The organism is Xanthomonas sp. 60 (assembly GCF_011761925.1).
This window is the reverse complement of the sequence record NZ_JAASQW010000001.1, coordinates 739727-855069: the sequence shown is the minus strand read 5'-3', so window position 1 is coordinate 855069 and position 115343 is coordinate 739727. Positions and strand designations below refer to the sequence as shown.

General features: G+C 67.8%; 95 protein-coding genes and 1 riboswitch (2 of these 96 running past the window's edge). Of the genes, 55 read left to right on the top strand and 40 right to left on the bottom strand.

Going from position 1 to position 115343, the window contains the following annotated elements:
* The 4 genes from FHY09_RS03860 to FHY09_RS03845 form a co-directional block, all read right to left on the bottom strand.
* Positions 1-1719, bottom strand: partial view of a lytic murein transglycosylase gene (locus tag FHY09_RS03860; protein ID WP_166924276.1) — the 5' portion only. 477 nt of this gene lie to the left of the window's left edge; 1719 of the gene's 2196 nt are visible here — the first part of the coding sequence; it begins with the start codon at positions 1717-1719; its stop codon lies beyond the left edge, outside the window.
* An 83-nt stretch (positions 1720-1802) separates the two neighbouring features.
* Positions 1803-2777 (bottom strand): L-histidine N(alpha)-methyltransferase, encoded by a 975-nt coding sequence (gene egtD, locus FHY09_RS03855; RefSeq protein ID WP_166924274.1) that lies wholly within the window; start codon positions 2775-2777, stop codon positions 1803-1805.
* Positions 2774-4063 carry an ergothioneine biosynthesis protein EgtB gene (egtB, locus tag FHY09_RS03850; protein WP_166924272.1) on the bottom strand — a complete coding sequence of 430 codons (1290 nt, stop codon included), beginning with the start codon at positions 4061-4063 and terminating at the stop codon, positions 2774-2776. The genes egtD and egtB overlap by 4 nt, the downstream gene beginning before the upstream one ends.
* A gap of 151 nt (positions 4064-4214) precedes the next feature.
* A complete protein-coding gene (locus tag FHY09_RS03845; RefSeq protein WP_166924270.1) occupies positions 4215-4607 on the bottom strand; it encodes a YchJ family metal-binding protein in 393 nt (130 codons plus the stop codon).
* Positions 4608-4666: 59 nt separating this feature from the next.
* Between FHY09_RS03845 and FHY09_RS03840 the strand changes: the two genes are divergently transcribed.
* Positions 4667-5449, top strand: coding sequence for a TSUP family transporter (locus FHY09_RS03840; RefSeq protein WP_166924268.1), 783 nt, complete (start codon positions 4667-4669; stop codon positions 5447-5449).
* 24 nt (positions 5450-5473) lie between these two features.
* Here the strand turns inward: FHY09_RS03840 and FHY09_RS03835 are convergent, their stop codons facing one another.
* The 4 genes from FHY09_RS03835 to folE form a co-directional block, all read right to left on the bottom strand.
* Positions 5474-8827, bottom strand: coding sequence for an SbcC/MukB-like Walker B domain-containing protein (locus tag FHY09_RS03835; RefSeq protein ID WP_166924266.1), 3354 nt, complete (start codon positions 8825-8827; stop codon positions 5474-5476).
* 15 nt (positions 8828-8842) lie between these two features.
* Positions 8843-9544 carry a DUF4194 domain-containing protein gene (locus FHY09_RS03830; RefSeq protein ID WP_166924264.1) on the bottom strand — a complete coding sequence of 234 codons (702 nt, stop codon included), beginning with the start codon at positions 9542-9544 and terminating at the stop codon, positions 8843-8845.
* Positions 9531-11000 (bottom strand): DUF3375 domain-containing protein, encoded by a 1470-nt coding sequence (locus tag FHY09_RS03825; protein ID WP_166924262.1) that lies wholly within the window; start codon positions 10998-11000, stop codon positions 9531-9533. The genes FHY09_RS03830 and FHY09_RS03825 overlap by 14 nt, the downstream gene beginning before the upstream one ends.
* Positions 11001-11095: 95 nt before the next feature.
* On the bottom strand, positions 11096-11707 hold the full coding sequence (gene folE, locus FHY09_RS03820) for a GTP cyclohydrolase I FolE (RefSeq protein WP_166924261.1): 612 nt from the start codon (positions 11705-11707) through the stop codon (positions 11096-11098).
* 142 nt (positions 11708-11849) lie between these two features.
* On the opposite strand from folE, the gene FHY09_RS03815 reads away from it, so the two are divergent.
* The 6 genes from FHY09_RS03815 (at position 11850) to FHY09_RS03790 (ending at position 17439) form a co-directional block, all read left to right on the top strand.
* A complete protein-coding gene (locus tag FHY09_RS03815) occupies positions 11850-12305 on the top strand; it encodes a MarR family transcriptional regulator (RefSeq protein ID WP_166924260.1) in 456 nt (151 codons plus the stop codon).
* A gap of 61 nt (positions 12306-12366) precedes the next feature.
* Positions 12367-12576, top strand: a complete 210-nt coding sequence (locus FHY09_RS03810) for a DUF1656 domain-containing protein (RefSeq protein WP_166924259.1) — start codon at positions 12367-12369, stop codon at positions 12574-12576.
* A complete protein-coding gene (locus tag FHY09_RS03805; RefSeq protein WP_166924258.1) occupies positions 12573-13463 on the top strand; it encodes an HlyD family secretion protein in 891 nt (296 codons plus the stop codon). The genes FHY09_RS03810 and FHY09_RS03805 overlap by 4 nt, the downstream gene beginning before the upstream one ends.
* The gene (locus tag FHY09_RS03800; protein WP_166924257.1) at positions 13460-14914 is read left to right on the top strand and encodes an efflux transporter outer membrane subunit; all 1455 of its coding nucleotides are present in this window, start codon (positions 13460-13462) and stop codon (positions 14912-14914) included. Before FHY09_RS03805 ends, FHY09_RS03800 begins: the two co-directional genes overlap by 4 nt.
* Before the next feature lie 5 nt (positions 14915-14919).
* Entirely contained in the window at positions 14920-16938 is a 2019-nt protein-coding gene (locus FHY09_RS03795) for an FUSC family protein (RefSeq protein WP_166924256.1), read from the top strand.
* A gap of 102 nt (positions 16939-17040) precedes the next feature.
* Positions 17041-17439: a hypothetical protein gene (locus tag FHY09_RS03790; RefSeq protein ID WP_166924255.1), complete on the top strand. Its 399-nt coding sequence runs from the start codon at positions 17041-17043 to the stop codon at positions 17437-17439.
* A gap of 29 nt (positions 17440-17468) precedes the next feature.
* Here FHY09_RS03790 and recD read toward each other — a convergent pair whose 3' ends face one another.
* The 3 genes from recD to recC are packed head-to-tail and all read right to left on the bottom strand — an operon-like array spanning position 17469 to position 26400.
* Positions 17469-19409 (bottom strand): exodeoxyribonuclease V subunit alpha, encoded by a 1941-nt coding sequence (gene recD, locus FHY09_RS03785; protein ID WP_166924253.1) that lies wholly within the window; start codon positions 19407-19409, stop codon positions 17469-17471.
* Complete coding sequence (locus FHY09_RS03780; RefSeq protein ID WP_166924251.1) at positions 19406-23056, bottom strand: UvrD-helicase domain-containing protein; 3651 nt, start codon at positions 23054-23056, stop codon at positions 19406-19408. The genes recD and FHY09_RS03780 overlap by 4 nt, the downstream gene beginning before the upstream one ends.
* Positions 23053-26400 (bottom strand): exodeoxyribonuclease V subunit gamma, encoded by a 3348-nt coding sequence (gene recC, locus FHY09_RS03775; RefSeq protein WP_166924249.1) that lies wholly within the window; start codon positions 26398-26400, stop codon positions 23053-23055. Before recC ends, FHY09_RS03780 begins: the two co-directional genes overlap by 4 nt.
* Positions 26401-26646: 246 nt before the next feature.
* Here recC and FHY09_RS03770 point away from each other — a divergent pair, with 246 nt between their 5' ends.
* The 18 genes from FHY09_RS03770 (at position 26647) to bamA (ending at position 44273) form a co-directional block, all read left to right on the top strand.
* Positions 26647-27435, top strand: coding sequence for an ATP-binding cassette domain-containing protein (locus FHY09_RS03770; RefSeq protein WP_166924246.1), 789 nt, complete (start codon positions 26647-26649; stop codon positions 27433-27435).
* On the top strand, positions 27435-28184 hold the full coding sequence (locus FHY09_RS03765) for an MlaE family lipid ABC transporter permease subunit (RefSeq protein WP_166924244.1): 750 nt from the start codon (positions 27435-27437) through the stop codon (positions 28182-28184). The genes FHY09_RS03770 and FHY09_RS03765 overlap by 1 nt, the downstream gene beginning before the upstream one ends.
* Before the next feature lie 110 nt (positions 28185-28294).
* The gene (gene mlaD, locus FHY09_RS03760; RefSeq protein ID WP_166924241.1) at positions 28295-28828 is read left to right on the top strand and encodes an outer membrane lipid asymmetry maintenance protein MlaD; all 534 of its coding nucleotides are present in this window, start codon (positions 28295-28297) and stop codon (positions 28826-28828) included.
* The gene (locus FHY09_RS03755) at positions 28825-29487 is read left to right on the top strand and encodes an ABC transporter substrate-binding protein (protein ID WP_166924239.1); all 663 of its coding nucleotides are present in this window, start codon (positions 28825-28827) and stop codon (positions 29485-29487) included. The genes mlaD and FHY09_RS03755 overlap by 4 nt, the downstream gene beginning before the upstream one ends.
* A complete protein-coding gene (locus FHY09_RS03750) occupies positions 29477-29788 on the top strand; it encodes an STAS domain-containing protein (RefSeq protein ID WP_166924237.1) in 312 nt (103 codons plus the stop codon). The genes FHY09_RS03755 and FHY09_RS03750 overlap by 11 nt, the downstream gene beginning before the upstream one ends.
* 1 nt (position 29789) lies before the next feature.
* Entirely contained in the window at positions 29790-30806 is a 1017-nt protein-coding gene (locus tag FHY09_RS03745) for an MlaA family lipoprotein (RefSeq protein ID WP_166924235.1), read from the top strand.
* A 607-nt stretch (positions 30807-31413) separates the two neighbouring features.
* Positions 31414-31662: a hypothetical protein gene (locus tag FHY09_RS03735; RefSeq protein WP_456362696.1), complete on the top strand. Its 249-nt coding sequence runs from the start codon at positions 31414-31416 to the stop codon at positions 31660-31662.
* Positions 31662-32357 carry a fimbrial biogenesis chaperone gene (locus FHY09_RS03730; protein WP_166924233.1) on the top strand — a complete coding sequence of 232 codons (696 nt, stop codon included), beginning with the start codon at positions 31662-31664 and terminating at the stop codon, positions 32355-32357. Before FHY09_RS03735 ends, FHY09_RS03730 begins: the two co-directional genes overlap by 1 nt.
* A gap of 235 nt (positions 32358-32592) precedes the next feature.
* Positions 32593-33399, top strand: a complete 807-nt coding sequence (rpsB, locus tag FHY09_RS03725) for a 30S ribosomal protein S2 (RefSeq protein WP_166924231.1) — start codon at positions 32593-32595, stop codon at positions 33397-33399.
* 124 nt (positions 33400-33523) lie between these two features.
* Positions 33524-34402, top strand: a complete 879-nt coding sequence (gene tsf / locus FHY09_RS03720; RefSeq protein WP_166924229.1) for a translation elongation factor Ts — start codon at positions 33524-33526, stop codon at positions 34400-34402.
* A 202-nt stretch (positions 34403-34604) separates the two neighbouring features.
* The gene (locus tag FHY09_RS03715) at positions 34605-36143 is read left to right on the top strand and encodes an HDOD domain-containing protein (RefSeq protein WP_166924227.1); all 1539 of its coding nucleotides are present in this window, start codon (positions 34605-34607) and stop codon (positions 36141-36143) included.
* 121 nt (positions 36144-36264) lie between these two features.
* Positions 36265-36993, top strand: coding sequence for a UMP kinase (gene pyrH, locus FHY09_RS03710; protein WP_166924225.1), 729 nt, complete (start codon positions 36265-36267; stop codon positions 36991-36993).
* 90 nt (positions 36994-37083) lie between these two features.
* Positions 37084-37641, top strand: coding sequence for a ribosome recycling factor (frr, locus tag FHY09_RS03705; protein ID WP_166924223.1), 558 nt, complete (start codon positions 37084-37086; stop codon positions 37639-37641).
* A 5-nt stretch (positions 37642-37646) separates the two neighbouring features.
* Positions 37647-38411 (top strand): polyprenyl diphosphate synthase, encoded by a 765-nt coding sequence (gene uppS, locus FHY09_RS03700; RefSeq protein WP_166924221.1) that lies wholly within the window; start codon positions 37647-37649, stop codon positions 38409-38411.
* Positions 38408-39250: a phosphatidate cytidylyltransferase gene (locus FHY09_RS03695; RefSeq protein ID WP_166924219.1), complete on the top strand. Its 843-nt coding sequence runs from the start codon at positions 38408-38410 to the stop codon at positions 39248-39250. Before uppS ends, FHY09_RS03695 begins: the two co-directional genes overlap by 4 nt.
* Entirely contained in the window at positions 39247-40443 is a 1197-nt protein-coding gene (gene dxr / locus FHY09_RS03690; RefSeq protein WP_166924217.1) for a 1-deoxy-D-xylulose-5-phosphate reductoisomerase, read from the top strand. The genes FHY09_RS03695 and dxr overlap by 4 nt, the downstream gene beginning before the upstream one ends.
* A gap of 48 nt (positions 40444-40491) precedes the next feature.
* Entirely contained in the window at positions 40492-41847 is a 1356-nt protein-coding gene (gene rseP, locus FHY09_RS03685; RefSeq protein WP_166924215.1) for an RIP metalloprotease RseP, read from the top strand.
* Between the two features lie 74 nt (positions 41848-41921).
* Positions 41922-44273 (top strand): outer membrane protein assembly factor BamA, encoded by a 2352-nt coding sequence (gene bamA / locus FHY09_RS03680; protein WP_166924213.1) that lies wholly within the window; start codon positions 41922-41924, stop codon positions 44271-44273.
* A 72-nt stretch (positions 44274-44345) separates the two neighbouring features.
* On the opposite strand, the gene FHY09_RS03675 is transcribed toward bamA, so the two are convergent.
* Positions 44346-44930, bottom strand: coding sequence for an NMCC_0638 family (lipo)protein (locus FHY09_RS03675; protein WP_166924211.1), 585 nt, complete (start codon positions 44928-44930; stop codon positions 44346-44348).
* 161 nt (positions 44931-45091) lie between these two features.
* Here FHY09_RS03675 and lpxD point away from each other — a divergent pair, with 161 nt between their 5' ends.
* The 7 genes from lpxD to FHY09_RS03640 all read left to right on the top strand — a co-directional run bounded on the left by lpxD (position 45092) and on the right by FHY09_RS03640 (position 54138).
* Positions 45092-46114, top strand: a complete 1023-nt coding sequence (gene lpxD, locus FHY09_RS03670; protein ID WP_166924209.1) for a UDP-3-O-(3-hydroxymyristoyl)glucosamine N-acyltransferase — start codon at positions 45092-45094, stop codon at positions 46112-46114.
* On the top strand, positions 46111-46566 hold the full coding sequence (fabZ, locus tag FHY09_RS03665; RefSeq protein WP_166924207.1) for a 3-hydroxyacyl-ACP dehydratase FabZ: 456 nt from the start codon (positions 46111-46113) through the stop codon (positions 46564-46566). Before lpxD ends, fabZ begins: the two co-directional genes overlap by 4 nt.
* Positions 46567-46600: 34 nt before the next feature.
* Entirely contained in the window at positions 46601-47392 is a 792-nt protein-coding gene (gene lpxA / locus FHY09_RS03660; protein WP_166924205.1) for an acyl-ACP--UDP-N-acetylglucosamine O-acyltransferase, read from the top strand.
* Complete coding sequence (gene lpxB, locus FHY09_RS03655) at positions 47389-48636, top strand: lipid-A-disaccharide synthase (protein ID WP_166924203.1); 1248 nt, start codon at positions 47389-47391, stop codon at positions 48634-48636. The genes lpxA and lpxB overlap by 4 nt, the downstream gene beginning before the upstream one ends.
* Entirely contained in the window at positions 48633-49307 is a 675-nt protein-coding gene (locus FHY09_RS03650) for a ribonuclease HII (protein ID WP_166924201.1), read from the top strand. The genes lpxB and FHY09_RS03650 overlap by 4 nt, the downstream gene beginning before the upstream one ends.
* A 198-nt stretch (positions 49308-49505) precedes the next feature.
* A complete protein-coding gene (dnaE, locus tag FHY09_RS03645) occupies positions 49506-53087 on the top strand; it encodes a DNA polymerase III subunit alpha (protein WP_166924199.1) in 3582 nt (1193 codons plus the stop codon).
* A gap of 91 nt (positions 53088-53178) precedes the next feature.
* Positions 53179-54138 (top strand): acetyl-CoA carboxylase carboxyltransferase subunit alpha, encoded by a 960-nt coding sequence (locus FHY09_RS03640; RefSeq protein ID WP_166924197.1) that lies wholly within the window; start codon positions 53179-53181, stop codon positions 54136-54138.
* A gap of 76 nt (positions 54139-54214) precedes the next feature.
* Here FHY09_RS03640 and FHY09_RS03635 read toward each other — a convergent pair whose 3' ends face one another.
* On the bottom strand, positions 54215-54670 hold the full coding sequence (locus FHY09_RS03635; RefSeq protein ID WP_166924195.1) for a CopD family protein: 456 nt from the start codon (positions 54668-54670) through the stop codon (positions 54215-54217).
* Positions 54671-54733: 63 nt separating this feature from the next.
* Between FHY09_RS03635 and FHY09_RS03630 the strand changes: the two genes are divergently transcribed.
* Positions 54734-55324 carry a class I SAM-dependent methyltransferase gene (locus tag FHY09_RS03630; RefSeq protein ID WP_166924394.1) on the top strand — a complete coding sequence of 197 codons (591 nt, stop codon included), beginning with the start codon at positions 54734-54736 and terminating at the stop codon, positions 55322-55324.
* 119 nt (positions 55325-55443) lie between these two features.
* Complete coding sequence (locus tag FHY09_RS03625; protein WP_166924193.1) at positions 55444-56754, top strand: polyhydroxyalkanoate depolymerase; 1311 nt, start codon at positions 55444-55446, stop codon at positions 56752-56754.
* A gap of 67 nt (positions 56755-56821) precedes the next feature.
* On the opposite strand, the gene FHY09_RS03620 is transcribed toward FHY09_RS03625, so the two are convergent.
* From FHY09_RS03620 to FHY09_RS03600, 5 genes are all read right to left on the bottom strand, one after another.
* Positions 56822-57988 carry an ABC transporter permease gene (locus tag FHY09_RS03620; protein WP_166924191.1) on the bottom strand — a complete coding sequence of 389 codons (1167 nt, stop codon included), beginning with the start codon at positions 57986-57988 and terminating at the stop codon, positions 56822-56824.
* Positions 57969-58913 (bottom strand): ATP-binding cassette domain-containing protein, encoded by a 945-nt coding sequence (locus FHY09_RS03615; protein ID WP_166924189.1) that lies wholly within the window; start codon positions 58911-58913, stop codon positions 57969-57971. The genes FHY09_RS03620 and FHY09_RS03615 overlap by 20 nt, the downstream gene beginning before the upstream one ends.
* Complete coding sequence (locus FHY09_RS03610; RefSeq protein WP_166924187.1) at positions 58914-59372, bottom strand: hypothetical protein; 459 nt, start codon at positions 59370-59372, stop codon at positions 58914-58916.
* Between the two features lie 628 nt (positions 59373-60000).
* Positions 60001-60366, bottom strand: a complete 366-nt coding sequence (locus FHY09_RS03605) for a hypothetical protein (RefSeq protein WP_166924185.1) — start codon at positions 60364-60366, stop codon at positions 60001-60003.
* 46 nt (positions 60367-60412) lie between these two features.
* Positions 60413-60706, bottom strand: a complete 294-nt coding sequence (locus FHY09_RS03600; protein WP_166924183.1) for a PadR family transcriptional regulator — start codon at positions 60704-60706, stop codon at positions 60413-60415.
* An 83-nt stretch (positions 60707-60789) separates the two neighbouring features.
* On the opposite strand from FHY09_RS03600, the gene FHY09_RS03595 reads away from it, so the two are divergent.
* A complete protein-coding gene (locus tag FHY09_RS03595; RefSeq protein ID WP_166924181.1) occupies positions 60790-61689 on the top strand; it encodes a peptidylprolyl isomerase in 900 nt (299 codons plus the stop codon).
* A gap of 78 nt (positions 61690-61767) precedes the next feature.
* The gene (locus FHY09_RS03590; protein ID WP_166924179.1) at positions 61768-62061 is read left to right on the top strand and encodes a hypothetical protein; all 294 of its coding nucleotides are present in this window, start codon (positions 61768-61770) and stop codon (positions 62059-62061) included.
* 82 nt (positions 62062-62143) lie between these two features.
* On the opposite strand, the gene FHY09_RS03585 is transcribed toward FHY09_RS03590, so the two are convergent.
* Positions 62144-62953 carry a DUF4349 domain-containing protein gene (locus FHY09_RS03585; protein WP_166924177.1) on the bottom strand — a complete coding sequence of 270 codons (810 nt, stop codon included), beginning with the start codon at positions 62951-62953 and terminating at the stop codon, positions 62144-62146.
* A 153-nt stretch (positions 62954-63106) separates the two neighbouring features.
* Between FHY09_RS03585 and FHY09_RS03580 the strand changes: the two genes are divergently transcribed.
* Complete coding sequence (locus FHY09_RS03580) at positions 63107-64915, top strand: DUF885 domain-containing protein (protein ID WP_166924175.1); 1809 nt, start codon at positions 63107-63109, stop codon at positions 64913-64915.
* An 87-nt stretch (positions 64916-65002) separates the two neighbouring features.
* Here the strand turns inward: FHY09_RS03580 and smrA are convergent, their stop codons facing one another.
* Positions 65003-66835, bottom strand: a complete 1833-nt coding sequence (gene smrA / locus FHY09_RS03575; protein WP_166924173.1) for a multidrug efflux ABC transporter SmrA — start codon at positions 66833-66835, stop codon at positions 65003-65005.
* Positions 66836-66912: 77 nt separating this feature from the next.
* Positions 66913-68472, bottom strand: a complete 1560-nt coding sequence (locus FHY09_RS03570) for a serine hydrolase (RefSeq protein WP_166924170.1) — start codon at positions 68470-68472, stop codon at positions 66913-66915.
* Between the two features lie 183 nt (positions 68473-68655).
* On the opposite strand from FHY09_RS03570, the gene FHY09_RS03565 reads away from it, so the two are divergent.
* Together FHY09_RS03565 and FHY09_RS03560 are read left to right on the top strand one after the other, a co-directional pair.
* Positions 68656-69453 carry a DUF72 domain-containing protein gene (locus tag FHY09_RS03565; RefSeq protein WP_166924168.1) on the top strand — a complete coding sequence of 266 codons (798 nt, stop codon included), beginning with the start codon at positions 68656-68658 and terminating at the stop codon, positions 69451-69453.
* 51 nt (positions 69454-69504) lie between these two features.
* Complete coding sequence (locus tag FHY09_RS03560) at positions 69505-70452, top strand: DMT family transporter (RefSeq protein WP_166924166.1); 948 nt, start codon at positions 69505-69507, stop codon at positions 70450-70452.
* A gap of 12 nt (positions 70453-70464) precedes the next feature.
* Here the strand turns inward: FHY09_RS03560 and FHY09_RS03555 are convergent, their stop codons facing one another.
* The 5 genes from FHY09_RS03555 to FHY09_RS03535 form a co-directional block, all read right to left on the bottom strand.
* Positions 70465-71529 (bottom strand): sensor domain-containing diguanylate cyclase, encoded by a 1065-nt coding sequence (locus FHY09_RS03555; RefSeq protein ID WP_166924164.1) that lies wholly within the window; start codon positions 71527-71529, stop codon positions 70465-70467.
* A gap of 88 nt (positions 71530-71617) precedes the next feature.
* Positions 71618-72340, bottom strand: a complete 723-nt coding sequence (locus FHY09_RS03550; RefSeq protein WP_166924162.1) for a pseudouridine synthase — start codon at positions 72338-72340, stop codon at positions 71618-71620.
* A 36-nt stretch (positions 72341-72376) separates the two neighbouring features.
* Positions 72377-74017: a sensor domain-containing diguanylate cyclase gene (locus FHY09_RS03545; protein WP_456362695.1), complete on the bottom strand. Its 1641-nt coding sequence runs from the start codon at positions 74015-74017 to the stop codon at positions 72377-72379.
* Between the two features lie 133 nt (positions 74018-74150).
* Positions 74151-76574: an EAL domain-containing protein gene (locus tag FHY09_RS03540; RefSeq protein ID WP_166924158.1), complete on the bottom strand. Its 2424-nt coding sequence runs from the start codon at positions 76572-76574 to the stop codon at positions 74151-74153.
* 241 nt (positions 76575-76815) lie between these two features.
* Positions 76816-78729, bottom strand: coding sequence for a DEAD/DEAH box helicase (locus FHY09_RS03535; protein WP_166924156.1), 1914 nt, complete (start codon positions 78727-78729; stop codon positions 76816-76818).
* A gap of 214 nt (positions 78730-78943) precedes the next feature.
* Here FHY09_RS03535 and FHY09_RS03530 point away from each other — a divergent pair, with 214 nt between their 5' ends.
* Positions 78944-79165, top strand: a complete 222-nt coding sequence (locus FHY09_RS03530; RefSeq protein ID WP_166924154.1) for an RNA-binding S4 domain-containing protein — start codon at positions 78944-78946, stop codon at positions 79163-79165.
* Between the two features lie 36 nt (positions 79166-79201).
* On the opposite strand, the gene ubiM is transcribed toward FHY09_RS03530, so the two are convergent.
* From ubiM to FHY09_RS03510, 4 genes are all read right to left on the bottom strand, one after another.
* Positions 79202-80383: a 5-demethoxyubiquinol-8 5-hydroxylase UbiM gene (ubiM, locus tag FHY09_RS03525; RefSeq protein ID WP_166924153.1), complete on the bottom strand. Its 1182-nt coding sequence runs from the start codon at positions 80381-80383 to the stop codon at positions 79202-79204.
* Between the two features lie 102 nt (positions 80384-80485).
* Complete coding sequence (locus FHY09_RS03520) at positions 80486-80875, bottom strand: MAPEG family protein (RefSeq protein WP_166924152.1); 390 nt, start codon at positions 80873-80875, stop codon at positions 80486-80488.
* A gap of 8 nt (positions 80876-80883) precedes the next feature.
* A complete protein-coding gene (locus tag FHY09_RS03515) occupies positions 80884-81465 on the bottom strand; it encodes a DUF4019 domain-containing protein (RefSeq protein WP_166924151.1) in 582 nt (193 codons plus the stop codon).
* A 55-nt stretch (positions 81466-81520) separates the two neighbouring features.
* Complete coding sequence (locus FHY09_RS03510) at positions 81521-82663, bottom strand: hypothetical protein (protein WP_456362694.1); 1143 nt, start codon at positions 82661-82663, stop codon at positions 81521-81523.
* Positions 82664-82808: 145 nt separating this feature from the next.
* Here FHY09_RS03510 and FHY09_RS03505 point away from each other — a divergent pair, with 145 nt between their 5' ends.
* The 5 genes from FHY09_RS03505 (at position 82809) to FHY09_RS03485 (ending at position 87703) form a co-directional block, all read left to right on the top strand.
* On the top strand, positions 82809-84281 hold the full coding sequence (locus FHY09_RS03505) for a DNA-3-methyladenine glycosylase 2 (RefSeq protein WP_166924150.1): 1473 nt from the start codon (positions 82809-82811) through the stop codon (positions 84279-84281).
* Positions 84278-84775 carry a methylated-DNA--[protein]-cysteine S-methyltransferase gene (locus FHY09_RS03500; RefSeq protein WP_166924149.1) on the top strand — a complete coding sequence of 166 codons (498 nt, stop codon included), beginning with the start codon at positions 84278-84280 and terminating at the stop codon, positions 84773-84775. The genes FHY09_RS03505 and FHY09_RS03500 overlap by 4 nt, the downstream gene beginning before the upstream one ends.
* 45 nt (positions 84776-84820) lie before the next feature.
* On the top strand, positions 84821-86095 hold the full coding sequence (locus tag FHY09_RS03495; protein ID WP_166924148.1) for an alkaline phosphatase family protein: 1275 nt from the start codon (positions 84821-84823) through the stop codon (positions 86093-86095).
* 50 nt (positions 86096-86145) lie between these two features.
* Positions 86146-87009 (top strand): pirin family protein, encoded by an 864-nt coding sequence (locus tag FHY09_RS03490; protein WP_166924147.1) that lies wholly within the window; start codon positions 86146-86148, stop codon positions 87007-87009.
* Between the two features lie 211 nt (positions 87010-87220).
* Positions 87221-87703 carry a hypothetical protein gene (locus FHY09_RS03485; protein WP_456362693.1) on the top strand — a complete coding sequence of 161 codons (483 nt, stop codon included), beginning with the start codon at positions 87221-87223 and terminating at the stop codon, positions 87701-87703.
* Positions 87704-87792: 89 nt separating this feature from the next.
* Here the strand turns inward: FHY09_RS03485 and FHY09_RS03480 are convergent, their stop codons facing one another.
* Positions 87793-88644, bottom strand: a complete 852-nt coding sequence (locus FHY09_RS03480) for a pirin family protein (RefSeq protein WP_166924146.1) — start codon at positions 88642-88644, stop codon at positions 87793-87795.
* A 211-nt stretch (positions 88645-88855) separates the two neighbouring features.
* Here FHY09_RS03480 and FHY09_RS03475 point away from each other — a divergent pair, with 211 nt between their 5' ends.
* A complete protein-coding gene (locus FHY09_RS03475) occupies positions 88856-90937 on the top strand; it encodes a carbon starvation CstA family protein (protein WP_166924144.1) in 2082 nt (693 codons plus the stop codon).
* Entirely contained in the window at positions 90937-91161 is a 225-nt protein-coding gene (locus tag FHY09_RS03470) for a CstA-like transporter-associated (seleno)protein (protein ID WP_166924142.1), read from the top strand. The genes FHY09_RS03475 and FHY09_RS03470 overlap by 1 nt, the downstream gene beginning before the upstream one ends.
* A 45-nt stretch (positions 91162-91206) precedes the next feature.
* Here the strand turns inward: FHY09_RS03470 and FHY09_RS03465 are convergent, their stop codons facing one another.
* Positions 91207-92346: a DUF3103 family protein gene (locus tag FHY09_RS03465; protein WP_166924140.1), complete on the bottom strand. Its 1140-nt coding sequence runs from the start codon at positions 92344-92346 to the stop codon at positions 91207-91209.
* Positions 92347-92789: 443 nt separating this feature from the next.
* On the opposite strand from FHY09_RS03465, the gene FHY09_RS03460 reads away from it, so the two are divergent.
* Entirely contained in the window at positions 92790-94061 is a 1272-nt protein-coding gene (locus FHY09_RS03460; protein ID WP_166924138.1) for a phosphatidylinositol-specific phospholipase C domain-containing protein, read from the top strand.
* 64 nt (positions 94062-94125) lie between these two features.
* Here the strand turns inward: FHY09_RS03460 and FHY09_RS03455 are convergent, their stop codons facing one another.
* The 3 genes from FHY09_RS03455 to FHY09_RS03445 form a co-directional block, all read right to left on the bottom strand.
* On the bottom strand, positions 94126-95376 hold the full coding sequence (locus FHY09_RS03455; RefSeq protein WP_166924135.1) for a DUF819 family protein: 1251 nt from the start codon (positions 95374-95376) through the stop codon (positions 94126-94128).
* Positions 95377-95478: 102 nt separating this feature from the next.
* Positions 95479-96783 (bottom strand): sensor histidine kinase, encoded by a 1305-nt coding sequence (locus tag FHY09_RS03450; protein WP_166924133.1) that lies wholly within the window; start codon positions 96781-96783, stop codon positions 95479-95481.
* A complete protein-coding gene (locus tag FHY09_RS03445) occupies positions 96773-97471 on the bottom strand; it encodes a response regulator transcription factor (RefSeq protein WP_166924130.1) in 699 nt (232 codons plus the stop codon). The genes FHY09_RS03450 and FHY09_RS03445 overlap by 11 nt, the downstream gene beginning before the upstream one ends.
* 132 nt (positions 97472-97603) lie before the next feature.
* On the opposite strand from FHY09_RS03445, the gene FHY09_RS03440 reads away from it, so the two are divergent.
* The 4 genes from FHY09_RS03440 (at position 97604) to FHY09_RS03425 (ending at position 103946) form a co-directional block, all read left to right on the top strand.
* Positions 97604-99307: an ArnT family glycosyltransferase gene (locus tag FHY09_RS03440; RefSeq protein ID WP_456362692.1), complete on the top strand. Its 1704-nt coding sequence runs from the start codon at positions 97604-97606 to the stop codon at positions 99305-99307.
* Positions 99308-99419: 112 nt separating this feature from the next.
* A complete protein-coding gene (locus FHY09_RS03435; protein WP_166924128.1) occupies positions 99420-100172 on the top strand; it encodes a phosphatase PAP2 family protein in 753 nt (250 codons plus the stop codon).
* On the top strand, positions 100169-101818 hold the full coding sequence (locus FHY09_RS03430) for a phosphoethanolamine transferase (protein ID WP_166924126.1): 1650 nt from the start codon (positions 100169-100171) through the stop codon (positions 101816-101818). Before FHY09_RS03435 ends, FHY09_RS03430 begins: the two co-directional genes overlap by 4 nt.
* Before the next feature lie 139 nt (positions 101819-101957).
* A complete protein-coding gene (locus FHY09_RS03425; protein WP_166924124.1) occupies positions 101958-103946 on the top strand; it encodes a M2 family metallopeptidase in 1989 nt (662 codons plus the stop codon).
* A gap of 90 nt (positions 103947-104036) precedes the next feature.
* On the opposite strand, the gene FHY09_RS03420 is transcribed toward FHY09_RS03425, so the two are convergent.
* Together FHY09_RS03420 and FHY09_RS03415 are read right to left on the bottom strand one after the other, a co-directional pair.
* The gene (locus tag FHY09_RS03420; RefSeq protein ID WP_166924122.1) at positions 104037-104429 is read right to left on the bottom strand and encodes a hypothetical protein; all 393 of its coding nucleotides are present in this window, start codon (positions 104427-104429) and stop codon (positions 104037-104039) included.
* Between the two features lie 57 nt (positions 104430-104486).
* A complete protein-coding gene (locus FHY09_RS03415) occupies positions 104487-105716 on the bottom strand; it encodes a multidrug effflux MFS transporter (protein WP_166924120.1) in 1230 nt (409 codons plus the stop codon).
* Positions 105717-106003: 287 nt separating this feature from the next.
* A riboswitch (glycine riboswitch) is annotated at positions 106004-106107 on the top strand.
* Positions 106108-106166: 59 nt separating this feature from the next.
* Here FHY09_RS03415 and gcvP point away from each other — a divergent pair.
* Positions 106167-109040, top strand: coding sequence for an aminomethyl-transferring glycine dehydrogenase (gene gcvP, locus FHY09_RS03410; protein WP_166924118.1), 2874 nt, complete (start codon positions 106167-106169; stop codon positions 109038-109040).
* A gap of 413 nt (positions 109041-109453) precedes the next feature.
* Complete coding sequence (locus FHY09_RS03405) at positions 109454-109675, top strand: hypothetical protein (protein ID WP_166924116.1); 222 nt, start codon at positions 109454-109456, stop codon at positions 109673-109675.
* A 61-nt stretch (positions 109676-109736) separates the two neighbouring features.
* Here FHY09_RS03405 and FHY09_RS03400 read toward each other — a convergent pair whose 3' ends face one another.
* Both FHY09_RS03400 and FHY09_RS03395 read right to left on the bottom strand, forming a co-directional pair.
* Positions 109737-111113, bottom strand: coding sequence for an amino acid permease (locus FHY09_RS03400; protein WP_166924114.1), 1377 nt, complete (start codon positions 111111-111113; stop codon positions 109737-109739).
* Positions 111114-111193: 80 nt separating this feature from the next.
* Positions 111194-111916: an AraC family transcriptional regulator gene (locus tag FHY09_RS03395; RefSeq protein WP_166924112.1), complete on the bottom strand. Its 723-nt coding sequence runs from the start codon at positions 111914-111916 to the stop codon at positions 111194-111196.
* Positions 111917-112034: 118 nt separating this feature from the next.
* Here FHY09_RS03395 and FHY09_RS03390 point away from each other — a divergent pair, with 118 nt between their 5' ends.
* Positions 112035-114134, top strand: coding sequence for a catalase (locus FHY09_RS03390; protein WP_166924110.1), 2100 nt, complete (start codon positions 112035-112037; stop codon positions 114132-114134).
* A 90-nt stretch (positions 114135-114224) separates the two neighbouring features.
* Here FHY09_RS03390 and FHY09_RS03385 read toward each other — a convergent pair whose 3' ends face one another.
* Positions 114225-115343: the 3' portion of a methyl-accepting chemotaxis protein gene (locus FHY09_RS03385; RefSeq protein ID WP_166924108.1), read on the bottom strand. 969 nt of this gene lie beyond the right edge of the window; only the last 1119 of its 2088 coding nucleotides appear in the window; its start codon lies beyond the right edge, outside the window; its stop codon occupies positions 114225-114227.

Sequence of the window (115343 nt, the reverse complement as noted above, 5' to 3'; positions counted from 1 at the left end):
CGTCGTACCGACCACCACGACCATCTTCAACTGCAGGGACAGGTCCTCCAGCGGAGCGGGGGCGAGGGTCAGTTCGATGCTGCCGTCGTCGCGGCGGCGCGCGTCCTGCAGCTGCCAGGGCAGCGTGCGCACGAAGCCATGGGCGGGCACGTCGTTGCCCTGCCCCTGGCGTCCGAAGTAGGGCCAGCACACCGGGCTGCCACCGCGGATGGGCGTGGGCAGCGCGGCACGCCGGGGCGACAGCCACATGACGTCCTCGCCGCCCTTGGGCACGAAGGACAGCAGCTGTCCGCCGAACACGCTGATGGCTGCGGTGGCCTGCGGCGTTTCCACCAGCCAGGCATCCAGCCCCTGGAACTGCCCGGTGGTGAGACCCTTGATCGACTGCATGCGTGGCGTGCTCCGGATGGCCGGCGACTGCGCCAGCGCGGTGTGGTTGGAAGGCAGGGTGAACTGCGTGACAGCCGGCAGGGGCGGCACGGCCGGTGCGGCCGGGGCCTCGTTCTGCAGGGCCTGCAGGATGCGCCGGCCGGCGCGGCCATCCTGGGTGCTCCAGCCGAGGCGGCGCTGCTCGGCCTGGATGGCACGCCGGCTGGCAGTGCCGATCATGCCATCCACCGCGCCGATGTCATGGCCACGGGCCACCAGCAGTTCCTGCAGCTGGCGGCGCTCGCGGCGTCCCAGCCCCGGATCGTCGGTCGGCCATGCCGTGCGCAGGCCGGGGCCGGCGCGCAGGCGGTCGGCCAGCGTGGCGATGGCCAGCGCATAGCTCTCGGCGGCGTTGTAACTGTAGATCGCGTCGTAGTTGCGGAAGACCAGCAGGGCCGGCCCCTCGCGTCCTGCGGGCAGCAGCAGGGCCGCGCGTGCGTCGGCGGGCAGCCCGGCCGGTGCGAGCGCGCCGCCTTCCACCGGGGCCACGCCGAGAGCGCGCCACTCGGCCAGCGGCTTGCGCTGTGTGCGTCCGGCAAGGGCGGCGTTGAAGCCGGGCGGCACCGTCACTTCGATGCCCCACGGCTCGCCGGTGCGCCAGCCGGCGCGTTTGAGGTAATTGGCCGTGGATGCCAGTGCATCGGGGATGCTGGCCACCAGATCACGGCGCCCATCGCCATCGCCATCCACGGCGATGCGGGCGTACGTGCTGGGCATGAACTGGGTATGCCCGAAGGCACCGGCCCATGAACCGGTCAGGCCTTCGGCGCGAAGGTCACCGCGATCGATCAGCTTCATCAGCGCGAGCAGTTCGCTGCGGAAGAAGGGCTGGCGGCGACCCGCGCAGGAGAGCGTGGCCAGCGACTGCAGCAGCGGGCGCTTGCCGAACACCCGGCCATAATCGCTCTCCACGCCCCACACCGCCACGATGGTGGCGGTGTCCACGCCGTACTGCGCGGACACACGCTGCAGCAGGTCGCGGTGCTGGGTGAGCATGGCCCGTCCATCGTCCACGCGCTGCTCATCCACCAGCGCGGCGAGGTAGTCCCAGATGGGCGTGGTGAACTCGGGCTGCGAATCGAGCAGTGGCAGTACGCTCGGATCCGGAACCAGGCCGGTGGTGAGGCGCTGGAAACCTTCGGCGCTGATGCCCTGTGCGGTGGCCTGCGGCTGCAGGGCGGCGATGCACGCGGCGAAGGCCGGGTCCGGCGCAGGTCCGGCCTGCTGTGCAGCGCTGTGGCCGGCCGCCAGGGTGAGGGCCAGGACGGTGAACAGGTGGCGGGCGTGCATGCTTCCTCCGTGCGAACGATGCGCCATGCAGCGCGGCGCGCCCATCGGCACGCCCATCTTAAGGGCTGTGCGGTATGCGCGGTTCAGGCCGGGCGCAGCAGCCGCAGCCCGAATGCCGGATCGGCTGCATTCCAGCGCGCGTCCACGGCCAGGCCGGCGCGTGCGACGAGGTGCTCGAAGCTGGCATCGGTGTATTTGTGGCTGTATTCCACGCGGATCGGTTCACCTTCCTCGAAGTGGAAGCGGCGGCCATCCAGATGGACGTCCTGGCCACGCAGGCTGACCAGATCGGTCTCGATGCGCAGCTGATCGGTGTTGTAGCGTGCGCGGTGCTCGAACCCCTGCAGGTCGAAATCACTGCCGATCTCGCGGTTGAGGCGCTCGAGCAGGTTCAGGGTGAAGGCGGCCGTGACCCCTTGGGCATCGTTGTATGCCGCTTCGATGAGCGCGGCATCCTTGTGCAGATCGATGCCGATCAGCGCGCGTCCCGCTTCGCCCATGGTCTGGCGCATCGCCTTCAACAGCTGCACCGCGTCCTCTTCGGTGAAATTGCCCAGCGTGGAGCCGGGGAAGAACACCAGCCGACCGGTCGCCGGACGTGCCGGGGTGGGCAACTGCACGGGCCGGGTGAAGTCCGCGCAGACCGGCAGCATCTCCACGTCCGGCAGCGCAGGCGCGAGGTGGTCGATGCTGCTCAACAGGGCCGCACGCGAGATTTCGATCGGCGTGTAGGCCACCGGATCCTGCAGGGCGGCCAGCAGCAGCGCGGTCTTGCGGCCACTGCCGCTGCCCAGTTCCACCACGTGCAGCCCCGGACCCACGGTACGGGCGATGTCCGGCAGGCAATGCTGCAGCAGGGCCAGTTCGGTACGCGTGGGGTAGTACTCGGGCGTGCGGGTGATCTGCTCGAACAGACGCGATCCCTTGGCATCGTAGAAATACTTGGAGGGCAGCTGGCGCGGGGCAGCGGACAGGCCCGCCATGGCATCAGCGAGTACCTGCTCGGGGGTGGGGGTCAGATCGGTCAGCGCCTCAAGCGCGTCCTGGACGGTACTCATTGCTCATCCCTGGCGAGGCGCAGGCCGGCGAACTGCCAGCGTGCAGCGGGGTCGAAGAAGTTGCGGTAGCTGGCGCGCACGTGGCCGCGCGGGGTCGCGCAGGAGCCGCCGCGAAGGATCCACTGTCCGCACATGAACTTGCCGTTGTATTCGCCGAGATCGCCCTCGAAGGTGCGGAACCCCGGGTAGGCGCCGTAGGCACTGCTGGTCCATTCCCAGACATCGCCGAACAGCTGCCGCAGCCCGCTGCCGGTGGCGGCGCTCGGATGCAGGCGGTCATCATCGGCGAAGTTGCCGGCTTCGGGTGAGCGGCCTGCGGCGGCCGCTTCCCATTCGAACTCGGTGGGCAGGCGCGCACCTGCCCAGCGTGCATACGCATCGGCCTCGTAGTAACTGAGGTGGGAGACCGGTGCCTGCAGATCCAGGGGCTGCCAACCGCCGAGGGTGTACTCGCGCTGCAGCGCGTCATCCCAGTAAAGCGGGTGCTCCCACGCTTCGGCTTCGCGCCGGGCCCAGCCTTCGCTCATCCACCAGCGCACGTGCCGGTACCCGCCCGCTTCGATGAAACGGCGGAAATCGGCGTTGCTCACGGGGCGATCGGCCAGCGCATGCGCAGGTACCAGCACGCGGTGCCGCGGCGATTCATTGTCATAGGCGAACAGGTCGCTGGCCGGCCACGGCGCGGCGCCGATCTCCACGATCTGTTCCGGCGAGCGGTGCCACTGCACGGCGGCGGCGCCTTCGGCAATCTCCCGCAGGTCGCGTCGGAGATCCTCACGGTAGGCCGGCTGCAGCGGATTGCACCACAGGGCGTGCTTGATGTCGGTCAGCAGCAGCTCCTGGTGCTGCTGTTCGTGCTGCAGGCCCAGGCGCAGATGCGGCAGCGCGGTGGCCGGCAGGTCGCCGGCGCGCAGCAGGGCCAGGACCTGCGTATCGACGTCGTGGCGGTAGTCGTGCACCTCGGCGAGGCTGGGCCGCGAAAGCACGCCACGCCGGGCCCGCGCGTGCGCCGGACCGATGCCCTGGTAATAGCTGTTGAACAGGTAGTCCCACTGCGGATGGCGGCTGCGGTAACCCGGCACGGAGGCCAGCACCATGCGTTCGAAGAACCACGTGGTGTGCGCCAGATGCCATTTGGTGGGACTGGCGTCAGGCATGCTCTGCACCATCGCATCTTCCGCGCTGAGCGGCGCGGCGAGCTGCAGGGAGCGCGTCCGGACGTGGTCGAAATGATGCTGCAGGTCATCCACGGGCGCGTGGACGGCAGCGGCGATTGCACTGTTCATCCGGGAAGGATGGTGGAGCGCAGGTGAGCATTACGTCATCGCCGCGCTGCTGTTTACAGCGCTCGCGCATTCATCCGGAACGGGCTGGTGGCGGGCGCTGCAGCAGGGGTGCAGGGTGTTACAGGTGCAGCGTCCCACGTTCGCTGGCCCCTCAGAGGGCGTCGAGGTAGAACCAGCGGCCCTCGATGCGGCGGAAGCGGCTGTGCTCGGTCATTTTCACCGCGCTGCCGCCACCGATCCGGTAGCGCGCGGTGAAACGGACCTGCGCGCTGTCTTCGGCGTCACGCAGGTGCTCGTGCACGGTCAGGCCGAGCCACTGCGTGCGCTGGCCGGGCGCCTCCTCCAGGCTGAGGGCGGCCGGACGCGTGTCGGGGTGCCAGGTGGCTTCCAGATAGGTGGCCAGGCCTCGGACGTAGGCACTGTAACGCGAGCGCATCAGGCGTTCGGCATCCGGGGCGGCGGCACCGGCGTGCAGTGCCCCGCAACACTGGGCATACGCAAGGGGCAGACCGCACGGGCAGGGATCTTTCAGGCGGGGCGTCATGCCGCATTGTCGCCTGCGGGGGCGTATGCTGTCGCGCCCTGACCTGCAGATGGCCCGCCGTGCTGGATGTGATCCCTCCTGAACTGTGGTGGCTGGTGGTGATCGCCTTCATTGCCGGCCTGGTCGATGCGGCCGTCGGCGGTGGTGGACTGGTGCAGTTGCCGGGCCTGTTCACCGTGCTGCCGCAGCACACACCGGCGCTGCTGTTTGGCACCAACAAGTTCAGCTCGGCCTTCGGTACCGCCGCCGCCGCGTGGCGCTATGCGCGGAACGTGCGCTTTCCATGGCGCCCGGTGCTGTTCGCTGCCGGCACGGCGTTCGTGTTTTCGTTCGCTGGCGCCACGGCGGTCAGCCTGCTGCCGAAAGACGCGGTGCGGCCCCTGGTGCTGGTGCTGCTGGTAGCCATGCTGGGCTATACGCTGTGGAAGAAGGATTTCGGGGCACTGCACCGGCCGCAGGACATCGGCCGCCGTGAGCTGGGCATCGCCCTGCTCATCGGTGCGGCGATCGGCTTCTACGACGGCTTCTTCGGGCCGGGCACGGGCAGCTTCCTGATCTTCCTGTTCGTGCGCTTCTTCGGGCTGGATTTCCTGCGCGCCTCAGCCGCGTCGAAGGTGGTCAACCTGGCGACCAACGTGGCCGCACTGTCGTTCTTCGCGCCGACCGGCAACATCCTGTGGCTGTTCGCGGTGCCCATGGCGGCAGCCAACATCCTCGGTTCGGTGGTGGGCACGCGGCTGGCGCTGCGCGGCGGCACTCCCTTCATCCGCAAGCTGTTCGTGGGCCTGGTCGTGGTGCTGATCGCACGGATGGCGTGGGACACCTTCAGCGCCGGGAGCTGATGGGGCCGCCGCCAGCGCCCCGTGTCATGCCTGCCGGGTGCGCTCGGGCAGTTTCAGGCGCTTGCCCTCTTCGTCGTACTCGATCAGCAGCACGCCCGAGTCGTGGCGGCCACTGATCTCCACGAAACAGGCACCGCCGATGAACGGCTCCAGCGTCATCACCGACTTGAGCGGGGTCGCCACCACCATCTGGAAACCGAAGTTGTCGAAGATGTTCATCGCCAGCGCGGTGAACTCGTTGTCGGCCTTGTCGAAGGCTTCGTCGAGGACCACGGCGGCATAGCTGGGCAGCTGCCCATCGGCGCCGCCCAGCTGGTAGCGCAGCGCTGCGGCCAGGCAGGTGGTGGCGAGCTTCTGCCGCTGGCCACCGGATTTGCCGGCGCCACTGCGGTAGATCTCGACCTGCTGGCGCGTGGCCGCATCCAGCTCGACGCCGATGAACTCCACATGGGTGCGCACGTCCAGCACCAGCTCGCGCCAGCGCTTGTCATCGCCTTCCTGTGACCCCAGCCGGGTCACCAGCTGCCGCAGCACGGCGAACTGCGCCTCGGCCAGCTCGCGCTGTTCGGTCTGCTGCTGCGAGAGCACATCGCGCAGCTGCTGGTGGAACTCCAGCACCTCCGGCAGGCGGCGGTCGCTGAGCTCGATGGTGAGCAGCGTGCCACGGTTGAAAGGCACCTGTTCCAGGCTGGCGTTGACCTCATCCAGGCGCTGGCCGATGGACTTGCGTGCTTCGGCGCTATGGCGCTGCAGGGCCAGCAGGTTGTTCTTGCTCTGGTTCTGCAGGAGATCGAAAAAGCGCTCTTCGTGCTGCGGCAGGCCATCGCGTTCCAGGCGCTCCAGGCGTGCGAGGAAATCATCGGCCGAGGCCACCGAGACGGTGAAATCACCGGACTCTTCCGGCCAGGCCTGCATGAAGCGGCGGAAGCAGCCGACCAGCTGGTTCTCGATGCGATTGACGTCCTGCTGCGAGGACGACAGGCGTTCGTTGAGCGCGTTGCTGACCTGGCGCATGTGCGCTTCCAGCGTTTCCAGGGTCAGCGGACCCAGTGCCTCCAGCCGCTGCTGCAGGCCAGCCTCCTGGGTGGCGCCCAAGGCCGGCAGCACCAGGGCGCGGCTCTGCTGGCGCGCGCGGTCCAGGCGGTCGCGCTCCTTGACCAGCTGCCCGCGCTCGACGCGGGTGTCATCGTAGGTGCGGCGCGCCTGTTCGATATCCGCGCGGGCGGTGTCGATCTGGATCGCCAGCTTCTCCAGATCCGCGTTGCCCTCGCGCAGGTCACGCAGGCTGGCTTCGATGTCCGCCAGGCGCTGCAGCGGCGCGGCGACGTCGATCTCGTTCCAGCTGATGCCGGCCAGCTGGTGGCAGGCCAGGCGGCGGTCGTTGTCACGGTCGCGCTGCGCACGCAGGGCCGCAACGTCCTCATCGCAGGCGGCGATACGCGCGGCCAGTTCCTGCGCTTCCTTTTCGTACACCGCCAGCTTGTCGCGGTTGTTGAAGCCGAGCAGCCAGCGACGGCGGTCACCCACCGCGCTGCGATCATCCTTTTCGAAGCGATCGCCGGGGTGCTTGACCTGGCCTTCGCGGGTGATGCCACGATCAACGTTGCGCAGCTGCCGTGCATCCACGCATTCGTAGTCGAAGCGCTTGCCGAGTTCGCGGCGCAGCCAGCCTTCGAAGACGTGGTCGCGCAGTTCCAGCTTGTGCAGCAGCGAACGCGGCGAAGGTTCGCGGGCGAACGCTTCATCGTTGCGGCGCACGCGGTAGTAGGTGAAGCGCATGCCGAGGTGGGTGCGGTTCACCCAGTCGGCGACCTCGTTGTAATGCTTGTCATCGACCAGCAGCGACTGCGCGAAACCGAACAGCACGCGCTCGATCGCACCCTGCCAGCCGATGTCATCTTCGCGGACCTGGATCAGTTCGCCCACGAAGGGCAGCGCTGCTTCCGGCAGGCCGGTTTCTTCGACCAGCCGCGCGCGCAGTTTCTGCAGCGGCGCGGGGATGCTGGAGGTGTTGCGCTGCATGGCCTCCAGTTCGGCGCGGACGTCGCCGAAGCGGCGCTCGTCGTCGCGACGACCGCCGAGGCGCTCGCTGATCGCTTCATCCAGTGCCGAGGACGCGCGTTTGCGGTCCTGCAGCTCGATGGCCGCCTGCTCGACCAGCTCAGCGAACGCCTGCGCGGTCTCCGGCAGCGCCTGCTGCAGCTGCTGGGCAGCCTCGCGCGCCTGGTCCTGGCGGGCCTGGCGGCGGTCCCGCTCGGCTTCGGCGCGGCCCTGCTCGCGCTCCAGTTCCTCGATGCGCTCGCCGCCCTGTTGCCGACGCAGCAGTTCCAGCTCGCCCAGGCGCGCGGTGTGGTTGTCCAGCGCGGCGCGACGCTGCGCTTCCTCGCCCAGCAGGCCACGATCGCGGGTATCGAGCTCGCGCAGGCGCGCTTCGATCAGCTGCTGGCGCCGCGATTCCCGGAAGCTGTCGATGCCCAGCTTGAAGGTTTCGTCCTCGGCGCGGCGCAGGTTCATGGCTCGCAGTTCGGCGTGCAGCTCGCGGGCCGGCAGCAGGGTTTCCACCTGCCGCCGTGCGGTGACCACGGCCTGGTGCGCGCCATCGAGCTCGGCGAAGTCGTTGACCAGGCGCTCGGCGGCATCGAAGGTCTTCGGCGTGTCGAGCATGAAATCACGCAGGAAGACGTTCAGGTCGCCCAGGTTCTTCGCCGACTGGGTCTTGTGCAGCAGCCGCAGGGCCATCTCGTTCTCGATGCCGAGCAGATGACGGAAGCGCTCGGCATAGCCGGCGAAGCTGTCGAAATGGTGCACATCGGCGAGCTTCTGCTTCAGCCGGCGCAGGTCCAGGTCGAAGCCGCCGAGGTCCTTGGCGATGTCGAACGGACGCTCGGCCACCATGTAATGCTTGCGCACGTCGCCTGCGGTGGCGCCGTTGCCGGCGATCCAGAACAGGCGCACCAGGCTGACCACGCGGCCATCGCCACTGCGGTATTCCAGCACCAGGGCAGTCCAGGTGGCACCCTTGCGCAGGTACTGCGTGGCGATCTCACCGGTGCCGCGGTCCTGCTGGTCGGCCCAGGCACCGCGCACGTAGGAGACCAGGTTGCGGTCGCGTCCGCTGCGTTCGGCTTCGCGCGCGGCGGCGTTGAAATCCACGATGGCCGGCGGCACCAGCACGGCGGACATGGCGTCGAGCAGGGTGGACTTGCCCGAGCCGGAGCGCCCGACGAACAGGAAGCCGCGCTCGGCGATCGGCACTTCGGTCAGGCCGTTGAACGTGCCCCAGTTGTGCACCTGCAGCCGGCGCATGCGGAACTGCTGCAGGCGCGGTTCGGGCAGGCCTTCGTGGAACAGGGCGGGGGTATGCTTGGAGAGGGCCATGGCGTGCTTCTTCGATCAGGCGTCGGCGGCAGGGGTTTCGCGCAGCTGGCGGTACACCGCCGACAGCGCGGCGACGTCCTCTGCGGAGAACAGCAGCTTGAGCGCCGGGGAGACTTCGTGGCGGTCGTCCTGTCCCGCCAGGCGGGTCAGGATGTGGTTTTCCTTCATCTTCTGCACGGCACTGGCCACGCGGCGGTTGAAACCGGCGCGGTCGGTGGACAGGTTCTTCTCGTACACCGCCAGCGCTTCGGCCATTTCCGCATCCGCTACCACGGCGCGGTTGCCGCGCGCATCGGCTTCACCCAGCTGCTGGCGCAGGTACAGCAGCAGCACCGAGTCGATGAAGGTCAGCGGCGAGGTGCGCAGCAGTACCGGCGCCTCCAGGTCTTCGGTGTCGGCCTGCCGGGTGAAGGCCACGCCGCTCTCGCGGTCCAGCACCAGTTCAAGGAACAGATCGGCCAGCGATGAACGGATCGCCGCCTCACTGCGCAGCAGCGCGGGCCACAGTCTGGCGTGGCGCTGCTGGTCGATGCTCGGGCCGATCAGCAGCTGGCACAGCGCGCGGCGCGCATCGGCCGGCAGGCGTCCGGTGTCGCCCAGGTACAGCACGTCGTTGCCCCGGCGTGGCAGCGGGGTGACCATGACCGGCTCGTCCTCGTGCAGCGCTTCGGCGTCGACCGGGCGCGAGGGCTCGATCGGATCTTCATTCCAGCTCATGGCGTTTCTCCTGGGTGAACCAGACCAGCGGGATGCGGGCGCGCCGCCACTGACCGTCACCGCCGCGCCAGTGGGCGAGCTCGTGCTCGCCTTCGACGACGGTGCCGAAGCGGGTGCCCAGCGACAGGTAACCGATCACACTGCCCAAACCCTGCGGCGCTTCGCGCTGCGACAGGGCCTGGGCGATGCTCAACGTGGGCTGCGTGCCCAGCAGGTCATGGAGATCACGGCGCAGGGTGCGGAAATCGATCTCCGAGGAGGCGACCAGGTCACCCACGCTTTCCAGGCTGATCGCGGCGGCCTCGTTGCGCAGCACGCTGCCATCGATCTGCGCGCTGCGCGGATCATGCAGTTTCCACTGCGACCAGGAGCGCAGGCGGCTGGTGGTCAGCTGAAGGTCGCGGCCGATGCCGCGCTGCGCCGGGAAATCATCGCGCAGCGCCAGTGCTTCGCCCTGGGCCTGCTTGAGCAGCTGGTTGAGCCGGCGCTGTTCGAGGTAGCCGCGGCTCTGCACGAAGCCCCGCAGGCTGCGCGCGAAGTGCTGCAGCACGTCGTGCACCTGGCCGCCGCGCTCCAGCATGGTGCTGGTGAAACCGCGCAGGAAGGCGCGCTCGTTGCGGTCCAGCCGCCGGGCGAAGCCGCGGGCAAGCACCGTCTCCAGCGCGGCATCCAGCTGCGCGCTCTGTTCGGCATCGTTGAGCAGGCGCCAGAAGGCCTGGAAACTGCGCCCGGCGTCGCTTTCGCCGATCACGTCCACGCCTTCGAACAACTTGGACAGCACGTCGCCGCGCTCGCCTTCGTCGTCGATGATGCGTTCGCGGAACTCGCGGTTGAGCCGCTCGAAGTCATCGCGCACGCGACGGAAATCCTCGGTCAGCTCGTCGGCCAGGCCGATGATCTGGCGGGCACGCTCCAGCGCGCGCTTGCCGTCGAGCGCGGCGACGCGGCCCTCACCGACGCGGGCGATCTCCGCATCGATGCGGTCGCGCTCATCGCGCAGCGCCGACAGCCGCGCGTCCGGGTCGCCCTCGGTCTGCGCGGCCAGCTGCGAGAGCTGGTTGATGACCAGTGCCAGGCGGCTTTCGGTGGCGGCCACGCGGCTCTGTTCCAGGCTGTCGGCGAACCGGATGGCCTGCAGCGCCTGCGTGGACAGTTCGTACTGCTCCTGGTCGGCGCCTTCGGGCAACCGCCGCTCCAGCCAGCCCTGCGCCAGCCAATGCGCGACATAGGCCTGCGCGGTGCGCGGCAGTTCGCGGGAGAGATCTGCGCCGTTGAGCTGGTCCAGCGCGCGCTGCAGCCGCTCGTGCAGCACCGGCGCCTGCAGGGTGCGCTCGCCGTCCATCAGCAGGCTCTGCAGCAGGCCGATGATTTCCGGTGCATGGTCGGCCGCGAGCAGCTTCCATTGCGGTTGCTCGCGCAGGTGGCGGTAACGGGTGATGCGTTCGCGGTGCTTCATTCAGCAGGACAATCCGGGTAAGGCGCGGCGGGCCGGCGAAGGGACACGCAGCGACGGGCCGGCCCCGTGGGCCGGCCGCCGCTGCGGGGACGCGCTCAGCGCTTGCCGCCGACTTCGATGAAGCGCAGGAACTCGGCACGGGTGCGGGCATCTTCGCGGAAGCTGCCCAGCATCTTCGAGGTCACCATGCTCACGCCGCGCTTGTGGATGCCGCGGGTGGTCATGCACTCGTGGGCCCCCTCCACCACCACCCCCACGCCGATCGGCTGCAGCACATCCTGGATGCACTGCGCGATCTGCGCGGTCAGCTTCTCCTGCACCTGGAAGCGACGCGCGTAGGCTTCCACCACACGGGCCAGCTTGCTGATGCCCACCACCTTGCCGGCCGGCAGGTAGCCGATGTGCACGCGACCGATGATCGGCGCCATGTGGTGTTCGCAGTGGCTTTCGTACTCGATGTCGCGCAGCACGATCAATTCGTCGTAGCCGGCGACCTCTTCGAAGGTGCGCTCCATGTACGCGCGCGGATCATCGCCGTAGCCGCTGAACCAGTCGCCGTAGGCTTCAGCCACGCGGCGCGGGGTGTCGAGCAGGCCCTCACGGCCCGGATCTTCACCGGCCCAGCGCAGCAGCGTGCGCACCGCCTCTTCGGCCTGTGCCTGGGTGACATCGCCGTGCGGCGCCTTGGTGTTGTTGTCGTTGCTCATTGCAGACCGCATCCCGGAGGGGGCGAGCATGGTAGCCGACCGGACGGTGGGCCGTCCTGCCGGGCCCCCAACAGGGCCGTCCGGCGACGGGATGACGCGGGGGTATTGATAGGAGAATAATTAGTAGTATCCTATCTATCTCATGACCCACCCCCACGACGAACGTACGCGGCTGCAGATGCAGCTCAGCTCCGGCCTGCTGCACTCGGGCCGGCAGTGGCAGCGGCTGGCCGACGCCACGCTCGGCAGCTACGGCATCTCCACGGCCTGCACCATGCCGCTGTTGATGATCGGGCGGGCCGGCGGCGGCATCCGCCAGGTCACGCTGGCGCAGCAGATCGGGCTGGAGGGGCCTTCGCTGGTGCGGCTGCTGGACAAGCTGGCCGCCAGCGGACTGGTCCGCCGCGAGAGCGATGCCAGTGACCGCCGCGCGAACCTGCTGTGGCTGACCGAGGCGGGCCAAGCGCTGGCCGGCACGCTGGAGGCGCAGCTGATCGCCCTTCGCCAGGAGGTGTTTGGCGCGCTCTCGCTGGATGAGCTGCGTGCGGTGCTCAAGGCGTGGGACCTGCTGGCCAAGGCCGCCGACCGCATCACCTGACGGCGGTTACCGCCCGCGCGGTGCCTTCTTCTCTCCCCTGTTCCGGAATCCGACTGCTGCGATGCCTGGTGAATTCTCCGTCCACGGCGTGTTCGTCCCCACCCTGCTGGGATTGATGCTGCTCGCCTATGCCATCAACAGCGGCCTGCGCGTGGTGCTGCTGCGCATCGGCGCCTACCGGCGGGTGTGGCACCCCGCCCTCTTCAATGTCGCCCTGTACGGCATCGTGCTCGGCGGCCTGTTCCACCTTCTGCGCTGGATGTACTCGTGAAAAAGCTCCTCAGAAACGCCCTGCCGCCACTACTGACCCTGCTTGCGGTGGCCGCCGCCCTGCTCGCCCTGCGGCAGCTCTGGGTGCATTACATGGATGCCCCCTGGACCCGCGATGCGCATGTCGGCGCCGATGTGGTGCAGGTGGCGCCGGACGTCTCCGGGCTGGTGGAGTCGGTTGCGGTGAGTGACAACCAGGCGGTGGAGAAAGGCGCATTGCTGTTCGTGGTGGACCGCGCGCGCTACCGCATCGCGCTGGAGCAGGCACAGGCCGCGCTGGCCGAGCGTGCCGCCGCATTGACCCAGCTGCGCCGCGAGGTCGCGCGCGACCGCAGCCTGCAGGACCTGGTCGCCGGCGAGGACGCCGAAGTGCGCCGGGCGCATCTGCAGGCCGCGCAGGCGGCCCTTGCGTCGGCGCAGGCGGCGATGGACCTGGCCCGGCTCAACCTGCAGCGCACCGAAGTGCGCGCCCCGACCGCAGGGCGCATCAACGACCGCACGCTGCGGGCCGGTGACTACGTGAGCGCGGGGAGACCGGTGCTGGCGGTGCTGGATGCCGGCTCATTCCGCGTGGACGGGTACTTCGAAGAGACGCGCCTGCGCGGGGTCGCGCCCGGGCAGCCGGTGGACATCCGCCTGATGGGCGAGGACGTGGCCCTGCGCGGCCACGTGGAGAGTATCGCCGCCGGCATCGAAGACCGTTACCGCACCGAGGGCCGCAACCTGCTGCCCAACGTCACCCCGGCGTTCGACTGGGTGCGCCTGGCGCAGCGCATTCCGGTGCGCATCCACATCGATGAGGTACCGGCGGGCGTGCAGTTGATCGCCGGGCGGACCGCGACGGTGACAGTGAGGAAGGACGAGGTGTCCGGGCGGGGCAGGCCATGAGCTTCACCCTGCCCCGCACCGGACTGCTGCTGGCGCTGGCGGCGCTGACCGCCTGCCGTACGGTCGGCCCGGATTACGCGCTGCCGCCGGACGCGGTCATCAACCGCAGCGACGCCGGCGCGGCCTTCCTGCCCACGGGCAGTGACCAGCTTGCCCCCGACGCTGCGCTGCCGGCCCGCTGGTGGTCGCTCTACGAAGACCCCACCCTGGACGCTCTGGTGCAGCGCGCGCTGCACGACAACGCAGAGCTGAAAGCCGCCCAGGCGCACCTGCGCCGCGCCGCGGCGGTGTACGAACAGGCGCTGGACGCCGGCGGCTTCGATGCCGAGGCCGAGGCCGGCGTGACGCGCGCGCAGCTTTCAGCCGAGTCGTTCCTGCTGGACCATGCGCTGCCGCCGATCACGCTGGGTGATGGCCGTTTCGCAGTGAGCTACCAGTTCGACCTGGCCGGCAAGCTCAAGCGGGGCGCCGAAGCGGCGCGCGCGGATGAACAGTCGGTAGCGGCCGCGCGCGATCTGGCGCGGATCACCGTGGTCGCCGAAGTGGTCGGCAGCTATCTGGAGATCTGCCACGCCAACCATGAGATCGAGGTGGCCACGCAGTCGCTGCAGCTGCAGCAGCGCGGCCGCGACATCACGCGGCGGCTGATCGCTGCCGGGCGTGGGACGGCCCCGGAGCAGGCGCGTGCGAATGCCCAGGTCGCGCTGCTGGAGGCCGCGCTGCCCCCACTGCAGGCCAAGCGTTCGGCCGCGGCGTATTCACTGGCTGCCCTGCTCGGGCAGACGCCGGGCCAGGTGCCTGAAGGCGTGATGTCCTGCGCGCATGCCCCGGCCCTTGCGCAGCCGCTGCCGGTGGGCGATGGCCGCGCCCTGCTCGCCCGGCGTCCCGACGTGCGGCAAGCCGAGCGCCGGCTGGCGGCCGCGACCGCACGCATCGGCGTGGCCACCGCCGAGCTGTACCCGGATATCCGCTTCGGCGCTTCGGTGGGTGCGGCGGGGCTGCTGGAGGACGTCGGCAATGCGCTTACCCGGCAATGGTCATTTGGTCCGCTCCTTTCATGGACCCTGCCGTCCTCCGGTACCCGCGCGCGCATCCGCGCCACCGAAGCCGGGGCGGATGAAGCACTGGCCGCGTTCGATCACACGGTGCTGCAGGCGCTGCGCGAAACCCAGACCGCGCTGGACCGCTATGCACAGGACCTGCGCCGCCTGCAGGCCCTGCAGACCGCGCAGGAGCAGGCAGCGCTGGCGGCCGCGCAGAACCGGCGGCTCTACCAGGGCGGTCGCACGCCGTACCTTTCCAGCCTGGACGCCGACCGCAGCCTCGCAAGCGCCGAGGCCACCCTGGCGCAGGCGCAGGCGCAGGTCTCGCGCGACCAGGTGCACCTGTTCCTCGCGCTGGGCGGCGGCTGGGATGCCGTTGCGGCCGTGTCTGCAGCCGCGGCAAGGTAACGGCCATGCATGTGCTGCTGGATCGCCAGGGCTGGCTGTTCTCGATCAGGACCTACCTCGCTTCGATCATCGCCCTGTACATCGGGCTGGCCGGCAACCTGTCGCGCCCTTACTGGGCGATGGCCACCGTCTACATCGTCAGCCAGCCGCTGCTGGGGCCGACCCGCGCGAAGGGCGTCTACCGCATACTTGGCACGCTGGCGGCCGGTGCGGCGACGCTGCTGATGCTGCCGCACCTGGTGGAAACACCGCTGCTGCTGAGCGCGGCCATGTCGCTGTGGCTGTCCGGCTGCCTGTTCCTGGCGCTGCTCAACCGCGGGCCCCGCGGTTACGCCTTCCTGCTGGCCGGGTACACCACGGCGTTCATCGGCTTTCCGGCCGTGACCACGCCGGAGGTGATCTTCGACACCGTGGTGGCGCGCAGCGAGGAGATCATCCTCGGCACGGTGGTCGCCGTGCTGTGTGCCTCGGTGCTGTTCCCCGCATCGGTGCGGCCGATGCTGCGCGGACGGGTGGGCAACTGGATGGCCGACGGCGCGCACTGGTGCCGGGAGATCCTCGACGGCCGGCGCGCAGGCGCGCCGCGCAACCGTCTGGCAGCGGACCTGGTGCAGTTCGATGCGCTGATCGCGTTCATGCGCCGCGACGATCCGCGCCATGCCGATGCAGCGGTAGCGCTGCAGCAACTGCGCGAACGCATGTTGCTGCTGCTGCCGGTGCTGTCATCCATTGCAGACCGCCTGGCGGCCCTGCGCGGTGAGGGCCAGCCCCTGCCGCCGGACCTGCAGGCGCTGGTGGCCGACATCGGCGACTGGATCGGGGCCGATGCGCCGGATGCGCCGTCCGACCCGGCAGGTGCAGCGGCAACGGCCGCGCTGCGGGCGCGCCTGCATGCGATGTCACCGCAGGTGGATGACAACCTCGACCACCTGCAGCTGGCCAGCCTGCTGCTGCGCCTGGAGGAACTGCTCGATCTCTGGCAGGCCTGCCGGGCGCTGCACCAGGCCATCGACCTGGGTGTGGCACCGGCCCTGGCCCCCGCGCGCCCGGTCGCAAAGGCGCGCCATGTGGATTACGGCATGGCGGTGTTTTCCGCCCTCAGCGCCGGCGCGGCCCTGATGGCCTACTGCGTGGTGTGGATCGCGCTGGGCTGGGAAGCCGGTGGCAACGGCGCGATGATGGCTGCAGTGGCTGCGGCGTTCTTCGCCGCGCAGGATGATCCGGCGCCGAGCATGATGTCCTTCCTCGGCTGGGCCGTGGTAGCCACGGCGGTGGCTGGCATCTACCAGTTCGGCATCTTCCCGGCCGTCCATGATTTCGGCCTGCTGGTGCTGCTGCTGGCCGTGGTGTTCCTGCCACTGGGCGTGCTGCTGCACCACCCGAAGACGATGCTCTCTGCCTTGCCGCTGACAGTGAACCTGGTCGCGCTGCTGAGCGTGCAGAACACCTATGGCGCCAACTTCGAGGGGTTCACCAACGCGGCGGTGGCGATGTTCATCGGGATCGGGTTTGCCGTGGTGATGACCCGCCTGTTCCGCTCGGTGGGTGCCGAGTGGACCGCGCGGCGGCTGGTGCGGCAAGGCTGGGCGACGCTGGCCGAGGCGGCCGAAGGGCGCGGCCGGCAGGATCGCGCACGGTTCGCTGCGCGCATGCTGGACCTGCTGGGGCTGCTGGCGCCGCGCCTTGCCGCCACGCCCGAGGGCAGTGATCTGGCCGCCGTGGACATGCTGACCGAAGCCCGCATCGGCCTGAACATCCTGCAGCTGCGGCGTGCCCGCATGGCGCTGCCGCAGCGCAGCCGTGAGGCGGTGGAGCAGATCCTGGCCGACGTGGCCGCGCACTACCGTGGACAGATCGCCGCGCGGCGTCCGCTGCAGGGCGGAGACACGTTGCGTGGCCAGCTGGATGGCTCGCTGTCGCGCCTGGGGCAGGTGGACGCCAGCACCGCGCGCGATGAGGCCTTGCTGGGCCTGGTCGGGCTGCGCGCGGCGCTGTTCCCGACCCCTGCGCCAGCCAGGGCCTAGCCCCGGCAGGTGTTGCGCTCGGCGCGCCGTCATCGCGCCGGCCGCAGCGCCGCGCTACCCTGCCGGTCCGCGCACGGTGCGCACTTCTGCAGGAACACTCCGATGAGCTACGACATGATGGTCTTCGATCCCGCTGCCGCGCCGACCGAGGCCGAGGCCTTCCTGGCCTGGTACGAGAAGCAGACCGACTGGAACGAGGCGCACGACCACGATGACCCGAAGGTCACCACGCCGGCGCTGCAGGCCTTCTTCGCCGACCTCGCCGAGCACTTCCCGCCGATGAACGGCCCGCTCGCGGACCAGGACGACGACCGCGCCGAAGTGACCGATTACAGCATCGCCCAGCACGTGATCTACGGTTCGTTCGCCGACTCGGTGGCCGAGCGCGCGCACGAGATCTTCCAGGTGCTGGCCAACAAGCATGGCGTCGGTTTCTTCGATGCCAGCAGCGATGAAGCGGCCATCGTGTACCCGGACGGCACGGTGCTGGTGCTGGACTGAGCGCAGGTGCGCCGGCAGGGCGCCGGCGCTCAGCCGAACAGGCTGCCCTGGGTCGGCGCCGGTGGCGGCGATGCCGCCGGTTCCGGCGCTGCGGCGTCGACGGGCCCGGCGGACGGTCCGGGCGCCCCCACGGCACCGGCGCCGAGCCGCCATGCCAGCCCGGAGATGCGGCTGGCGTGGCGCTGCAGCGCCTGCTGCAGGATGTCCGCACGGCCTGCCAGGTGCAGGCGGCTGCGGGCACGCGTCAGCCCGGTGTAGACCAGCTCGCGTGAGAGCACGCGGCTGTCATGCCGCGGCAGCTGCAGCCACACCTCGTCGAACTCCGAACCCTGCGCCTTGTGCACCGTCATCGCGAACGCGCTCTCGTGCGCCGGCAGCGCGGCCGGATGGAACGCGCGCGGATGGTCCGCGTCGTCCCCGGGAAACCAGGCCACGCGGGTGCCGGCGTCATCGCTCAGGCAGACACCGATGTCCCCGTTGAACAGGCGGTGCCGATAACTGTTCTCGGTGACCAGCAGCAACCGTCCATTGAAATAGCCCGCGTTGGCGCCGGCGAGCAGTGTCTCGATGCGGCTGTTGAGCCCGCGCGCACCCTGCGGGCCCTCGCGCAGCGCGGTGAGGATGCGCAGCTGGCCGGCCCGGGCCAGCGCCTGCGCAGGATCGGCGGCCTCGCCCAGCGCCTGCCAGCGTTGCAGCAGGTAGGCGCGGTGACCCTGGAGAGGATCGAGCAGGTCTTCGTGGAAGCTCACGCCGGCCAGTTCCGCGTGCCGCAGCAGGTCCAGCGCGCGGCGGCTGTTGCCGGCACGCACGGCATCAGCCAGCGGCGCCAGGTCCAGCGCCTCGCTCTGCCGGTAGCCGCGCTGGAGCTGCACGCGGCGGCCGGCGAAGGCACGCGCGGCCGAGACCGGCTGCAACGTCTGCGGCAGCAGCAGCGCGTGCAGGGCGCGGGCATCATCGGCCTGCGTGCCTTCGCCATCACCGCTGGCCTGCAGGATGGCACTGAGCACGTCCCCTGCTTCCACCGACGGCAGCTGGTCGGCATCGCCGAGCAGGATCAGGCGGGTGCCGTCGGCGATCGCTTCGACCAGCTTGGCCATCATCGGCAGGTCGATCATCGACGCTTCGTCGACCACCACCACATCGAACGGCAACGGGTTGTCGGCGTGATGGCGGAAGCGCTGCGAATCCGGAATGACACCCAGCAGGCGATGCAGGGTGGTGCCGGTGGTGGGAAGCGCGTTGCACAGCGCCGGATCCACCCCGTCGGCCTGCAGCCGCTGCAGAGCCTGGCGCAGGCTTTCGGCCATGCGCTCGGCGGCGCGTCCGGTGGGTGCGGCCAGGGCCACCCGGGGTGCGCTGCGGTGGTCGGCCGCAGCCTGCGCGGCCAGCAGCAGCAACAGGCGCGCGATGGTGGTCGTCTTGCCGGTACCGGGCCCGCCGGTGACCAGCGCGAGCGGATGGCGCAGGGTCACCGCAGCGGCACGCGCCTGGTGGTCCTCCTGCGTGGCTGCGTGTGGGAACAGCCGTGCGAACAGCGGGGCCAGAGGCTGCAGCTCGGCCGAGGCCAACCGGTGCCGGCCGATGCGCTGCAGGCCCGCGGCGAGCTGCCGTTCGTACTCGCGGTAACGGCGCAGGTAGACCAGGCCGTTCTCCAGCACGAGGGGGGCGTCGTCGGCAGGTTGGGTGGAGGTCTGCGGGCAGGCGACCCAGGGCGAGGCCTCCAGCAGCGCGCGCCACGTCTCCGGGGCGGGCCAGTCGAACGCACCCTCCGCCGGCTGGCCCTCCACCAGACGCTCCGGGTGCACCGGATCGAAGCCGGCATGCCCCTGCGATACCGCCAACGAGGCCAGTGCCGCGGCAACCTGCACCGGCTCCGGGGTGTCTTCGCGCAGACGCCCCAGGCTGAGTGCGAGCGCGTGATCGATGGTGCGCAGCTGGCCACTGCTGCGCAGTGCGTTGAGCAGGCTCATGGGGTGCCCCCCGTGGCGCGGGCGATCAACGCGGCCTGCGCCGCCTCGCCCCCGGCGAACAGCGCGTCCAGTTCGTGGACCAGCGCAGGCTCGAAGGTCTGCGCGTGGAGGCCTTCGCCCGGTACCGCCAGGCCGCGGCAGAACAGGTAACGGATGCCGCCCATATCGCGTGCATAGTCATAGCGCGTGCCCAGCCGGAAGCGCAACCAGCGGTGCAGCGCGAGGGTGTAGATCAGCGCCTGCAGATCGTATTCGCTGTGCTGCATGGCCACCCTGAGCAGCTCGGGGGTGTAACCGGGCAGGCGGTTGGATTTGTAATCGAGCACATACCAGCGGCCGTCGCGCACGTAGGTCAGATCGATCTTGCCGGTCATCAAGCCTTCCAGCTGCCGGCGCAGTCCGAAGCCGCGGCGCGCCGCCACGATGCCGTAGCGGTGCAGCAGACGCAGCAGCGCGGGCACGCGCGTGGGCTGCATGGCGAAATGGAACTCGATTTCGGCCCGGCGCGCGTCTGGTGGCACGCTGCACAGGGCGCCGCCCTCGGGCAGCGGCACGGTCAGCGTATGGCCCACCAACGGCGTCAGCACGCCCACGCCATCGGGCAGGTCGAGGTCGGCATAGCCCCCCTCCCGGAGCGCCCGGTACAACACGTCGGCCTGGCCCGGCGGTGGCGGCTGGCCGGGACGCCAGTCCCTCCAGGTGTCGAACGCCACATGCTCCAGGGCATCATGCAGCACGTTGCCGAAGCGGCTGCCCATGAAGCGGGGGTCCACCACGGCGGCGTCGACATCACTGCCCGCGGGCAGTGCCGGCTCCAGCGGCAGTCCGGCGCCGACGGGCTCGTCGGCCGCAGGCGCGGGTACCTCGGTGGCGGCCGCTTCGATCTCATGGCCGGCATCGGCGTGGGCCAGCTGGGTGAAGCTGTATACCCACCAGTCGTTCGGCACGCGGCGCTCGCTCACGCGGACCGCTGGAATGCCGGCGTCGCGCTCCGGCGCGAGATAGGCGGGCGCGGCGGCGGGCGGTGCCGCGTCGATGAAGAAATCCTTTTGCGCGGCCAGGGCCGGCAGGTCGCTGACCATCGGCGCGAGGCGTGTCTTCGAGAATCCGGCCAGGTCACCGATGGCGATCCACAGCGCGTGCTCGGCGCGGGTCAGGCCGACGTACAGCAGCCGCGCATCCTCGGCGCGCCGGGCCTGGTCGCGCATGCCGGTGACGGTCTCCCAGGCATCCTCCCCGCCCAGTTTCCAGTGCAGCTGCCGGTCCCCCTCGACATGCACCGTGCAGTGGTTGGCCGTGGCCGGCGCGCTGCCCTCGATGCCGACGAAGGGCAGGTACACCAGCGGGTATTCCAGCCCCTTGCTCTTGTGCAGGGTGATGATCTGCACGCGCCGCGCGTCCGATTCCAGCCGCAGCAACTGCTGCTCGTCGTTCTGGTCGGCATGGGCGATGCGGCCCTGCAGCCAGTCGAGCAGGCCATGCATGCCCAGCGCCTGCGCGGTGGCTTCCTGCAGCAGCTCGCCCAGTTGCAGGTAGTTGGTCAGGCGGCGCTCGCCATCGATCAACGCCAGCAGGCGCGCGGCGGCGGCGGCGCAGACCTCGGTGATCACCGCGAACGGGCCGCCGCGGTTCCAGCGTTCGCGCCACTGCAGCAGCTGCGCCTGGTGGGCGCGCTGTACCTCACCGTCGCGCTCCATCGCTGCGATGGCGGCCGCATCCTGTCCGAGCAGCACGGTGGCCAGCGCCGCGCGCAGGCGACCCTCATCGGCCGGCTGCAGCAGGGCCAGCAACAGCGCGCGCAGCTCCTGTGCTTCCGGGGTGGCGAACAGGCTCTGCTTGCCGGCCGCCACGGCAGGAATGCCCACGCGCGCGAGCGCGCGCTGCACCATCGTCGCTTCGCGGTGGGAACGCACCAGCACCGCGATGTCGCCGGGCTGCACCGGGCGCCCACGCAGCAGCGCGCTGCCGGCACGCGCCTGGACGAGCACGCGGTGGATATCGGTCACGCAGGCAGCGCAGGCCGCCTCACGCGACGGGTCCGCCTGCAGCGGCCTGCCGTCGGTGCTGCGCAGCACGCGCAGGGTGAGGCCGGGCGCAGGCACCCCATCGCGCAGGTAGTCGTCATCGCGGCGTACGCCGCCTGCCGCCACCGGCTCGAACTGGATGGCCTCGTCGAGAAACGCGCTCGGGCCGGCCTGGGCGTACAGCACCTGCAGCGCGCGCAGCACGCTGGGGCGCGAGCGGAAGTTGCGGTCCAGCGGCGGCGCACCCAGGGCACCGCGCTGGGCGGCGAGGTAAGTATGGATATCGCCGCCGCGGAACCCGTAGATGGCCTGTTTGGGATCGCCGATGAGGAACAGCGCCGGCGACAGTCCCGCCTCGCGGACGTCATCGGAGTCGCCGAAGATCGTTTCGAAGATGCGCCACTGGCGATCATCGGTGTCCTGGAATTCGTCCACCAGCGCGATGTGGTACTGCGCGCGCAGCTGCCGCACAAGCGTGGCCCGATGAGGGCCGGCGAGCGCATCGGCGACCCCGTCGATGAGGTCATCGTAGGTCTGTACCCGGCGCACCTGCTTGAGTGCGCGCAGGCGCTGGCGGGCCTGGTCACGCAGCTGGTGCAGGAAGTTGACCGCCTGCGTGCGCAACCAGGCCGCGCGTGCGTCACGCGCTTCCAGCAGAGCCTGCAGCAGTGCCTGCACGGGCGAGGCCGGTGTGCGGTCAAGGTGTTTCTTGTTGGTCTTGCTGGTCAGTGCAGCAGGCAGCAAGGCGGACAGGCGGTCACTGTCGAGCACGCTGGGCGGTGCGCCGCTCAGCGCCCAGCTGCGCAGATCGCTGCACAGCGGCTGCAGCCAGGACAGCCGGTAGGAATTGCCGTTGAGCCATTTCGCTTCCACCGCCGTGCACAGGTCGCCGAAGAAGGCGTCGCCATGGACGCGCACGCCCTCGGCCAGCGCCTCGGCGGCGGCTTCCAGGCGCGGCTGGGGATCGTCGCCGGCCGGCGCGGTGGGCGGCAGCAGCGGCAGGGGGCCGATCAGGGTGGAGAGGTCGCCGGCGAAGGCGTCCGGGGTTTTCCACAGGAACGTCAGGGCATCGAGCGTGGCGGCATCGCTGGCATGGACCCGCCACAGGTCCGCTGCCAGCTCTTCCAGCAGTGCGCGATCGCTGGCCAGCAGCTCGGGCGCGTCGAAGGTGTGGCCGCTCTCCAGCGCGTGTTCGCGCAGTACGCGCGCGCAGAAGCCATGGATGGTGAAGATCGAGGCGAGGTCGATCTCGTCTGCCGCCACCTGCAGGCGTCGCTGCAGTGCGGCAGCACTCTCCCGGCCCTGCTGCAGGTGCTGCTGCAGGACGTGGCGGGTGAGCGCCACCTCCGGCGGCTCGTCCAGTGCGGCCGGGCGGTCCACCAGCTGCGCGGCCAGTGCAAGGCGCTCACGGATGCGCTTGCGCAGTTCCTGGGTGGCTGCATCGGTGAAGGTGACCGCCAGGATCTGCCCGATGCGCAGGCCCTGCTCCACCACCAGGCGGGTGAACAGCGTGGCCAGGGTGAAGGTTTTGCCGGTGCCGGCGCTGGCCTCGATCAGGCGCACGCCATCCAGGGGCAGCACCAGGTACGGGTCCAGCGGCAGGGAAGGCCAGGTTCCGCTCATGCCGCGGCTCCCGGTCCGTGGTCGGTTGAAGAGGGTGCGCGACCCTCGCACACGGCACCGAACACGGTCTGCGTGATCTGCAGCAGTTCAGCGTAGGCGCGGTCATCGGCGAAGGGATCAACCCCGCGCAGGGCCAGCTGCAGCGCCTCGCCGTGGGATTCGCCCCAGCTGCGTTCCGAGCCGTGCCAGCGCTTGGCACCTTCCGTGCGCCGTTTGTCTTCGCTGGCGGTGTACACCGCCCAGCCGGTGTAGGGGCCGAACGGCAACGGTGCCTGCAGTCCACGGTGGCGCAGCTGCAGCAGCGCGCGCAGCGCCGCGATCGCCTGTGGGACCGGCAGCGCCGGCAGCACATGCGGCCCCACGCCCTGCTCTCCTTCATCATGGAACTGCACCAGCGGCAGCGCGTCGCCGGACGCGTTGGCCAGCAGCCAGTCCAGCCCATGACGGATCGCCGCCGGTCCATTGAGGGGGCCGGTACGCAGGCGCACCAGGCCCTGCGGAAGACGATCGCGCACGCGCCCGTGCAATCGCACGCCGTCGATCTCCACGTCGTAGCGGCGGCTTTCCAGCGCTTGCCCGCCAAGCCACTCGCGCAGCGCCTGCGCGTAGGGCCGGGTCTGCGCCTGCAGGGTTTCGAAGGCGCGCTCACCGAGCGCGCCCGAAGGCAGCAGCGCCCGCGCCCGCAGGCGCGGGTACAGCGGTGCATCGTCGTCTGTCAGCGTGGCCTGCACCACCGCCAGCTGCACGCTGCGCTGCTCCGGCCCCCGCTCGGACAGCACCAGCGGTTCCACGTCATCGCTCTCGGCGATGCCGCCCGGCAGCCGCACACCCAGAGAAAGCGCCAGGTAGTGTCCCGCCGGATCGATCAGGAAACGGCGCAGATCATCCAGCGCCAGGCTGTCACCTTCCGCAGGCGAAGCCGTCACCGGCGTGCCCGGCACGGACCACGGCGGCAGCACGGTGCGCATGCCCCCCACCGCCGCCGCCGCCGCGTGCCACTGGCGGCGGTAGCTGAAACGGCGCGGGTCGCTGCCACCGAAGGCGGCCGGCGAGAACGGCTGCAAGGCGTGGCGCACCACGAACTGTGCTGCGATGGCCTCCGGCTGCTGGTGGTACTGCAGGGCTGCATCGATCAGCTCACTGACCAGGACCGAGGGCTCGCGCAGGCTGCCATCGCGCGGGTCCGCGCCGAGGTAGCTCAGGTAGAACACGTCCTGCGCCGCGGCGAACAACTGCAGGAACAGGAAGCGGTCGTCTTCGCGGGTGGAGCGGTCGCCGCGGCGGCGCTGCGGCGTATCCAGCTGCGCGGTGAGCTGGTTGAGCCCGGCCGCCGGATCACGGCGCGGGAAGTCGCCATCGTTCAAGCCCAGGATGCAGATGACCCGGAACGGCAGCAGCCGCATCGGCACCATGCGGCCGAAACTTACCCCACCGGTGAGCAACGGGGCGCGCGTGTCCGCCTCGGTCAAGGCCGCGGTGAAGTGTGCGCGGATCACGTCCGGCGCGACGGTATCGAGGACGCCGGCGTTGTCGGCGTCGTCGGCGAACTGGTTGATCAGCCGGCGCAGGCGCTCCAGCGCGCGCTGGCTGTTGGGCGAGGACGGCGGCGTGGGCAGCACTGCATCCAGCAGGCCGAGCAGGCGCTGGCGCCACTGCGCCGGTGGCAGCGCTTCGCCCAGCCGCTGCTGGTAGACCGCCAGCACGCGCAGCAGCCGCAGCAGGCGGTCCAGGGCGTCCAGCGCACTGCCTTCCAGCTCGGGCCATGGCGCCACCCCGGCGATATCGCCGTCGCTGCCACTGGCATGGCCGAGCAGCAGGCGGTCGAGAGCGAACTGCCAGGTGTAGGCATCGTCGGCCGGGGCCTGGTGCGCGCGGCGGTGGTCGGCGTGCAGGCCCCAGCGGGTACCGGCCGCCAGCAGCCAGTCATGCAGGCGGTCGAAGGCAGCCGCGTCCAGCCCGGAGGCTTCGGCGAGCGGTGCGCTGGCCAGCAGGTCGAGCACCTCGTTCAGTCCGAACCGCGAGACCGGCAGTCCCAGCAGGTGAACGAACACATCGGCCAGCGGTTCGCCGGCCAGCGGACTGGTGTCCGCCAGCGCGTACGGGATGTGGTCCTCCTCGGCGCTGCGGCCACCGAAGACCGCATCCAGGTAAGGCACGTAAGGGTCGATGTCAGGCGCCAGCACGGCGATGTCGCGCGCCTGCAGGGGCGGGTCGAACCGCGTGTCCTGCAGCAGCCCACGCAGCTGGTCGTGCAGCACCTGCAGTTCGCGCAACCGGGTGTGGCAGGCATGCACCTGCAGGCTGGGATCCTCCGCGCGGAGGGTGTCGCGCAGCGGACCGGAAGGCAGCGCGCGGCGATGGAACAGGTCGCGCTGCAGGCGGTGCAGCAGGCTGTCATGCAGGCCATTCCCATCCAGCGTGGGGCCCGGCGCCTCGTCCGGGTCCACGTAGGCGGCGATCTCGCCGGCCGGATGCACCACTTCGTAACTGCCCAGCACGGCCATGAAATCACGGCCGGCCGCGCCCCAGGCTTCCAGCAGCCGGTTCTCGCCGGCAGCGGCGCCGAAGGGATCCGGCGCTCCGCTGCGCAGGCGCTCGGCCAGGGTCTGCAGATCGCCCCAGTACGACTGCACCGGGGTGGGCAGGTAGAAATGCAGTTCACCTACGCGCGACTGCGTGGCCATGACCCGCAGCACGTCCGGGGAAATGTTGAGCGTGGCAAACGCGGAGAGCCGCAGTGGCAGGCCCTGCGGGAGCGGTTTACCGGTCCCTTCGAACTGGTCCAGATAGGCCTGGATGCGCCGGGCCCGGTAGCTCTGGCCCTGCGCCACGTGCCGCCACAGCAGCGCCTGTGGGTCCTGGGGATCAGCACCGGCGTCCCAGCGCAGCAGCCAGTCACGCCGCCATGCCTGGTACTTCTCGAACACGCCCGCCAGCTCCCCCGCCAGCGCCCAGCGCTTGAGGGGATCAGGGCCCGACAGATAGGTCTGCAGGGCCCGCATCGGCGACTGCGCCATCAAGGAAGGATCGCCGAGCGCAGCGTGCAGGCGCCAGCGCAGCGCGGCCGCGTCCAGGTCATCCTGCTCGCCGGGGACGTTGGCGTTGAGTGCGCGGGCAACGAACTCGCCAGGAGTCAGGAACTCCAGGTTGGCAGCCACGCCGTACTCGGCGGCCAGGGTCGACTGCAACCAGCGACGCATCGCCACCTGCGGAATGAGCACAGTTTCCGGTGCGAGCAGTGGCTGGTCCGCCATCGGCGCGCGGACATGCCGCGCCAGCAGGGCCGCCAGTACGTCAAGCGAATTGGAGTGGTAGAGGCGGAAGTCGCCAGCCGGGTCGGTCATCGCGCACAGTGTGCCCCAGTCAGGTGGACGTGCAATGGTGGGGCACCTTCAGGCGATCGCCGGCCGGCATCCCATCGGGGGCTCGCTGACGTGCCTGCGGGATTGTTCCGGGACGCTTCCCGCACTGTCCTGTCGCATGTCAGGCACGCCCGTGACCCGCATGCGACAATAAGTCCCCGTGCTGGTTCGGTTTTGTTCAGGAGACCGCACCGATGCTTGAACGTTGGAAAATCGTTAATGGTGCGCATGCCCGCCTCAGCGAACCACCTCGTACAGTTGAACAACGTGCACATCGAACGCGGCGGGCGCACGATCCTGCGTGACGTTTCGCTGCAGGTGCCCCAAGGCAGCATCACTGCAGTGCTGGGCCCGTCGGGCAGCGGCAAGTCCACGCTGCTGGCCGCCCTGACCGGCGAACTGCGTCCGGTGGCCGGTGCGGTTTCGCTGTTCGGAGCACCCATCCCGACCGGTGCGAGCGCACTGCGCGAGATGCGCCGCAGCGTCGGCGTGCTGCTGCAGGGCAACGGCCTGCTGACCGACCTCACCGTGGCCGAGAACGTGGCGCTGCCGCTGCGCGCGCATACGCGGCTGCCGGCGGCGGTACGCGAGCGGCTGGTGCAGCTCAAGCTGCATGCCGTGGGCCTGCTGGCGGCGGGCGAGGCGTGGCCGCGCGAGTTGTCCGGCGGCATGGCGCGGCGCGTGGCACTGGCCCGCGCGCTGGCACTGGATCCGCCGTTGATGATCTACGACGAGCCGCTGACCGGGTTGGACCCGATCGCCTCGGGGGTGATCATGAGCCTGATCCAGCGCCTCAACCGCAGCCTGGGGCTGACCAGCATCATCGTCAGCCACCATGTGCATGAGACCCTGCCGATCTGCGACCAGGTCATCGCGATCGCCAACGGCGGCGTGGTGTTCCAGGGCACGCCGGCGGCATTGCAGGGCAGCGATGACCCGCTGCTGCAGCAGTTTCTGCACGGCCGTCCGGATGGCCCGATTCCCTTCGATGCCGCGCCGCGGTCGAGGACTGCCTGATGCCTCTGGTTGCTGCCACCCGCTCGCTGGGCCGTGCCGGCCTGTTCTCCTTGACCGTGCTGCGCGGTTCGACACCCACGGCGGACTTCCTGGCCGAGCTCACGCGCGAGATCTACAAGATCGGTGCGCGCTCGCTGCCCATCATCGCCGTCGGCGGTGCCTTCGTCGGGCTGGTGCTGACGCTGCAGGGCTACCGCACGCTGACCACCTTCGGCGCGGCCGACGCCCTGTCCACACTGCTGGGCCTGTCGCTGTACCGCGAACTGGCCCCGGTGCTGACTGCGCTGCTGTTCATCGGCCGCGCCGGCAGCTCCATCGCTGCCGAACTCGGCCTGATGCGCGCCACCGACCAGATCAAGGCGCTGGAGCTGATGGCCATCGACCCGGTGGCCAAGGCGGTCGCTCCGCGTTTCTGGGCCGCCGTGCTGACCGTCCCGCTGCTGACCGGCGTGTTCTGTTCGCTCGCCATCACCGCCAGTTACTTTGAAGCGGTGCACGTGCTCGGACTGGATAATGGCGTGTTCTGGTCGGCGCTGCGCAACAGCGTCGATTTCTGGGACGACTTCGGTGTGGCGATGCTGAAATCGGCGATTTTCGGCGGCACGGCCGCGCTGGTCGCGTCGTATGTTGGTTTCCATGCCGAGCCGACCATCGAGGGTACCTCGGTGGCCACCACGCGCGCGGTGGTCAATGCTTCGCTGCTGGTGCTGATCTTCAACTTCGTGCTGTCGGCGATGCTGTTCCAGTAACTGCTGTGCTGTGGTGTTCCAGATAATCCGGGTATCGGCCGCTGGCCGCTACGCAGTGTCAACCCGCTTCGATCCTGTCGAAGCCTTTTCAAGACAATGGTGAAACAGATATGGCCATCCGCGGTCCCAGACTGGAATTCTCCGTCGGCGCCTTCCTGTTGCTGGCGCTGGCCTCCCTGCTCGTCCTGGCGGTTGCCTCGACCAACCAGCGCTGGGGACTGGGCAACGACGGCTACGCGCTGAAGGCCCGTTTCTCGCAGATCGGCCAGCTGCGCACGCAGGCGCCGGTGAAGATCGGCGGGGTGACCATCGGCCAGGTGGCCGCAGTCGACCTTGACCCGGTCAAGTTCGATTCCATCGTCACCCTGCGCATCGACGGCAAGTACAAGGATCTGCCGGCCGACACCTCCGCGGGCATTTTCACCAGCGGTCTGCTCGGCGAAAGCTATATAGGCCTGCAGCCGGGCGGTGACCCCGAGGTGCTCAAGGCCGGCGATGAAATCGCGTTCACCCAGCCCGCTGTAGACCTGATCCAGCTGGTCGGCAAGTACATGTTCAGTGGCGGCGGCGCCGGTGGCGACGCAGCCCAGCCCAATGACTCCCACGACGGCGCGAACGCGCCCGCAACGGAACCGCAACCATGAAAAAGAAACTCCTCCCGATCCTCCTGGCTTCCTCGCTGCTGGCGGCCACCCCGCTGCTGGCGAACGCGCAGACCGCGCCGGCCGCCCAGGCCGCCGCACAGGGCCAGGCTGGCAAGACCGTACTGGACACCAGCTCGCGCGTGCTGGGCACGCTGCAGCAGCGCAAGGCCGAGTTCTCGCAGAACCCGTCGGCCCTGCGCAGCTACATCGACAGCGAACTCAACAAGAGCTTCGACCGCGACTACGCCGCGCGCCTGGTGCTGGGCGTCAACGCCCGGGGTGCCTCCGATGCGGACATCAAGCTCTTTGCCGACGCCATGGCCGACAACCTGATGCAGCGTTACGGCTCGGCCCTGCTGAACATCCAGGGTCGGCCGACATTCCGCCTGAAGGGCGAGGCGCCGCTGCCGGGCAATCGCGGTACGCGGGTGAGCACCGAGCTGGTGCGTGCCGGCAGTGAGCCCACGCCGGTGGAATACCTGATGCGCAACGTCGGCGGCCAGTGGAAGATCTTCGACGTGAACATCGAAGGCATCTCCTACGTACAGACCTTCCGCAACCAGTTCGATGCGCCGCTGCGCCAGAAGGGCATCAAGCAGGTCGCCGAAGAGCTGCGCAGCGGCAACATGCAGGCAGGCCCGGCCAGCAATGGCAGGTAATGCGTCCACTGCCGCGCTGGACAATGGCGTGCTGCGCCTCAGCGGTGCGCTGGACCGCGGTGCAGTGATCGCGCTGTGGCCACAGGTCCAGGCGTTGGCTGGCGGCCTGCAGGTGATCGACCTGCAGCAGGTTCCCCGCGTGGACAGCGCCGGCGTGGCGCTGCTGGCCGAGCTGGCCGCGCGGGCACGCCGGCAGGGTCAGGCGGTGCGCCTGGATGGGGCACCCGAAGGACTGCTGGAACTGAGTGCCGCCTACCGGCTGGCACCCGATCTCGATTTCACTGCTAACCCGGCGAGCTGACATGACCCTGCTACGTACCCTCTCCCCGCTGCTCGTCGCCGCCCTGTTGAGCGCCTGCGCCAGCCGCCCTGCGCATGATGCGGCGCCAGCCGCTGCGACCGAGGTTCCGGCCCAGCCCCCGTCCCCTGCCAGTGCCAGTGCCGGGGACAGGGACAGCCCCCCCGACGTGGATGTCGCGCCCGCCGCAGAGGCGTTGCCGCAGGCGGCCGGTGCCTCCACCGCCACGGTGCCGGCCAGCCGCACCGCAGCGGTCGACCCGCCGGCATCGGCAGGGGCCGTGGAGGACGACTTTGCCGCGCTGTACGGCAGCGACGGGGTCAGCACTGCCGACGCGGCGGCCTACGATCCGTGGGAGCCGCTCAACCGCCGCGTGCATTCGTTCAACGTGGTGATCGACACCGCCATCGCCAAGCCGCTGGCCACCGCGTACACCAACGTCGTGCCGCGCTTTGCGCGGACCGGCGTGAGCAACTTCTTCAGCAACATCCGCTCGCCGGTGACCATCGTCAACCAGGTACTGCAGGGTCGGCCGGATGATGCGTGGGACACGCTGGGCCGCTTCGTGATGAACACCACGCTCGGCCTCGGTGGCCTGTTCGATCCTGCCAGCAAGGCGATGGTGCCCAACCGCAAGGAAGATTTCGGACAGACGCTCGGTGCGTGGGGTTGGCGCCAGTCACGCTACGTGGAGCTGCCGTTCTTCGGGCCGCGTACCGTGCGTGATGTCTTCGGCCTGACCGGTGACATTCCCCTGTCGCCGATCCGTACGATCGAGGAGGACAAAGTCCGCGTGGGCCTGCAGGGGCTGCAGCTGGTGGATACGCGTTCGCAGCTGACGGCCATCGATGACATCCGCGCCAATGCGGTGGACGAGTACGCGCTGGTGCGCGATGCCTGGCTGCAGCGCCGCACGTACCAGATCGAGAACGATCTGCGTGGCAAGCATGCGCGTGGCAAGGAGGATCCGGATGCGTTCATTCCGGTCGATGCGATGCCGATGCCGGACTGGGGCAACTGACGGTCCGGCGAACGGCTGGGCCCCTCGTGGAGGCGCCTTTGGGTAGATTCTAGGGCGCTGGCTGGGCGGGTGGAGGCGGCGGGGGACGGCAAAAGCCGCTCCTGCGTGCCTCGCGTCGCGCCATCCCTGGCGCGACACGCCCCCGCCGCCCCCACCCGCCCAGCCCCCGACACGCTCCGTGCGCCGCCACGGATGAAAAAATAAAAAGCAAAAGCAAAAGCAAAAGCAAAAGCAAAAGCTTCGGCAGCCCGTAAGCCTGCTTTTGCTTTTGCTTTTGCTTTTGCTTTTGCTTTTGCTTTTGCTTTTGCTTTTCTTTCTTATTCCCGTGGTGGATGCAGACCTGTCACAGGGCTGGGCGGTGGGGTTGGGTGGGGGCGTTGAGCGCCATGGATGGCGCGAAGCGAGGCCCGCAGGATGCAGCTCTTGCCGTCCCCCACCCAGCCCCACCGCCCAGCCCAAACCCAGCAACTCAACAACCCGCCCCCGCGCCACCACGGAGGGGCCACGCCGCTCGCCAGCGCCACCCTAAAGACGGCCTGTCCGCAGCCGATAGAAGCTCAGGCTCTCCACGGCAGACACCATGACGGCAACACAACGAACGCGGAGGATGCTGCCGGCAGCAGGACTGCTCGCGCTGGCCGCCAGTGCGACGGCGGCTACATCCCCGCAACCCCTGCGCATCCACCTGGAGATCGTGGAAAGCTGTGACGACGCTCCCGCCCAGCCCGATGGCACCACGCGCTGCGCAGCACCCCATCAGCGGGCCGAAGCCGCCCAGCTCCCCGACCACCTGCGCCGGCTGAGCCCGGACCCCGACGCCAAGGACGGCAGCAGAACCATCCACCTGGTGTTCTGATGCCGCCGCTGCGCCGGCCTGTCCTGCTCCTGCTGCTGTGCGCGCCCACCAGCCATGCACTTGAGCTGCGCCCGACCACGCTCGAACTGGCGCCCGGACAGGTCCAGACCGAACTGTGGCTGGTCAACGACCACCACAACGCCTGGGAGGGTCGTCTGCGCGTCTACCGCTGGGACCAGGACAACGGCGTCGATCGCCTGCAGGCGACAGACACACTGATTGCCAGCCCGACCCACGCGCTGCTGCCACCCGGCACGCGCCAGAAGGTCCGGCTGGTCATGACCGCCCCGCCACCGGCCGGACGCCCGATCGAGCAGGCCTTCCGCGTCCTCATCGAGCCGGCCGCCCCCGGGCTGGCGCGCTACTCCCTGCCCTTGTTCGTTTCCACAGCGCGCAGTGCACCCGGCGCGCTGTCGGCGCGCCTGGAACGGACGGGCAACGCGTCCTGCCTGGCATTGCACAATGCCGGCCCGCGCCGGACCCGCCTGCAGGACCTGGCCTACCTGGACTGCGACGGAAACCAGCAAGTCCTGCTGCCCGGCCTGGCCGGGTACGTGCTGGCTGGCGCAACGGTCTGCTGGGCCCTGCCCGCCGAGGTCGCCGCCCAGCCCGGGGTCCGCTTCCTGGCCCGCCGTGACGGCGGCAGTACCGGGACGCTGAGCCCGATTGCGGCCACGGCCGCCGCCGGTCTATAATCCGCCGCTCCCCTGCCGCCCAGTGCGCGGAGGAGCCGTCCACACCGGACGTCACCGGTGAATCCACACCCATCGTCCCGATCCGTGCCGGGGTGCCCCGCAAGGGGTTCGGCCACGGAGACGATGGGGAAGCCCAACCCCGGAACCCCAAGCGCGCCCGCGCTGTCCCGCACACTGACCGCGGGCGTCCGGCAACGGACAGCGGAGCACGCAGGTTCCCTCCAGGAGTTACACCATGCCCCAGATCACCATGCGCCAGATGCTCGAAGCCGGCGTCCACTTCGGCCACCAGACCCGTTACTGGAACCCGAAGATGGCTCCGTACATCTTCGGCGCCCGCGGCAAGATCCACATCATCAACCTGGAAAAGACCGTCCCGCTGTTCAACGATGCGATGAACTTCATCTCCTCGGTGGCACAGAAGCGCGGCACCATCCTGTTCCTGGGCACCAAGCGCAGCGCCCGCGAGTCGATCCGTGAAGAAGCCGAGCGTTGCGGCATGCCCTTCATGAACCAGCGTTGGCTGGGCGGCACCCTGACCAACTTCGCCACGGTGAAGAAGTCGGTGGCGCGCCTGAAGGAGCTGGAAGCCGGCGAGAACGACGGCAGCTTCGAGAAGCTGGTCAAGCACGAAGTGCTGGGCCTGCGTCGCGAGCGCGACAAGCTGGAAGCTTCGCTGGGCGGCATCAAGGACATGAACCGTCTGCCCGACGCGATCTTCGTCATCGACATCGGCCACGAAGACATCGCCATCAAGGAAGCCAAGAAGCTCGGCATCCCGGTGATCGCGGTGGTCGACACCAACTACAACCCGGAGCTGGTGGACTACGCCATCCCGGGCAACGATGACGCCATCCGTGCCGTGCAGCTGTATGCCCGCGCCGCCGCCGACGCCGTGCTGGAAGGCAAGGCCGCCGCGCCGCACGCCGCCACCGTGCGCGAGGAAGAGTTCGCCGAAGCCGCTGAAGGCGAAGAAGCCAAGCCGGCCCGCCGCGCTCCGGCCAAGAAGACGGCTGAAAAGAAGTCCGACGCCCAGGCCTGATCCAGGCCCGGTGGGCACCCTGGTGCCCACCCTCCCTGCAGCGCGCCCCCGGCGCGTGTCAGGGCCATGTCACATGGGCCGGCCAACCTGCCGGCCCAATCCCTTTCTTTCGTGAGGTAATCCCATGGAAATCACTGCTTCCCTGGTCAAGGAACTGCGCGAGCGCACCGGCGCCGGCATGATGGAGTGCAAGAAGGCACTCGTCGAAAACAACGGCGACATCGATGCATCCATCGAAGCGCTGCGCAAGTCGGGCCTGGCCAAGGCGGACAAGAAGGCTGACCGCGTGGCCGCCGAAGGCGTCATCGTGGCAGCCCAGGACGCCGGCAAGGCGGTGCTGGTCGAGATCAACTCCGAGACCGACTTCGTCGCCAAGGATGAGAACTTCACCACCTTCGCGCGCGCCGTTGCCGATGCTGCCCTGGCTTCGGGCGCGGCGGACATCGCCACGCTGAACGAGGTCAAGCTGCCCTCCGGCGAGACGATCAACGACACCCGCGCCGCCGTCATCGCCAAGGTCGGCGAGAAGGTCGACGTGCGCCGCATCGCCCGCCTGGAAAGCACCAACAACGTGGCGGCCTACGTCCACGGCGGCCGCATCGGCGTGCTGGTGGAGCTGGCCGGTGGTGACGCCGAGCTGGCGCGTGGCCTGGCCATGCACGTGGCGGCGATGAATCCGCCGCACAACAAGGCCTCCGACGTTCCGGCCGACTTCGTTGCCAAGGAAAAGGAAATCGAGCTGGCCAAGATGACCGACAAGGACAAGGCCAAGCCGGCCGACATCCTGGAGAAGATCATCAGCGGCAAGATCGCCAAGATCGTCAACGAAGTCACGTTGTACGGCCAGCCGTACGTGCTCAATACCGATCAGACCGTCGAGCAGGTGCTGAAGGCCGCCGGTGCCGACGTGGTCGGCTTCCAGCGCCTGGCCGTCGGCGAAGGCATCGAGAAGGTGGTGGAAGACTACGCTGCCGAAGTGATGAAGCAGGCCGGCCTGGCTTGATTGCCGGAACGTCCTGATCCATCGGAAAAGCCGCGCCCTGCGCGGCTTTTTTTTGGCCAACGGATGGAAACTCCGGCTGCACTTTGCGTTATCTGGCGCGGGGACCGATACTGGCCGCAGGGGAGTATCGTGGGATGCACGGGCTGCATCGCGGATCCATGACGGACCCCTTATCCCCGCCCTACGAAACGATCGACCCGATATGCCTCCCGAGCTGACCGCCGTCCTGGCGCTGTGCCGCAATCTTCCGTCGCCACCCGGCATCGCGCTGCGCATCATCGAACTGGCGCAGGACCCCGAAGCGGACATCAGCACCGCCGCGGACATCATCGGCCTGGACATGGGACTGAGTGCGCGCATGCTGCGCATCGCCAATTCCCCGCTGTATGCCAGCCGCCGCCGGATCGAGAATCTCGGACAGGCGCTGACCATGCTCGGCCTCAATGCCACCCTCACACTGGCCCTGGGTTTCACCGTGACACAGGGTCTGGCCGGCGCCGCCAGCGGCAACGGTCAGGACCTGCGCGAACGCGCGTGGCGACGCAGCATCCTCAGCGCGCTGGCCGCCAACCAGCTTGGCCATGCGCGCGGACTGCGCCGGCTCGAAGAGCTCATGCTGGGCGGCCTGCTGCAGGACATCGGCGTGCTCGCCCTCGCCCAGGCGCAGCCGGATACGTACCTGCCGCTGCTGCGCGGTGCCCACGACAACGCTGCGCTGCTGGCCGCCGAGCGCGCGCAGTTGCAGTGCACGCACGCCGATGTCGGCGCATGGATGGCCGAGCAGTGGGACCTGCCGCGCTACCTCTCCGAAAGCATCGCCCACAGCGAAGACGAGACCCTCTCGTCCGACACCTTCCAGGCCTGCGTGCAGCTTTCCGGCGCGGTGGCCGACATCTGGCTGGACGAGGATGCCGATGCCGCGCGGGAACGCGCCCTGGCACGCGTCAACGACCGGCTGCAGCTCGACAGCGCGCAGTTCGACCAGGTACTGGCACGGATCAGCGAGGCCCTGCCCACCATCGCCAGCCTGTTCGACACCTCGCCGGCGTCGCCGGCGCGCGTGCAGCAGCTGATCGAACACGCCCAGGAGCTGGCCACGCTGCGTACGCTGCGCCAGGCGCTGGATGCCGAGCAGGCCACGCGCCGTGCCGACGAATCCGAAGCCCGCGCCAACCGGCTGGCCGAACAGGCCCACCGCGATGCATTGACCGGCGTGCTCAACCGGCGCCAGCTGGAATCGGTGCTGGAGCAGGAGTTCATGCGTGCCAGTCGCCACGGCTGGCCGCTTTCGGTGGCCTTCATCGACCTGGACGACTTCAAGAAGATCAACGATGCCCACGGCCACCTGACCGGCGACGAGGTACTGCGCGCCTTCGCCGGCAAGCTGCAGGGCCACCTGCGGCAGACCGACACGGTCGCCCGTTTCGGCGGCGAAGAGTTCGTCGCATTGCTGCCCAACACCACCGAACACGTCGCGCTGGAGGTCATCCGCCGTGTGCTGGCCAGCATCGTGGTGACCCCCATGGCGGAACTCGATGGCAGCCCGCTGTTCATCACCTTCTCCGCCGGGGTGGCCACGCAGGGAGGCTACGAGCGCTTCGCCGACGTGCAGGACCTGCTGCGCGCGGCTGACGACGTGCTGTACCGCTCCAAGAGCCTGGGCCGCAACCGCGTGATCGCGCGCTCACCGACGCCGGCGGGCAGCGCAGCGCAGGCGCAGACGGCGGGCCCGGCGAGCTGATCGCCGGCAGGGGGGACACGCGGGTCGGAGCGGCCCGTTTCGCCGCAGCGCACAAAAACGCTTCAGCCGCGACGCGCTTGCCAGTAGAATCTCCAGCGATTCCACGCATTCCGAGGCTCCAATGTCCCAGCTCGCCTATCGCCGCATCCTTCTGAAACTCTCCGGGGAGGCGCTGATGGGAGACGAGGACTACGGCATCGACCCCAAGGTCATCAACCGCCTGGCCCGCGAAGTGGTCGAGGCGCAGCAGGCCGGTGCGGAGATCGCGCTGGTGATCGGCGGGGGCAACATCTTCCGCGGCGCCGGCCTGGCCGCCGGTGGCATGGACCGCGTCACCGGCGACCAGATGGGCATGCTGGCCACGGTGATCAACGCGCTGGCCATGCAGGACGCCCTGGAGAAAGTGGGCGCCAAGGCGCGCGTGATGAGCGCCATCAAGATCAACGACGTGTGCGAGGACTACATCCGCCGCCGCGCCATCCGGCACCTTGAAAAAGGCCGCCTGGTGATCTTCGCCGCCGGCGTGGGCACGCCCTTCTTCACCACCGATTCCGGTGCCGCGCTGCGCGCGATCGAGATCGGCGCGGACCTGCTGCTGAAGGCCACCAAGGTGGACGGGGTGTATGACAAGGATCCCAACAAGTATTCCGACGCCGTGCGCTATGACACGCTGACCTACGATGAAGTCATCTCGCGCGGGATCGAGGTCATGGACACGGCGGCCTTCGCCCTGGCCCGCGACAGCGACCTGCCCCTGCGCGTGTTCGACATGGGCCAGCCGGGCGAACTGCTGAAGATCCTGCACGGCCAGCCCATCGGCACCCTGGTCCGGGGCCGCGGCAGCAACTGAGCGCCGGATGGACGGCCGGGCCGGCATGTCCCGGGCCATGGCCGTCTTCGCCTATAATCGTCCGATTCCAGAAACACCCAGGACCGGGCGATGCTCAACGACATCAAGCAGAACGCGCAGACGCGCATGGCCAAGAGCATCGATGCTCTGCGCCACACCCTGACCACCATCCGCACCGGCCGCGCCTCGCCGGCGCTGCTGGATGGCATCACCGTGCCGGCCTACGGCTCGCAGACCCCGCTGGGCAACGTCGCCAGTATCAGTGTCTCCGAAGGTCGCTCGCTGATCATCTCCGTGTTCGACAAGGGCCTGGTCTCGGCGGTCGAGAAGTCGATCTACGCCTCCGACCTCGGCCTGACCCCGACCGTGGTCGGCACCGTCGTGCGCCTGAACCTGCCGCCGCTCACCGAAGAGCGCCGCAAGGAACTGGCCAAGACGGTGGGCAAGGAGGGCGAGGAAACCAAGGTCGCCATCCGCAACATCCGCCGCGACGCCAACCAGGAAGTGGCCAAGCTGTTCAAGGACAAGGAAATCACCGAGGACGACAAGAAGCGCTCCGAGGACGAGGTCCAGAAGCTGACCGACAGCATGATCAAGGATGTCGACAAGGTCGTGGCCGAGAAAGAAAAGGAACTGATGGCGGTCTGAGGTCGATGTCTTCAGTGCCACCGCCGTTGCCCAGCGCCCTCCCGCGCCACGTTGCCGTCATCATGGACGGCAACGGGCGTTGGGCGCAGCAGCGCCGTCGCCCCCGCATGATCGGCCATCGTGCCGGCGCCCGTGCGGTCAACCGCACCATCGACCATTGCCTGCAGCTGGGCATCCCGGCGCTGACCCTGTTCGCGTTCTCCAGTGAGAACTGGGGGCGCCCGGACGATGAGGTGGAAGCGCTGATGAAGCTGTTCCTGCATGCGCTGGACCGCGAAGTGGACGAGCTCCACCGGCGTGGCGTGCGCGTGCGCTTCATCGGCGAGCGCGAGCGCTTCGGCGCGTCGCTGGTCAGCCGCATGCAGCTGGCCGAGCAACGTACCGCCCACAACACCGCGATGACGCTGAGCATCGCCGCCAGTTACGGTGGCCGCCAGGACATCGCCCGCGCAGCGCGCACGCTGGCCGAGGAAGTCGCGGCCGGGCGCCTGCGGCCGGAGCAGATCGACGAAGCGCTGCTCGGCAGCCACGTCGCGCTGGCCGACCTGCCGGCGCCGGACCTGTTCATCCGCACCGGCGGTGATACCCGCATCAGCAATTTCCTGCTGTGGCAGCTTGCCTACAGCGAACTGTGGTTCACCGACGTGCTGTGGCCGGATTTCGACGCCGACCAGCTGCAGGCCGCGCTGGACGCTTTTGCCGGGCGGGAACGCCGCTTCGGCCTGACCAGTGCCCAGATCGCCGCCCTGGCCACCGAGACCCACCCATGACCAAGACCCGTGTCATCGCCGCGCTGATCATGGCGCCTGCCGCCATCGCGGCGATCCTGCTGCTGCCCAGCCAGTGGCTGGCCGCCGCCGCCGCTGCCGTGATGCTGATCGGCCTGTGGGAGTGGCTCAAGCTCTCCGGGGTGGACGACACCCTGGCCCGCACCACCCTGCTGCTGCTCAACCTGGTGCTGATGGTGCTGGTGGTCTGGGACCGCGACAGCTCCCTGTTCCTGTTCCGGGTGGCCGCCCTGGTGGGCGTGGGCTGGTGGCTGCTGGCCCTGCTGTGGCTGCGGTTCTTCAACTTCGGTGCGGACCCGGACAGTCCGGCGCGCGCGTTCAAGCTGCTGGCCGGCACGCTGGCCGTGTTCCCGGCCTGGGCCTCGCTGGTGCTGCTGCACGCCGGCGACGACCGCGGCCACCTGTGGCTGCTGGCCTCGTTGATGGTGGTGTGGGCGGCGGACTCCGGTGCCTACTTCGCCGGCCGCGCGTTCGGACGCCGCAAGCTCGCCCCGCGCATCAGCCCCAACAAGACCTGGGAAGGCCTGTTCGGCGGCCTCATCGCCGGCCTGCTGGTGATGACCGCCTTCGGCCTCGGCTTCGGTGTGCCGGAATGGACGCTGGTGGATGCCGCGCACCTGCCCTGGCTGCTGCTGATCACCGTGGTGGCCGTGTTCGCCTCGGTGCTGGGTGATCTGTTCGAGAGCCTGCTCAAGCGCCACGCCGGCGCCAAGGATTCCGGACACATCATTCCCGGCCACGGCGGCGTGCTGGACCGCGTGGATGGCGTGCTGGCGGCTCTGCCGGTATTTGCGGTCGGCAAGGAAATCTTCGGCCTGTGACCCCGAACTCCGCTCCTGCCCTGCGTCGGGTCGCCGTCCTCGGCGCCACCGGATCCATCGGCGCCTCCGCGCTGGACGTCATCGCGCGCCACCCGGACCGGTTCCAGGCCACCGTGCTTGCCGCCGGCTCCCAGGTGGAGGCGCTGCTCGCGCTCTGCGCCCGGCACCGGCCGCTGCATGCGGTCATCGCCGATGAGGCCGGTTTCGCGCGCCTGCGCGACGGCCTGCGCGAGGCCGGCCTGGCGACCCAGGCCCACGCCGGCCCCGCCGCGCTCGATGCGCTCGCCGCAGGCGATGCGTGCGATACCGTTATCGCCGCGATCGTGGGGGCGGCCGGGCTGTCCTCCACGCTCGCCGCGGCGGCGGCGGGAAAGCGCCTGCTGCTGGCCAACAAGGAATCGCTGGTGCTGGCCGGCGAACTGCTGACCCGCACCGCGCAGCAGGGCGGCGCCGAGATCCTGCCCATCGACAGCGAGCACAGCGCGATCTTCCAGTGCCTGCGGTCCCGGGATGCCAGCGTGGAGGGCGCCGGCGTGCGGCGGATCCTGCTCACCGCCTCCGGCGGGCCGTTCCGTGGGCGTACTCGCGCGGAACTGCGGCAGGTGACCCCTGCCCAGGCGGTGGCCCATCCCAAGTGGTCGATGGGCCCGAAAATCTCGGTCGACTCGGCTACCCTGATGAACAAGGGCCTGGAGGTCATCGAGGCGCACCACCTGTTCAACGTGCCCGGTGAGCGGATCGAGGTGCTGGTGCACCCGCAGAGCCTGGTGCACTCGCTGGTGGAGTTCATCGACGGCTCCACGCTCGCCCAGATGGGCCTGCCGGACATGCGCACTACCCTGGCTGTCGGCCTGGGCTGGCCGCAGCGCATCGACGCCGGAGTGGCCGGGCTCGACCTGCTCCAGCACGGCCGGCTGGATTTCGAAGCGCCCGATAGTGACGCCTTCCCCTGCCTGGCGCTGGCCTGGCAGGCGATGGCCGCCGGTGGAACCGCGCCCGCCATCCTCAATGCGGCAAATGAAGAGGCGGTTTCAGCGTTTCTTCAGGGACGGATCGGCTTCCTGTCCATTCCGGCGCTGGTGGAACAGGCGCTCTCCACATTGCCAGGCGAAGGGGCCGATACACTGGAGGGCCTGCTCGCTGCCGACCAGCGCGCCCGTGCGCTGACCCGCTCCGCCATTGCGCTCCTCTGAGGCCTGCCGTCCCGATGCCACTCCGCTCCGCCACCGCTGCGCGTCGCCATGACTGAATTCTTCCGATCGGTGTGGTGGATGATCGTCAGCCTGGGCCTGCTTGTGACCATCCACGAGTTCGGGCACTACTGGGTGGCGCGCCGCTGCGGGGTGAAAGTACTGCGCTTTTCGGTGGGCTTCGGCAAACCGCTGTGGTCGCGCCGCGACCGTCACGGCACGGAGTTCGCAATCGCCGCGATTCCGCTCGGCGGCTATGTGAAGATGCTCGACGAGCGCGAGGTGGACGTGCACCCGCAGGAGCGCGGCCAGGCCTTCAACCACAAGACCGTCTGGCAGCGCATCGCCATCGTGGCCGCCGGGCCGCTGGCCAATCTGCTGCTGTGCATGTTGCTGCTCTGGGCGATGTTCGTGCTGGGCAAGCAGGATTATTCAGCCACCGTGGGCCGCGTCACCGGCATGGCCCAGGCCGCCGGGCTGCAGGCAGGTGATCGCATTCTCACCGTGGATGGACGCCCCGTGGCCACCGTGGGTGATGCCAGCATGGCCCTGACCGCGGCGGCCATGGACCGCGAGGACGCCGCGCTGGAGGTGATGGATACCCAGCACCAGACCCACGAGCGGACCCTGCCGCTGTCCCGCCTGCCCGCCGGCTTCGACGAGCGCCGCGTGGCCGTCCAGGCAGGACTGAACTGGCAGTTCTGGCTGCAGCCGGCGCAGGTGGACCGGGTGCTGGACGATGCAGCCGTGGCCGGGGTGATGCAGCCCGGCGACCTGATCCTGGCCGTCGACGGCGAGCGCATCGAAAGCGTGGACCAGGTCTATCCGGCCGTGCAGGTGCTCGGTCAGCGCGGCGGACCGGGCATGATCGATGTGCTGCGCGGTGGCGAGCGGCTGGCCCTGGAGGTCACCCCGCGCGAAGGCGTCGACGGGCGCCAGCAGAAGGTCTGGCAGCTCGGCATCGGTTTCGCGCAGGATTACACGCCCGCCTATGACACCGTGCTCAAGCATGGGCCGCTGGCTGCCGTGCCGGTGGCGATCCGTGAAACCGGCCGCCTGGCCAGCGATTCGCTGGCCATGATGCGCCGCATCGTGACCGGCAGCGCCTCGCTGCAGAACGTTTCCGGGCCGGTGACCATCGCCCGCGTGGCCAATGTCTCGGCGCAGCGAGGGGTGGACTGGTTCCTCCAGTTCCTTGCCCTGCTCTCGCTGAGCCTGTGCATCATCAACCTGCTGCCGATCCCGGTCTTGGACGGCGGGCACCTGCTGTATTACCTTATCGAGTTGGTCAAGGGCAGCCCGCTGAGCGAGCGCGCCATGGCTGCCGGCCAATTCGTGGGTCTGGCCCTGTTGGCCGGCCTCATGGGCCTGGCGTTCTACAACGATATCCTTGGCCTGTTCCCGTGATGAACTTTCTCCTGCTGTCGCCGTCTACAACGTCGGCTCCCCGCAACAAGCAATCGACCTCTACCGGACGTGACATGACGCGACTCCCGAATCGCCGCCTGCTGGCCCTCGCCCTCGCTGCTGGAATCGGCGCCCCCGTAATGGCGCAGGCCGCCGAGCCCTTCACGGTCAGCGACATCCGCGTGGACGGCCTGCAGCGGATCAGCTCCGGCACCGTGTTCACCTATCTGCCGGTCGAGCGCGGGCAGCAGCTGTCCGATGCCAAGATCAGCGACACCATCCGTGCGCTGTACAAGACCGGTTTCTTCGAGGACGTGCAGCTGGATCGCCAGGGCGACATCCTGGTCGTCACGGTGAAGGAGCGCCCGGCGATCAACAAGCTGACCGTCACCGGCAACAAGGACATCAAGAGCGACCAGCTGCTCAAGGGCCTGAGCGACATCGGCCTGAGCGAGGGCGGCACGTTCGACCGCCTGAGCCTGGACCGCGTGACCCAGGAACTGCGCCGGCAGTACAACGATCGCGGCAAATACACCGTGGAGATCACCCCGACGGTGAGCCCGCTCGACCGCAACCGCGTGGACATCGCCATCGCGATCAAGGAAGGCAAGGCGGCCAAGATCCGCCACGTCAACCTGGTCGGCCCGGAGAAGTTCGAGTCCGAGGACATCCTGAAGACCTGGGAATCCAAGGAGAGCAACTGGGCCTCGTGGTACCGCCGCGACGACCAGTACTCCAAGGAAAAGCTGTCCGGCGACCTGGAAAAGCTCAACTCCTGGTACCTGGACCGCGGCTACGTGGATTTCAGCGTCGACTCCACGCAGGTGTCGATCAGTCCCGACAAGCGCGATATGTTCATCACCGCCGGCGTGACCGAGGGTGAGCAGTACAAGATCAGCGAGATCAAGGTCACCGGCGATACCGTGCTGCCGCAGGAAGATGTGGAGCGCATGGTCATCCAGAAGTCCGGCGACACCTTCTCGCGCGCGCTGCTGGAGTTCAGCTCGGACTCGATCACCAATTCGCTCTCGAACATCGGCTACGCGTTCGCGAAGGTCAACCCGATCCCGACCACCAACCGCGCCGACCGCACCGTGGCGATCAACATGCAGGTGGTGCCCGGTCCGCGCGTGGCCGTGCGCCAGATCGTGTTCAAGGGCAATACCCGTACCTCCGACGAAGTGCTGCGCCGTGAAATGCGCCAGTTCGAGAACACCTGGTACTCGCAGGCCGCCATCGACCGTTCCAAGATCCGCCTGCAGCGCCTGGGTTACTTCGAGGCCGTGGAAGTGGAGACGCCGCCGGTCACCGGCAGCAACGACCAGGTGGACGTGGTCTACAACGTGAAGGAAACCACCTCGGGCAGCTTCGTGTTCGGACTGGGTTATTCGCAGTCCTACGGCATGACCACCTCGGTGCAGCTCTCGCAGAACAACTTCCTGGGTGGCGGCAACCGCGTGTCCGTGGAAGCGTCGCGCAGCAGCTACCTGCAGCGCTACGCGTTCTCGTACACCAACCCGTACTTCACCGATGACGGCGTCTCGCTGGGCTACAACCTGTCCTGGCGCGAACTGGATTATTCCGACTTCAACACCGCGCAGTACAACAGCACCAACGGTGCGGCGCAGGTGGTGTTCGGCGTGCCGATCACCGAGAACGACACCGTCTCGCTGATGTTCGGCATCGACAGCAACCAGATCACGACCTACGGCGCTACGCCGCAGTCGATCATCGACTACATCAACGCCGTGGGACGCCGCACCTTCCACGCCTGGCGAACGGAGCTGGGCTGGGCGCGTGATACCCGCAATGATTACTTCATGCCCACGCGCGGCACCTACCAGCGTGTCGGTCTGGAAACCACGCTGCCGGGCTCGACGGTCGAGTACTACAAGCTGAACTATCAGATCAGCAAGTACTGGCCGATCATTCCGTCGCTGGTCATCAATACGCGTGCCGAGGTCGGCTATGGCGACAGCTACGGCAACGAAAGCACCGCCGTCCTGCCCGACGGGCGCGTGGTCACTGCCTCGGGCCTGCCGTTCTTCGAGAACTTCTATGCCGGCGGTACCAACTCGGTGCGCGGCTTCGAGGACAACACCCTGGGACCGCGCTCGGAAGCCAACCAGTTCTACAGCCGTGGCCAGCCGCTGGGCGGTTCGCTGAAGACCGTCGGCTCGATCGAAGCCTACTTCCCGCGCCTGTTCGACAGCCCGTCGGCGCGTGTGTCTGCCTTCCTCGATTTCGGCAACGTCTACAACGGCGTGGACAACTTCAAGGCCAACGAACTGCGCGTGTCCACCGGCGTGGCCCTGCTGTGGCGCGCCCCGGTCGGCCCGATCTCGATCAGCTACGCCTTCCCGTTGAAGAAAGAAGACAACGACGAAGTCGAGCGCCTGCAGTTCACCTTCGGCGGGCAGTTCTAAGCGCCCACAGAGCGTAATAGATGACGAAACGCCGGGCACTGCCCGGCGTTTTCTCTTTCCGCGTGCGTGGATTCAGCGCGCTGGCGTCGGCAGGGGCACGAGCGTCTGAGTGGCGACCCGGGCCATCGAGGCCATCGCCTGGACGGATACCGTGGGATCGGCGGACGTGGTGAGGGTGAAGGCGATGCTCATGGTGGAATCCGGTACCCGCATGCCCCAGGTGCGGGTGTGCACACCCTCGCGGTTCGGGCCCAATGCGCTCACCTCGGTCACCTGCAATGGCGCCGGCACTCCATGCATCAGCCGGACGAAGGTCGTCGCCAGCGCCGCCGTGTCGGCCTTGCGCGCGTAGACCGAGCACAGACCGACGTCGGTAAGGGACACCGCGTAATTGGCGTCATTCACAACGATGGCCCACGCCTTGCCTGGCGCACCGTGCAGGAAGTTCTCCGCCGCCGCGTCGGGCAAGGGCGCGATCCCCTGTGATTCCATGTAACGCTCCACCCGCGCGGGATCGCTGAACGACGGCAGGCAGGTGCTGCTGAACAACGTATTGAAATCATCAGCAGTGGTGTCGGCCGCCGCGTTGGCGGCGAGCGCGGCGGGCAACGGCGTCAGGGCCGCCATCAGCATCAGTGAACGGGAAAACGCATGCACCGCAAGCTCCTCTCGTGTCGGCCCGGCCAAGGTGCACGGGCGGTGGGACCTGCATTTGACGGTAGCCCGTTGCCACGCCGTTGACCAGTCAACGCAACGCAGCGCTTGCCATGGCCTCGCCAAGGCATGACCGGACAGGCCCGGCGCGGTAAACTCCCGCCGTGAATACTCCTACCTACACCGCCCAGCAACTCGCCGAGCAGTTCGGCCTGCAGGTCCACGGCGACGGCAGCACCCCCATCCGGGGCGTGGCCACGCTGGCGCATGCAGGACCCGGCCAGCTCACCTTCCTGTCCAACCCGCGCTACCGCACGCAGCTTGCCGACAGCCAGGCCAGCATCGTAGTGCTGCGCGCCGACGATGCCGAGGCCGCCCCGGGCACGGCGCTCGTCGCCAGGGATCCCTACACCAGTTTCGCGCGCATCGCCGCCCTCTTCGACATCGCCCCCAGGCGCGCGCCCGGCATCCACCCCAGCGCGGTCATCGACCCCAGCGCCACGGTGGCCGCCAGCGCGCACATCGGTCCGTTCGTGACCATCGGCGAGCGCAGCGTGGTCGGCGAGAACTGCATCATCGGCGCCGGCAGCGTGATCGGCGAAGACTGCGTGCTTGACACCGGCTGCGAACTGATCGCCCGCGTCACCCTGGTCACCCGCGTGAAGCTCGGCAAGCGCGTGCGCATCCATCCCGGCGCGGTGCTCGGCGCCGATGGCTTCGGCCTGGCCATGGATGCCGGCAAGTGGATCAAGGTGCCACAGCTGGGCGGCGTGCGCATCGGCGATGACTGCGAGATCGGCGCCAACACCTGTGTGGACCGTGGCGCGCTGGAAGACACCGTGCTTGAAGAAGACGTGCGCCTGGACAACCTGGTGCAGGTGGCGCACAACGTGCAGATCGGCGCCCACTCGGCCATCGCCGGCTGCACCGGCATCGCCGGCAGCGCGAAGATCGGCCGCTACTGCCTGCTTGGCGGGGCCGTCGGCGTAGTGGGCCATCTGGAAATCTGCGACAAGGTCGTGGTCACCGGAAAATCGGTGGTCCGCAACTCCATTACCGAGCCGGGCGAGTACTCGTCAGGCACCCCGTTGACCGACAACCGCACGTGGCGCAAGAACGCCGCGCGCTTCAAACAGCTCGATGCGCTGGCCCGTCGCATCCTGTCTGTGAGCAAGGAGAAGGAATGAGCCTGGAACAGTCCCTGCCGGACATCGCGCAGATCCGCGCATTGATCCCCCACCGTTACCCTTTCCTGCTCGTGGACAAGGTGGTTTCGCTGGATTTCGAGAACCGCAAGATCGTTGCCCGCAAGAACGTGAGCATCAACGAGCCCTTCTTCCAGGGGCACTTCCCGGAGCAGCCCATCATGCCCGGCGTGCTCATCATCGAAGCGATGGCCCAGGCCGGCGGCATCCTCACCCAGCTCACACTCGGCCGCGATGCCCAGTCCAAGCTGTTCTACATGGTGAAGGTGGACAACGTCCGCTTCAGCGACAAGGTCGTCCCCGGCGATGTGCTGGAGATGCACGTGGAGATCAAGCGCGTCATCCGCAACATGGCGGTGTATGACTGCAAGGCCTTCGTCGATGACCGCGTCGTCGCATGCGCTGAAGTCATGTGCGCCGGCACCCGCGAGTGACCCCCGAACGAATGGGCCTGACAGGAGGACCTCGATGAGCGACGCCGCTCCGTTGATCCACCCCACCGCTGTGATCGATCCGTCGGCCAGGCTGGCCGACGGCGTCCGCGTGGGAGCGTTCACCCTCATCGGGGCCGATGTGGAGATCGGTGAGAACACCGAGGTCGGCCCCCATTGCAGCATCCAGGGACCGGCCCGCATCGGCCGCGACAACCGTTTCATCGGCCATGCCGCGATCGGTGGCGAGCCGCAGGACAAGAAATACGCCGGCGAGCGCACCGAGGTGGTGCTCGGCGACCGCAACGTGATCCGCGAGTTCGTCACCATCAACCGCGGCACCGCCGGCGGCGGCGGCATCACCACGGTCGGCGATGACAACTGGATGCTGGCCTACACCCACGTGGCGCACGACTGCCACGTCGGCAACCACTGCGTGTTCTCCAACAACACCACGCTGGCCGGGCATGTCACCGTGGGCGACCATGTGATCATCAGTGGCTTCGCCGGCGCGCACCAGTTCTGCCGGATCGGCGCGCACGCCTTCCTGGGCATGGGCGCGCTGACCAACGGTGATGTCCCGCCGTTCACCATGGTCGGCAGCGATTCGCTGGGCCGTCCGCGCGGCATCAACAGCGAAGGGCTCAAGCGCCGCGGCTTCGACGCCGAACGCATCGCCGCGATCAAGCGCGCGTACCGCACGCTGTACGTCGCCGGCCTTCCACTGGCCGAAGCGAAGGTCCAGCTGGCCGAGCAGGCGCGCAGCAGCGAGGACGTGCGCGATCTGCTGCAGTTCATCGAGCAGGCCGAGCGGCCGCTGCTGCGATGACCCCCGACACCCGCCCACTGGCCCAGGTCATCCCGCTGCCGGGCCTGCAGGACGCCCTGCCCCCCGTGCGCGTGGAGACGCGCGCGGTGCGCATCGCACTGGTGGCGGGTGAAGCCTCCGGCGACCTGCTGGGTGCGGGCCTGGTCGGCGAACTGCGACGCCGCTTCCCCAACGCGGAGTTTGCCGGGATCGGCGGCGACAGCATGCGCGGCGCCGGCTGCCAGACCTGGTTCGATGCCAGCGAGCTGGCGGTGATGGGCCTGACCGAAGTGCTGCGCCACCTGCCGCGCCTGCTCAGGCTGCGCAGCGAGTTCCGCGAGCGCGTGCGGGCGTGGCAGCCGGATGTCTTCATCGGCATCGACGCACCGGATTTCAACCTGCCGGTGGAGCGCTGGCTGAAGCAGCGTGGCATCCGCACCGTGCATTACGTGAGCCCGTCGGTCTGGGCCTGGCGCGAGAAGCGTGCCGAGAAGATCGGCGCGAGCGCCGACCTGGTGCTGTGCCTGTTCCCGATGGAACCGCCCATCTATGCACGCCATGGCGTGGATGCCCGCTTTGTCGGGCATCCGATGGCCGATGAGATTCCCGCCCGCGTGGACCGTGAGCAGGCACGCGCGGCACTGGGCCTGCCCGCCAATGCGAAGGTGCTGGCCGTGCTGCCCGGCAGCCGCCTGGGCGAAATCAGCAAGCTCGGCCAGGCCTTCTTCGAGGCGGCCTGGCAGGTGACCGAGCGCCTCCCCGGACTGCACGTGGTGGTGCCTGCGGCCAATGCCGCGTGCCGGGAGATGATCAACGCCCAGCTTTCGGCCTCCGCCCTGCCCGTGGCGCATGCACACGTGCTCGACGGCCAGGCGCGCACGGCCATGATCGCCGCGGACGTGGTGCTGCTGGCGTCCGGCACGGCGACGCTCGAAACCATGCTGGTGAAGCGGCCGATGGTGGTCGGTTACCGCGTGGCCGAACTGACCTACCAGCTGGTCAAGGCGCTGGGTCTGCTCAAGGTGGACCGCTATGCCCTGCCCAACATCCTGGCCGGCAAGGACCTGGCACCGGAGCTGATGCAGCACGACTGCACGCCTGAGAAGCTGGCCGCTGCGATCCTGCAGTGGTTCGACCACCCGCAGATGGTCGCCGACCTCCAGGCCAGCTACGTGCAGCTGCACGGCCTGTTGCGCCGCGATGCCTCGGCGCGTGCGGCCGAGGCGGTGGCGGACCTGCTGGCCCGCGAGGCGGCAGCCGCATGAGCCGGCGCCGGGCCGCTGCGGCGACGCAGGCCCTGTTCGGCGCCCCGGTGGCGGCGGCGGTGCCGCTGCGGGTGGCCGGCGTGGACGAAGCCGGCCGGGGCCCCCTGGCCGGACCGGTCGCGGTGGCGGCGGTGGTGTTCGACCCGGCGCGGCCGCGCATCAACGGCCTGGACGATTCCAAGCAGCTGACCGCGGCACGTCGTGAGCAGCTGCACGACCGGATCATCGCGCGCGCGCTGGCCTGGCACGTAGTGCTCATCGATGCCCGCACGATCGATCGCCTCAACATCTACCAGGCCACCCTGCAGGGGATGCGCGAGGTGGTGGCGGCCGTGGCCCACGCCGCGCAGCTGGCCCGCATCGATGGCAACGTGGTGCCCAAGGGCCTGGCGCTGCCGGGCGAGGCGTTGATCGGCGGCGATGGCCTGGACCGCGCGATCATGGCCGCCTCCATCCTCGCCAAGGTCAGCCGCGACCGCTATATGCAGCAGCTGCACGCGCAGCTGCCGCACTTCGGCTTCGACCAGCACAAGGGCTACGGTACGCCGGCGCACCTGGCCGCGCTGCGCACCCACGGGCCCTGCGATGAACACCGCCGCAGCTTCGCGCCGGTGCGCGCCTGCCTGCAGGTCCCGGCCAACCCTCCGCAGGCGATGGCGCTGGCGCTGTAGCACCATGCGGCGGCGCGCCCGGCAGCGGCCCGCCGACCCGGCGCCCCATTGTCCTGCCGGAGGGGTCCTGCGCGCCTCGTCAAGCCTTGTCCACGCCGTCCCTCGCCGCTACCCTGACGGGGCACTCCAGCGCTCCCTGACCCCGGCGACGATTCCCACGTCTGCACCCGGGGCCGACGCGCTCCAACCTGGTCCGGCATGTCCACTTCCCGTTTCGTCCATCTCCACGTCCACACCGAGTTTTCGCTGGCGGATTCAACCATCCGCGTGCCGGCGAAACCCGAGCAGGCCGATCCGAAGAAGGCCAAGCAGGCCAACCTGCTGTCGCGCTCGGTCGAGCTCGGTCTGCCCGCGCTGGCCGTCACCGACCTGAACAACCTGTTCGCGCTGGTGAAGTTCTACAAGGCCGCCGAAGGCGTGGGCATCAAGCCCATCGCCGGCGCCGACGTCATGATCGCCGAGGACGGCCAGGATCCCTGGCGCATGACCCTGCTCTGCCGCGACCGCGAAGGCTACCTCAGCCTGTCGCGGCTGCTCACGCGCGCCTGGATGGAAGGCCACCGCCCCGAAGGCGGCGTGGCCGTGCACCCGGAATGGCTCAAGGCCGGCTGCCAGAACCTGTTCGCGCTCAGCGGCCGCGAGAGTCTCGCCGGCCGGCTGGCCGCCGCCGGCAAGCACGACCTTGCCGAGCAGCAGCTGGCCGACTGGCAGCGCGTGTTCGGCGATGGCCTGCACCTGGAACTCACCCGCACCGGCCGCGATGGCGAGGAAGCGTTCAACCAGTTCGCCCTTGTGGCGGCCGGCCAGCGTGGCCTGCCGGTGATCGCCAGCAACGATGTGCGCTTCCTGCACGCCACCGATTTCAGCGCGCACGAAGCCCGCGTGTGCATCGCCTCCGGGCGCGTGCTGGATGATCCGAAGCGACCCCGCGATTACAGCGACCAGCAGTACCTGAAATCGGCCGAAGAGATGTGCGCGCTGTTCGCCGACATCCCCGATGCCATCGACAACACGCGGGCGCTGGCCGAGCGCTGCAACATCGAAATGCGCCTGGGCACCTACTTCCTGCCCAACTACCCGGTGCCCGACGACGAGACGCTGGACAGCTGGATCCGCAGCGAGGCGCGCAAGGGACTGGCTGCCCGGCTGGAGAAGAATCCGCTGGCAGCCGGCATGACCGCGCAGGATTACAGCGACCGCCTGGAATTCGAGCTCGACACCATCATCAAGATGGGCTTCCCCGGCTACTTCCTGATCGTGGCCGACTTCATCCAGTGGGGCAAGAACCAGGGCATTCCGATCGGCCCCGGGCGTGGTTCGGGCGCCGGTTCGCTGGTGGCCTGGGCGCTGCAGATCACCGACCTTGATCCGCTGCCCTACAACCTGCTGTTCGAGCGCTTCCTCAACCCCGAACGCGTGTCGATGCCCGACTTCGACATCGACTTCTGCATGGACCGCCGCGACGAAGTCATCGACTACGTGGCGCGCAAGTACGGCCGCGAGCGGGTCAGCCAGATCATCACCTACGGCACCATGGCCGCCAAGGCGGTGGTGCGCGACTGTGGGCGCGTGCTCGGGTTCCCGTACGGCCTGGTCGACAGCGTGGCCAAGCTGATCCCCAACATCCTGGGCATCTCGCTGAAGGATGCGATGGGCGAAGGCAAGGACAGCGAAATGGCCTCGCCGGAGCTGATCCAGCGCTACCAGAGCGAGGACGATGTCCGCGACCTGATCGACCTGGCGCGCCAGCTGGAGGATCTCACCCGCAACGCCGGCAAGCATGCCGGCGGCGTGGTGATCGCACCGGAGCCGCTGGCGGAATTCTGCCCGCTGTTCGCCGAACACGATGAAAACGGCGTCGGCCGCAATCCGGTCACCCAGTTCGACAAGAACGACGTGGAAGAAGTCGGCCTGGTGAAGTTCGACTTCCTCGGCCTGCGCACGCTGACCATCATCGACTGGGCGGTCAAGGCGATCAATGCACGCCATGAGCGTGCAGGCATCCCGCCGGTGGACATCGCCGCGATCCCGCTCGATGACATGCCCACCTACCGCGACATCTTCGCCAACGGCAATACCGGCGCGGTGTTCCAGTTCGAATCCTCGGGCATGCGCCGCCTGCTGAAGGATGCAAAGCCCGATCGCTTCGAAGACCTCATCGCGCTGGTATCGCTGTACCGCCCGGGCCCGATGGACCTCATTCCGTCCTTCGTCGACCGCAAGCACGGGCGCGAGGACGTGGAGTATCCGGATCCGCGCACCGAGCGCATCCTGCGCGACACCTACGGCATCATGGTGTACCAGGAGCAGGTGATGCAGATGGCGCAGATCGTCGGCGGCTACTCGCTGGGCGGCGCCGACCTGCTGCGCCGCGCGATGGGCAAGAAGGTGCCGGCCGAGATGGCCAAGCACCGCGAGATCTTCCGCGAAGGCGCAGCGAAGGACGGTGTGGGCGAGGCCAAGGCCGATGCCATCTTCGACCTGATGGAGAAGTTCGCCGGCTACGGCTTCAACAAATCGCATGCTGCCGCCTATGCGCTGGTGAGCTACCAGACGGCCTGGCTGAAGCGGCACTACCCGGCCGAGTTCATGGCGGCGACCCTGTCCTCGGACATGGACAACACCGAAAAGGTGGTCGGCTTCCTGGACGAGGTGCGCAGCCTCGGGCTGACCGTGCTGCCGCCGAAGGTCAACCAGTCCGCCTTCATGTTCGAAGCGGCCACGCCGGACACCATCCAGTACGGCCTGGGTGCGATCAAGGGTGTCGGCCAGGGCGCCTGCGAGGCCATCGTCGAAGAGCGGCTGCGCAAGGGCCCGTACACCGACCTGCTCGATTTCTGCACGCGCATCGGTTCGGCCAAGCTCAACCGCCGCACGCTGGAGGCGATGATCAACTGCGGCGCGCTGGATGAGCTGGGGCGCAACCGCGCCTCGCTCGCGCTGCAGCTGCCGGAGGTGATCAAGGCCACCGAACAGATGGCCCGCGAGCGTGCCTCCGGGCAGAACTCGCTGTTCGGCGGCCCGGATCCGGATGCGCCGGCCATCCACCTCGAACTGCAGGAAACCGACGAATGGCCGCTGCTGCAGCGCCTGAGCGGTGAGCGCGATACGTTGGGGTTCTACCTCAGCGGGCATCCGTTCGACCCGCACCGCGAAGACGTCCGCGATCTGGTCGGGACCGACCTGGGCGCGGTGGAAAAGATCTGGAGCGCCAACAGCGGGGGTGGCGGTGGCGGCGAGAAGCGCTGGCGCCCGGAAGTACAGACCGTACTCGCCGGCCAGGTGGTCGGGGTGCGGCGCAAGGGCGAAAGCCAGATCTTCATCCAGCTCGAGGATGGCCGCGGCCGCGTGGAGTGCAGTGCGTTCTCCGATGCCATGGCCGAGTTCGGGCACCTGATGACCAAGGACCGCATCCTGGTGGTCAAGGGCGGCCTGCGCGAGGACGAGTTCAATGGCGGATTCGCCCTGCGCATCCGCCAGTGCTGGGATTTCGACGAAGTCTGCGCGGGCTATGCCACGCGGCTGTCGCTGCGCCTGGACCTGCGCCAGCCGCGCCCGGTCTGGGAACGCGTCAACGCCCTGCTCGAGCGCCACCGCCCCGGGCGTACACCGTTGCGCCTGGACCTGCTGATGAACGATGCCGAGGGCGGTATCGCGGGCATGCTCGACGTGGCCGGCGAAAGCGCGGTACGGATCGATTCCCGGCTCATCGAGGCGCTGCGCGCCGACCCCGCCGTGCGCGCGCTGAAGGTCCGCTACAGCCCTCCATGGGCCAACTGAGGCCCCGGCCGCCGTGCCTCCAGACGACGGCGTACGGGGCTTGCGCACGCATTCGGCTAAACTTCCCTCCTTCTTCAGACGACGGTTTCCGATGAATCCGAACTACCTCGACTTCGAGCAACCCATCGCCGACCTGGAAGCCAAGATCCAGGAACTGCGCAGCGCCAGTGCCGGTCCGGCCGTCAATGTCGAAGCCGAGGTGACTGCGCTGCGGGGCAAGCTGCGGCTGCGCACCGCGCAGATCTTCCGCAACCTGACCTCGTGGCAGGTGCTGCAGCTGGCGCGCCATCCTTCGCGCCCGTACACGCAGGATTACCTCGGCCTGATCTGCGACGAGTTCCAGGAGCTGGCCGGCGATCGTGCCTTCGCCGACGACAAGGCGATCATGGGCGGCCTGGCCCGCATCAACGGCCGTGCGGTGATGGTCATCGGCCACCAGAAAGGCCGCGACACCAAGGAAAAGATCCGCCGTAACTTCGGCATGCCCAAGCCGGAGGGTTACCGCAAGGCGCTGCGCCTGATGAAGATGGCCGAGCGCTTCGGGCTGCCGGTGCTCACCCTGATCGACACCGCCGGCGCATGGCCGGGCATCGATGCCGAATCGCGTGGCCAGTCCGAGGCCATCGCGCGCAACCTGATGGAGATGGCCGAGCTGAAGGTGCCGGTGATCTGCACGGTGATCGGCGAAGGCGGCTCCGGCGGCGCGCTGGCGCTGGGTGTCGGTGATCGCACGATCATGCTCGAGTACAGCGTGTATTCGACCATCAGTCCGGAAGGCTGCGCGTCAATCCTGTGGAAGGACGCTGCCAAGTCCAAGGATGCGGCCGAACAGCTCGGCCTGACCGCGCCGCGGCTGAAGAGCCTGGGCCTGGTCGACAAGGTGGTCCGCGAACCCACCGGCGGTGCGCACCGCAACCCGGTACAGATGGCCAAGCGCCTGAAGGCCGTGCTGATGAACGAACTGGACGCGCTGGAAACCCTGCCGGTGGATGCGCTGCTGGCCCAGCGTTACGCGCGCCTGCGCAGCTACGGCACCTACGAAACCGCCTGATGGGACTGGCCGGGCACCTGCCCGGCGCGCCCGACCCCACGCAGCCCGGGCACTGCCCGGCGCCGCGTGGCGCTGTTCAGAACGGCTTGGCCAGCACCAGCCAGACGATCGGAATGAACGCCAGCAGCGGGATCTCGTTGATCCAGCGCAGCGCACGCGAGGACGGCAGCGCCCTGCCCTTCGCCACGCCCTTCAGCAGGCGCCCGATCCAGATGAAATAGGCCAGCAGCACGACCACCAGGCCGAGCTTGGCGTGCAGCCATCCCGCTGCGCCCGGCGCCACCATCGTGGGGAAGTCCGGGATCAGCCGGTACCCGAGCCACAGCACCAGCCCGAGCACGAAGGCCAGCCCGAACATCACATGCCCGAAGCGGTACAGGCGCATGCCCATCAGCTGCAGCCGTTTGCCCACGGCAACCTCGCCCGCGCTCTCGGCGATGTTCACCAGGATGCGCGGCAGGTAGAACACCGCCGCCATCCAGGCCACCACGAACACCAGGTGGAAGGTCTTGATCCAGAAGTACGACTGCATGCGCTCGCTCCGGTGGCTGGCGTAGGATGAGCACCATTTTCACCGATGCGCAGACCCACGTACATGGACAAGACCTACGACGCCGCCTACTTCCAGCGCTGGTACCGGCGGGCCGACATCGGCGGCCGCGCGCGCCTGGCGCGCAAGGTCGCACTGGCCGTGGCCACGGCGGAGTACTACCTGGAGCGTCCGGTGCGCAGCGTGCTGGACATCGGCTGCGGCGAAGGGGCGTGGCGCGCGCCGCTGCTGAAACTGCGGCCCAGGCTGCAGTACATCGGCTTTGACAGCAGCGAGTACGCGGTGAGCCGATATGGCCGCACGCGCAACCTGCACCCTGCCACCTTCGGCGATTTCGCCTGGCTTCGTCCCTGCGCGCCGGTGGACCTGCTGATCTGTTCGGACGTCATGCACTACGTGCCCGACCGCGAACTGCGTGCCGGGCTGGCCGGGATCGGTGAGCTGACCGCAGGCGTTGCGTTCCTCGAAACGTTCGCCGCCGAGGACGCGTTCGAAGGTGACCACGAAGGCTTCCAGGCCCGTCCAGCGCGCTGGTACCAGCGTGAACTCAAACGGCACGGGCTGGTGCCGGCCGGTTCGCATTGCTGGCTGGGTGCGGCGCTGGCGGCGGAGGCCGCAGCGCTGGAAGCGCGCTGAACGACACGCAGATGGCCCGGCGGCGTTGCATTCAGGGGCCGCCTGCGGCCCATTAATATGCCCGCGGGCGGGATGGAGTATGCTGCGCGGCAACATATGACCATACATATTGGCTCATCATGCTCTATCAGCTGCACGAACTGACCCGCAACCTGCTGGCCCCCTGGGTCCACCAGGCCCAGGCCAACGCCCACTTCTTCACCAACGCCAACCACTGGTGGTCGCAGATGCCGGGCGCTGACCGTCTGGCGGCGGTGAACGAGCTGTTCCACCGCATCGGCAAGGATTACGAGAAGCCGGAGTGGGGCATCAACGAGATCGAAGTTGACGGCGAGCGCGTGCCGATCGTGGTGCACGAAGAAGTCAGCAAGCCGTTCTGCAAGTTGCTGCGTTTCAAGCGCCACAGCAATGAAGCCGACCAGCTGCATACCATGCTCAACCAGCCGTTCGTGCTGGTAGTGGCGCCGCTGTCCGGCCACCACGCCACGCTGCTGCGCGACACCGTGCGCACGCTGCTGCGCGACCACCGCGTGTATGTCACCGACTGGGTCGATGCACGCATGGTGCCGGGCAGCGAAGGCGAGTTCGGCCTGGACGATTACGTGGCCTACATCCAGGAGTTCATCCGCCACCTCGGCGTTGAACGCCTGCACGTGGTCAGCGTGTGCCAACCCACGGTGCCGGTGCTTGCCGCCGTAGCGCTGATGGCGGGCCGTGGTGAACCCACGCCGCGCTCGCTGGTGATGATGGGCGGGCCGATCGACGCGCGCTGCAGCCCGACGGCGGTGAACAACCTGGCCACGCAGAACCCGTTGTCGTGGTTCGAGAACAATGTCATCCAGACCGTCCCCGCCGGTTACCCCGGCGCCGGCCGCCGTGTGTATCCGGGCTTCCTGCAGCACGCCGGCTTCCTGTCGATGAACCCCAGCCGCCATTTCAGCTCGCACTGGGATTTCTACGCGGACCTGGTCAAGGGCGATCTCGAGGACGCCGACGCGCACCGTCGTTTCTACGATGAGTACAACGCCGTGCTCGACATGCCGGCGCGGTACTACCTGGACACCATCCAGGTCGTCTTCCAGGATTTCCTGCTGCCCCGCGGCGAGTGGTATATCAAGGGCGAGAAAGTAGACCCTTCGGCCATCCGCGATACCGCCCTGCTGAGCATTGAAGGCGAGCTCGACGACATCGCCGGACTCGGCCAGACCGAGGCGGCGCAGGCGCTGTGCACGGGCATTCCGGCCGCGCGCCGCGAGCATTTCATCGTGGAAGGTGCCGGCCACTACGGCATCTTCAGCGGCCGTCGCTGGCGCGAAGTGGTGTACCCGAAGGTCCGCGACTTCTGCGCGGCGCACGTGGACGCCACCCCGGCCGCGGTGAAAGCGAAGAAGAAAAGCAACGTGACGCCCTTGCGGCGCAAGGCCAGCTAGGCCTGCGCACCGCGCGGCACCCGCCCGTCATGGAGGGTGCTCACCGATCGCCGACGCCGCCGCGCCTTCAGCGCTGAACGGCGGGAGTGGAGCGCGGCCCCAACCCCAGCACTGTTGCGGCGAATACTTTTACTACGTGATGTCTCAGCAGTATCGTGAAGCCAATGCAGATCATGATCGAGACAAGCACCTCCCACGCCGCAGCAGTGCCCGTCACAACACGAACGGGCATGGCGAAGGGCATGGTGGGAGGCAAATAGGACAGCGTGAACATCACAGCGTTGTCCGGCTCTTTTGCACCTCCGAGGCAGAGGAGAAGGCATGTCATGGGCACTAGTATCAAGGTGTTGCGGATCGGCGACGTGGCACTGGGTAACAACGCAGCAATCCATGCGAAACCAACGTTCCAGAAAGCAAGGCCAGCCAAGCCACTCAGCAGTGCAGCAAGGACTTCCCGCCATGCATGCAGTACATCAAGCAACTGAGCTTCGGTGAGGATTCCAAGGAGAAGTGACGCGACACCGCCGTACAGCGTGTAGACAAGCATGGTCTTGACACCGTGCAGTGACGCAGCAATCAACTTGCCATCAATCCAGATGGAGGCCGATATGGTCGAAAGAACGATCTCGCTGATCTTGTCAAACTTCTCGGCAGCGATTCCCTGCAGGATAATCGACTGCGATGAGATGATCCCGAGAATGCTGAGCACCATGACACAGATGGCTGCAGCGTAAATGACTTGCTGGCCGTTTCCTGTACTTCCAGTCAACGGCGTTGACAAGATTTGCGGGGGTGCGGACAGCACCTGCAGATCCGCAGCCGAGAGATCCAGGCGCTTTGCTGCAGATACCCGATGCAACGGTGCGAAACTCTCGGCAAGCGCCTCCTGCCAATAAACGCGACCCTTGGTATAAAGACGATAATGATTCGGTGACTCTTGGACCAGCAGTCCATCTACGCTGCCCTGCTCAATGCGCTGCAACGACCGCACGCGGGAACCGGGCGCTGCGGCGACGAAATTGAACCGCCCGGAAACAGCCTCCGGCAACACAGCTGGCGCGTCCGATTCAATAATGATCGCCAGGCTGACAGGGGCCGACAGCTTGATCAACGCATCGCCACCGAAGCGGATGAGCGCGATCAGAAGGAGAATGGCGATGCTGATCAACTCGCCTTTCGGATCCAGAAATCTCCGGAATTCGAAAACGGCTACATCAAGAACGCGGCGATCCATCTGGGCCCTCTTCAAAGTGGGTAGACAGTGATCGGACGTAGGTCCGATGGAGATCGGGCCTTGAAAACTCAAGATCGATCACCCCGTCCGTCGCCGCCAACATGGAAAGGCAGCGTGTAAATTCGCCGAGGGTCATTGCAGCAAACGTGATAAGCACCTGATTACCATCGGGGTCGCCTATCTGATGAGGAGGAAGCATGTCCAACACAAGCGGCACCCCGGGCCGGACGTGTACGCGAATGGTCCTCTCTGCGGCATCCCCGATCCGAGAGCTTGACCTGCCAAACGCCTGCATATCGACGAGACGACCTGCTCGCATCAACATAACTGTGTCAGCTAAGCGCTCTATTAGACCGAGTTGATGTGCGGAGATAAGGATCGCCGCGCCATTGACCGCCTGCTCCCGCAGAACTCCGGATACAAGATCCTGGCTGACTGGATCCAGGCCGGAGAAAGGTTCGTCAAGCACTATCAGCTTAGGCGCATGCATGAGGCAGGCTGCCAACTGGACTTTTTGTTGATTCCCTTTAGATAGCTGCCTCACCAGCGAACGCCGCTTCGAGCCAAGACCAAAGCGAGAAATCCAGCCATCCACCGCAGACGGAATGGCGGCTTTCTGCATTTTTCGCAGGCGTGCCCAGTAGCGCAACAGGGGCTCCACCTCCAATGATTGGTAGAGGCCGCACTGTTCAGGCAAAAATGCACGCAACTCTGCAGGCATCGCTTCGTGCAATTCACGGCCGTCCCAAAGAATTTGCCCCGCATCGGGATACAGAAGGCCCGAGATCAAGCGAAACGCAGTGGATTTCCCTGCGCCATTAGGACCAATGACTGCGGCGACGGTGCCAGCCTCAACCTTCATTGAGACACTTTCAACAGCGACCATGTCGCCGTAGCGTTTTGTAACACCTCTTAGTTCAAGCACCTACGCCTTCCTGTTCGAGTTCCGTACGAGCGCCTCTAGTTCCTCGGTCCGCAGCCTTCGCCATCCTCGCAGGAATGCGGAGTCTCCCCTGCCCACAGCTGCCCAGACCGCAATGGCCTCATCACTTCCTGACGCAGATTTTGCCAGCGCGTCGAAAGCGGCGAGCCTCACCCGATCAAGGCGATGACATTTGGAAATCGTGCGCAGAGCATCCAGCGCCTTCTCGTTGCCAAGGCCTGCAGCGGCATTGAAAAGTGCCACAGCTGAAGATCGATTCAACAACCCGGATATTTTTCCTGTTGTGATGTCAAAAGCGTACTGATCCATCACCGCTTCACGAAACGAGTTCTCCATTATGTTCAGCGACACAGAGAACGACTGCGCCGGCAACTGATTGTGGACATCCAGAAAGGCTCTATAAAGCAATACTTTATTTCGCTCAAGATTACTATTTTCCACAAACCTTAGCGAGACATTTTCACCAGGCACCCCATCACACGAATCATAACTGTACTCGTAGTAATCGCTGGCATACCCAGGCCCGTGATACCCAACGGTGAGGAAGTTGAAATTATGATCATGTGGCTTGTGATAGAAAATGGGTCCGTTCCGCTAGTTTTTACGACCTGATCTGCCAACTTCTCGAATGGTCGTGATCTTCCGCTATCCAAGTTGACACCGATGACAATCTTGACCCCGCCATTCCTGATGCGAGCCTGTCGCAAAATCGATTGCACTCCCTTGAAAGGTCAAATAAGTCAGCCTGCAAATCATGACTATCACAAATATCAAGAACTTTTTCCGGGTTTCTCATAGCATCCTGCTCAAGCCAGAAGGTGCCGGCGCATCGCAAGAATGCGCCGGCAGGTTCAACTGATCGATTGATTTATCAATATCCCAAGAAGTACGCCCACCGCGTAGCATCCCGGGCCCGCAACTTCTTCGATGGGGCGAGATCCACAAATTGCTACATCGCAGGAGATCGATGGAATATCATTTACGCTGATCATTTAAACGAAATTCCCTTTCAAGTTAGAGTATGGCAATAATGATCATGACCGCAGTTGTAACCGGCTCCAAAACTGAGTCAATTTGAGAGCACCCACAAAGCCAGACTTCGAAACTCAAAACGGGAATAGCCGCTACATCCACTGTTACCATTTGACACTTCTTTCTTTTTGCGGTGGCATGGCGTAATCCAGCCATCGCCCCCTTCTCCGTGCGGCTGATCGCAGCACGCCTGAATGGGAGCATTATGTCGCCGCGCATGCTTCCAGATTCCGCGCATTTTAGGTATTTCGGCCTCATTGTCGATGCGGACGGGCGAGCCCCACCGTTCGCGCGGGTTTTTCCAGCCTGCTGGAAGAAGATGAGTAATCCCCCGCTTCTGGCAGCCGCCAGCAGCGGAACCAAGCGGCCAATGCAGGCTGGTTTCAATTTGCAGGCGCAGCACCTGGATTGAACTTTACGAAAGCCTCTCCCAGCGATCGATTCGTGCGTCATGGAAGTGTCCCTTCAAGAACGGAATAGGCGAAAGCACGGGTGTCGCGCCAGGCCTGCGCCCACCGCGCCCGTACGGCTCGTCCCTGCGGAGTGATGTGATAGCAGCGCCGGGGTGGACCGCTGCTGGAGGGCTCCACGTGGCTCTCCAGCAGGCCGGCCACCTCCAGGCTGCGCACTACCGGGTACAGCGCGCTGCTTGCCGCTCCGCACGCCTTCGGTCCCCGCTCCAGCTGCCTGGCGAGCAGTGCCAGCGAATCCGTGCCTGCGGTGGGCTCCGTTGAAGTGAACATCAGTGCGACGTCCGGTAGGGTGCCTTGGCGATGGCCGGGGCCGTCGCGCAGAATCGAGGTCCCACCGCGCACCCGGACCGCCCATGTCTCGTTCCCACCTTCTCGCCGCCGCGCTCGCCATGGCCTGCACGTTGCCCACGGCCGGGCTGGCCGCCGCGCCCTACCGCAGCCCGCAGCAGATTCTCGAGGCGGCGCCGGACAGTGACTGGCGCACCCCTGATCCGGCCAACCTGCTGTACATGGACCTGCCCGGCGGCCGGGTGATCCTGGAACTGGCGCCGCAGTTCGCACCGCGCCACGTGGCCAACATCCGCACCCTCGCCGAGGGCCACTTCTGGGACGGCACCGCGGTCTACCGCGCGCAGGACAACTTCGTGGTGCAGTTCGGTGACCCCGAGGCCGAGGACGCAACGAAGGCGCGGTCATTCGGAAAAGCGGCGCGGACGCTGCCCAAGGAGTTCGAACGTGCCGCGCAGGGGCTGGCCATCACGCCCCTGCCCGACCGCGATGGCTGGGCCGCGCGCACCGGATTTGTCGATGGGTTCGCTGTCGGGGAGGATCCTGCGGCCGGCACGGCATGGCTGGCGCACTGCTATGGCGCGCTGGGCGCGGGCCGCAACAACGAAGAAGACAGCAGCACCGGTGCCGAGCTCTATGTCGTGACGGGGCAATCGCCGCGCCAGCTTGACCGCAACATCACCCTGGTCGGGCGCGTGCTCAAGGGCATGGAACTGCTCAGCGCACTGCCGCGTGGCCCTGCCCCGATGGGGTTCTACGCCGACCCCTCGCAGCGCACGCCGATCATCTCGATCCGCCGCGCCAGCGAGGTGCCCGCCGCCGAGCGCACGCCGATCCAGGTGCTGCGCACCGATTCGAAGACCTTCGCCGCCACGGTGGAAGCACGCCGCAACCGCGTGGATGACTTCTACAAACGTGCCGCGGGGCATATCGATCTGTGCAACATCCCCGTACCGGTGCGCTGAACGCGGCGCACCGCCCTCACCCGCCCTTTTCCCGGTGCTGGCTAGGCTGCAGGCCTGTTCCCAACAAGGTGGCTCCCCATGGCAATTCTGCGTCTGCGCATCACCGGCAGCGATGATCAGGTCAACCAGATCCGCGCCACGCTCTACGACATCGATGGCATCGAACACGTTGAAGAAACCGACGACCTGATGCCGCACATGGACGATGACGATTCCAGCTCGGCGGGGCTGTCCGATGACATTGGTCCCGGCACCACCGAGCTGGAGGTGGAGGTCGGCAACGAGCACACCGAACAGCGCGTGCGTGATGCCGTCGAACTGCTCGCGCGCGAGCTGGACGTGCTCGTGGAATATGAGACTGACGAAGGCTGAGCCCTCTCCCGACGCCGGGCTCAGCGCGGCGTCGGGGTTCTCAGAGGTGCGGCCGGGCAGCGTCCGGCACTACGGCCCGGCGCTACGGGATGCGGTTGCGGGCGCGGCTGCGGCGCCGCCAGAGCAGCAGCAACCCTGTGATCAGACCACCGACCACCGCCACCGGCAGCAGGGCCGCCACGGCCTTGATCACGAACGCCACGCTTTCGGTGAATACCCCGCCGAAACCCCGCAACGCCTCGCTGATCTCGTTGCGGCCCGATTGCCCGGCCGGCGTCTGCAGCAGGACCGTGACACGCTGGGTATCGATGCGCCGCCGCTGCGTGGCCGCCTCGCGGTCAGCCTGCTCCAGTCCGGCTTCGATCTCGGCCAGCCGCTGCGACACCGCCAGCAGGTCGGCGACCGTCAGTCCGGGCCGCTGCTGGTACTCGGCCAGTTTTTCATGCTCTTTGCCAAGCCGTGCCCGGGTCATGCCCGTGTCCGCGACCTGCTGCGCCAGATCCTCGGCGTGGGCGTTGCGCGAGGCCAGATGGCCTGCCTCGCCCGCCAGCGCGATGAACGGGGTGACGCCCTTCGGAGCGATCCTCACCTGCAGCGAAGCCGACGGCAGCTCGCCGCCCTCCTGACCCACCTGCAGGACCACGCATTCGCCGAAACGGCTGCTCTGGCAGGCTTCGGTCAACGCTTCCAGCCGACCGGCGATGCGAGCGCCGTCCAGCTCCACGCGTACCTCGTGCTCATAGGCCAGTGCGGCACCCGGCGGTGAGGCCAGGGCGGCCGTGCCCCCCACAGCGGGGTCGGCCGCCGTGTTCTGCCCTGCGCAGCCCGCCGAGCCCAGCAACACCAGCGCGGCGGACAGGCCCGCGCAGCGTTGACGCCATCGGTGGCTCATGCCCCGGCATCCTCGAGGCCGCCGCACGGGCAGCTTCGTTCGTGATGCATGTTTTACCTCCATCCGTGAATGCGACGATGGTAATCCTTTGGCACGCAGACAGGGCGCCAGGCCCGCCCTATCCTTGGCGATTGCCCCAAAACAGGATTGCCGATGCGCCCGCATCTTCTCGCCCTCGCCCTGGTCGCCGCGCTCGCCGGCTGCCAGCAGGCTGAAACGCCCAATACCTCCTCCGCTACGCCGGCGGCCGAAACCGCGGGCAATGCCGCCGTTGACGCGGAATTCGCCGCCCTCTCCAAGCGGGCCCTGGACACGTGGATGCAGCAGTCGCCCGTGGGCGCCACGCAGATCGGGGATCACCGCTTCGACAGCGAGATCGATGACCTGAGCGCGGCGGGCCAGCAGAAGACCCTCACGGCCTATAAAGCACTGCTGGCCGACCTGGACAGGATCGAGGTTGCCAAGCTCGGCCGCGAGAACCAGGTGGACGCGGCGATCCTGCGCAACCAGCTGCAGTCCGACATCTGGAACGCCGAAGTCCTGCAGTCCGCCAAGTGGGACCCGCAGATGTACAACGGACTGGCCGGCAGCGCGATCTACGGTCTGATGGCGCGCGAGTTCGCACCGCTGCCGCAGCGCCTGAAGTCGGCCACCGACCGGATGGAGAAGATCCCGGCGATCTTCGCCCAGGCCCGCGAGAACCTGGATCCGGCGCGCGTGCCGAAGATCCATGCTGAAACCGTGGCCAAGCAGAACCGCGGCATCCTGAGCATCGTGGACACCTTCATCACCCCCAACATCGGGCAGCTGCCGGACGCCGAGCAGCAGCGCCTGCAGGCCGCCATCGATGGCCTGAAGAAGGCCGTGGACGAACAGCAGGCGTGGCTCGATGGCACGCTGGTGCCCAATGCCAAGGGTGAGTTCCGGGTGGGCGCGGCGCTGTACGACCAGAAGCTCAAGTTCGCCCTCAATTCGTCGCTGTCGCGGCAGGAAATCGGCGAGCGTGCGCGCGCCGAGCTCAAGCGCGTACGCCAGGACATGTACGGCATCGCACAGACCGTGCTGAAGGACAAGCCGGGCGCCCCGGAAATGCCGGCCCAGCCGACCGACGAGCAGCAGCAGAAGGCGATCGAGGCCGCCCTGGAGCTGGCCTACGCGGACAAGCCGGCGCGCGACAAGGTCGTGGACGATGCCAAGGCCGCGCTCGACCAGTCCACCGCGTTCGTGCGCGAGCACGATCTGATGACCCTGCCGGACGCGCCGGTGGACATCATCCTGATGCCGGAATTCCAGCGCGGCGTTGCCGTGGCCTACTGCGATTCACCGGGCCCGCTCGACAAGAACCTGAAGACGTTCTACGCCGTCTCGCCGATTCCCGACGACTGGAACGACAAGCAGGTTGATTCGTTCCTGCGCGAATACAACTCGCGCATGATCCACCTGCTGAGCATCCACGAGGGCACGCCGGGCCACTACCTGGAAGGCTGGCACTCGGCGAAGTTCCCCTCCACGCTGCGTGCGGTGCTGCGCTCGGGCCTGTTCGCCGAAGGCTGGGCGGTCTACACCGAACGGATGATGCAGGAGCAGGGCTACCTGGACAACGATCCGCTGTTCCATCTGGTGCAGCTGAAGTTCTACCTGCGCACCATCTCCAATGCCATCCTCGACCAGGGCGTGCACGTGGACAACTGGACGCGCGAGCAGGCCATGCACCTGATGACCCACGATGCGTTCCAGCAGGAGAGCGAAGCGGCCGGCAAGTGGGTGCGTGCGCAGTTGACCTCGGCGCAGCTGCCGACCTACTTCGTCGGCGCGCAGGAGCATTTCGACTCGCGCAAGGCCGTGCAGGAAAAGCAGGGCGCGAACTTCAACCTGAAGGCGTACCACGACCAGATGCTGTCCTACGGCGCACCGCCGGTGCGCTTCGCACGACAGCTGATGCTGGACCAGCCCATCGAGTAAGCGTCATCGCAGAGCCGGGTCCGCCCGGCTCTGCAGCCCGCGTTGCCTGGCAAGGAGGCGGGGACGGGCACGGACCCGGCCACCCCATCACGCGTCGGCAGCGACAAAGCCACCGGTCTGGCGCGCCCACAGCCGCGCGTACAGCCCTCCGGCGGCCACCAGCTCGGCATGCGTGCCGGTCTCCACGATGCGCCCCTGGTCCATCACCACCAGCCGGTCCATCCGCGCGATGGTCGACAGCCGGTGCGCGATCGCGATCACCGTCTTGCCCTCCATCAGCTCGTCCAGGTTGTCCTGGATGGCCGCCTCCACTTCCGAATCCAGCGCCGAGGTGGCTTCATCCAGCACCAGGATCGGCGCGTCCTTCAGCAATACCCGCGCGATGGCGATGCGCTGGCGCTGGCCGCCGGACAGCTTGACCCCGCGCTCGCCGACCAGCGCGTCATAGCCGCTGCGCCCCTCGCCATCGGTCAGCGTCTGGATGAAGCCGGCCGCGCGTGCCTTGGCCACCGCCGCCCGCATCTCCTCCTCGCTTGCGTCCGGACGCCCGTACAGCAGGTTGTCGCGGATCGAGCGGTGCAGCAGCGAGGTGTCCTGGGTGACCACGCCGATCTGCCCGCGCAGGCTCTCCTGGGTGACCGATGCAATGTCCTGCCCGTCGATCAGGATCTGTCCACGCTCCAGGTCGTACAGGCGCAGCAGCACGTTCACCAGCGTCGATTTGCCGGCACCGGACGGACCGACCAGGCCGATCTTCTCGCCCGGCCTGACGTCCAGTGCAAGACCTGCGATCACCCCGCCGGCCTTGCCGTAGTGGAAGTGGATATCGCGGAAATGCACGCCGCCGCGGGTCACCTGCAGCGGCACCGCATCACTCCGGTCCTGCACGGTCAACGGCTGCGAAATGGTGGTGATGCCATCCTGCACCGTGCCGATGTCCTCGAAGATGCCGTTGATGGTCCACATGATCCAGCCGGACATGTTGTGGATGCGGATCACCAGTCCGGTGGCCAGGGTGATCGCGCCCACGGTGATCAGGCCGTCGTTCCACAGCCACAACGCCAGACCGCAGGTGCCTGCGATCAGGAACCCGTTGACGATGGCGATGGTGAGGTCCATGCCACTGGTGATGCGTGTCTGGCGGCGATGCTTCACCGCCAGCTCGTTGATCGCCTCGGCCACGTACGCCTGCTCGCGTCCGCCGTGCGCGAACAGCTTCAGTGTGGGAATGTTGGTGTAGCCATCCACGATGCGCCCCATCGCCTTCGAGCGCGCCTCCGAGGCGATCCACGCCCGCTCCTTCGCGCGCGGCACGAAGTAGCTCATGATCACGGCATAGGCCAGCATCCACAGCACCAGCGGGATCATCAGGCGCCAGTCGGCCTGTGCGAACAGCACCAGCGCGGTGCCGGTGTAGACCACGATGTACCAGAGCGAGTCGACCATCTGTACGGCGGACTCGCGCAGCGAGGTGCCGGTCTGCATCACCCGGTTGGCCACGCTGCCGGCGAAGTCGTTCTGGAAGAACGTCAGGCTCTGGCGCACGACATAGTTGTGCATCAGCCAGCGCGAGCGGTTGCTCAGCCCCGGCACGATGGCCTGGTTGACCAGCAGGTTGTGCACGCCCACCACGATTGGCCGCGCGATCACGCAGATGCCGACCATCCAGGCCAGTTCACTGGCATGGCGCTGGAAGAAATCGGCGCCCGGCCGCTCGGCCACCATGTCCACGATGCGCCCGAGGAAGTCGAACATCGCCACTTCCACCAGTGCCAGCGCCAGCCCGGCAACGAGCGTGGCCAGCAGCACCGGCCATACCGGGCGCAGGTAGAACAGGTAGAACTTCACCACGCTGCGCGGCGGCGTGCGCGTATCGACCGGCGGAAACACCGGGATGAGGGATTCGAACCAGCGGAACATCACGAGCGCTCACAACGGGGAACCGGTGGAGTATCCCACGCCACCGGTGCAGGCCAGGTCGTCCCCGCCCTCCGCCTTCACTCCACGGGGGTGAACAGCAGGTCCTGGAAATCGAAGCTGAAATCGGTGAGGTCGGAGATCGCCTGCATGCGTACCTCGCGCACCTTGCCGTCCGGGTCGAGACTGAAGGTCACGAAGGCATCGGCGTTGAGCGATCGGTCATCCCAGCGCACGATGAACGTATCGTGCTGCCAATGCTCCAGCGTGCCGCGCAGCTGCGCGGTGTTTTCAAACTGCAGGCGCAGTGCCCTGCCCTCGCGGCTCAGCTGCATGTCGCCGTACCAACGGTCGCGGTAGGTGCCTGCATACGCCTCCAGTGCGAGCGAAGGCCGTGTTCCTTTCACCCGCGCCGCCTGGTGCGCGGCCCAGCCCGCGTCGGCCTTGTCCTCCGCCTTGGCCACGCTGCGCGCGTAGGCTTCGACCCAGTCGTGGCGCCCTTCCCCGAGGTAGGCATCGAGCACGCTCAGGGTGATGGCATTGAACGCTGCACCGGACTCCTGGTTGGTCAGTACCACCACGCCAAGGTTCGCTTCAGGGACCAGCGTCAGGCGGGACACCATGCCCGGCCAGCCCCCGGTATGCCAGACCAGTCGATGGCCCTGGAAATCGCTCAGGCTCCAGCCTTCGCCGTAGCCGGCGAAATTCGGCCTCGCCGGCGCCAGTTCGGGCACGCTCGGCTCCGGCACGGTCTGCGGAGTAATCATCTGCCACATGGCGCGCTGGCTGTTCTCCGAGAACAGGGGCGTGCCATCGGCCAGCCTGCCCTGCGCCAGCTGCACCTGCATCCAGCGCGCCATGTCATGCGCGCTGGAGTACAGCCCACCTGCGCCGGCATTGTTGGACCAGGTCAGCGGCGCCACGGTGCGCAGGTCCTTGAAATCGTACTTCGCATGGCCGATCGCAGCGGCGTCGCCGGGACGCAGGTGGTCGGCGTTGTAGCGCGTGCCGTCCATCCCCACCTTGTCGAAGATGCGCGTCTGCAGGAACTGCTGGTAGCCCATACCGGAGACCTTCTCGATCACCTGCTGGGCCACTGCGTACAGGATGTTGTCGTAGGCATAGCGTTCGCGGAAGCCGCCGCTGAGCGGAACACGGGCCAGGCGCTCGACCACCTCGGCGTTGCTGTAGCGCGTGGTCGGCCAGAACAGCAGATCGCCGGCGCCAAGCCCGAGCCCGCTGCGGTGCGAAAGCAGGTCGCGCAGGGTCATCTGGCTGGTCACGTAGGGATCGGCCATGCGGAAAGATGGCAGGTGGTCGATCACCTTGTCGTCCATCTTCAGCGCCCCCTCCTCAGCCAGCAGGTTCAGCGCGGTGGCGGTGAAGGCCTTGGTATTGGACGCGATGGCAAACAGCGTATCGGCATCCACCGGCTCCGGACGGCCCTGCTCGCGCACGCCCCAACCGCGCGCCAGCACCACCTGTCCATCCTTCACCACGGCCACGGCGACACCCGGCACGTCGAAACGGGCGCGCACGCGCTCAACGGTGGCGTCCAGCGTCGCCAGCGGCGGCGGTGTTGCGGCGTTGCCGAGGGTTGCGCAGGCCAGCAGCACGGCACCTCCGATCCAGGTCTTCATCGCACAGCATCTCCAATCCGGGCGGCGCCGGCACCACGCCAGCCTGCCGCAGGTTCTCACAATGGTAACGACCCCGGCGGCACCCTCCCTGTGCCATAGGAGGGTTGCCATGCCGCTCTGTACCGATCGAATCCGCCGCGCCTGCCGCCCCGCGCACGCCCCTCTCCGCCAGGGAGCCGTCGCATGACGCCGCCGATCCGCTGCGGCATCGGGGGCTGGATCTTCCCCGCGTGGCGTGGCGGACCGTTCTACCCGCAGGGCCTGCCGCAGCGCGAGGAACTCGCCTACGCCGCCAGGACGCTGCGCTGCATCGAGATCAACGGCACGTTCTACCGCACGCCCACCCCAGCGCTGTGCGAGCGCTGGGCCAGCGAGGTGCCGGACGGGTTCCGCTTTGCCATGAAGGCGCCGCGTTACCTGGTCCAGACGCGTGACCTGTCTGGTGTCGCCGCGGCGGCCGGACCCTTTCTGGAAGCGGCCCGCGCCCTGGGCGACCGCCTCGGTCCGCTGCTGTGGCAGTTCGCGCCGCAGCACAAGGCCGATGCCGGAGCGCTGGTCGACCTCATGGCGACGCTGCCCCGGCAGACCGGTGGGCGCACGCTGCAGCACGCCTTCCATGTCCGCAACGCCGGCTGCCATGGCGTGGCGCTGGTGGCCGGTGCGCGCGCGCATAACGTCGCGCTGGTGATCGAAGACAGCGAGGACGGGCCGCTGCATGGCGATGTCACTGCGGACTTCGTCTATGCGCGGATCAAGCGCAGCCAGGCCCGGCTGAGGGCCGGCCTGACCGTACCGGTGCAGCAGCGCTGGGCCGCGCGCGCGCAGCAGTGGCGCAACGGTGCCACGCCGGATGACCTGCCCTTGTCCGCACCCGCTGCGCCCGGTCATCCGCGCGAGGTCTTCCTGCTGTGCATCGGCGCGGCCAAGGAGCGCAATCCGGCCGCGGCCATGGCCCTGCAGAAACGGTGCGACCCGGCGTGAACGTTGCTGTCGGCACGCGCATGCCTGCACGAGATGCCACACAATAGGGCGATGAGCACGCCCGATACCCGCAAAGCCCTGCTGCAGATCCACTTCTGCGTCCTGCTGTGGGGCATCACCGCCATCCTCGGCAAGCTGATCACCCTGCCTGCCCTGCCGCTGGTGTGGTGGCGGATGCTGCTGGTGGTGGCCATGCTTGCGCTGCTGCCGCGCGTGTGGCGCGGGCTGCGCGTGTTGCCGCTGCGGCTGGTCGCCGGCTACGCGGGCATCGGGGCGCTGGTCGCGCTGCACTGGCTCACCTTCTATGGCGCGGTGAAGCTGGCCAACGCGTCGGTGGCCGCCACCTGCATCGCGCTGGCGCCCGTGTTCACGTCCATCATCGAGCCCTGGGTCGCCAAGCGTCCCTTCCAGGTCCGCGAGCTGGCCTTTGGCCTGGCGGTGCTGCCGGGGGTAGCGCTGGTGGTCGGAGGCGTACCGGACGGCATGCGCGTGGGCGTGCTGATCGGTGCGCTGTCCGCCCTGCTGGTGGCGGTGTTCGGCTCGCTCAACAAGCGCCTGGTCAGCCATGCCGATCCACTCACCGTCACCGCGCTGGAACTCGGCGCCGGCACCCTCACGCTGACCCTGCTCGCGCCGCTGCTGCCGTTCCTGTTACCGGTGCTGGCCAGCCCCCTGTGGGTGCTGCCGGACCTGCACGATGGCCTGCTCCTGCTGCTGCTCGCCGGTGCCTGCACGTTGCTGCCGTTCGCGCTGGCGCTGGTCGCCCTGCGCCACCTGAGCGCCTACACCGTGCAGCTGGTGACCAACCTGGAGCCGGTCTACGCCGTGCTCCTGGCCATCGTGCTGCTCGGCGAACAGCACGAGGTCAGCGGACGCTTCTACCTGGGCGTGGCGATCATCATCGGCGCCGTGTTCCTGCATCCGCTGCTCAACCGCCGTCGGCCGGTGCAGCACCCGGAGCTGTTGGCCACGGCCGAGTCACGCAACGTCACCGACTGAGGCGGGCGGCGCTCAATCCAGTTCGACGCGGTCCCGGCCCCTGGCCTTGGCGCGATACAGCGCAGCATCGGCACGCACCAGCGCCTGGTCGGCAGATTCGTCGTCGCGCAGCATGGCCAGGCCGATGCTGATGGTCACCGGGTAGTCGAGCGACAGCCCCGCCACGGCCCGGCGCAGCCCCTCGCAGACCTGCGCTGCCTGCTCCGGCGGCATGTCCGGAAGCAGCGCGACGAACTCCTCGCCACCGTACCGCGCGGCCATGCCGCGGCTCCCCAGCTGCTCGCGCAGCAGCGCTCCGACCGTGGCCAGCACGCGGTCGCCGCTGGCATGCCCGTGGACATCATTGATGCGCTTGAAGTGGTCCAGGTCCAGCAAGGCGATGCCCACCCCACGGCCCCGCTGCGGATGCCGCGCCGCCGCCTCCAGCGCCTCGGCCATCGCGCGGCGGTTGGGCAGGCCGGTCAGCGCATCGGTGCGGCTCTGTTCGGTCAGGTCCGCGTTCTGCGCCAGCAACACCTGGTGGTAATCGGCCAGCAGTTTTTCGTAGTCGGCGCGCTCGAGCATCTGCTGGCGGATGTCCAGCGCGAAGCGGCGCAGCTCCATCACCAGCATGACCTGCCGCGACAGCGCCGCCAGCGCATCGGCCTGCTGCGCGTCCAGCTGGCGCGGCTGCGGATCGAACACGCACAGCGTGCCCATCGGCAGGCCATCCTGGGTCAGCAGAGGCGCGCCCGCGTAGAAGCGCACGTGGGGTTCCCCGGTCACGATCGGGTTGTCATGGAAGCGCGCATCGCGCAGGGCATCCTCGACGACCATCACTTCCTGCGGCTGGAGGATCGCATGGCCGCACATCGACTCACTGCGCGGCAGCTCGGCGACCTCCGTGCCCTGGATCGACTTGAACCATTGCCGTTCGGCGTCGATCAGGGTGACGGCGGCCATCGAGGCGCCACACGCCGCGCGGGCGATGATCGTGAGGTCCTCGAAGGAGCGCTGCGGGTCCGAATCCAGGATCCGGTAGCGGTGCAGCGCCTCCATGCGCAGGGCTTCATTGGCAGGCTTGTCGGGGCTGATCATGCGTCACTCGCAGTGGGCGCCGCAGCGCGGGGGCAAGGGGCGTCGCCACGGCGTCCAGCCGCGCGCGTGCGATGGAGGAGTGGCCGGCCTACCAGTCCTGCTGGCCGGGCAGCAGCGCGCGCAGTTCCGGCTCGCTGAGATTGCGCCACTGGCCGGGCTTGAGCGCGCCCAGCTTGATGTTGTCGATGCGCACCCGGCGCAGCTGGGTCACCCGGTAGCCGAAGGCTGCGGCCATCAGGCGGATCTGCCGGTTGAGCCCCTGCTGCAGGGTGATGCGGAACCCGAACTTGGCGATGCGCGAGGTGCGGCAGGGCAGCGTGGTTTCATCACGGATGCGGACGCCGCGGGCCATGCCCCGCAGGAACTCTTCGGTCACCGGCTTGTTCACCGCCACCATGTATTCCTTCTGATGGCCGTTCTCGGCGCGCAGGATCTTGTTGACGATGTCGCCGTTGCTGGTCATCAGGATCAGCCCTTCGGAGTCCTTGTCGAGCCGGCCGACGGGGAAGATCCGTTGCTCATGGCCGACGAAATCGACGATGTTGCCTTTCACCGACGATTCGGTGGTGCAGGTGATGCCCACCGGCTTGTTGAGCGCGATGTATACATGGCGGCGCGCACCGGGCCGGGCGGCTACCCGCGCGCGCAGGGGCTGGCCATCGATGAGCACGGTATCGTCCTCACCGACCACCGCGCCGGTGCCGGCAGGATGCCCGTTGACGGTGACCCGCCGCTCGCCGATCAGTCGATCGGCCTCGCGGCGGGAGCAGAAGCCGGTCTCGGCGATATGTTTGTTGAGGCGTGAAGTCATGCGTGCATTATGCGGAATCGGGCTCGCCAGCGGCAGTCACCCGACCTGAGCGGCCTCCAGGGCTTCGCCATCCATCACTCGGTCGCGCCCCGCGCGCTTGGCGCGGTACATCGCATGGTCGGCCCGGCGCAGCAGCGCGGCTGCATCGTCGTGTCCCGATCGCAGCTGCGCCAGGCCGATGCTGGCGGTCACCCGCAGGCCCTCGAAAGGCAGCGCGGCGCAGGCCCGGGTGATGCGCCCGCGCACACCGTCCATGCGTTCGGTGGCGACCCGGCCGGAGGCCCCGGGCAACACCAGCAGGAACTCCTCCCCACCCATCCGGAAAACCTCGCTGCCGCTGCGTACCGCGCCCCGCAGCGCGCCGGCCACCGCCACCAGCACCGCGTCGCCGGCTTCATGCCCGTATCGGTCGTTGATGTCCTTGAAGAGGTCGATGTCCAGAAAACCGATGACCAGCGGCTGCCCCTGCTCGCGTGCCTGCGCCATCTGCCGGGCGAGCTGGGCCAGCCCGGCGCGGCGATTGGGCAGGCCGGTCAGCGCATCGGTCTCGGCCAGCTGCCGCATCCTGTCACGCTCCTCGCGCAGATTGCCCAGGCGCAGGTTGAGCACGCAGCCGGCCATCATGAGCAGCCAGGTGGCCGACAGCTGCAGTGCCTCCACGCGGTAGGCCAGCACCCAGGGCGCGCGCAGCAGTTCGGCACCGATCATGGCCACGAAGGGCAGCATGGCCGCCGCGCCGAGCACCGCCAGGCGCTCACCACGCCACCACGCGCCCAGCGCGACGGCCAGGCTCAACCCGCATACGGTCATGTGCGCTGCTTCCATGGCATCGGCCAGCCAGGCGAGCGTGGTCCAGTCCATGAGTGGCACCAGGATGGCCGCGCCCAGCAGCGCCAGCGATATGACCATCACCACCCGCATGGAACGGGGCCAGATGCGCTCGCCGGCGCTCAGCCGCCACACTACCGGCAGCATCAGCGACTGCGTCAGCGCGGTCAGCCCCACCAGCCAGGGCACGCTGTCCATGCCGGTGCCGAACCATGGCTCGGGATAGCCGCTCAGCCCGCCCAGCGCGGCCTGCCACACCACGGACACCAGGCAGATGCCCACATAGGCCAGGAACAGGCGGTCCCGTGCATTCAGCCAGCCCATCAAGGCAGAGAGCACCAGGGCCACCGTGACTGCCAGACAGGCCGCCCGCACCAGCAGGCGTGCGGTGTCGTCCTGCTGCACCGGGCTGGGCGCACCCAGCTGCAGCGTGGGTCCCCAGCGCTCTTTGAGCGGCGTCGCCCAGGACACCTGGATCGATGTGGCGCTGCCTGGCGGCGGCACGATCACCATGCCGATGCCTGCGCGGAAGCGCGAGTCCCGGCTGCGTGCATCCCCCATGTTGCCGCAGATCACGCGCTCGCCATGGCGCAGCATCACCTCGCCGGCGAAGATGTTGAACACATCCAGCGCCTGCGGTTCACCGGACCAGCCACCGGCCGGTGCCGGAATCTCCAGCTGCTGCCGCGGCCCGTCCAGCAGGGCGGGCGTGCAGCTGCGGTGGGGGGTCGGTTCAGAGGTGGCGGCACCGAGCAACAGGTAGTCGCGGATGGGTTGCGGCGCAGCGACGCCCTGCCACGGCAGCAGCAGCCAGCACAGCAGCAGCAGCGGCAGCACGTGCCCTTTCACCCGGTTCCCTCTTTCCTTGCCGCTGGCCACGCATCCCCGCCTGCTTGCGTGCGCACGCTCCGTGCGCCGTCCTTGGACGCAGAGTATCGCAGGCCCGTGCGGGCAGTGTATGGATGTCGCCTGCCCGCGCCGCTCACCCAGGGCTGCCGCCGTCCAGGGGCAGCCGCGGTGGCTTTCGCTGCAGCAGCGCACCGGTGAGCTCTTCCAGCGGCACGGGGCGAGCGATCGCATGACCCTGCAGCCCGGTCACGCCCAACTGCGCCAGCTGCTCGGCCACTGCCTGCGTTTCCACCCACTCGGCCACCACGTCCATGCCCAGCTCGCGCCCGAGCGCCGCGATGGCCCGCACCGCCGCGCGGCTGACCGGATCGTGCTCCATGTCGCGCACGAAGCTGCCATCGATCTTCAGCAGGTCGGCAGGAAGCTGGCGCAGGTAGCCGAACGAGGACATGCCCGAACCGAAATCGTCCAGCGCGATCCGGCAGCCACGGGCCTTCACCGCATCGATGAACCCCCGGGCCTGGGCCAGGTTGCTGATCACCGCCGTTTCGGTGATCTCGAAACACAGCCGCGGGGCCAGCGTGCGGTTGCGCTCCAGCAGGTCGATGACATGGGCCAGGAAGATGGGATCGGCAATGGACTGCGCGGACACGTTGACGTTGCACAGGTGCAGTTGGCGCACATGTGCCGGGCAGGACTGCAGGTGCCTGAACAGCAGCGCCAGCACGCAGCGGTCAAGCGCCATGCCCATGCCATAACGCTCCACCGCCCCGATGAAGGCGGCCGGGCCATGCAGCGTGCCGTCGCGGTCGCGCATGCGCACCAGCACCTCGTAGTGCACATGCTCCGGGTCGCCGACCCTGGCAATGCGCTGCGCATGCAGCACCATGCGGCCTTCGCTGATGGCCTGGCTGACCACACGCAGCCGCTCTGCCTCCGCGCGGCGGTCCTCCAACGCCAGCCGGTCTTCGTTGTAGCAGTGGATGCGGTTGCGACCGGCCTGCTTGGCGGCATAGCAGGCGCTGTCGGCGGCCCCCATCAGCCAGCTCACATCCGCCGCTTCGGCATTGACCTCCACGATCCCCACGCTGCACCCCAGCCGTGGCAGGCCATCGGCGAAGGCAGCGGGATCATGGCCGATTTCGCGCACGATCCGCTGCACTATGCGCTTGGCCTCGTCCTGGCTCGCATCGGCCAGGAACAGCGCGAACTCGTCGGCCCCCAGCCGTCCAACCCAGTCGTTGCCGCGCACGGCGCGGGTGAGCTGCGCGGCCACGGCACGCAGCAGACGATCGCCCGCCGCGTGCCCGACGGTATCGTTGACCAGCTTGAAATGATCCAGGTTGATGCAGCACAGCGCATGCACGCCGCCCTGCTGCCGCACGTCCTGCAGCGATTGATCGAGCATCCGCTCCACTTCGCGTCGGTTGACCAGCCCGGTCAGGGGATCGTGGTTGGCGTGGTGCTGCACTTCCCGTGCCAGCACGTGGTTTTCGGTGACGTCCTCGACAATGGCGAACACCGAGAGGCCGCCCTTCCTGCGTGGTACCACGGTGCAGCTCCAGCGGCCCCACATCAGACTGCCGTCCTCGCGCAGGAAACGCAGTTCGCCCGGTCGTGCCTGCTGGTTCCAGTCGATGTTTCCGTCGGCGTCGCGCGCCAGCTCTCCCTCGGCCAGCAACTCGCGCAGGTGCATGTGCAGCAGCCGCCTGCGCGGCCGCTGCAGCAACGCCGCGAGGGCCTCGTTGACCTCCATCAGCCCGCCACCGCCATCGAGTTTCATCATGCCCACGCTGGCCTGGTAGAACGCCGCACGGAAGCGGCTTTCCTCTTCGCGCAGCTCGATGCGCACCCGGCGGGCCAGCAGCACCGCTACCACGATGATCAACATCGCCGAGAGCAGGCCGGCGGCCAGGGTGGTCAGGCGGATGCGATCGGCACTGTCCAGCAGTGCCCTGGAAAACCCGCGCGCCAATCGTTGCAGCTGCGTGTCCAAGGACTGCAGGCGTTCCCGCCGCTGCGCGCGCAGGCTGTCATCGAGCGTCCCGCCGGCCCAGTCACGTTCGAGCGTGTCGGCCAGGGCGGCGAGTTCGAGGATCGGCGCATCGGTCTGCTTCCATATCGCGACCGCATCGCGGAAATACCACAGTTCCCGGCCATGGCGGTAGGACAGGATGATCCGGTCGATGCTGCTGCCTTCGTTGCCGCCCCGCCGCAGCCCCTCGCGGGCGGCCGCGCGGTCCAGCGGATCGCGTTCCAGCACGGTGCGCGCGTGGAGGTCGCCGAGCGGTACGTCAAGGGCCCGGCGGGCCTGCCGCAGATCCGCGGCATCGGCGCTGTCCACGTAGCGTTCCAGTGCGGACACCGCCTGCTGCTGGGCACGCGACCAGTGGCCCTGCCCGACGATCCACGCCGTGGAGGCCGCCTGCAGCTCCTGGATCAGCGCGGACACGCCCACAAGCCCGATTGCCAGACCGGTGAGCAGCGTGAAACGCAGCGTCAGGCGGTGCCCACGCGGAACACGGTTTCCCTGCACGTCCTTGTCATTCGCACCCATCGTGGATCCCCCCGGAACCCGTGAGGTCTGAGACATCGTCCTGCCCGCACCGGGCCATGGCCGGAAACGGACGTCCTTTGAGGCGGCTCCACGCTAGCACGTCGGCAGGCGCCCGGTGCGAAATGCGCCTGGCAGGGCATCGGTTCACTGCAGGCCACAACGGAAAACGCCAGCCTGGTGACAGGCTGGCGTTGTTTTCCAGGCATGCGGGGCGGCAGGGCAGCCACCCCCGGGAGGGACCTCAGTAGCTGCGCGGACCGCGCGGCTTGAACCCTTCGCGGCGCGGCGGTCGCTCATTGCCGCCGCGGTCACCGGTGGCGCCCGGCACACCCGGGCCGCTGCGGCGCGGCGCGCCCCTGTCAAAACGCGGCTTGTTGAACGCCGGGCGCGGTGCCGACGACGGCGTCAGGTCCTCGCCCGGCTCTACCCGGCGCATCTGGAGCTGCTGGCCGGACACCCACACTTTCTTGAGGTGGGACAGCACGTCCTCGGGCATGTCTTTTGGCAGATCCAGCACCGAGAACCCGTCGTGGATGTCGATCCGACCGATGAAGCGGCTCTCCAGGCCTGCCTCGTTGGCGATCGCGCCCACGATGTTGGCCGGCTTCACGCCATGCTGGTGACCCACCTCGATGCGGAAGGTTTCCATGCCCTGCTCCGGTGCGCCGCGCGGCGGCATCTCACGGCGCGGACGCTCGGAGAACGGCTCGCCTTCGCCCCGCGGCGCGCGCTCGAACTTCGGACGGTCACCACGATCGAAACGGTCAGCCCGCTCCGGACGCTCGGTCCGCTCGCGCGGTGCACGCTCCTCACGCGGCGCGCGCACCGGCGGCTGCAGCAGGAACGGCGTATCGCCCTGCATCATCTTGGCCAGTGCCGCGGCGACGTCGATCGCCGGCACGTTGTTTTCAGCCTCGAAGCGTTCCAGCAGCTGGCGGTAGAAGTCCAGGCCGCCCTGGCCGATGGTCTCGGTGATGCGGGAGGTGAACTTGTTGACGCGGTTGTCGTTGACCGCTTCCACGCTCGGCAGCTGCATCTCTTCGATCGGCTGGCGCGTGGCGCGCTCGATCTGGCGCAGCATGCCCTTCTCGCGCGGCGTGGCGAACAGGATCGCCTCACCACTCCGACCGGCACGACCGGTACGGCCGATGCGGTGCACGTAGCTTTCAGTGTCGTACGGGATGTCATAGTTCAGCACGTGGCTGATGCGCTCCACGTCCAGCCCGCGGGCCGCCACATCGGTGGCCACGAGGATGTCCAGCTTGCCTTCCTTGAGCATGGCGATGGTGCGCTCACGCTGCGCCTGCTGCATGTCGCCGTTGATCGCAGCGGCGGCCAGCCCACGGGCCTGCAGCTTGCCGGCCAGTTCCTCGGTGCCGGCCTTGGTGCGCGCGAAGATGATCATCGCGTCGAAGGGCTCCACTTCCAGGATGCGGGTCAGCGCATCCAGCTTGTGCATGCCACTGACCCACCAGTACCGCTGGCGGATGTTCGCCGAGGTGGTGGTCTTGTTGGCGATGGTGACTTCGGCGGGGTCTTTCAGGTAGGTCTGCGCGATGCGGCGGATGGCCGGCGGCATCGTTGCGGAGAACAGCGCCACCTGGCGCTTTTCCGGCAGTTTCTTGAGCACTGCTTCGACATCGTCGATGAAGCCCATGCGCAGCATCTCATCGGCTTCGTCGAGCACGAGCGTCTTCAGCTCGGACAGATCCAGGGTGCCGCGGTTGAGATGGTCGATCACGCGGCCGGGGGTACCGACCACGATATGCACACCACGGCGCAGGGCCGTGAGCTGCTGGCCGTACGGCTGGCCGCCGTATACCGGCAACACGCGGAAACCGGGAATCTTCGAGGAATAGGTCTGGAACGCTTCGGCCACCTGGATGGCCAGCTCGCGCGTCGGTGCCAGCACCAGGGCCTGCGGCTTGATCTGCTGCAGGTCGATGTTGGACAGTACGGGCAGCGCGAAGGCAGCCGTCTTGCCGGTGCCGGTCTGGGCCTGGCCCAGCACATCGCGACCTTCCAGCATGGCCGGAATGGTGGCAGCCTGGATCGGCGAGGGGGTCTCGTAACCGACGGCGGCGATCGCCGCCATCACGGGCTCGGAAAGACCGAGCTGCGCGAACTGCAGCGTCGCCGGGGTATCTTGGGACATTGGAAACTCCAAAGCACTGCCACGAGCGGGGCAGGCGATATAAAAGGGGGTATTTGTGCGCGTAGGGCGCCCTTCTATCGCGTGCCCTGGCGCTGCTCGTCCAAAGCGGAATGATAACGCATTCTGCCTGAATGCTGCGCCGCGTCAGCCAGGCCCCTGCCCTGCCGCGCGGCCTTGGCGCACAATGCAGGCCATTTTCCCCAAGGTAGTGGCCATGCAGATTCTCGAATTCGACCTGGACGGTGAGTATGTCGAACTCAAACAGCTCCTCAAGCTGACCGACCTGGTCAGCAGTGGCGGCGAAGCCAAGATGGCCATCAGCGAGGGCCTGGTGCGGGTCGACGGTGCGGTGGAACTGCGCAAGGCGTGCAAGATCCGCGCAGGCCAGGAAGTGGAATTCAACGAGAGCGTGATCCGGGTGCTTGCACTGGCCTGAGCGGGCGTCGGCCAAGCCCGCGCCTCCACCTCCGCCTCACCGCGCGACCGGCTGGGCAAGGTGGTTGGCGATCAACTGCCGGAACGGCCGCACGCCGTGCGCCAGGCGCAGGCCCGCCGCACGCACCAGCTGCATAGGCAGGCGATCATCGGTGTAGAGCGCCGCCACGGCATTGGTCGCTTCGTACAGCGGCAGCGACGCCCGACGGTGGCCACGCTGGTAGCGGGCCAGCAGGGCAGCCGCGCCGATATCCCCAGCGCAGGCCTGCTGCGCACGGAGCAGCCGCGCCAGGCGGTGCTGGCTTGCCAGGCCGAGGTTGAACCCGTGCGCGGTCACTGGATGCATGCCGACCGCCGCGTCGCCGATCAGCGCCGCGCGCGGCGCAGCGAAGGCCTGCGCGTACACGCCCATCAGCGGATAGGCGGCGGGCCGTGCAACCGGCACCATGTGGCCCAGCCGATGCTCGAAGAACCCGCTGATGGTCCTGCCGAGCGCCGCCTCGTCCAGCGCCATCAACGCCTCGATCTGCCGTGGCGGCAGGGTGATCACCGCCGACGCCTGGCCCCCGTTCAACGGCAGCAGGGCCATCGTGCGCCCGTGCGCGAACCACTCCCACGCCACGTGCTGATGGTCGTGCTCCACCTGCATGCGGCACACCAGCATCGATCTGCCGAAATCGCGCATCCGGGCACCGATGCCCAGCGCGCGGCGCGTGGCCGAAAAGCGGCTGTCGGCAGCGACCAGCAAGCGCGGGTGCAGCGTCGTGCCGTCGTCGAGGGTGACCACGCACTGCGTCGCACCGGGCTGCACCGCTACCACGCGCCGGCTGCACAACAAAGTGACGTCCTCCTGTGCGGCAACGCTGTCGAACGCCGCGCGACGGATCAGATGATTCGGCACCAGCCAGCCCAGCGGCCGTGCCGTGTCGCGCGCACTGGAGAAGGTCAATGCGAACGACGATGCCCCGTTCATCACCCGCGCGTGCCGCAGTTCGGAGATCTCATCGGTCGGCAACCGTGGCCAGATTCCCGATGCCTCCAGGCACTGCCGCGAGGCGTGGGTCAGGGCGATTTCGCGGCCATCGAACGCGGCCTCGGCAAGCGCCTGCCGCGGTTGCGGCTCGACCAGGGTGATCCGAAGGCCAGACCCTGCCAGTGCGCGCGCGAAGCACAGTCCCGCCGGCCCTGCGCCCACCACCACGATGTCCGTCGAACCCATCCGCCCTGCTCCTTTCTGCCGAGGGCAGCAGCATAGGCAGGACCCGCCTGCGTTTTCCTTGATCTGGATCAGCCCCGGATCACGGGCGTGCCGGGACAGGAATCAGAGCAGCGCCGAAAGCAGCATGACGATGCCCGCCAGCGAGCCCAGCCAGACCAGGCTGCGCACATAGGGAACGCCCGCCGCATACAGCGGCACGTAAGCGAGCCGGGCCCAGAAATACAGCTGCACGGCCACCGCCGTCTGCGTGTCCGCCTTGCCCGCGAACACCACCGCCAGCGTTGCTGCAGCGAAGATGGGGAAGGTCTCGAGGAAGTTGGACTGCGCACGCAGCAGGCGCCCGGCCAGCCTGCCCGGCGGGGGCGCCTGGCCGTCGCGCGCTGACGCGTTCCAGCGCGTTCCACGTTCGCGGGTCACGGCGCCGGCGGCCAGCATGATCTGGGCCAGTCCCAGCACGCTCGCCCAGGCCAGCATCTGCAGTTCAATGGTCATGTGGGTACTCAGGTTCCAGGGGGACGGACGCTGTAGCCTGCCATGCGCCACACGTTGTCCTCGTCAAGGCGGAAACTGACCAGCTCGCGCACCGGCTGCGGACTGTTGGTGAAGCGGGTGGGATAGGCCACGTTGACATACACGCCTTCCGGCACGGCGGCGCCGACGTTGTAGCGCACGCGGCTGATGCTGGGCTGCCCGCGGCTGACCAGTGTGCCCAGGCGCGCCCGGTCAGCCCCGACCTGGCGCACGAAGAGGTCGCGGGGGACCGCCTTCTTCGCCACGGTCGAGGCGCCATCCCACAGCTCGCCGATGCGTCCGGCGTCGATCCATTGCGCGGCACGCAGGGCCGCGGCGCTCATCTCGGCATTCTGCGCGTCCAGCTGCGCCTGCTGGGCCGGAGTGAGCGCGGGGGCGGCCGCCGCAGCTGCCTTGGCAGCGGGCGCGGGCACGGCGGCGGTGCCCGCGGCAGGCTTCGGCGCCGCCGCTCCAGCGACGGGCGCCTGGGCGGGCGTTGCGGGAGGCTGCTGGGCGTGCGCGGCGAAGGCCAGCGGCAGCACGGCGAGGCAGGACAGCAGGGAAATCTTCATCGACACACCGCCGGTTCGGGACAGGTAGCGGCAGTCTACGCCACCCCACGTCGGCTCAGCGTGCGCTGCCGTCCCCGGCATCGGCATCCACTGGTCCCTGCTGCCCGATGCCCGCCGCCGCCGCCGCGGGCGCACCATCATTCGGTGCCGGCGGCAGCGTGGCCACGTCGATCTCCGACAGCGGGCTTTCGCGCGGGCACTGCTCATCGGGGAATCCATACTGCGCCTTGAGCGACTGGCCGCACTCGTTCACTGCCTCCATTTCGGCGCCCTCGCGCTTGCACTGCTGGTCGAAGGCCACCAGGAAGGCATCCTTGCGGCGCACGAAATCGTCGCCGCAGCTGCGCATCTGCCGGATGCGCTCAAGGTCGTCCTGCACCGCGTTGGTGCCGTCCAGGCCGAACTGCCGCAGTTCGTCCCCGGAGAGCAGGCGCAGGCTGCGGTTGGGTACCGTCATCATCAGGTCGGCCACGCCGACGGCCACCCCGTTGCGCTGCAGGTAATCCTTCACGTTGTCGTAGACCTCGTGCAGCTCGCGGTTGAGTTCGGCGCGCGAGGTCGCCTTCGAGCTGATGCGCATCATGCGGTGGATGCCCACCTTGCCCATCACCAAGCGGTTGTCGCCGGCCGCCAGCACGAACACGCAGGCGCTGTGGCAGATCGAGCCTTCGCGGATCCACAGGGTCCAGCCGGTCTCCCCGATCCCATCGCCGGCCACGATCGCCGATTCCACCTGGCCACCACTGGAATCCAGATCGAGGATGCGCTTGTGGATGCCCGCCTGCTCGGCTACCGCCGCCAGCCGCCACATCATCTCGGCGAAACCGGGGTTGATCTTGCCGCTGTAGCGCGCACGCACCAGCCCACGCTCCGCACAGGGCTGCAACGCCGCTTCAACCTGCGGGCGCGAGAGCCCCTCCAGCAGCACCCCGTCGCCCTCCTCACCGGCGTAATCGGTGGTGCAGCTCACATGGGCCACCCCGTTTTCGAGCATCGCCGCCGGCCATGGACGGTCGGACGCGTCAAGGGCCGGCGGCGGCGCCGGGGGCGGTGCGTCCGCCACGTTGATCGAGACCATATGGTCGCCATCCGAGCCCGGGGCACGCATCTCATTGGCGGTGGCACCGCCGGGAGTATCGAGCTGGCTGCAGGCGGCCAACGCAAGGCACAACAGGGATGACCACGGTTTCAACGACATCGAAAACAGGACCGGCGTGGAAGTGGAACCAGTCTAGGGCCATCCAGGCCAAGCACGGCAACCCTCCCTGAACCTGCTGGCCATCGATGGCATTGATGTCCGGAAATGGCGAGCCTGCAGCGCCGGTGCCGCCTAGACTTGCGCCATGGACACTGCCCCGCTCGACACCGCCGCCTGTGAACGTGCCCGCCTGGCCCGTGACGCGCGCTTTGATGGCGTGTTCTTCACCGCCGTGCGCAGCACCGGCATCTACTGCCGCCCGGTATGCCCGGCGCCCGCACCGAAGCCCTCCAACGTGAGCTACTTCCCCTCCGCTGCCGCAGCGACCGCGGCCGGATTCCGGCCCTGCCTGCGCTGTCGGCCCGAGCTGTCGCCGGCGCGGCGCCAGCACGATGACCAAGACACCCTCCAGCGCGCCCTGGAACTGCTGCACGCAGGTTTCCTGCAGGATCATGGCGCCGCTGCATTGGCCGCTCGTGTCGGTGTGAGCGCGCGGCAGCTGCAGCGCCTGTTCGTCCGCCGCCTGGGTGCCACGCCGGTGCAGGTGCATGCCACGCGTCGCCTGCTGCAGGCACGCCAGCTGCTCACCGAGACGCGCCTGCCGGTGACCGACGTGGCGCTGGCCGCAGGCTACAACAGCCTGAGGCGTTTCAACGCCGCCTTCTCCGCCGGCTGCGGCATGCCGCCGACCGCCATCCGCCGGCTGCCATCGCCACGCAGGGCCACCAACGAGGGCCTGCAGCTGCGGCTGGCCTATCGTCCGCCGCTGGATTTCAGCCTGATGCTGCACTTCCTGCAGCGCCGGATGATTCCAGGCATCGAACGCGTCGACGAAACCAGCTACCAGCGCGTGATCGGGCCGGCCACACGACCGGTCCTGCTGCGCATCACCGCCGATCCCCAGCGCCCCGAACTGCTGCTCCAGCTGGGCCAGATCGATCCGCGGCAGATTCCCGCGGTGGTACACCGGGTTCGCCGCCTGTTCGATCTCGACGCCGACCTGGCCCAGGTCCATGCGGTGCTGCGCGAGGAGCCGTTGCTGGCGGCCGGCATCGCAGCGCGGCCCGGCCTGCGCGTGCCGGGCGGCTGGGACGGCTTCGAAGTGGCGGTGCGCGCGGTGCTGGGCCAGCAGGTCAGCGTCGCTGCGGCCACCACATTGGCGCGGCGCCTGGTGCAGACGTATGGGCAGCCGTTGCAGGGCCTGCCGGAGGGGCTGGACCGCCTCTTCCCCGAGCCCGCCACGCTGGTGGAGGCCCCGCTTGAAACGATCGGCCTGCCGCGCACGCGCGCTGCAACGGTGCGTGCGCTGGCGCGCGCCTGTGCGGAGGACGTGCTCGATTTCTCACCCGGGCAATCGTTGAGTGCGTTCATTGCACGCTGCACGGCGCTGCCCGGCATCGGCGCCTGGACCGCGCACTACATCGCGATGCGCGCCATGGCCCAGCCCGATGCGTTCCCGGCCGGCGACCTGATCCTGCAGCAGATGCTCGGCGCACCAGGCGCGCGCCTGAGCGAACGTCAGACCGAAGCGCGCTCGCATGCATGGCGCCCATGGCGGGCGTACGCCGTGCTGCATCTTTGGCACGCCCATACCCCTTCCAGCGGAGACCGCACATGAGCCTGTACTTCGATCAGTTCGACACCCCCATCGGACGGCTCACGATCGCCGGCGATGGCCAGGCGCTCCGGCATGTCCTGTTCGCGCAGAACCGCCACGACGCCAAGGGTCGCGCGGACTGGACGCGCGACGCCGCCCCCATGCGCGAGGCGCGCCTGCAGCTGCTGCAGTTCCTGCACGGCGAACGCACGGCCTTCGACGTGCCGCTCAGGCCCATCGGCACACCGTTCCAGCTGCGCGTATGGCAGGCCCTGGCCGCGATCCCGTACGGACAGACGTGGAGCTACCTGCAGCTGGCGCAGCACCTCGGCCAGCCCACCGCCACCCGCGCGGTGGGCGCGGCAAACGGGCGCAATCCGCTGCCGATCGTGCTGCCGTGCCACCGGGTCATCGGCCGCGATGGCACCCTCACCGGCTTCGGCGGCGGCGTTGAGACCAAGGCCGCGCTGCTGGCGCTTGAGCAGCGTGTGCAGCGCGTTGCCACGGTGGCATGACCGCAGTGACTTGGGCGCGTCATCGGCGTTCTCTAGAATGGCCGGATGAATTCCTTACGCCTCTGCTGGGCCCTCGCCGCCCTGGTGCCGCTGTCGGCCTGCACCACGTCCTCCGACCGTGCACCGGCTGCGCCTGCACCGTCCCCCCGCACAACCGCTGAAACAGGGGGCACGGCGCCGGCAACGAAGCTGCTGCTGATCTCCATCGACGGGCTGCGCGCCGATGCGCTGGATCGTGGCATCACGCCCAACCTGCAGCGCCTCATCGACGACGGCGTGCGTGCGCGCTGGATGACGCCCTCCTACCCGTCGCTGACCTTCCCCAACCACTACACGCTGGTGACCGGCCTGCGTCCCGACCACCACGGCATCATCCACAACAGCATGGACGTGGCCGAACTCGGCCGCTTCCGCCTCAGCGACCGCGCTGCGGTCACCAACAGCGCATGGTGGGGCGGCGAGCCGATCTGGGTCAGTGCCGAGAAGGCCGGCGTGCGTACGGCGACGCTGTCCTGGCCGGGCAGCGAAGCGCCGGTGAAGGGTGTCCAGCCCAGCCAATGGGGTGTCTACGATGCCGCCGTCCCGCTGCAGGCGCGTGCCGAGACGGTCCTGGGCTGGCTGGCGCGCAAGGATGCCGACGCGCCCCGCCTGGCCACGCTGTACATGGAGAACGTGGACAAGGCCGGCCACAGCTACGGGCCGGAATCGGCACAGTACACACAGTCCATCCAGGAGGCCGACGCAGTCATCGGCCAGGTGCTGGACGGCCTGCAGGCGCGCGGGCTGGACCGGCTCACCGATGTGATCGTGGTGTCCGACCACGGCATGGCCCCCGTCGCCGAGGGCCACGTGATCGCGGTGGAGGACATGGTCGATGAGCGCCTTGCGCGCAACATCAGCGTCGGGCAGTCGGTCGGCTTCGCGCCGCTGCCCGGCAAGGACGCCGAGGCCGAGCGTGCACTGCTCGGCCGCCACGCGCGGTACGAGTGCTGGCGCAAGGCGGAGCTTCCCGAGCGCTGGCATTACGGCCGCAATCCGCGCGTACCGCCGATCGTCTGCCAGATGGATGAAGGCTGGGATGCGCTGACCGCCGCGACCATCGCCCGCCGCGCCCACCAGGAACGCGGCTCGCATGGGTATGACAATGCCCTGCCCTCGATGCGCGCGGTGTTCGTGGCGCGTGGCCCGTCCTTCAGGCAGGGCCTGGTGATCGAGGGTTTCGACAACGTTGATGTCTACCCGCTGCTGGCCCACCTGCTGCGCGTGCCGGCCGCGCCCAACGACGGCAACCCGCAGCGCCTGCTGCAGACGCTGCGCTGAGCGGTCCGGCGTGCGATCCTGAACGCTGTTTCCGCTTTCGAGGCTGCGGCATGACCACGCTCATCGCGCCCCGCGTGCACGACATCGGTGGGCTGCAGGTCCGCCGCGCGGTGCCCACCCTGCAGGCCCGCAGCGTCGGCCCGTTCGTCTTCGTCGACCAGATGGGCCCGGCGGTGCTGGATCCCGGCACCGGCATCGATGTGCGCCCGCATCCGCACATCGGCCTGGCCACGGTGACCTTCCTGTGGGCCGGTGCCATCGGCCACCGCGACAGCCTGGGCTCGGACCAGGTGATCCGCCCGGGCGACGTCAACTGGATGACAGCCGGCAGAGGCATCTCGCACTCCGAGCGCACCCCGCCGCCGGAGCGCAGCACCGGCCATCCACTGCACGGCATGCAGACCTGGATCGCCCTGCCCAGGGAACATGAAGAAGTCGCACCGGCATTCCACCACCATGCTGCGGCGACCCTGCCGCAACAGCGTCGCAACGGCGCCTGGATCCGTGTCATCGCTGGCCGCGCCTACGGCGAGGAATCTCCCGTGCAGGTGTTTGCGGGAACGCTCAACGTGGCGATCGATCTGGACCCGGACGCCGAGATCGATCTCGATGCGGGACACCGCGAACGCGCGCTCTACATCCTCCAGGGCCAGGCCCAGCTCGACGGCGTGGACCTGCCGGCGCAGCACCTCGTGCTGCCCTCGCCCGGCGCCCGCGGGAGGCTGCGCGCCAAGACCCCGGTCCAGGCGATGCTGCTTGGTGGCGAGCCGCTGGATGGACCGCGGCATCTGTGGTGGAACTTCGTTTCCAGCTCCACCGAGCGCATCGAGCAGGCCAAGCTGGACTGGGCCGCAGGTCGCTTCGGCCAGATTCCCGGCGATGAAAAAGAGTTCATTCCGCTGCCTGCGCGCTGAATATGCCGGATCGGCGCATCCCGGGCACCGGCAGGATGGTTACGCCTGAAACCGCGTTTGTGCGGCGGCTCACGTTCCGTTAAGGTCACTTCAACCCGCCGGACTGATTGGCGGGGTCGGTCCGACGCTCCGGGGAAGGAGCGCCCGGTCGCCCACGGCGACCCAACCGGCCCTGCGCCGGCGGCGTCATTCGACCTGCCACGGGGGATCCATGAAGTCCGCATTGTCCGCTGCACATCCGTGCCTTTCGGCGCTCGCACTGTGCGCCGTCCTCGCCATCGCACCGGCGCATGCCGCGCCGGCCTGTCCGCCGCTGCCCGCCGACAGCGGCCTGCACTGGGACGAGCAGATGGCGTCGGGCTTCCTGGTCTGCCGCGCCAGTGCCGGGGACGGTCGCGAAGTGCTCACGCTCATGCTCACCGGCACCGATCCCGGCATCCCGCTGCAGCGCGCGCTGCGCCAGGAGAAGGACAGCTTCGCCGGCGAGAGCATGCACTGGTATCGCCCGGATCTCGGCGGTCAGGAGCCGCCCGGCTATGCCGAGCGGCGCATCAGCGTGGTGAAACTGCAGAAGGACCGCTACGCGCAGCTTGCGCTGTACCCCGGCAGCAGCGAGGAGCTGGGCAGCCTGCAGCAGCTGACGCGCTCGCTGGACCTCAACGCGGCCGCGGCCGCCGTCGCCGCCGGACGCTGAGCGTGCGTGGCCCGTGGTCGCCCCGGGCCACGCCACCCAGGCTCACACCCCGCCTGCCGGCGCACCCCGCAACGGCAGGCGCGGCGGCCTCAGAAGCGGCCTTCCTGGAAATCCACGAATGCCTGCATCAGCTCCTGGCGCGTGTTCATCACGAACGGACCGTGGCGCATCACCGGCTCGTGCAGCGGTCGGCCGGCGACCAGGATCAGCCGCGCTCCCTCCGTCGAGGCCCGCAGCTGCAGGCGCTCACCGCCGTCAAGGATGGCCAGCTGCTGCTGCGCCACCGGGCGTGCGGACGCGCCCTCGCCGATCTGCGTGGCACCTTCGAAAACGTAGGCGAACGCATGGTGACCCGGTGGCAGATCAAACGCCCACGCCGCCCCGGGCTGCAGCGCGATGTCCAGATACAGCGGCTCGGTGGCCGGCTGCTTGATCGGCCCCACCGTGCCCTCCACCTCACCGGCGATCACCTTGACGGCCACGCCCGCCGCCGGCTGTACGACCGGGATGCGTTCGGGCGCGAACTCCTGGTAACGCGGCGCGGTCATCTTTTCGCGCGCCGGCAGGTTCACCCACAGCTGGAACCCGCGCATGCGGCCACTCTCCTGTTCGGGCATCTCCGAGTGGATCAGCCCGCGCCCGGCAGTCATCCACTGCACGCTGCCCGGGATGAGCAGGCCCTCGTTGCCGTGGTTGTCCTTGTGCCGCATGCGCCCATCGAGCATGTAGGTGACGGTCTCGAAACCGCGGTGCGGATGGCTCGGAAATCCGGCCAGATAATCCTCGGCCTTGTCGGTACCGAACTCGTCCAGCAGCAGGAAAGGATCCAGATCCGGCAGCGCACCGCCGCCGATCACGCGGGTGAGGCGCACACCCGCGCCGTCGGACGCCGGTTCACCGGCAATGGTGCGCGCCACGCGGGCGAAGGACGGGTTGCTCATGGACACTCCTGCGGATGTACTGCGACCAAGATGGTTGCTGGCAGCGGCAACGCCAAGCCCAGGCACCGCAACCCATCGTTCCAGCGGTAGGAAGGCGCAGCGTGAAACGGTGCGCTACGACCAAAGTACTAGTTGGCAAAACCCTCGTCCGCATTGACCCGGCACAGGCCAGGGCGGACCCTTGTGGCGTTCTTAAGGGAGAGTTCACCTGATGAAAGGCTTCTCGAAGCTGGGCTGGGCATTGCTCGCGCTGCTCGGCGCATTCTGTCTGGGCACCGTGGCACTGCGCCGTGGTGAACACATCAACGCACTTTGGATCGTCGTCGCGGCGGTCTCCATCTACCTGGTCGCATACCGCTTCTATGGCCTGTTCGTGGCCAGCAAGGTGCTGCAACTGGACCCTACACGGGCCACGCCGGCAGTATTGAACAACGACGGCCTGGACTACGTGCCCACCAACAAGCACGTGCTGTTCGGCCACCACTTCGCCGCCATCGCCGGTGCCGGTCCGCTGGTCGGCCCGGTGTTGGCTGCACAGATGGGTTATCTGCCGGGCCTGTTGTGGCTCGTCGTGGGCGTCGTGCTGGCCGGCGCGGTGCAGGATTTCATGATCCTGGTGCTGTCCAGCCGGCGCAACGGCCGCTCACTGGGTGACTTGGTCCGCGAAGAAATGGGCCGGGTGCCCGGGACCATCGCGCTGTTCGGGGCCTTCCTGATCATGATCATCATCCTGGCGGTGCTGGCGATGGTGGTGGTCAAGGCACTGGCTGAAAGTCCGTGGGGCATGTTCACGGTGATCGCCACGATGCCCATCGCGATCTTCATGGGCATCTACATGCGCTACATCCGTCCCGGCAAGATCGGCGAGATTTCGGTGGTGGGACTGATCCTGCTGCTGGCCTCGATCTGGTTCGGGGGGCAGGTTGCCGCCGATCCGGTGTGGGGACCTGCATTCACCTTCACCGCCACGCAGATCACCTGGATGCTGATCGGCTACGGCTTCGTGGCCTCGGTGCTGCCGGTGTGGCTGCTGCTGGCGCCACGTGACTACCTGTCCACGTTCCTCAAGATCGGCACCATCATCGCGCTGGCGGTCGGCATCCTGATCGTGATGCCGGAGCTGAAGATGCCTGCGCTGACCCAGTTCGCCGCCAGCGGCGATGGCCCGGTGTGGAAGGGCGGCATGTTCCCGTTCCTGTTCATCACCATCGCCTGTGGCGCGGTCTCCGGCTTCCATGCGCTGATCGCCTCGGGCACCACGCCCAAGCTGCTCGCCAATGAAGCGCACGCGCGCTATATCGGCTACGGCGGCATGCTGATGGAATCGTTCGTGGCGGTGATGGCGCTGGTGGCCGCATCGATCATCGATCCAGGCATCTACTTCGCCATGAACAGCCCGGCCGCCGTGATCGGTGCCGACGCGATCTCCGCCGCGCACTACATCACCAACACCTGGGGATTCACCATCACCCCGGAACAGCTGGAGGCGACGGCCGTTGCGATCGGTGAGCCGACGATCCTGCACCGTGCCGGTGGCGCACCGACGCTGGCGGTAGGCATTGCGATGATCCTGCACGAGGCCATTCCCAGTGCGGGCGACGCGATGATGGCGTTCTGGTACCACTTCGCGATCCTGTTCGAAGCCCTTTTCATCCTGACGGCGGTGGACGCCGGTACCCGTGCCGGCCGCTTCATGCTGCAGGACCTGCTGGGCAATTTCATTCCGGCCCTGCGCAGGACTGAATCGTGGAGCGCCAACATCCTCGCCACCGGCGGCTGCGTAGCGCTATGGGGCTACCTGCTGTATTCCGGCGTGGTCGATCCGTTCGGTGGCATCCAGACGCTGTGGCCGCTGTTCGGCATCTCCAACCAGATGCTGGCCGGCATCGCGCTGATGCTGGGCACGGTGGTGCTGTTCAAGATGAAGCGTGACCGCTACGCATGGGTGACCGCGGTGCCGGCCGTATGGCTGCTGATCTGCACCACCTACGCCGGGCTGATCAAGATCTTCGACAGCAATCCAGCGCAGGGCTTCCTGGCACAGGCGCACAAGTACCAGGATGCGATCGCCAGCGGCACGCTCACCGCACCGGCGAAGACGGTCGGCCAGATGCATCAGATCGTGGTCAATGCCTACGTCAACACGTCCCTGACCGTACTGTTCCTGGTGGTGGTCTACGCGATCGTGTTCTACGCATTGAAGACCATCGTGGCCGCGCGTCGCACCCCGCAGCGCACGGACGCGGAAACCCCTTACGTGGCACTGCAGCCGCACCAGATGGCGGACCTGTGATGAGTACCGAACTGGTCACCGTCGGTCAGCACCAGGCCCATCGCCGCCTATGGCGGCGGCTGGTGCAGACCGCGCGGTTGTGCTGCGGCATCCCGGACTATGACAACTACGTCCGGCACGTGCTGGAGAATCATCCGGAGCGCACGCCGATGGATTACCCCACGTTCTTCCGCGAGCGCCAGGAAGCGCGCTACGGCGGCCGCAACGGCGGGCGCTGCTGCTGAGGCCGCAAAGGCGACTGCGCTGGGCGCGCAGTCGCCTTCCACGGATCAGTTGCCCAGCGTGATGGGGGCAAGATCGATGACCGCATTGGCGCCCGCACCCCGGTGGTCCTTGTAGGTCAGTCCGCGACGCAACAGATAGAAGCTGTCGACATAGTCGTGCTCATCGATGAACCACGCGTCAGGCAAGGCCTTGAGAATACTGTCGGCAATCAGGCTGACCGTTCCGACCGTGGGCTCGATCGGTCCAATCACGGTTCCCACGACATCGACGAGTGCCGTCAGCATGGTCTTGTAGTTGGTCTGGCCATCTTCTTCGAACAGCTGCACATTGGCGACGTCATACCGGTAGTTGCCCCAGTGGATCCAGTCCTGCTGGGGGTAGTAGTCGGTTTTGTCGTGATCCAGCCAAGGCAGTTCAAACGTCCGCATTTCCGGTTTGGTCTCATCCACCTGCAAGCCGGACACAATGGCGAATATTTCCGCAGCCCCCTTGATGTTCGGTTCCTGGTCCACCGCCAGCCGGATCCGGTCAAGCCGGGTGACATCCAGCGTATCCGCCTGGGTGCTGGGGTCGGGCAGAGACTGAAGGCCGTGCGACCGCAGGCCCTCATTGACGACCTGCAGGCCTTCTCGCAGCGATGTCCGCGTGTCCACTTCGATCAACAACAGCGGGAACGAGGGCCGCGCGTCGATCGGCAGGTCCTGGACGCTGCCATCTGCAGCGTAGGTGCGCACCGTCGGGTGCATACGGTCCTCACCCACCGGCATGGCCGCGACGCGGTACTGGGACGGATCGAATTCATCCCATTGGCGTCCCTCTGGCAGCATCAGCCTGATCTGCAGCAGATCCCTACCTTGTTCGGGCAGACCTTTGAGCATGCGGATGTTCTGGCTCGCCGCCCGCAGACGGCCTCCAGCGCGCGTGCGCGCACCTGGATCGAGTTGCCGGGCCACCTCCGAAAGCGGCACGGTCTCAGCGCCGCCTTCGGCAAGCGCTGCCAGCACGCCGGTGACGAAATCCGTTTGACGCATCAGATCGCGCACGTCAACGGTGGCCTCCGTCATCACCGAGGCTACCGAAGCGTGTGGTACGGGGAGGTCACGGTCGTGGGCCTGCGTCGTACCGCCGATCGCGCAGAGGGCAAGCAGCAGTAATTGGGCTCGGGTGGTTGAGCTGCGTTTCATGGTTGTTCTCCTATCGCATTTTTGACAAGCGCTGACCACACGGCGTGGATGGCCTTCGAGCGCATGTGTTTTTTATGCTCGCAATTGGCGCATTTGAGTGCTTCACGTCGCAGGCGCAACGGACCAAGCCAAAGCCCTACCGGGCGACGTGGGCTTTCCTTGCCGAAGTCGCCACGTCCCTTGTCGCCTGCGGCCCTGTGTCGCGGGCCATCGAAAAGAAGGCCTCTGGAAAGCGCCTCGCCGATGTGTGAAGGATCGGCTGACGTGCGAAGCCTCCGTCCCGCCCCCTAGTCCAGCGAAGGAAAAGTACACAGCGACCTGTCGGGATCATGCTGAAATGTCCGTAATCTGCATTGCCGCCGCGTGTTCTGCGACGTACGCCGGAAATTCCGGGTGGGCCGCTGCCAGATAGTTGGAGTTCCTTCCCACGGAAGTCCGCACCGATGAACCACCCCATGTTGTGGGCGTCCATCCTCCTGCTCCAGACGTTTGCCGTTCACGCCGAGAGCGCCCGCCCCGCCGACCTGGTCGACCTGGATCGACCGTTCGATCATTACCTCTGGATCACGACCCACAACGCAGCCAACCATGGCAGCGTCGTGCCCAACCAGGGCATGGACATCTCCGCCCAGCTGCAGCGCGGTGCGCGTGGCCTCATGCTCGACATCTACGAACGTGACGGGCAGCTGGTCACCTGCCACGCCGACTGCGCATTCCATGGGCGCCGGGCCCCCTTGAAGAATGACCTCGCCTCGGTCTCGCGCTACCTGGATGACCATCCGGACGCCGTCGTGACGCTGCAGCTGGAAGACCACTACCCGCGTGAGGCGATGGAAGCCTTCGTGCGGGAGAACGAACATCTGTTCCGCCGCACCTTCAATCCGGAACACGCCACTTGGGCAGCGAAGAAAGGCCAGTGGCCGACACTGCGCGAAATGATCGTGGCTGACCAGCGCCTGCTGATCTTCACCCAGCGGGCGGAACTGTCGGGCCAGTACGGGGGGGGCGTCACGACCTTCCTGCATGACCAGGACGTCACCAGCGAAAATTACTGGAGCCTGGGCGACACCATCTTCACCCATGACACGAGCTGCAGAACCCGCTGGGACGGTATCGCGCTGGATGCCACCGACCGTCCTCTGGGACTTCCGCGCCTGTTCGTCATGAACCATTTCCATGGCGTGCCCTTGTCACCCCACAGCGGTATCGACAACCGTCTCGACACCGTGTTGGAGCGGCTGGACACTGCGTGTCTTCCTGCCGCGAAGCGCATGCCCAACTACCTGGCCATCGACTTCATCGAATGGGGCGACATGCTGGAGTTCGCCGAGACCTACAACAACGGCGGCCTGTTGGCCTATGCCAGCAACGGCGCGACGGGTGCGCCGGTGTGCACCTTCAGCACCGCCTTCGAGCGCGCCTGGTCGCTGGTATCGGCGCCGCGGCTGGGCTGCGAGAATGATTCGATCCGGTCCCTGGTCTTCCGGGGAGCCCGGGCAGGCCAGCAAATCACCTTCTACGATGCGGCCGACGGCGATATCCGGAGTCCTTATACGGTGATCGACGTGGTGCAGGACATCCCATGGCACGATCCGCAACCGGTGGGAAGCCTGGAGGCACGCTTTGATTCGGCCTACCTGCGCGTGAGGCCCTTCAACGGCGGCGCGTTGGACGGGAGGGTGTCTCGCATTGCGGTGAAGCCGCCGACCCGCTGAAGCCGTACGGCACCGTCCGTTCTCCCGGGCAGGCGGCAACCCATGCGCCGGGCTTGGCCGGGCCCTAGGCCCCGGCCATCGCCTTGAGGATCAGGCCCGTGACGTACGCCAGGCCTGTGCCCGTCGCATACCCCACTGTGCCCAGCAACACGCCCACCGGGGCCAGGGTGGGGTGGAAAGCGGCCGCCACCACCGGCGCTGATGCCGCCGCACCGATGTTGCCCATCGAGCCTACGCCGAAGAAGAACAGCGGTGCCTTCATCAGCTTGGCCACCGTCCACAGCACCAGCACATGCGTGGCCATCCAGATCACTCCCAGCAGGAACAGCCACGGCCGGTCCAGCAGCGAAAGCAGGTCCATCTGCATGCCGATGCACGCAATGAGGAAGTAAAGGAACACCGTGCCGATCCGCGACGCACCGGCCGATTCCAGCCGCCGTGCGCGGGTGAAGCTCAACGCCAGGCCGAGGGCGGTGGAGAACAGCACCACCCACACGAACTGGCTGTCCAGGCTGAACTGGCTCGACCAGCCCACGTTCGCCTTGAACCAACCGGCCAGGGGCGCCGCGATGGCGTGCGCCAGCCCCACCCCGCCCAACGCCACGCCGACGATGACCATGAGATCGGTCAGGGTGGGAATGCGGGCGTTCTGTGCCTCATACGCACTGATCCGCGCCTTCATCTCGTCGATTGCGCGGGTATCGGCCCCATTGCGCAGATCGATCTGCTGCGAGCGGTTGGCGAGGAACAGCAGGATGGCCATCCACAGGCTCGCACAGGCCACGTCCACTACTGCGAATTGCCCGAAGGTGGTGGCATCGGTGCCGAAGATCTCGCGCATGGCCACCATGTTGGCGCCGCCGCCGATCCAGCTGCCGGCCAGCGCCGCCATCCCGGCCCACGTATCACCGGACACTGTTTCCGGATGGATCAGTTTCATGACCTGGAAAGAGACGATCGCACCGAGCATCACCCCCGCGGTACCAGCGCAGAACACCACCAGCAGCTTGGGGCCGAGCTTCACCACACCCTTGAGATCGATCGACAACGTCAGCAGCACCAGCGCCGCCGGCAGCAGCACGTCACGTGCCACCGGGTTGTACAGTGCCGTGGCGTGGCCATCGATGAGCCCTGCAGTGTTGTAGATCGCAGGCACGAAGTAGCACAGCAGCAGCGCCGGCACCCACGCAAAGACCTTTTTCAGCAGCGGCGTGGGGCCGCTGGCGGCCCAGAAGATCACGGCGAGCGTGGCGGCGATGAGTCCCAGGCCAACGATGTCGCTGGAGATGAGCGCGGAAGTGGGTTCGGTCGGCATGCGGTCCTCTGTCGATCGAAAAACGATGGGCAAAAAAAAACCGCAGTACGCGGTCGGGGTCGAGCTTAACATCGCCTTCATGGCCTTGCATGGCTGACCGGGCTATAGCGGAGGCTGTTCTGCCTGCTGGCCGCCGAGGGAGGCGCCAAGATCCAGCCGGGCCAGCGTTCCACGCGGCTGCACCGGGCTGAACTGCAGCGTCCAGCCCAGGTGTTCGCAGAGCCGCGCAACGAGGGCCAGGCCGATTCCTCCCTGGTCGGACGACTGGCCGCGCGCCATGCGCGCGTAGATCGCAGCGATCTCCTCGGGCGTCATCCCGTGCCCGGGGTCACGCACGCAGACAACCCCCTGCGCGCAGACGTCCAGCGCGATCACGCCCCGGTCGCTGTTCTCGATCGCGTTGCGCAGCAGGTTGCCGATGGCGGCCTGCACCACTGCCAGCGGTGCGATGAGCTCCACCGGCGCTGCACGCAGACTGACGGTCAGGTCCTTGTCACGCAGCAGGTGACGGTGATCCTCGATGATCTGCGGCACCAGCGCGGCCAGCGCGATCCGCTCGGCGCGCGCCGCCAGTCGTGCGGGGTCCCGCGCCAGCACCAGCAGCAGCTCGATCAGCGCATCCATGTCCTGTGCCGTGCGCTGCACGCGCAGCATCTGCTGACGCGCGCGCTCGGGCACGTCGTGTGCATCCAGCGCCAGTGCCGAGGCACCGGTGATCACCGCCACCGGTGTGCGCAGCTCGTGGCTGGCGGTGCTGATGAACACCCGTTCGCGCTCAACGAACTGCGCGTTCCGCACCAGGTAGTCGTTCAATGCGTTTGCGATGGTATGCAGTTCTTCACTACCGCGCACATCCACCTCGATCTGCTGCCCTGCAGCGCCGGGACGGAGCGCACCTATATCGGCAGCCAGGCGACTCAGCGGCCGCACGACGCGCTGCATGCCGACCCGGGCCATGACGACGGTGACCAGCATCATGACCACGCCGGCCAGCAGTACCCAGCGCGTGGCGAAGTGTTCAAGTGCCTCGAAATCGGAGATGTCCAGCACCAGCGCCAGCCGGCCCATCGTGGGTGTCTGGCGCACCATCACCGCCGTCTTTCTCTCGCCCACGGCGACCCCGTCGTGCAGGCCTGGATGCAGCCCGAGCAGGCTGGCGGGCGCCCGGCCTTCATCCAGGCGGAACAGACTGAGCGTGTCTGAATCCTGCCACCGGTAATGGGGGTCGCGACGGCTGTGCGCGATGATGCTGTCCAGCTCCGAATTGAGCAGCGCCCGCCATGCTGCGTGTTCGGCGTGTTCGTGCACATTGTTGCCGACGCCGAACACGGCCAGGGATATCAGCGCCAGATAAGCCAGCAACCAGCCCAGCACGCGACGATGCAGTGGCGCAGGTCTAGCCGCCATCGGCCCCGTTCCGTTCCCCTGCGGCCAGCCGATAGCCGACGCGGGGAAGCGTATGCACCAGCTTCTGGTCGAAGGGGCCATCCACGCTGCGACGCAGTTCATAGACGTGCGAACGCAGCTGGTCACCGTCGGGAGGTTCATCGCCCCAGACCGCGAACTCCAGCTGCTGCCGCGTCACCGCGGCGGGGCTGGCACGCATCAGCACTTCCAGCAGCTTGCGGCACGCCGGGTAAAGGTGCAGCACCTGGCCTGCGCGGCTGACCTCCAGCGTGGCCAGGTCCAGCACCAGATCGCCCACCTGCAGGCGCCGACGCGGGTTGCGCCCTTGCGCCCGAAGCCGCAGTGCGTCCAGGCGGACTTCCAGCTCGGGCAGAGCGAAGGGTTTGGTCAGGTAGTCGTCGGCTCCGGCGCGGAATCCTGTGATCTTGTCCGGCAATTCGTCGCGGGCGGTCAGCATGATGACCGGTACGTCCGATGCGTGCTCCGCGCGCAGGCGACGCAACACCTCCGGTCCCTCCATGCGCGGCAGCATCCAGTCCAGGATCACCGCGTCGTAGGGATGGCAGCCTGCAAGGTAGAGGCCGGTGATGCCGTCGGGGGCCACGTCCAGGACATGCCCACGCGACTCGAAATAGTCGAACAGGTTGGCCACCAGTTGGCGGTTGTCCTCGATCACCAACAGGCGCATGCGCGAATGATCCACGGGGAATGCCGCCATGGTAGCGCTGCCGATGTCGGAATGTGGTCGGCGTGGCGGTGGTTCCGACGGCTTTCCTACGTGCCCCTGCCGAGAATCGCGGTTTTCCTGCCGGAGTTCCGCGTGCCCGTTGCCCTGCCCCGCCGCTGGCACCTTCCCCTGCTGTGGCTGCTGATCGTGACCGCGCTCGCCGCCGGCCTCGGCATGCGACAGCCGCAGCCTCCGGATGAACCACGCTTCGTGCTGGCCGCGCGGACCATGGTGATGAGCGGACAGTGGCTGTTGCCCCACCGGGGCAGTGAGCTGTACGCCGAAAAGCCGCCCGTGTTCATGTGGCTGCAGGCCGCCGTCCATCAGCTGGCCGGGGGCTGGCAGGGCGCGTTCCTGCTGCCTTCGCTGCTGGCTGCGCTGCTCGTCCTGTGGCTGGTTTCGGATCTGGCGCACCGGCTATGGTCGCCACGGCATTCGCTCTACGCACTTGGCGCGCTGTTCTGCAGCCTGCAGTTCGGCCTGATGGCCAAGCGCGCGCAGATCGACATGGTGCTGGTGGGCATGACCACGCTGGCCCTGTGGGGCCTGCTGCGCCATCTCTGCGAGCGCCGCAACCTGCCGGCACTGTGGCTGGCCGGCTTTGCCGCCGGCCTCGGCACGGTGACCAAGGGGGTGGGCTTCCTGCCCCTGCTGATGGTGCTGCCCTGGTTCGGCGGGCGGCTGTACCAGCGCCGTCGCGGCCAGCCGGTGGACGGCCCCCACCCCGCCAGCCTGCTGTGGCTGGTTCCGGCCTTCCTGCTGGGCACGGCGGTATGGCTGGCGCCGCTGGGCTGGGCGCTGCTGCATGACCCCAGTGCATCGCTGCAGTCGTACGCACACGAACTGCTGTTCAAGCAGACCGGCACCCGTTATGCCCACGCCTGGCACCATCGCCAGCCGACCTGGTACTACCTGCAGGTGATCGCCACCCTGTGGCTGCCGGGCGCCCTGCTGCTGCCGCTGATGATCAGGCCGTGGTGGCGCCGGCTGCGTCGCGGTGATCTGCGGCACTGGCTGCTGCTGGGCTGGGCTGCGCTGGTCCTGCTGTTCTTCACTGCCAGCCCCGGCAAGCGTGAGGTGTACGTGCTGCCGATGTTGCCGGCGATGGCACTGGCCGTGTCGCCGCTGCTGCCCGGTCTGCTGCGCCGCCTGCACGTGCGCCGCTACCTGTTCGGTTACAGCCTGCTGCTGATGCTGGCCAGCGGCCTGCTTGGCGTGATGATGCTGACCGCAAGCCCCTGGGCACACGCGCAGCTGGCACGACGGGCGATGCCCGACGCCCTGCTGCCCGTGCTCGGCGGAGGCCTGCTGGTGTTCGCCCTCGCCGTGGCGACGCTGGCGGTGTGGCTGCGGGTCCGGCGTGCGGCCACGCTGGTGCTGCTCGCCCACGGCCTGCTCTGGATGCTGTACGGATGGGTGCTGATACCGGCGCTGGACCCCTACGCCTCGGCATCTGCCCTCATGCAGCGGGTGGGGACGCGGATCGGCCCCGATGCGGAACTGGCACTGGTGGCCTGGCGCGAACAGAACCTGCTGCAGGCCGACCGCCCCGTGCGCGAGTTCGGCTTCAAGCGACCCTGGGCCCGGCAATGGCGAGACGCGGGCCCATGGTTGGCCGAGGCGCCCGGGAAACGCTGGCTGCTCGTGCTGGACAAGGCGATGAGCCCCTGTGTCGATCCAGCCCGCGTCATCGGGATCGGCGTTGCGAATCGCAACCGGTGGCAGCTGGTGCCGGGCACCGCATGGGACCCGGCGTGCCACGCCGAGCGCGCCGGTGCCTACGACGACGAAGACTGAACGATCACGCACGCCGCGTGTGGGTTAACCCGGAGCAAACGCGCGTACGACCCTTCTCCGACACGGCGCTGACGAGCATGGCCGCCGTCTCCCGCCTCGGCTCATTCCACGTATGCCTGCGCCTCCCTTCGCTCCGGCCGTCTGCTTCCCGCCATCGCCTTCGGGGGCGCGCTTTGCCGTCACCCATTTCTGGCTGCCCTCCGTGGTCGGCCTTGCGGTGTTCACTGTGCTCATGGGCTTCGGTGGCGACCAGTGGCTGGCCGACCACCTGTTCCAGCTGGAAGGTGGCCACTGGGCCCTGCAGGATGCATGGCTGACACGCTCGGTGGTACATGCGGCCGGCAAGTGGCTGAGCACCCTCGCGGCCGGAGTGGCGATGCTGCTGTGCCTGCACCACTGGCGCCGCCGCCGCGACCGCACGCTGCGCTGGGCGCTGCTGTACGTGGTGATGGCCGTGGCACTCGGCACCGGGCTGGTCTCGCTGCTGAAGTCGCTGGTGCCGATGGAGTGCCCGTGGGATCTGCTGCGCTACGGCGGGCACGAACCGTTCGTCGGCCTGTTCAGCCACCGCCCGGCCGGCATGGCCGCCCGCGCCTGTTTTCCCGCCGGCCATGCAAGCGCGGGCTATGCCTGGGTGTGCCTGTACTTTTTCGCACGGCTGTGGCTGCCCGCCTGGCGTTGGGTGGGACTGTGGATAGGCCTTGGCAGCGGCCTGCTGTTCGGCATCGGCCAGCAGCTGCGCGGCGCCCATTTCCTGTCCCATGACGTGGCTACAGCCCTGATCTGTTGGCTGCTGTCGCTGTGCCTGTACCAGGTGGTCCGTCGCGCGCTGGACCGCTCGCCCCGCCGTGGGGCCAGCGCATGAACGCATCGGTCCAGGAGTCCCCCCGTCTGCCAGCACCCGCCCGCATCCGCGCCTGGCGGCCGCAACTGTCCACCGAAGCACTGATCCTCCTGGCCAGCGTGTTCTTCGCCGTTGCGGGCAATGGCCTGTTCTGGCGCAGCGCCATGGCCGGCCATCCGGGCAGCCTGCGTTACGCGCTTTCCCTGCTGCTGTTGCTGTCGGGTGTGCACGCGCTGCTGCTGGGCGTGCTGGTGTGGCGCTGGAATGCCAAGGCCGTCGTCAGCGTCCTGTTGCTGGTCACCGCGCTTGCTTCGCATTACATGAGCCATTTCCACATCTATCTGGATGCGGACATGCTGCGCAACGTGCTGGCGACCGATCCGAAGGAGAGCGGCGAACTGATGACGGCATCGCTGCTGCCGCCGGTGATGCTGCTGGCGGTACTGCCGATGGCGGCGCTCTGGCGCGTCGAGCTGCGGCGACGCCGCTGGGCACACAGCCTGCTGTGGCGCGTCGGCTTCCTGGTTGCCGCCGCGGCCACCGCGCTGGGTGGCGCGCTGGTGTCGTTCCAGGATGTGTCGGCCCTGATGCGCAACCAGCGCGAGGTCCGCTATCTGGCGACCCCCGCCAACGTGCTGCTGGGACTACCGCGCGCGCTGCGCGGCGACAACCCGGTGCAGCGCGCCCCGCAGCTGCCGATCGGCACCGATGCCAAGGCCACGCCACGCGCGCCGGACAGCAAGCCACGCCTGCTGGTCATCGTGATGGGCGAAACGGTGCGCGCGCAGGACTGGGGCCTCAACGGCGGGCGCAACACCACGCCGGAGCTGGCCCAGGCCAGCATGGTCAATTTCCCCGACATGCACGCCTGCGGCACCAGCACGGAGGTTTCGCTGCCCTGCCTGTTCTCGCCGTGGGGCCGCCACGCGTATGACGAAAAGAAAATCCGTGCGCATCAGTCGCTGCTGCATGTACTCGACCGCGCGGGCATCGCACCGCTGTGGCGCGACAACCAGTCCGGCTGCAAGGGCGTCTGCGAGGGCCTGGAGCTGCAGTCGCTCTCGGACGCGACCACACCGGGGCTGTGCGCCGAGGGACGTTGCCTGGATGAGATCCTCCTGCAGGACCTGGCCGTCCAGGTGCGTGCGCACCCGGGTGACCGCGTCGTGGTGCTGCACCAGCTGGGCAACCACGGCCCGGCCTACTTCGAACGCTACCCGGCCGCCTTCCGCCGCTTCACGCCGACCTGTGACACCCGGGACATCGGCCGCTGCTCGCGCCAGGAGATCACCAACAGTTACGACAACGCCGTGCTGTACACCGATCACTTCCTGAGCAGGACCATCGGCACGCTGCAGGGCCTGCAGGACTACGACACGGCGATGATCTATCTGTCCGACCATGGGGAGTCGCTGGGCGAAAAGGGCCTGTACCTGCATGGCATGCCCTACGCGATCGCACCCGCCGAGCAGACCCGGGTACCCATGACGATGTGGTTCTCGCCGGGCTTCGCCCGCAGCCGCGGAGTGGACCTGCAGTGCGTGCGCCGACGCTCGACCCGTTACGCCGATCACGACAACCTGTTCTCCTCGGTGCTCGGGCTGATGCAGGTCAAGACCGCACTTTACGAGCGCGGCCGCGATGTGTTCGCCGACTGCGCCGGTTGAGGGTCGTCTGGCAGGGTGCTCGACGGCGGCCGTCCAGGCCGGCCCGCCATGGAGCAGGCGCAGCCGCGACGTCCGCCACTTGCGGAGGCCACGCCTGCCCACTAGCCTTCAGCGGTTATTCACCCATCAAGGATCCTCCGTGAAGCACCGTCATCTCCTGCTCGCCTCGGCTGTCGCCGCGGCCACGCTGTCCCTGGCCGCCTGCAAGAAGGAAGCTTCGCCGGGCACGGAGCCGGCCGCCACCACGACCGCCTCCGGCGAAACCGCCGATCAGTTCGTGGCACGCATCAATGCCGAACTGAAGGCGGCCTACCCGGAGATGACCTCGGCGCAGTGGTTGTCCTCCACCTACATCAACAGTGATTCGGAACGGATCGCGGCCAAGGCCAACGAACGTTCGCTGACCCAGCTCAACACCTGGATCGAACAGGCGGCGAAGTACGAAGGCCAGCCGATGAGCGAGGACAGCAAGCGTGCCCTGCACCTGCTCAAGCTGATGTCTTCGATGCCTGCACCGCGTGACGCAGCCAAGCTTGCGCAGCTCACCCAGATCGCCACGCGCATGGAAGGCAGCTATGGCGCGGGGCGGTACTGCACCGACCCGGCCAATCCGGATTCCTGCCGCCAGCTCGGCGACCTGGAACAGGTGCTGGCCAGCAGCCGCGACTATGATCAGCAGCTCGATGCCTGGCAGGGCTGGCATGGCACCACCAAGACGATGCGCGGCGATTACCAGCAGTTCGTCGGCCTGGTCAACGAAGGGGCCAGGACGCTCGGCTTCAGCGACGCCGGGCAGATGTGGCGGAGCGGCTACGACATGCCACCGGAGCAGATCGGCCCGGAAACCGACCGCCTGTGGGAACAGGTCAAGCCGATGTACGAGCAGCTGCACTGCTACGCGCGCGGCAAGCTGGATGCCACCTACGGCAAGGACAAAGCCGAAGTGGGCAACGGGCTGATTGCCGCGCACCTGACCGGCAACATGTGGCAGCAGGACTGGTCCAATCTCTGGGACCAGCTGCAGCCCTACCCCGGCGCCGGCAGCCTGGACATCACTGCGGCGCTGGAGAAGCAGTACCAGGGCAACCTCAGCGGCGCACTGGCCAAGGCCGGCTCCAATGCCAACGTGGCCACCCTCTACAAGGCCCAGCGTGAGGCGGAGCTGCGCACCGCACGGCAGATGACCGAGCGCGCGCAGGACTTCTACGTCTCTCTGGGCATGCCGAAGCTGCCGGAGTCCTACTGGCAGAAAACGCAGTTCATCAAGCCCGACGACCGCGACGTGGTATGCCATGCCAGTGCCTGGGACATGAACATGGACGGCGACGTGCGCACCAAGATGTGCATCAAGCCCAATGAAGAGAACTTCACGACGATCTACCACGAGCTGGGCCACATCTATTACGACCTGGCCTACAACCCGCTGCCGCCGCTGTTCCAGGGCGGTGCCAACGATGGTTTCCACGAAGCGATCGGCGATACGATCGTGCTGGCGATGACCCCCAAGTACCTCAACTCGATCGGGTTGGTGGACAAGCCGGAGGAAAGCCGCGAAGCGGTGATCAACAACCAGATGCGCATGGCGCTCTCCGGCGTGGCGTTCCTGCCGTTCGGCCTGATGATCGATCGCTGGCGCTGGGGCGTGTTCGATGGCTCCATCACGCCGGAGAACTACAACAAGGCCTGGTGGGACCTGAAGGCGCGTTACCAGGGTGTGGCGCCGCCGACCGAACGAGGCGAGGAATTCTTCGATCCGGGTGCGAAATACCACGTGCCGGGCAACACGCCGTACACACGTTACTTCCTCGCGCGCATCCTGCAGTTCCAGTTCTACAAGGGCCTGTGCGATGCCTCGGGTTACACCGGACCGCTGCACGAATGCAGCTTCTACGGCAACAAGGAAGCGGGCCAGAAGTTCTGGGCGATGCTCGGCAAGGGAGCCAGCCAGCCGTGGCAGGCGACGCTGAAGGAGCTCACCGGCAGCGACAAGCTCGACGCCGGCCCGATGATCGAGTATTTCAGCCCGGTCAACGCCTGGCTGAAGGAACAGAACCAGGGCCAGATGTGCGGCTGGCAGGCCAACGCCGCACCGGCACCGGCCGCGCCGGCCGGCAACGCCCGCCACTGAGTGCTGCGGGGTCGCCGGCACCGACCGGTGACCCCACAGGCCCTGTCACTGCCCGATGGAACCTGCCGGGCAGCGCCCGGCACGGTGCGGTCAGTTGGCTTTGCCGGCCGCGATCCGCTCGGCCAGCGCGGTCTTGAACTCCTCGAAGGTCTGCCCCAGCGCATTGGCTTCCGCCTGCGCGGCATCGCGCAGCGCATCGGAATACACCAGCCGGACCGGCACACCGTTGCGCTCGTGCAGCTCGCCGGCCTGCATGATCAGGGACAGGACCTGGGCCGCGCTCTCGCTCTGGCCCGCGATGCGCCCGTCCATGCCCAGTACCCACTCACCGTCGCGCCGCACGACGCCGGCCAGCAGTGTCCGCTGCTGGTCACGCAGCTCGGCGTGCGGTTCCACCGGCGCTGCGGCCGCAGCTTCGCGGTTGGCGGCCTGGGTTTCACGACGGCGACGGAGGTCACGGCGGAGTTTGGAGGTGGTGGACATCAGGGCACGGCAGGAGGTCGGGCCTGCAAGGATACCCCACCCCGCCGACCCGGCCGCTCAACCCTCGGCCTGCACCCGGAGCGCCTCCCGGGCGCGTTCGCGATGGTGCTCCCAGTACCAGAACACGAATCCAGCAGCGAAGAACGCCGCCTGGCCCAGTGCGAGGTGCAGCGGCGAAGCGTTCAACAACGGCGATACCACGCCGGCCACCACGGTGCTGATCATCAGCTGCACGAAGGCCTGCAGCGAAGACGCCAGCCCGCGCTGGTGCGGGTACATGTCCAGCACGGCCAGTGCCAGGATCGGGAAGATCAGCGCCATGCCCAGGCCACCGAGGAAGATCGGCAGCACCGCCCAGGGCAGCGCGAGCTGCGGCGCAAGGGACACATAGCCCATGTTGAGCAACGCCGAGACCGCCGCGCAGATGAAGCCGATGCTGACCTGGCGCGTAGGCGTGGTGCGTCCGGCCATGCGCCCGGAGAGGAACGAGCCGGCCGTCATGCCCCCGATGGTGGGGATGAACAGCCAGGCAAAATCGCCCTCGCCCAGGCGCAGGTGCTGCATGACGAACACAGGGGCCGACGCGATGTAGAGGAAGATGCCACCGAAGGCCAGGCTGCCGGCCAGCGCGAGCCGTACGAACCGCGGATTGGACCCGATGCGCAGGTAGTCACGCACCAGCCCGCGCGGCGACAGCGGCGTGCGCGCCTGCAGCGGGTGGGTTTCCGGCAAGTAGCGCGCCGTGGCCACCAGCAGCAGCAGCGAGAACACCACCAGGAACCAGAAGATCAGCGGCCAGCCGGCGCCGCTGAGCAGGATCCAGCCGCCGATGATCGGCGCGATCGCCGGGGCGATGCCGAAGATCATCGACACCTGGCTCATCAGGCGCTGCGCATCGTGGCCGTGGTACAGATCGCGGATCACCGCGCGGCCCACGATCATGCCCACGCCTGCCGAAAGGCCCTGCAGCGCGCGGAAAACCAGCAGCGTGCCCAGATCGGTCGAAAGCGCGCAGCCGACCGAGGCGCCCACGAAGACCACCAGCCCGCCCAGGATCACCCGCTTGCGCCCCCAGGCATCGGACAGCGGACCGTGCGCCAGGCTCATCAGTCCGTAGAACAGCAGGTACACGCTGACGGTCTGCTGCACCGCCACCTCATCCACCTTCAGGCGCTGGGCGAGCTGCGGGAAGGCGGGGAAAATGGTGTCGATGGAAAACGGACCGAACATCGCCAGCCCTGCGAGCAGCAGGGCCAGGCGGCGGGTCGAAGGCGAGGCGGCGGTCATTGCGGAATCCAGCGGTCGGGGTCGGCGCGGACAGGCACGCCGGGCAGGCGCACTCCCTGCCAGGAGGCGCCACATGAATACGGGTATGGGGGCATGATAGGCCTTATCCGACGTCATTTCCATGCGCCTTCGCGCAAGAGCGTAGGGTGGGCCAGCGCGTGTTCACCCGTGAGTATCCGCCGTTGCCGCAGTGCACCGGCTATAATCAGCAGGCAACAAGGTGGGAGAAGCAGGACACCGCTGCCGAAGGCGCAACGCCCGTAATCGCTCAGGCTCGTGACCACCCGCAACAAAACTCTGGAGAGACCGGTCAAACCCGGCGCCGAAGGGGCACGAAGCCGCAGCTCACCGCGCTTCACAAACTCTCAGGCAAAAGGACAGAGGGGCGCCCTGCAGGCAGCCGGATGGCGGCCTGCCCGCATGCGTGCCCTTTCCCACGGATCCTTCGCCATGTCCCAGAACACCCCTTCGCTGCGCGACCTCGAGCATCACGATGCCTTCGTCGAGCGCCACATCGGCCCCAATGACGCCGAGATCGCGCAGATGCTCGGCGTGGTGGGCCACGCCTCGCTGGACGCGCTGACCGATGCCATCGTGCCAGCCCGCATCAAATCGCCCGCCCCGCTCGCCCTGCCCGATTCACTGACCGAAGTGGACGCGCTGGCGAAGATCCGGGCCATCGCCAACCAGAACACCGTGCTGCGCAGCTTCATCGGCCAGGGGTACTACGGCACGCACACTCCGAATGTCATCCTGCGCAACATCCTCGAGAATCCGGCGTGGTACACGGCCTATACGCCCTACCAGGCCGAGATCTCGCAGGGCCGCATGGAAGCGCTGATCAACTTCCAGACGCTGTGCGCCGACCTCACCGGGATGGAGATCGCCAACGCCTCCCTGCTCGATGAAGCCACCGCGGCCGCCGAAGCGATGACCCTGGCCAAGCGCTCGGCCAAGTCGAAGTCGGACACCTTCTTCGTGCATGACGCGGTGCATCCGCAGACGCTGGAACTGCTGCGCACCCGCGCCGAGCCGATGGGCATCGTGCTGCGCGTGGGCACCCCGGCCGAAGCCTTCGAAGCGGAGGCCTTCGGCCTGCTGCTGCAGTACCCGGACACCTTCGGCCAGGTCGGTGACTACAAGGCGCTGGTGGAGGCCGTGCACGCGCGCGGCGGCCTGGTGGCCGTGGCCACCGATCTGCTTGCGCTGACCCTGCTGGCCGCCCCCGGCGAATGGGGCGCGGACATCGTGGTGGGCAACAGCCAGCGCTTCGGCGTGCCCTTCGGTTTCGGCGGCCCGCATGCCGCCTTCATGGCCTGCCGTGATGCCTTCAAGCGCAGCATGCCCGGCCGCCTGATCGGCGTCTCCGTGGATGCACACGGCAACCCGGCCTACCGCCTCACCCTGCAGACCCGCGAGCAGCACATCCGCCGCGAGAAGGCCACCTCCAACATCTGCACCGCGCAGGTGCTGCTGGCGGTGATGGCCTCGATGTATGCCGTGTACCACGGGCCCGAGGGGCTGACCCGCATCGCCCGCCGTACCCATCGCCTTGCCGTGATCCTGGCCAGCGCGCTGCGCAGTCATGGCGTGGCCGTTGGTACGGACTTCTTCGATACGCTGCACATCACCGACGTCGATGCCGAGGCGATCCACGCCGCCGCGCGCGCCGCCGGCTACAACCTGCGCGCGATCGACAGCCGCTCGGTGGGCATCAGCCTGGACGAGACCGCCACCCGCGAGGACATCGTGGCCGTGGCGGCGATGTTCGGGGCGCCGCTGGACATCGAAGCGCTCGACGCCACGGTCGCCCCTGCGATCCCCGCCGGTCTGCAGCGCACCAGCGCGTTCCTCACCCATCCGGTGTTCAACACGCACCACAGCGAGCACGAACTGCTGCGCTACCTGCGTTCGCTGGCCGACAAGGACCTGGCGATGGACCGCACGATGATCCCGCTGGGCTCGTGCACCATGAAGCTCAACGCCACCGCCGAGATGATCCCGGTGACCTGGCCGGAGTTCGGCAACATCCATCCGCTGGTGCCGGCCGATCAGGCCGTGGGCTACAAGGCGCTGATCGAAGGCCTGGAAGCGATGCTGGTGGAATGCACCGGCTACGATGCGGTGAGCCTGCAGCCCAACTCCGGCGCGCAGGGCGAATATGCCGGCCTGCTGGCGATCCGCGCCTACCACCGCTCGCGCGGTGAAGCGCATCGCGATATCTGCCTCATTCCCGATTCGGCGCACGGCACCAATCCGGCCTCGGCGCAGATGTGCGGCATGAAGGTCGTGGTGACCAAGACCGATGCCAACGGCAACGTGGACCTGGAAGACATCCGCCGCAACGCGGAGAAGTACAGCGATCGCCTGGCCGCGCTGATGGTCACCTACCCGTCCACGCACGGCGTGTTCGAGGAGGAGATCGTGGAGATCTGCGAGATCATCCACCAGCACGGTGGCCAGGTGTATACCGACGGCGCCAACATGAACGCGCTTGTCGGCGTGGCCAAGCCGGGCCAGTGGGGCTCGGATGTCTCCCATCTCAACCTGCACAAGACCTTCTGCATTCCGCATGGTGGCGGTGGTCCGGGCGTGGGCCCGTGTGCAGTGAAGTCCCACCTCGCGCCGTTCCTGCCGCGCACGCTCGGCGGCGAAGGCGATGTAGGCATGGTCTCGGCGGCCTCCTTCGGCAGTGCCTCCATCCTGCCGATCAGCTGGATGTACATCACGCTGATGGGCAGCGCCGGCCTGCGCAAGGCCACCCAGGTGGCGCTGCTCAACGCCAACTACATCGCCAAGCGTCTGGCGCCGCACTTCAGGACCCTCTATACCGGCCGCAACGGCCTGGTGGCGCACGAGTGCATCCTTGACATCCGGCCGCTGGAGAAGACCAGCGGCATCGGCGCCGAGGACATCGCCAAGCGCCTGATCGACTTCGGCTTCCACGCCCCGACGCTGAGCTTCCCGGTGGCCGGCACGCTGATGGTGGAGCCGACCGAAAGCGAGTCCCAGCACGAACTGGACCGTTTCATCGACGCCATGATCCAGATCCGCCAGGAAATCGCGGCGATCGAGGACGGGCGCCTGGAGCGCGAAGACAACCCGCTGAAGAACGCCCCGCACACCGCGACCGACGTGACCGCCAGTGAATGGACCCACGCCTACCCGCGTGAGCTGGCGGCCTTCCCGCTGGCCAGCCTGAAGCAGTCCAAGTACTGGCCGCCGGTGGGCCGCGTGGACAACGTGTACGGGGACAAGAACGTGATGTGCGCCTGCATCCCCGTGGATGCGTACAAGGACGAAGACGAGGGCATCGAAGCCTGAGCGACGGTTTGTCGTCCAGTGATGCAGATGAACGGCCCGCACATGCGGGCCGTTCGCGTTCTGGTACAGCAGGAACGCCTCGCCGTCGCCCGCCACGACGTGAATGCCAGTGTCAGATGCGACTCATTCGGACTTTCCTACACTGCCAGGTACGAGGGCACACTCCGTAACCCGTGGCCGTCACACTGAAATCAAGCTGCCTATCCCATCAGCGCTGAGAGCCCCATCACAAACGCAGTCTTCGCGTTCTGAACTGCTGATCTGGTCACGCTCTGGCCCGAATCACCGCAGCACGGGCAGCACATCATTTTTCCACGCTCTGGCACTGGCCAGCCAGAACGGGTCCCGCCTCGCGAGCGGGATCGAAGACGCCGCCCTGACCGGCGGTACCACCGTCTACTGGAGAAACCATCATGAACCATCTGAAGACTGTCCTGACCTCGGCCGCCCTGGCCCTGGCCTTCGCCATCCCGAGCGCCAATGCCCAGAACGCCTCCGAACGTGGCGTCGTCGACTGCGGCGTGAAACTGGCCACCTGCCTGGCAAGCGGCGGCAACGTGCTCACCTGTGGCATCGAGTTCGCGCAGTGCATGGCCACCGGCGGGGCTGCGCCGGACGAGCGCCGCGAGAACTGATGCAGCGGGCGCGGACGCCACGGCGTCCGCGCCTTGCCGTCCGTGACCCGCGTTCGGCCAGTCAGTCAGGCGCCATACGCGTACGCCGCGCGAGCGCGCTGCAGGCGGCGATCGCCAGGGTGAGGCCGACCATCGACAGGAACTGCAGCCGCGTCGGCGCTTCCCACAGCAGCAGGCCGAAGATCATCGCCAGGATCACCAGCGCGGTGCAGGTCAGCCAGGGAAAGGCGGCCATGCGGAACGGCAGGCGGACCCCGGCGCGATCGGCGCGCCGTCGCAGCACCAGCTGCGAAACCAGCGAGAGCGTCCATACCAGCAGGCAGGTCGAGCCGACGATGTTAAGCAGCACCGGCAGCACCTTGCCCGGGAACAGCAGCTCCAGCCCGGTGGCCACAAAGCCGAACAGCACGCTGGCCAGCACGGCCTGGACCGGCACCTGGCGGCTGTCGGCGCGGCCCAGCAGCGCAGGCGCTTCGCGGCGCTGCGCCAGCGAGAACATCATTCGCGAGGCGCCGTAGAGATTGGCATTGAGCGCCGAAAGCAGCGCGATCACGGCGATCAGCGTGATGGCGGTGGCCGCACCCGGAATGTTCGCCGCTTCCAGTACGGCAGCGAACGGCGACCCCAGTGCCTCGCTGGTCCACGGCACCACCGCGATGATCACGCTGAGGGAACCGATGTAGAACACCAGGATGCGCCAGGCCACGGTACGGATCGCACGCGCGATGCTGCGCTCGGGATCCTCGGTTTCAGCCGCTGCCACCGCAACGATTTCCGTGCCACCAAAGGCGAACACCACCACCAGCAGCGCCGCCCCGATGCCAGCCAGCCCGGTGGGTGCGAATCCGCCGTTGGCGGTGAAATTGCTCAGGCCCGGCGATGCTGCCTGCGGCAGCCAGCCCAGCAGCAGCGCCGCGCCGATGGCGATGAAGGCGAGGATGGCCAGTACCTTGAGGATCGCGAACCAGAATTCGAACTCGCCAAAGTTCTTCACTCCCAACAGGTTGATCACGGTGAAGACCAGCATGAACGCCAGTGCCACCAGCGGCACCGGCAATGCCGGCCACACGGTGGCGAGCAGGCCGGCGGCACCCACCGCTTCGGCGGCGATGACGATGACCAGCTGCACCCACCACAGCCACCCCACGGTGGCGCCGGCGGTGGGTCCCAGCGCGTCGGCGGCATACACGGAGAACGCGCCGCTGGTCGGCTTGGCCGCGGCCATCTCGCCCAAGGCGTTCATCACGATGATCACCAGCGCGCCGGCAACCAGATAGGAGAGCAGCACCGCAGGCCCAGCCAGCTTCACGCCGACGCCGGAGCCCAGGAACAGGCCGGCACCGATGGCGCTGCCCAGGCCCATCATGATCAACTGCCGCGGCTTCAGGGAATGACTCAGGCGCGACGGGGAAACAGACGGTGCGGAGGGTACGGGCATGGGCGGGCGGCGTGTGACGATGAGGTCGTCACCTTACCCTGTCCGGCGCGTGGAGGGCATAGGCCGGAGGGCCTGCCCGCTCAGCGGTCCGGGTGGGCGGCGGTCAGCTCGCTGATGCGCGCACGGTAGGCGCGCGGAGACATGCCGCTTTCGGCCTTGAACTTGCGCGTGAAGGCGCTCTGGTCGCTGAATCCACACGCCTGTCCAATGCTGGCGACGCTGTCGTTGCCATGCAGCAGGTGCATGGCCATCTGGATGCGCAGGCGGGTAAGCACCTGCTGGGGGGTCATCTGGAACACCTTGCGGAAGCTGCGTTCCAGTTTGGACAGCGAAAAACCGGTGATGTCCAGCAGGGTCTGCATGCGCACGTTTTCAGCGTAATGCGCGTTGAGGTGGGCCAGGGCAAGGCGCAGATGCTCGTACTGCGCGCCGAGACTGTGCTTCTGCCCCAGATCGCGCGAGATGCCGATCAGTCCACGGATCTCCCCGTCCACCCGCAGCGGTCGCTTGCAGGTCAGGCACCAGCCGGGTTCACGGTTGGCGAACAGGTGCAGCTCCATCAGGTTCTCGATCACCGCCCCGTCCAGCACGCGCGCGTCCTGCTGGGCGTAATCGGCGCTCAGTCCGGTGGGGTAGATCTCCGCCGCCGTCCGGCCAATGACCTCTTTGCGCGACTTCAATCCCAGCCGGCGCAGCATGGTCTGGTTGATGTGCGTGTAACGCCCATCACAGTCCTTGATGAAAAACAGGACATCCGGAATGGCGTCGAACAGGGCTTCGATATCGGCAGATTCAACACGCATGGCGACAGCATACCGCGATGCGCGGTTTTTGCTGGGCACTCACCCCGCCCGAACAAGGCGTTAACGTCTCAGCAGCCACTGTCGGAGCATCCCCTTTTCCTTCAGCCAGGAGCGCCCGATGGCCCCCAGCACCCCCCGCGCCACGCCCCCCTCTTCCACTCCATCCGACGCGGGCGAGCATGCGCGCGGCACCGGCGGCGAACTGCACCAGCTCGCAGGCGGCACCCACCCGGTCCTGACAACCAACCAGGGCATCCCCGTAGCCGACAACCAGAACTCGCTGACGCAGGGCCCACGGGGACCCACGCTCCTGGAGGACTTCATCCTCCGCGAAAAGATCACCCACTTCGACCATGAGCGTATTCCCGAGCGCATCGTGCATGCGCGTGGCAGTGCGGCACACGGGTACTTCGAACTGACCGAATCGCTCGGCCAGTACACCCGCGCGCGCATCCTGAGCGAAGTCGGCACCAGGACCCCGGTGTTCACCCGGTTCTCGACGGTCGCCGGCGGCGCCGGCTCGGTGGATACCCCGCGCGACGTGCGCGGCTTCGCGGTGAAGTTCTATACCAACGAAGGTAACTGGGATCTGGTCGGCAACAACATCCCGGTGTTCTTCATCCAGGATGCGTTGAAGTTCCCGGATCTGGTGCATGCAGTGAAGATGGAACCGGACCGCGGCTTCCCGCAGGCCGCCAGCGCGCATGACACGTTCTGGGACTTCATCTCGCTGATGCCCGAATCGCTGCACATGATCATGTGGGCGATGAGCGATCGCACCATTCCACGCTCGCTGCGCACCATGGAAGGTTTCGGCGTGCACAGCTTCCGTCTGCTCAACGAAGCCGGCGAGTCCACCTTCGTCAAATTCCACTGGCGTCCGAAGCTGGGCGTGCAGTCCACCGTCTGGGACGAAGCGCTCAAGCTGCAGTCGGCCGACAATGATTTCCACCGCCGCGACCTGTTCGAGGCCATCCAGAAGGGTGACTTCCCCGAATGGGAACTGGCCGTGCAGCTGTTCACCGAAGAGGATGCCGAGGCGTTCCCGTTCGACCACCTGGACCCGACCAAGATCGTGCCCGAATCGCTGGTGCCGTTGAAGGTCATCGGGCGCATGGTGCTGGACCGCTGGCCGGACAATTTCTTCGCCGAGACCGAACAGGTGGCGTTCTGCCCGGCCAACGTGCCGCCAGGCATCGATTTCAGCAACGACCCGCTGCTGCAGGGCCGTCTGTTCTCGTATCTGGATACGCAGCTGAGCCGGCTGGGCGGACCGAACTTCCACCAGATCCCGGTCAACGCACCGAAATGCCCATTCGCCAACCATCAGCGCGATGGCCATATGCAGATGCAGGTGCCGAAGGGCCGCGTGGCCTACGAACCGAGTTCATTGCAGGCTGACAGCCCGCGCGAAACACCGTCGGGCTTCCGCAGCCATGCCACCGCCGACGACGGCCGCAAGGGCCGTACGCGTCCGGAAAGTTTCGCCGACCACTACAGCCAGGCGCGCATGTTCTTCCGCAGCCTGGAGGCGCCGGAGCAGGCACACCTCGCCTCGGCGCTGGTGTTCGAGCTGTCCAAGGTGGAGACGGCCCACGTACGTGAACGCGTGGTGGCCCAGGTCCGCAACATCGACGAGAGCCTGGCAAAGCGCGTGGCCGACGGCCTGGCGATGCCCGCCCTGCCCGATGCGGCGCCCACCGCCGCGCCGGTGACCGACATGCCGCCTGCGCCCGAGGTCAGGGTCATCGGCCGTGGCCGCCAGACGTTGCAGGGTCGCAGCGTAGGCATCCTGTTCGATGAAGGCTCCGACGCCGGCGTGATCGCGGGGCTGCGCAGCGCCGCCGAATCGGCGGGTGCGACGGTCAAACTGGTGGCGCAGAAACTGGGCGGTGCCACCCTCAGCGATGGCACCGTGCAGGCGGCGGACGGCCAGCTGCAGGGCACGCCTTCGGCGATCTTCGATGCCGTGGCGATCGTGCTGTCTGCGGACGCAGGCAAGCGGATCGCACGTGAGGCCGCCGCCGTGGACTTTGCCAGCCACGCCTGGGCGCACCTGAAGGCCATCGCGCATGATGGCGGTGCCGAGGCCCTCCTGCAGGCCGCCGGCATTGATCCCGACGCCGGTGTCGTGGAGGCCGGAAAGCCGAAGGACTTCATCGAGGTCGCGGCCACGCGGCAGTGGGCGCGCGAACCGAAGCTGCGTCTTCTGGCCTGATGGCCGATGGTTGAACAACGCGTGCCGGCCCCGTGCCGGCACGCGTTTTTTCTGCCCCGCAGGCCGCCGTTCAGCGGCGCAGGGCGAGCCTCACGCGGTGCGGAACACCGCCATCGAGGCCATCATGGCCTGGGCCTGCTCTTCCAGCGCCCGGCTCGCGGCCGTGGCTTCTTCTACCAGGGCGGCATTCTGCTGGGTGACCTGATCCATCTGCACCACTACCTGATTGACCTGTTCGATGCCGGCAGCCTGCTCCTTGGTCGCCGCCGCGATATCACTCATCAGCTGGTTGGTGCGCGAGCTGGCCTGCGCCAACCGTGCGATCGCCGCCTCCGACTCCACCGTCACCGCCAACCCGGTCTGCACCTTGCCGCTGGCCTCATCGATCAGGGTCTTGATCTCCCTGGCCGCTACGCCGGCACGCTGTGCCAGCGACCGCACCTCGGTGGCCACCACGGCGAACCCGCGACCGTTCTCGCCCGCACGAGCCGCTTCCACGGCCGCGTTCAGCGCCAGGATGTTGGTCTGGAACGCGATCCCGTCGATGACCGAGGTGATTTCGGCGATCCGCGAAGAGGAGTGATCGATCTCCTTCATCACTGACGCCATCTGGCCCATCGCCTGCTCGGTCGCCCGCACCGCGTCGCCTGCGGCATGTGCTTCGCGGTCAGCCTGGCCAGCCAGGTCCGCGTTGTGGCGCACTGTCGAGGTGAGCTCTTCCATCGAAGCGGCGGCCTCTTCCAGATTGGCGGCCTGCTGCTCGGTGCGGCGCGAAAGGTCCGCATTGCCAGCAGCCAGTTCCTGCGCCGCGTTGTCGATGCTGCCGGCGGCCTGCTGGATGCCGCTGACGATGCCGGTCAGCTGGGCGGCGGTGCGGTTGGCATCATCGCGCATGCGGGCGAACACGCCTTCGTACTGTCCGCTCATGCGGGCGCTCAGGTCGCCATCGGCGATCGCGCGAAGCACGTTGGAGACGTCGGCAATGCTTGCCTCCGCGCTGGCCATCATGCCGTTGAGGTTGGCGACCATTGCCTTGAACGCATGCTGGAAAGCCGCCTCGTCACCGCGTCGGGAGAAATCACCGGCGCGCGCGGCACCGGCCAGGGCGTCGATCTGCGCGTTGATCGCCGACAGATTGCCCTTGACCGTCGCCATCGTGCGGGTGAGGACTTCCTTCTCGCCCGGATAGTGCTGCAGGTCGCGGCGCAG

Coding starts and splice junctions, on each gene's coding strand:
- egtD (WP_166924274.1), bottom strand. CDS start 2,777: ATGAGTACCGTCCAGGACGCGCTTGAGGCGCTGACCGATCTGACCCCC.
- egtB (WP_166924272.1), bottom strand. CDS start 4,063: ATGAACAGTGCAATCGCCGCTGCCGTCCACGCGCCCGTGGATGACCTG.
- FHY09_RS03845 (WP_166924270.1), bottom strand. CDS start 4,607: ATGACGCCCCGCCTGAAAGATCCCTGCCCGTGCGGTCTGCCCCTTGCG.
- FHY09_RS03835 (WP_166924266.1), bottom strand. CDS start 8,827: ATGGCCCTCTCCAAGCATACCCCCGCCCTGTTCCACGAAGGCCTGCCC.
- FHY09_RS03830 (WP_166924264.1), bottom strand. CDS start 9,544: ATGAGCTGGAATGAAGATCCGATCGAGCCCTCGCGCCCGGTCGACGCC.
- FHY09_RS03825 (WP_166924262.1), bottom strand. CDS start 11,000: ATGAAGCACCGCGAACGCATCACCCGTTACCGCCACCTGCGCGAGCAA.
- folE (WP_166924261.1), bottom strand. CDS start 11,707: ATGAGCAACGACAACAACACCAAGGCGCCGCACGGCGATGTCACCCAG.
- FHY09_RS03815 (WP_166924260.1), top strand. CDS start 11,850: ATGACCCACCCCCACGACGAACGTACGCGGCTGCAGATGCAGCTCAGC.
- FHY09_RS03810 (WP_166924259.1), top strand. CDS start 12,367: ATGCCTGGTGAATTCTCCGTCCACGGCGTGTTCGTCCCCACCCTGCTG.
- FHY09_RS03800 (WP_166924257.1), top strand. CDS start 13,460: ATGAGCTTCACCCTGCCCCGCACCGGACTGCTGCTGGCGCTGGCGGCG.
- FHY09_RS03795 (WP_166924256.1), top strand. CDS start 14,920: ATGCATGTGCTGCTGGATCGCCAGGGCTGGCTGTTCTCGATCAGGACC.
- FHY09_RS03790 (WP_166924255.1), top strand. CDS start 17,041: ATGAGCTACGACATGATGGTCTTCGATCCCGCTGCCGCGCCGACCGAG.
- recD (WP_166924253.1), bottom strand. CDS start 19,409: ATGAGCCTGCTCAACGCACTGCGCAGCAGTGGCCAGCTGCGCACCATC.
- FHY09_RS03780 (WP_166924251.1), bottom strand. CDS start 23,056: ATGAGCGGAACCTGGCCTTCCCTGCCGCTGGACCCGTACCTGGTGCTG.
- recC (WP_166924249.1), bottom strand. CDS start 26,400: ATGACCGACCCGGCTGGCGACTTCCGCCTCTACCACTCCAATTCGCTT.
- FHY09_RS03770 (WP_166924246.1), top strand. CDS start 26,647: ATGCCCGCCTCAGCGAACCACCTCGTACAGTTGAACAACGTGCACATC.
- FHY09_RS03765 (WP_166924244.1), top strand. CDS start 27,435: ATGCCTCTGGTTGCTGCCACCCGCTCGCTGGGCCGTGCCGGCCTGTTC.
- mlaD (WP_166924241.1), top strand. CDS start 28,295: ATGGCCATCCGCGGTCCCAGACTGGAATTCTCCGTCGGCGCCTTCCTG.
- FHY09_RS03755 (WP_166924239.1), top strand. CDS start 28,825: ATGAAAAAGAAACTCCTCCCGATCCTCCTGGCTTCCTCGCTGCTGGCG.
- FHY09_RS03750 (WP_166924237.1), top strand. CDS start 29,477: ATGGCAGGTAATGCGTCCACTGCCGCGCTGGACAATGGCGTGCTGCGC.
- FHY09_RS03745 (WP_166924235.1), top strand. CDS start 29,790: ATGACCCTGCTACGTACCCTCTCCCCGCTGCTCGTCGCCGCCCTGTTG.
- FHY09_RS03735 (WP_456362696.1), top strand. CDS start 31,414: ATGCTGCCGGCAGCAGGACTGCTCGCGCTGGCCGCCAGTGCGACGGCG.
- FHY09_RS03730 (WP_166924233.1), top strand. CDS start 31,662: ATGCCGCCGCTGCGCCGGCCTGTCCTGCTCCTGCTGCTGTGCGCGCCC.
- rpsB (WP_166924231.1), top strand. CDS start 32,593: ATGCCCCAGATCACCATGCGCCAGATGCTCGAAGCCGGCGTCCACTTC.
- tsf (WP_166924229.1), top strand. CDS start 33,524: ATGGAAATCACTGCTTCCCTGGTCAAGGAACTGCGCGAGCGCACCGGC.
- FHY09_RS03715 (WP_166924227.1), top strand. CDS start 34,605: ATGCCTCCCGAGCTGACCGCCGTCCTGGCGCTGTGCCGCAATCTTCCG.
- pyrH (WP_166924225.1), top strand. CDS start 36,265: ATGTCCCAGCTCGCCTATCGCCGCATCCTTCTGAAACTCTCCGGGGAG.
- frr (WP_166924223.1), top strand. CDS start 37,084: ATGCTCAACGACATCAAGCAGAACGCGCAGACGCGCATGGCCAAGAGC.
- uppS (WP_166924221.1), top strand. CDS start 37,647: ATGTCTTCAGTGCCACCGCCGTTGCCCAGCGCCCTCCCGCGCCACGTT.
- FHY09_RS03695 (WP_166924219.1), top strand. CDS start 38,408: ATGACCAAGACCCGTGTCATCGCCGCGCTGATCATGGCGCCTGCCGCC.
- rseP (WP_166924215.1), top strand. CDS start 40,492: ATGACTGAATTCTTCCGATCGGTGTGGTGGATGATCGTCAGCCTGGGC.
- bamA (WP_166924213.1), top strand. CDS start 41,922: ATGACGCGACTCCCGAATCGCCGCCTGCTGGCCCTCGCCCTCGCTGCT.
- fabZ (WP_166924207.1), top strand. CDS start 46,111: ATGAGCCTGGAACAGTCCCTGCCGGACATCGCGCAGATCCGCGCATTG.
- lpxA (WP_166924205.1), top strand. CDS start 46,601: ATGAGCGACGCCGCTCCGTTGATCCACCCCACCGCTGTGATCGATCCG.
- lpxB (WP_166924203.1), top strand. CDS start 47,389: ATGACCCCCGACACCCGCCCACTGGCCCAGGTCATCCCGCTGCCGGGC.
- FHY09_RS03650 (WP_166924201.1), top strand. CDS start 48,633: ATGAGCCGGCGCCGGGCCGCTGCGGCGACGCAGGCCCTGTTCGGCGCC.
- dnaE (WP_166924199.1), top strand. CDS start 49,506: ATGTCCACTTCCCGTTTCGTCCATCTCCACGTCCACACCGAGTTTTCG.
- FHY09_RS03640 (WP_166924197.1), top strand. CDS start 53,179: ATGAATCCGAACTACCTCGACTTCGAGCAACCCATCGCCGACCTGGAA.
- FHY09_RS03635 (WP_166924195.1), bottom strand. CDS start 54,670: ATGCAGTCGTACTTCTGGATCAAGACCTTCCACCTGGTGTTCGTGGTG.
- FHY09_RS03630 (WP_166924394.1), top strand. CDS start 54,734: ATGGACAAGACCTACGACGCCGCCTACTTCCAGCGCTGGTACCGGCGG.
- FHY09_RS03625 (WP_166924193.1), top strand. CDS start 55,444: ATGCTCTATCAGCTGCACGAACTGACCCGCAACCTGCTGGCCCCCTGG.
- FHY09_RS03620 (WP_166924191.1), bottom strand. CDS start 57,988: ATGGATCGCCGCGTTCTTGATGTAGCCGTTTTCGAATTCCGGAGATTT.
- FHY09_RS03600 (WP_166924183.1), bottom strand. CDS start 60,706: ATGTTCACTTCAACGGAGCCCACCGCAGGCACGGATTCGCTGGCACTG.
- FHY09_RS03595 (WP_166924181.1), top strand. CDS start 60,790: ATGTCTCGTTCCCACCTTCTCGCCGCCGCGCTCGCCATGGCCTGCACG.
- FHY09_RS03590 (WP_166924179.1), top strand. CDS start 61,768: ATGGCAATTCTGCGTCTGCGCATCACCGGCAGCGATGATCAGGTCAAC.
- FHY09_RS03585 (WP_166924177.1), bottom strand. CDS start 62,953: ATGAGCCACCGATGGCGTCAACGCTGCGCGGGCCTGTCCGCCGCGCTG.
- FHY09_RS03580 (WP_166924175.1), top strand. CDS start 63,107: ATGCGCCCGCATCTTCTCGCCCTCGCCCTGGTCGCCGCGCTCGCCGGC.
- smrA (WP_166924173.1), bottom strand. CDS start 66,835: ATGTTCCGCTGGTTCGAATCCCTCATCCCGGTGTTTCCGCCGGTCGAT.
- FHY09_RS03570 (WP_166924170.1), bottom strand. CDS start 68,472: ATGAAGACCTGGATCGGAGGTGCCGTGCTGCTGGCCTGCGCAACCCTC.
- FHY09_RS03565 (WP_166924168.1), top strand. CDS start 68,656: ATGACGCCGCCGATCCGCTGCGGCATCGGGGGCTGGATCTTCCCCGCG.
- FHY09_RS03560 (WP_166924166.1), top strand. CDS start 69,505: ATGAGCACGCCCGATACCCGCAAAGCCCTGCTGCAGATCCACTTCTGC.
- FHY09_RS03555 (WP_166924164.1), bottom strand. CDS start 71,529: ATGATCAGCCCCGACAAGCCTGCCAATGAAGCCCTGCGCATGGAGGCG.
- FHY09_RS03550 (WP_166924162.1), bottom strand. CDS start 72,340: ATGACTTCACGCCTCAACAAACATATCGCCGAGACCGGCTTCTGCTCC.
- FHY09_RS03540 (WP_166924158.1), bottom strand. CDS start 76,574: ATGGGTGCGAATGACAAGGACGTGCAGGGAAACCGTGTTCCGCGTGGG.
- FHY09_RS03535 (WP_166924156.1), bottom strand. CDS start 78,729: ATGTCCCAAGATACCCCGGCGACGCTGCAGTTCGCGCAGCTCGGTCTT.
- FHY09_RS03530 (WP_166924154.1), top strand. CDS start 78,944: ATGCAGATTCTCGAATTCGACCTGGACGGTGAGTATGTCGAACTCAAA.
- ubiM (WP_166924153.1), bottom strand. CDS start 80,383: ATGGGTTCGACGGACATCGTGGTGGTGGGCGCAGGGCCGGCGGGACTG.
- FHY09_RS03520 (WP_166924152.1), bottom strand. CDS start 80,875: ATGACCATTGAACTGCAGATGCTGGCCTGGGCGAGCGTGCTGGGACTG.
- FHY09_RS03515 (WP_166924151.1), bottom strand. CDS start 81,465: ATGAAGATTTCCCTGCTGTCCTGCCTCGCCGTGCTGCCGCTGGCCTTC.
- FHY09_RS03510 (WP_456362694.1), bottom strand. CDS start 82,663: ATGTCGTTGAAACCGTGGTCATCCCTGTTGTGCCTTGCGTTGGCCGCC.
- FHY09_RS03505 (WP_166924150.1), top strand. CDS start 82,809: ATGGACACTGCCCCGCTCGACACCGCCGCCTGTGAACGTGCCCGCCTG.
- FHY09_RS03500 (WP_166924149.1), top strand. CDS start 84,278: ATGAGCCTGTACTTCGATCAGTTCGACACCCCCATCGGACGGCTCACG.
- FHY09_RS03495 (WP_166924148.1), top strand. CDS start 84,821: ATGAATTCCTTACGCCTCTGCTGGGCCCTCGCCGCCCTGGTGCCGCTG.
- FHY09_RS03490 (WP_166924147.1), top strand. CDS start 86,146: ATGACCACGCTCATCGCGCCCCGCGTGCACGACATCGGTGGGCTGCAG.
- FHY09_RS03485 (WP_456362693.1), top strand. CDS start 87,221: ATGAAGTCCGCATTGTCCGCTGCACATCCGTGCCTTTCGGCGCTCGCA.
- FHY09_RS03480 (WP_166924146.1), bottom strand. CDS start 88,644: ATGAGCAACCCGTCCTTCGCCCGCGTGGCGCGCACCATTGCCGGTGAA.
- FHY09_RS03475 (WP_166924144.1), top strand. CDS start 88,856: ATGAAAGGCTTCTCGAAGCTGGGCTGGGCATTGCTCGCGCTGCTCGGC.
- FHY09_RS03470 (WP_166924142.1), top strand. CDS start 90,937: ATGAGTACCGAACTGGTCACCGTCGGTCAGCACCAGGCCCATCGCCGC.
- FHY09_RS03465 (WP_166924140.1), bottom strand. CDS start 92,346: ATGAAACGCAGCTCAACCACCCGAGCCCAATTACTGCTGCTTGCCCTC.
- FHY09_RS03460 (WP_166924138.1), top strand. CDS start 92,790: ATGAACCACCCCATGTTGTGGGCGTCCATCCTCCTGCTCCAGACGTTT.
- FHY09_RS03455 (WP_166924135.1), bottom strand. CDS start 95,376: ATGCCGACCGAACCCACTTCCGCGCTCATCTCCAGCGACATCGTTGGC.
- FHY09_RS03450 (WP_166924133.1), bottom strand. CDS start 96,783: ATGGCGGCTAGACCTGCGCCACTGCATCGTCGCGTGCTGGGCTGGTTG.
- FHY09_RS03445 (WP_166924130.1), bottom strand. CDS start 97,471: ATGCGCCTGTTGGTGATCGAGGACAACCGCCAACTGGTGGCCAACCTG.
- FHY09_RS03435 (WP_166924128.1), top strand. CDS start 99,420: ATGCCTGCGCCTCCCTTCGCTCCGGCCGTCTGCTTCCCGCCATCGCCT.
- FHY09_RS03430 (WP_166924126.1), top strand. CDS start 100,169: ATGAACGCATCGGTCCAGGAGTCCCCCCGTCTGCCAGCACCCGCCCGC.
- FHY09_RS03420 (WP_166924122.1), bottom strand. CDS start 104,429: ATGTCCACCACCTCCAAACTCCGCCGTGACCTCCGTCGCCGTCGTGAA.
- FHY09_RS03415 (WP_166924120.1), bottom strand. CDS start 105,716: ATGACCGCCGCCTCGCCTTCGACCCGCCGCCTGGCCCTGCTGCTCGCA.
- gcvP (WP_166924118.1), top strand. CDS start 106,167: ATGTCCCAGAACACCCCTTCGCTGCGCGACCTCGAGCATCACGATGCC.
- FHY09_RS03405 (WP_166924116.1), top strand. CDS start 109,454: ATGAACCATCTGAAGACTGTCCTGACCTCGGCCGCCCTGGCCCTGGCC.
- FHY09_RS03400 (WP_166924114.1), bottom strand. CDS start 111,113: ATGCCCGTACCCTCCGCACCGTCTGTTTCCCCGTCGCGCCTGAGTCAT.
- FHY09_RS03395 (WP_166924112.1), bottom strand. CDS start 111,916: ATGCGTGTTGAATCTGCCGATATCGAAGCCCTGTTCGACGCCATTCCG.
- FHY09_RS03390 (WP_166924110.1), top strand. CDS start 112,035: ATGGCCCCCAGCACCCCCCGCGCCACGCCCCCCTCTTCCACTCCATCC.